Source organism: Paenibacillus sp. J45TS6 (assembly GCF_018403285.1).
GTDB lineage: Bacteria > Bacillota > Bacilli > Paenibacillales > Paenibacillaceae > Paenibacillus.
Map to the genome: position 1 here is coordinate 57,672 of NZ_BOSJ01000001.1, position 115,343 is coordinate 173,014.

Genomic DNA, 115,343 nt, shown 5'->3' on the forward strand with positions numbered 1-115,343 from the left:
AGCAGCTCTTGCTGCATTTCAAGATTCAGCATTCGAAGCAGTTCCCGGCCTGAAGAGATAAATATGGCTTTTAAGTCACCCGCATCTTCTCGAAGTACAGAGGGGTGAAAGGCTTCGGACATAAACTCTGAAATGCGATAACCAATACGCTGTCCTGTATGAAAGATTAATTCCTGAGTCTCCTGAGCAATCTCGTGGTCTTTTGATTGATTTGATAGCCGCTGAAGAAGCTGCTCTCCCTGTGCGAGTGCCCTTTCTAGTTCTTCTTTACGACGTTCTCTCACTTCTGCTCCCTGACGCGCATCTTGAACCCACTGTTCTACTCTTTTGCGGGCAATTTGAATATCTTTATTTGCTTCAAGCAGGGCTATATCTAGTAACTCTTCTCCTGCAAATGTGCTGAACGCTTGTTCAAACTCCGTAAAACCTGACTCAGCAAGCTTATCTTCATTCTCCGTTTGCTTGGCATCAAGGGCTTGCAGACTAGAAACTGCATATAGGTGGGGAGACCTCACCCCATTTTGTTGTAGTTTCTCGCTGACATGCTCTTTAACTAGTTCCAGTTCTTCGGAAGAAGCTGCAAGATCCGCTGCATTGATCACAAAAAACATATTATCAAGGGACTTCGTGTCCTTAACCCGGCCCAGTTGATTCAGGAACTGCCTGTCTCCCTGAGAGAAAGCATGGTTGTAATACGTTATAAACACGAGAGCATCTGCATTCTTCATATAGTTAAATGTTACTCCGGTATGTCTTGCATTAATGGAGTCTGCTCCCGGTGTATCGACGATGATGATCCCTTGATTGGTTAGATCACAGCTATAATACAAATCAATCGACTCTACAAAGCAGGATTTCGATTCTTCAGCAACATAAGCACGGTATTCTTCCATATTCACTACAAAAGATCGTCCCAGCTTGGACAAAGCATCATCATATCCACTGGCTGCCGCCTTCAAAAAACTATAATGCGGACGGCCCGCCGGATGTACTTGCTGCGGAGTTACCGCACTCACGGCCGCCCTCCATGTCTTCTCGTCTGGAACACCAAGTCCCAGCAGATTAAAAGAAAACGTCAAATCCGCCCAGACGCTGGCTTTGGACTTCATCGTCACTTGTGCTGTCCGGTGCGTCATGTCTTCTGGCGGCGCCATAATCCGGTTTATTGCCGCCGTGGTTGGGTGCGGCGATACCGGAAGTACGGCCTCGCCAAGCAAAGCACTGGCGAATGATGATTTGCCGGCGCTGAACGCACCAAACAGCGCCAAAGTGAATGTTCCCCTGTCAAAGGATGCCGCGCGTGTATTCAGCCCCCGTACCGCCGAGTTCATAGCGGAATAGGGAGCTAGATGGGCTGCGGCCTCGCGTAATCTTGTTGCAGCGGCAGACAAACGCTCATACCTGCGAGCAGCAAGAGCCGGTCGCTCCTTGCGCACAGTAAGGGAGCCCTTATCCTCGGAAACCGTTACATTTCGTTCTACACCGGTTCCGGTTAGATCTGCTGCTGTTTCCACCGGAGCAGTCCTGTGACTGACCTCTGGTAATAGCTCCGAGGTCAGTGTTGTCATTGCCGGGAGCATCACACGCACTGCCGCTGCCGTATCCTGAATATGCTGCTCCAACTGGGATAACTGATTAGCAACCTTATTTTTCACATCCAGCTGTTTTCTTTGTTCCTCCAAAGCCACAAGGACAGGTGCATTTTTCTCAGACAGCTCATGAAGCAGATCATCTGCCAATTCAAGAGCGGACCTCCGGTAGGATGCAATTAGGTCTGCCCGCAGATCTTTACAATAATTTAGTACATATTCCCCCGTGATCTGCGTATCAGGTGCTTTACGTTTCGTAATCAGTTCTATCTCAGGAGTGTACAGATTCGCTTCTAGTTTCTCGTTCCACTCCTCATTCCACAATCCATGAGACTGCCCGAGTCCCCTTAACAGACTCCGAAGATGGAAGGCAATTTGCCCGTCCGCTTGTCTCGTAAAAAGATCCCAAAATTGCTGCAGACGTGCTTCTTTTTCTTGCTCTGTCTTCCCTGAACTAAATAAAAAACCAACTTTAAACCCTGGGCGCCGGCTTTCTAGATAACTCTCAGCAGCTGATCTCACGTCTGCGGGCGTGATGTTGGCAGAAGACAGCAACTGATCTGTCTCCGTTCGAAATTGTTTTCTTTCTTCACCTGTCATTTCACTTATCTGTGCAATGTCTTGATTAAAACGTGAGGTCTCTGAAGCGAGTCTAGCCGCACCTTCTTCTCCTCCAAGCTCATTTAGCATTTGTTCTTTCATGTCCTCATGTTTTGCTTGCCAGTTCTTGATAAATTCTTCTCCTACATGACGGGTAGACGAGGCAATACTGTGCTGAATAAGGTCTGATCGGAGATCAGGGATTGTTTTAACGAGTTGAACTAATTCATTCCACTGATTATATGGATGTGCCTTCTGTTTCAACGTTGTGAATAAGAGACCCGCATAGGTAACTTCCCACGCAGCAAACACATCCTCTACAGCACTTCGGTACGCTGAAAAGCTGAGCTCTTGTTCACGATGTTTATCAATCTGCGTCACAACTAAATAAAGGGGCTTACCCCAATCGGACAAGCTCTTTGCAAAAGATAAGTTATTCTCCGATTGCACATGGTTATAATCCATCACATAGAAAACAGCATCAGCCAGATGTAAAGCTGAATCCGTTGCTTTCTTGTGAGCGTCGTCGGTCGAGTCTACACCAGGTGTATCCAGTAGAACAGCATGCTCTTGCAAAAGAGGAACCTCATCCCATACCTCGATATAAGAGTACTGTTCACCATTCTTACAATACTCATCTAATTCTTCAGGCATTGCTACGATGGGACTTATTTCGTCGGAAGAGATTTGTCCTTCCCCTTCTTGCAACGTTTGATATATTTTAGCTAACTTCGGTCCATTTCGAATAGCCACTACATTGGCACTCGTAGGAACAGGACTTGCTGGGAGTACTTTTTTACCACATAGACTATTAATCAGACTTGATTTGCCGGCTGAAAAATGACCGCAAAAAGCAATCGTCACTTCATCTACGGCCGCTTTCTGAAGTAAATCTTCCATGGCAGATGATGCTGTCTTGTCCTCGTGCTGAATAAAAAACTGTTGCAGTTCTTGTAAACGCTCTCGCATTTCTTCATTCTGTCTGCTCCTGTGTGTCAGCATGTCCTAGTCAGGCTCCTTCTCAACTAATCTTTTCAACCAAATATGTACATTTTATCACTCAGAACTGGAGATTTGAACCTAATTTCGTAAAATCTTTCAGAATAAAAATAAAACCGACTCCCTCGCTCGATAAGAAAGATCACTTTCTTATCGGAACGTGGGACTCGGTTGATTCGCTGAATAATTCGTTTCCTAGAATACTCAGCCTATTTATTGGGTTTTAGAAATTCATTATTGAACTGCATTCTCAAGCGTAGGAAGCAAGATTTCAAATACTTGTCCATGCTGCAGGATTGTGATATTTCTCAATTTATCTTTCATTACAACCACTTCAGTCTTTTGAGACATACGCTCAAGATAATGCTCAGGAACATCGCCGGAATGGCTTACTGTAATTCCTTCGATTTCTTTTTCCTCATTTTCACTCATTTCAGTTGTCACTACTTCTTCAAAAATATCAGAAAAAGCGTCAAATTTGTCTGTGTACACGGAAATGCATTTCATTTTTCTCATCCTCTACTATTCGTTTACTATTTTCTCTTGGTTAAAGCAGATGATCCTCGTTCCTTATCTTTCCTGATTTGGGACGTTTTCATACGCTTTTTCCCTTCACGACAGACGTCCAGAAGCGGACAGACCTGACATTTAGGTGACTGTGCCTTACAATGATATCGGCCAAAAAAGATGAGTCTGTGATGGGTAATCGTCCATTCATCCATGGGTACTCTTTTCATCAGCTTTTTCTCCACTTCAAGAACAGAATCTTTCCATCCTGCAAGGCCCAATCGTTTCGATACACGCTCTACGTGGGTATCCACTGCAATCGCTGGAACTCCAAAAGCGTTGGAGACTACCACATTTGCAGTTTTTCGCCCTACTCCTGGTAACTGAACCAGGCGATCGTGTTCACTTGGCACTTCTCCTTCATACTGCTCTATCAAAATACGGCACATATTCTGTATATGCTTCGCCTTGTTGCGATACAAACCGATTCTTCTGATATCTTGTTCCAATTCTTCTAGAGGAACAGCAATATAATCTTCAGGAGTTTTATATTTTTGGAACAGGTCCACTGTCACTTTATTTACCGTTTCATCCGTACATTGTGCAGACAACAAAACCGCGATGGTAAGTTCAAACGCGTTGCTGTGCTTTAGTTCACAATGTGCATCGGGAAACATGGTTGCGATGGTATCAAGAATGTGACGTACAATCGTTGCATTCATTGATGAGCTTACCCCCTACAAAAAAAACGTCTTGATACGGCTAGTCCGTATCAAGACGGTCATTCTTCTTACTGCTTAAAGAAATGACTACGGTTTGGAAATCTCAACTACTACGTTATTGAGCAGATACAATACAATATTATCATTATCTTTGAGAGATTGCACGCTCAAAGTACTATCACCTTGATGAATGTAAACATTCGGTGACAATTGAAAGCGATAGTTAGTGTCTGTCGTAGAAGTACGTTTCACTTGTAGTTCATTGGTAGACGCACTATATGTCCAAAATGCTTTGGATACAGGTGAAAGCACATGAAAAACGGGTGTTCCATCTGCATCTTTGGTCAAGATAACATGATCAGCTGTAGTAAGCGAACTAAGTGTGGTAGACGTACTGCCATTCTTAACTACTTTCACCTTACTCGTATTCACAGATTCACTAGAACCCGAAGCAGTCTTATAAGTTACTGTATTTCCACTGATGCTGCTAATTTCGCCCCATGTTTGTTTTACAACTTGGATGGACTGCGGCGTATTGCCATCAAAAGATACATTGATAAGCGAACCTAATTTTAGATCAGCTGGTTTCAACGCTGCTCCATTATCGCCTGTAATGGATAGTTTGTCTACATAAATTTGGCTTGTAGCTCCATCTTTTTTCACCTCAGCACGGTAGGTAGACAAATTCAGTGATTGCAGTTCAAATTGCACTGCGGATTTCACATAAATTTTACTAATAACGTCCTGATTTGCACCTAGCATAGCTGTAATCTGATCGCCTGCTTTTACATCAGACAAGGAAGCACTGCTCTTCCCATATAACTCAACAGAAGGAGTTGTTTGATAAGGCAAAGTGATGCTTTCACCATTCGTCTGAAGCAGTTTCACGTTCTTCGCGCTTGTACTCAGTTCCGTAACTGTTCCTTCATACTTGTAAACGATCGACAAAGACAAAGCGCGTGTCCCGATGGTATTAAGGTTCACTTTACGGCCATCTGTCAGATAAGGTTCAATACCTGCCAGCGTTGGAGACGTTGTATTGTACTCGAGTTTTGTTTTTTCATCAAGTGTAAACACCTGAGGTTTCTTGTTCGCGTCAAGTACGGTAAGTAGTTTCGTTTTATTGTTGTATGAAACAACCGTAGCCAAATTCACTCGTTCCATTTGGCGATTGAGCACTTCAATCTTAGTAACCTCTTCATTACTATTCAGTGTAATTTCTACTACATCACCTGATTTTCCATCTGCCAGCAGATCGCTGATGATCGGCTGCTCTATTCCACTGATTACAATCTGAGGATTTGAAGCCAGGATCTTCACTTCTAGTGAGCCGCCATCTCTCATATAAGTAACCGTCGAATGATTTGCACCAAGCTCATACAGAGTACCTCGCACCGTACGTTCTACACCTGCTGTAATTTCAATCGATTGAGCGATACTATCTTTAATTGTATATTTCACTGCGGTTCCGATCTTCAACTCAGATAGAGCTACGATCTCATTTTGATATCTAATCACACTAATTCCATCTTGAATTTTGAGTACATCGATTGTCCCAGAGTCGTTCACCACGGTAACTGTTTTAGATGTTGGATCAACCGATTGAACTTTACCCGTAGCTGTCTTATTTACCACGCCAGATTTCACACGAACAGCAACTGGATTTTTTTGTGCAGTAAACGTTTCTCTCTGAATCTCTATAACACTTCCCGCAGTTAAGTCTGCGGCTTTAATTACATTTCCATTTTGATCGTAGAATACCGTTTTATCTGTGAATGTGTATTCTTGATACGTATCTCCGGCAAATAACCATAGTTTGTTTCCAGACAGACGTTCAAAGCTGCCTTCTACGGATTCCGTCTTCGGTGTATTATCTAAGCTCTCTACATAAGTTGCCGTTTGGTTTTTACCGGCTACCATGACTTCGCTGTATAATGCAATGTCAGCCGCAGTAATCTTCAGCTCCGAAGCACTCGTAAAGAAAGGCGTATTTGCATTTCTTGTGAATGTTACATATGTACTGCCGGTGTACAAGGTTATTTTGCTGTCAGTCAGTTCGGTTATGTATCCCTTGTATTGTCCTGCATAAGAATAATCTTTGTATCCCCCGCCACGACTAAAGAACGTCGCTAACTGAGCACGAGTTACATTTCCCTGTGGATTGAATTTATTGCCTGATATTCCCTGGGCAATATTCAAATCAACCGCTACACTTACGTAGCCTTTCACACCATCCGATATTTTGTCATTATCCGCAAAATCGGTAGGCGCATTTCCTGCTGCCTTCGCTTCTGCTTCTTTATCGATGGCTCTAATTAACAACTTTGTAATCCATTCACGAGAAGCTTTTTTCTCTCCCCAAGTCCCTTTATCAATCTTTACTTTTGCTTCTTCTTTCTCATCAACTAGATCGAGATCAAATGCTAAGGAAACATAGGATTTAAAATAATTGCTTGTTGAAATACCTGTGGGAAGTTTTGCTTTATCAGCGGCAGGAAGCTCTGATTCTCTATTCACAAATCGAATAGCCATCGTAATCGCTTCTTGCTGGGTTACTGCATCACCTGGTCTAAACAATCCGTTGTTACCTAGAAGAATATTCTGTGAAGCTAACTTGTAAATATGCTTTTCTGCCCAATACCCGCTTTTTACATCACTGAACATACCTGTTGCCGCTTTAGCCGTAACAGAAACGGGAGCTGTTTCAGCTCCCGCTACTCCTGCGTAGGCACTAAGCGCCATCAGGCTGGCGAGCATGGCAGATACCATTTTTTTAGAAGGAATGGAATTGATATTGCTAGGTTTGAAAGTCAAAGTAATTTCTCCTCTCTTATATGCACATCAAATCTTTTGCCATGTCGGCAGCCGAACAAACGATTGTCCTGCTCCCTATTCTTTTGTCATGGGGTGTTCAAGTTCAACATGTCCCATCAAGCTTTCTTTCTGTTCACCATCGACGAGTAGTTCAAGGGAGGTAACCTCTTCGAACTGGAAGAAGGTTTGTTTAAGAGCATCAAGTGCAAATTGTTCTCCGCCCGAACCAAGATTAGCAGTTGCTGGAATTTTAAGATCAAGGGTAATCTTTCCGCCATCCACTTCGAGTTTATTTATTGTAATCTCTTCGGACCAAAGAGGAATTAATTCCTCACTATCACTTTTCTGTAGTGCTTTGAAAGCCGACTCATATTTACTCCAGTCCGTTTTAAAGGTGATCTCACCTTTTGTTTCTTTTAATTCCAACTGTTCGGGGTCTGTGTAAAAGAGTGTGATCGTTTCTTGCTTGTTCTCTTCAGAAGGAGTTGTTGCCCCGCCGTTCGCTTGTCCCTCCGTTGTACCCCCAGTAACAGGAGTACCCTCTGGATCCCCGTTTGTCACATCATCACCCGGTTCTTCTGTATTAACGGGATCTTCAGTCGGTTGTAAATTATCTACCCCCGATTCTCCTGCACCGTTGCCTTGCTGCCCGGATGGAGCTAACGGAGGTTTGTCGGCTCCACAAGCCGTTACTACCAAAAGCATTGCTGCAAGAAGAGTGATCATCCACCACTTTTTATTGTTCATTAGTCAAATCCCCCTTCATTTCTCTTATTTCACGTTTAAGTATTCCTTCATGCCTTTAACAACACCTTCAGCAACTCGGTTCTGGAATGTTTCATTAAAAAGAGCTGCTTCGTCATTTTTGTTGGATAGGAATCCAACCTCTAGCAAAATAGCGGGCATTGTTGTATCACGGATAACTGCAAAGTTTCCTGTTTTTACGCCGCGGTCTTTTAGTCCTGCCGCCTGTACCATATATTTGTGGACAGTGCTTGCAAGAGATTTACTGTTTGCACGATAGTAATAGGTTTCAGAACCCGTCGCAGCAGCCGGTCCACTATTCGCATGAATAGATAGGAAAAGATCTGCCTTCGCTTTATTCGCTAGACTTACACGTTCAGATAGTTTAAGGAAATTGTCATCATCCCGCGTCATAATGACTTTAATAGCCGACTCTTTTTTCAATAGTTGTTCAATTTTCAGTGCAAGGGATAGATTAAAATCCTTTTCTCTCTTGCCTGTTACACCAATAGCACCTGGATCTTGATCCCCATGACCTGCATCAATGACCACCGTTTTCTTCACAGTTGGTGTCGGCGTTGTTTCTCCTCCGCTTGTGTTAAACGTTACGGTAATGAGACCTGCTGAGGTTGTTGAGAGCTTGTACGTCATGGCTTTGCTCAGATCCACTACGACACGAACGGTCGATGGACTTTCACTAAAGAGGGAGTATCTTACTTTTTCCACACCTGGATAGCCATCCACAATGATCTGTCCTGCTGTACTTTTTGTCAGATCAAGCGCTTGTGTCCCTTCAAAAAGACTGCTGAATTCCGAATGAGGAATATCAACGACAACCCGATTTGGTGAAGTCATTGCGAAGGCAGAAGGTACAGCTCCTCCGCTTGTTGCGATCATTAGTTTACTGTCTGAAAAGCTGATCCCATTCACCTGAGTTAAATCGGATTCATTACCAGCAGCGGGCGGCTGGATCGTTTCACCGCCAGATCCGCTATTTTGAGATACAAGATAAACGGACTTCGTTTGGTTGTTCCAACTCACTTTCATTCCCATTGCCTCTGCAATAAAACGAATCGGAACAAGCGTCGTCCCTTTTTTAATCATAGGAGCCATATCGAGACTAATTTTGGAACCGTCAACGGTGGCAGTTTTTTTCCCTACTACCATTTTTATTACTTTTTCATCTTGAATTATAGTAACCGTCTTCGTCTTCTGTTCCCAACCGACGCTGTATCCTAGTTTTTCTGAGACGACACGAATAGGTATCATGACTTTGTTACTGATGAGCTCAGCACTTGCACCAGAAGATAAACTTACCTGACTACCATCGAGATAAATCTTGATGTTGGCGGCTGCTTGTCCATATCCAGGAAATAACCATACAAAACAGAGCAACGCAACCAAAATTTTTAACTTTTTCATCCTTCACCCTTCCAATTCTGTATTATTTCGCTCTAGTAAACATTTGCTAATAAATTAGCTAAATTTACTAATAACTTAATAATAGACGAGAGAAAAGTGTGAAAGTTGCGAATTATCGCCTCTTTTTTTGAAATAATGAGGGAAATCATCCAGTCTTACTGTAACATTTTAGCATATTTCTTAACATTTTCCGATAAAAATATTAAAATTGTCTTTTGTTAGTTGCACTTTTAATAGAGAATAATTGAAATTGATTCAGTTCACGAAAAATAAAAAAAAAGATCTGAGGATCACATGGACCATCAAATCTTTTCTCTGTTTTGAAATTTAGCTGAACAAAATGGAAGAGTGCTTGTTTTCATACTCCGAAATGGCATCTGCATGCTGTAAAGTCAAACCGATATCATCAAGCCCTTGCAAAAGGAACTGTCTTCGGTGCTCATCTAGATCAAAATGAATCTCTAATCCGTAGGCATCCGTAATCGTTTTATTCTCTAAATCAATGTTTAACTGATAGCCATCATGCTGACTTGTACGTTGAAATAGATCTTCGACTTGTTCTTCTGACAATTTGATCGGAAGAATTCCATTTTTGAAACAGTTATTATAGAAAATATCTGCAAAAGAAGGGGCAATGACAGAGCGAAATCCAAAGTCCATAATAGCCCACGGCGCATGTTCACGAGAAGAACCACATCCAAAGTTAGCTCGGGAAAGGAGAACTGAAGCTCCCTTGTATTCCGGCTGATTCAATGAAAATGAAGTGATCTCATTGCCTTCTTGGTCAAATCTCCATTCGTAAAATAAAAATTGTCCAAATCCTGTACGCTCAATTCGTTTCAAAAACTGTTTTGGGATAATCGCATCTGTATCCACGTTTACCCGGTCAACGGGTGCTACAATACCTGTTAATTTAGTAAAAGCCTCCATGTTAATAGCTCCTCTCCGCGTTAGTTCGCAACTTCTGATTTCAGTTTCCAATCTCTAACATCTACAAAACGTCCTTTAATTGCTGCTGCTGCTGCCATTGCTGGCGATACCAAATGAGTCCGTCCACCTCGGCCTTGACGACCTTCAAAGTTACGGTTAGATGTTGAGGCACACCGTTGTCCGGGTTGAAGCACATCTGGATTCATAGCAAGACACATACTGCATCCCGCTTCACGCCATTCAAAACCAGCCTCTATAAATACTTTATCCAGTCCTTCTTCTTCTGCCTGGATTTTCACTCGGCCTGAACCGGGTACAACAATTGCGGTAACACGATCAGATACTTTGTATCCTTTCGCGATATCGGCTGCTGCCCGAAGGTCTTCAATACGGCCATTTGTACAAGATCCAATAAATACATAATCAATCTCAATATCAGCCATCGGAGTTCCTGGGATAAGTCCCATATATTCAATTGCTTTTTCAGCAGCTTTACGTTCGTTTTCCGTCGGAAGTTCAGCTGGAACTGGAACACGAGAGGAAATATCTGTTCCCATACCAGGGCTTGTTCCCCAGGTTACTTGTGGAATAAGTGACTCTACATCAAACTCCAGAACCGTATCAAATTCTGCTCCTTCGTCCGTTGTAAGTTCATCCCATCTAAGTTTAGCAGCTTCAAAATCCGTGTCTTTCGGTACATACTGACGACCTTTAAGATAATTATAAGTCGTTTCATCTGGAGCGATCATTCCTGCTCTTGCTCCACCTTCAATCGACATGTTACATACGGTCATACGTTCTTCCATGCTGAGAGAACGAATGGCTTCTCCTGTATACTCGATAACATACCCTGTAGCAAAATCGGTACCGTATTTAGCGATAACACCCAAAATCATATCTTTAGCCGTTACGCCTGGTTTACGCTGGCCGACAAAGCGAACTTCCATTGTCTTTGCTTTTGCTTGCTGTAAACACTGGGTAGCTAGTACGTGTTCTACTTCACTCGTTCCAATACCAAAGGCAAGTGCACCAAATGCACCATGTGTGGAAGTGTGACTATCACCGCATACAATTGTTTTTCCAGGATGAGTTAAACCGAGTTCAGGGCCCATTACGTGAACGACCCCTTGATCGAGGGTATCTAGGTCATACAGCTTAACGCCAAATTCACGACAGTTTGCAGAGAGGGTATCAATCTGCTGTTTTGAGATCGGATCCGTAATATTATAACGATCTTTCGTCGGTACATTATGGTCCATCGTAGCAAAAGTAAGCTCAGGGCGGCGAACCTTGCGTCCGCTGAGACGCAGACCCTCAAATGCTTGCGGAGAGGTAACTTCATGAACGAGGTGCAAATCAATATAGAGAATGCTTGGCTTTCCTTCTTCTTGCGTAATCACATGATTATCCCAAATCTTTTCGAACATCGTCTTTTTGCTCATTATATTCACCTCAGCTAAATTTTCGTTCTCAATTTAGAAGGACATCACATGCCGCTTCTATTAATGAACTCAATATAGCATGAGAAATACATATTGTTCCAAGATATAAAAACTATAGAACTGATAGGATTACCCTATAGACTATTTCGTGGTGCCATGCACAAATTCCATAGGTTAAGTGAAAAGTGCATCTTATAGGAACTTTGCACCATCACTTAACCTTGGTATTCATAAATTTGCTCCGCACCGCTAATGAATAGCTGTAAAATCAACATTTAATAATTCATCGGTTTGCGGGTTAAATCGGACCGTGACCTCAACCGTCAATTCCTTATTATCTTTTTGTATTAATAGACGAAATTTCTCTTCCGCTATAGATTCCGAAATAACGGTTCTTCCCATGTGAGCATAATCCTTCACAGGAGCACCATACTTGGTCTCGGCTTTCTTTACAGCAATGACACCCCACTTTGCATAAGCAGGTTCAGCATGAGCAGCAGGCATCTGATACGGAAACCATATGCTTGAGGAACATAGAATGAGCAGGAGTGAGCCTGCAGCAACCCTTCTCTTTATTTTACTGGTAAGTGAATTTTTCAAAGGTTAAGCATCTCCTTCTTTTATTCTCTTTATAGAGATTTCATGTCCTTCTCATTATTCAACAATGACTAGCACGCTATGCGCTTATTGTTCATTTCAATAAATTAGATATCTCATTAAAGGAAAAACCTATATACTAAAAACAGAATATTTCTAGGATATGTATTTTCTTATAAACATGAGGTGAATCATTATGGAACTTAGACAATTACAATATGCGCTTCAAATTGCAGCAGAAAAAAACTTTTCAAGAGCTGCTGAAAAGCTTCACATTGCTCAGCCCTCCCTAAGTCAACAGTTGTCTAAGCTTGAGAAAGAATTGGGGGTTTTACTTTTCCAGCGCAACACTAGTTCTGTGGAGTTAACTCATGCAGGTGCTTCTTTTGTATCCAAAGCAAGTGACATCCTTGATGCTGTTGAACTTCTTAAGCAAGAGATGTCGGATATCTCTCAGCTTCGTAAAGGAAAAGTCATTGTTGGGAGTATGCCGATTACAGGCTCCCATCTGTTGCCGCATGTCCTTCCTACTTTTCGTGAAAATTATCCTGATATCGAAATCACTTTGCTAGAGGACTCTTCTATGAATCTTGAAAAATTAACAGCCAGCGGCAAAAGTGATCTCAGCTTGTTATCCCTTCCTCTTCAAGAGCCTTCCCTATCTTACATCGAGATTGGCGAAGAAAGGATTGATCTAGCCGTACCTAAAGATCATCCCCTCGCACTCCGTGATCCAGCTTCTTCGTCTCAAGTGAGGTTAGAAGAACTCGCGGAAGAATCTTTTGTGGTACTAAAAAAAGGCCAGGGTTTTCGCAAACTGACCTTCGACTTGTGCCAAGCAGCGGGATTTGAACCAAAAGTGGTGTTCGAGAGCAATAACATGGAAACCGTACAATCGCTTGTGGCTACAGGCATGGGAATCACTCTTGTCCCGAGGTTTATCGCAAGGGCGCCGCGCAGTGAATTTATTCCTGTATACCTGCCAATTGAAGATACTCCTAGTCGCACACTCGTTATAGCTTACCGTAAAGGCCGCTATCTTTCCGGAGCTGCGGAAGCTTTTATAGAGACCTTTCGATCAACGATTAAGGAAATGTCTACCGAATGGGAAAAATGAACACAAAAGCAGCCCGGATCATCCGGGCTGCTTTCGCTGTCTTTTTACAGTAATTATTCACTACTTCAAGAAGGACCAAATATACTTTGTACGCTTACGCTTTACTGTTTCACATGTTTGTTAGGTTCATGCATTGGAATCCAGCCTGCTTGACTTACCTGTTTCCAGTCTCGGTCAGTCTCTGGGGGGAGATAAATCTCCGTCTCTGCTTTCTAGAAAAGGTCTTTCTCTGTCATCCCTCACATACTTGTGAACTTGTCGCCTGAGTTTCTCTTCCAAATGGTTAGCCTTACGGTCATCCATGGTGATCATCTCCTTTTGGTGACGGGATATTATCTATTAACCTTCTACCTAGGGTTTGAAACAATTCATTCCACTTTTTTAAGAAAAATAAAGGTTTGGTCTGCGATCTTCAAAAACCGGAATTCTTCCACGTACTTCGTCTACCAGGGCCGGATCAATCGTACCCGTAAGAATCTCCTCTTGATCTCCACCTTCAGTTACAATTTCCCCCCACGGGTCAATGATCATGGAGTGTCCAAAAAAAGACGTATCTTTACTAACGCCAACACGATTGCAGGATACCACATACATCTGATTCTCAATTGCTCTGGCCATAAGTAAGGTTCGCCAGTGATGCAAACGTGGATGCGGCCATTCCGCCGGCACAAATAACACCTTTGCCCCAGCTAAGGCAAGCGTCCTTCCAAGTTCAGGAAAACGGATGTCATAGCAAATCGAAGCTCCGGCAGTCCAGTTACCGTCAAAACTGAAAGTAATCGGCTCTTCTCCGGATGCAAGGTACTTCTCTTCATCCATAAGCCTAAATAAGTGCATTTTTGCATAACGTGCTACTTCTTTTCCTTCTTTATTAAATACGTACATACTGTTATAAATCTTTCCATCCACGATTTCAGAAATAGAACCTGCCACAATATTCACTTTATATCGAGCAGCATATTCTTGCAGCCACTCTCGTTCCCTCTTTCCATGCTCGTCAGCCAGTTCATGAATCTCTGTAAGTGCATATCCTGTGTTCCACATCTCAGGCAGTACAATGATATCCGTATTCGGACTCTTCTTCATCGCCTGCTCTATAAGCTCCTGCATATGTTTACGGTTAACATCTGGCTTTCCAATCTGAATATCACTCTGAAGCAGTACAATCTGAACGGATGAATTTTCCGCTTTTTCCGATACATCACTAATCTCACGATTCAAGTTTGTCATCATCTATTCTCCTTTTACACTTCAACCAGATTCATATAAAATAAGTTCATCCTATCATAGACGTTTTCTTCCAAATCATACAAGTCATCTATGCGAATTCCATCTATACAGCTAGGAAAAATCATGATAGATTTATAATACTTTTTACTATGATGAAACCGGAGTGATGAAATGAACTCTTCTCATGTTCAGCCTGCAAAGTCCAGATTTACGATCGAACCTGCTGAGATTATGAATCATCTGCCTACTCAGTTTTTTGCTACGCTTGTTCAGGATGTAAACCGTGAGATCATGGCAGGACATGATGTCATTAATCTGGGACAAGGAAATCCCGATAGACCTACTCCAAAGCATATCGTATCTTCCTTGCAAGAAGCAGCGGATAATCCGCTTTATCATAAATATTCACCATTTAGCGGCTTTCCCTTTCTAAAAGAAGCGATTGCTCACCGTTATAAAGAGGATTATGGTGTTCAGCTCGATCCTGAAACGGAAGTAGCCATTTTGTTTGGAGGAAAAACAGGGCTTGTAGAACTTCCACAAGTTCTACTTAATCCCGGGGATGTGTGTCTCGTCCCCGACCCTGGTTATCCTGATTACTGGTCCGGAGTCGCTCTTGCCAAGGCAGAAATGTCATTTATGCCGCTGCTTGCGTCTAATGACTTCCTACCTGATTACAGTGCGATTTCAGAGCAAGATGCCAATAAAGCAAAACTGATGTTTCTCAATTATCCGAATAACCCGACAGCTGCCATTGCTCCAAGCTCTTTCTATGAAGATACGGTAGAATTCGCGGCTAAGCATGGTATTGTTGTTGCAAGTGATTTTGCCTATGGCGCTATTGGTTTTGACGGACATCGTCCTATCAGTTTTTTAGAGACACCCGGAGCCAAAGAAGTAGGCGTTGAATTCTACACTTTATCCAAAACCTATAATATGGCAGGATGGAGAGTTGGTTTTGCTCTCGGAAATGCTGAGATTATTAAACTTATTAATCAACTACAAGACCATATGTATGTAAGCTTATTCGGAGGCATTCAGGCAGCCGCGCAGACGGCACTGACTTCTTCTCAGCATTGTGTAACTGAGCTTGTGGCCCGCTATGAATCTCGGCGAAATGCGCTATATAGTGAACTCGAAAATATAGGGTACAACGCTAAAAAACCAGGCGGTTCCTTTTTTAGCTGGCTTCCTGTGCCTAAAGGCTATACTTCCGCTTCGTTCGCTGACCTTCTGCTTCGAGAGGCAAAAGTAGCTGTAGCACCAGGCATTGGTTTTGGACATCACGGGGAAGGATACGTCCGCGTAGGACTGCTGAGTGATGAAGAAAGACTGCGGGAAGCAGCGAGACGAATCGGAAAGCTCGGGTTGTTTTAGGAATACTACAAAATCTACGCTTATTTCTCTTTGCAACGGTCTATCTTCCGTGGTATCCTATCTGTAATTTAAAATCGCAAACGTGTTGACGGGACCAGTAAGAAACCTCCTCCGTGTTCAGAGAGTAAATTCCAGAGGCTGAAAGAATTTACCACGGACATTTCTGAAACCTACCCCTGAGCGGCCTAACTAAGAAAACAGGACGTTTCCCTTAACGTTATAAGGTCTACGAGTTGGATGATCTAGATCATCAACAAAGGTGGTACCGCGGAAGATTTAACTTTCGTCCTTTGCATTACAAGGACGAAAGTTTTTTTGTTTTTCTAAAAGAACCACTTTCATACTATCTGCCGTTGCATCAATGAAGAGTATATTTATTTTCAAATTCATTAAATAAATCATGAAATTCATTCAGTTAAAAAGGAAGTGAATACAGGCGTGTCTTCTCGCATTGTTATTAAAATTGGAAGCAGTTCTTTAACCACCGACACAGGCTCATTACATAAAGAAGCCGTTGCATTCTTCGCAGCTGAGATTGCTGCACTCCACGCCGAAGGCCATGAAGTTCTTCTTGTCACTTCTGGAGCAGTCGCTGCTGGATTCGGTCACATTGGATACACATCCCGGCCCAAGCTGCTTCATGAAAAACAAGCGGCTGCGGCTGTAGGGCAGGCTCTTCTTATGCAAGCATATCAACAAGCTTTTGCGGGTCATGAAATCAAGACAGCACAAATCCTGCTGACAAGAACCGATTTCCTAAACCGCAAACGGATGGGAAATGCCATCATGACGATTGATGAGCTGTTAAAACAGCGAGTGATCCCTATCATCAACGAAAATGATACAGTATCTGTTGACGAGCTGAAATTCGGGGATAACGATATGCTGTCAGCGCTTGTAGCTGGATTTATTAAAGCGAGTAAGCTCCTCATTTTAACGGATACCGATGGACTATATACTGCTGACCCCCGGAAACAGGCCGATGCAGTCAAATATGACCGAATTGATGAAATTACGGATGAAATCTATGCGATTGCTGGCGGAAGCGGTTCTGCCGTCGGAACAGGCGGTATGCGTTCCAAAGTTGATGCAGCCAAGGTTGCTACTAGAGGCGGAGTCCCCGTCTTTGTAGGGCGTGTCCTGGAACAGGGGGACATGAAAGCAGCTTTTTATGATAGAGGAAAAGGTACCTATTTTGATACACGCCTAAATTCTCTGCCTCGTAAAAAACAGTGGCTTGGATTCATGTCATCCCCACTCGGCTCTGTACAGGTCGACCTAGGAGCAGAAAAGGCATTGCTTCACGACGGTCACAGCCTGCTCCCTGTAGGGGTACAAGAAGTCCAAGGTCATTTCCAAGCCGGTGATGTCATCGAAGTTATTAATGTAACAGGTGATATCATCGGACGCGGTATCGTAAATTACGATGAAGAACAACTGCGCATGATTAGAGGACTTTCAAGTCAGGAAGTTCTCAAAAAACTTGAAGGAAACATGAGTCGTTTGGAAGTGGTTCATCGAGATGAATGGATTACACTGAAATAACGGATGAATGTTCCCATAAACTTTTTCTACTTAAAATTACCTAAAGGAGTGAATTTCAATGAGTGAAGTACAAACAAAAGCATTAGAGGCTAAGGAAACGACCGCAATACTAGCAAGTCTATCCTCTGACGTTAAAAACGCAGCCCTTCTTGTCATGGCAGATGCACTGATTCAGGAGCAGTCTTCTATAATTGAAGCCAACAAGCTCGATCTTGCACGTGGTGAGGAAAACGGTACTCCTGCTGCTATGCTTGATCGCCTCAGCCTAAATGAAGAACGGATTCACAGTATTTCAGAAGGACTTCGGCAGATTGCTGAGCTGAATGATCCTATTGGAGACATTCTCGAAGTCATTCATCGCCCTAATGGTCTTCGCATCGAAAAGGAACGCGTTCCGCTTGGACTGATTGGAATCATTTACGAAGCAAGACCCAATGTTACGGTAGATGCAATTGGACTAAGCCTCAAGACGGGAAATGCTGTGGTGCTGCGGGGCGGCTCCTCTGCTCTTTCATCAAACCAAAAGATCGTAGAAGTATTAAAACAGGCGCTCAAATCTACTCCGGTTCCATCTGAAGCGATCCAGCTGATTGAAGATTCAAATCGTGCTTCAGTAAATGAAATGTTAAAATGCAAAGGTCTGCTTGATGTCATTATTCCACGAGGCGGCGCCTCTCTCATTCAAAATGTAGTTGAAAATGCGACGGTTCCTGTTATTGAAACGGGTGCTGGAATCTGCCATACCTATATTGCAGCGGACGCTGATGAGCAAATGGCTACCGATATTGCTCTTAATGCAAAAGTGCAACGTCCATCAGTATGCAACTCGATGGAGACACTTTTAATTCATAAGGATTATGGAAATGAGAAAATTGTAAAGCTGGCGGAAGCATTTCAAAACTCTTCTGTTGAGCTTCGCGGTTGCCCTTCCTTTGTTAAGCTTGTTCCATGGGCTGTACCCGCTACTTTGGCTGATTACAGTACGGAATATAACGATTATGTACTTAATGTGCGGATCGTTAATGATCTAGGGGAAGCGCTGGGTCATATCGCACAGTATAGTACGATGCACTCCGAGTGTATTGTCACTGAGGATGAGGCTACCGCGGCGAAGTTCATGCAACAGGTAGACGCAGCAGCAGTCTATCACAATGCATCAACACGTTTTACGGATGGTTTTGAATTTGGTTATGGTGCAGAAATCGGAATTAGCACGCAAAAACTGCATGCGCGCGGACCTATGGGTCTTCCTGCACTAACCTCAACAAAATATCGTATTTACGGAACTGGACAAATCAGACAATAAAATTACAGTGGGTCAGGAGGAATTAGATCTATGAGCGGAATTCGTACACTCATTCAGAAAAAAGTAGCTTTTTACGGAGCTGGGTCCATGGCAGAAGCCATTGCAAGAGGGCTCATATCAAGGGGTGTACTCTCTCCTTCCTCCATCACCATGATGAACCGCAGCAATAAAGAACGACTTCAGGAACTTGAAAATAAATATGGAGTCATTACGGCACGTGAAACGGTTGCCAAAGAAGATGTGCTGCAAACGACCGATGTCATTGTCCTCTCGATGAAACCCAAAGATGCAGCGGAAGCCCTCCGTTATCTAGGTCCGCTTCTATCCCCAGGACAACTCGTGGTGTCGGTTATAGCCGGAATGACCATAGAAACAATGCAGACGCTTCTAGGCAAAAAACATCCGGTTGTTCGCACGATGCCAAATACGTCCAGTACAATTGGACTTGGTGCAACCGGAATCGCTTTTTCAGAAGAAGTTAGTGATGAAGAGCAACAGTTAGTCCGTACTTTATTTGAAGCCGTAGGCATTGTCACGATCGTCGATGAATCTACAATAGAAACCTTAACTGGAATCTCGGGAAGCGGGCCTGCCTACATCTATTACATGATGGAAGCTTTGATCGAAGCTGGTGTAAGGGGCGGACTTACTTCAGAGCAAGCTCGTGATTTAACGGTTCAGACGGTACTTGGTGCGGCTCGAATGGTGCAGCAAACCGGTGAAAGTCCGCAAGATTTACGCAAAAAAGTAACTTCCCCTAATGGATCAACGGAGGCGGCTATTGGCGTGTTAGCTAAAGGCCATTTCAAAGAGACTGTCATTGCTGCGGTGGATCGCTGTGCAGAACGTTCACGCGAAATGGGTAATGCCTTGAAGGAGGAAATCAATTGAGTTATTGTACAGCAACGTACCGGATTTACGATGATAAAGCGAATTTCCACAAAAAAGCAGAGTCCATTGCCGTTGGTATGACGGTGGGAAGCTGGACAGAATTACCGGAAGCAAAAAGAGACGCAATGAAATTACATTTAGGACAAGTGCTTGAAGTTAAGGTCCATGAACCTGAAAATGCGAAGTCCGGAGAACGCTACGGAGATGTAACGATCGCTTATCCCGATATTAACTTCAGCAAGGACATTCCGGCACTGCTCGTTACCGTATTTGGAAAAATATCAATGGACGGCAAAATTAAGCTCATGCAGCTTGGTTTCTCTGATGCTTTTGCCTCCCATTTCCCTGGTCCAAAGTTTGGTATACAAGGCGTACGGGATCTTCTAGGTGTACCGAATCGTCCGCTTTTGATGAGTATTTTTAAATCCGTTATCGGTCTCAATGCTTCTGAACTGCGCGAACAATTCTTGCGCCAGGCACTTGGCGGTGTAGATTTAATTAAAGATGATGAAATTCTTTTTGAGAATGAACTGACTCCCATTGAAAAACGAGTAGAAGTATGTATTCGGGCTGCGGAAGAAGCAAGTAAAGAAACCGGGAAAAAGTTACTTTATGCGACGAATCTCACCGGTCCGACTTCCCGTCTACATGAGCAAGCTCGAAAAGCGATTGACGCAGGTGCTAACGCTCTTCTCTTTAATGTACTATCTTACGGGTATGACGTCCTGCACGAACTGAGTAAAGATCCAGAGATTACAGTACCGATCATGGCCCATCCAGCCCTTGCCGGTGCCTATTATCCTTCTCCTTATCACGGTATCTCTGCTTCCGTCCTGCTGGGTCAGCTCATGCGTCTTGCGGGGGCAGATCTTGTCCTTTTCCCTTCACCTTACGGTTCAGTAACGATGCCGCGGGAAGAAAATATGGGAATTAAAGAGCAGCTGTTAACCTCAGCACTGCCAGTAAAACAAAGTATGCCTGTACCGTCTGCGGGCATCCATCCTGGGCTTGTTCCGCTGATCTTACAAGATTTCGGTACGGATGTCATTGTTAATGCAGGCGGTGGAATTCACGGTCATCCGATGGGTACAGAAGCCGGAGGACGTGCATTTGTTCAAGCTATTGAAGCAGCACAGCAAGGGATTTCACTTTCAGACTATGCTTCTGCCCATCCTGAACTTGCAAGTGCCCTGCAGCTTTGGGGAGGAGAAAAATAAGTGAGTAAAAAAACAGTCATATTCTGCGATTTTGACGGAACGATTACGCTATCCGATAATATCGTAGCCATCATGAAGCATTTTCAGCCTGCCGGTTATGAGCCGATTATGAAAGATATAGTCGATCAGAAAATTTCTTTACAGCAAGGGGTAAGCGCACTGTTCGGTCTCATTCCTTCTAAGCAAAAGAATGAAGTGATCGAGTTTGTTCTTGGGCAAGCAGGAATTAGGGATGGCTTTGCCGAGTTCCTTAGCTATGTACGTAAAGAAGGTATCGAGTTTTATGTAACGAGCGGCGGAATGGATTTCTTTATTGATCCCCTGCTTGCTCCATTTGGAATTCCAAAGGATCATGTTTATTGTAACCGTGCTGATTTTACGGGAGATCATATTCAGATCCTGTGGCCTCATCCTTGTAAAGCCCCATGTACGAATGATTGTGGAATGTGTAAAGCAACTATTATGCGTAATTTCGATCCTAATTCTTATGAACGTATACTCATCGGTGACAGTCTCACCGACTTCCAAGGTGCTAAAATTGCTGACCTAGTGTATTCTCGTTCGATCTTAACGAAGAAATGTGAAGAACTGCAGGTTCCTCACGTACCGTTTACTACTTTCTTCGATATTTTAAAAGACTTACAATCGAAACGCGCTCAGGAGGCAGTAAAATGACTTTTTCAGATATCACCACAGAAGAAAAAAACCGTGTTCTCTCCGAACTAGCCGATGTAAAAGATGACTTTGCAAAAAGAGGCTGGTTTCCCGGCACCAGCGGAAATCTTTCCATGCGTGTTGGAGATTTTGATGCTGAACAGTTCCATTTTGCAGTTACCGCCAGCGGTAAAGATAAAGCAGCTCGCACACCCGAAGACTTCCTCTTTGTAGATAAGGATGGAAAAGCTTGCGAAACAACGAGCTTAAAACCGAGTGCGGAAACATTAATTCACTGCGAAATTTATCGCTTAACTGGATGCGGGGCAGTCTTTCATGTACATACCGTGTTCAATAACCTGATCAGTGAATATTACGGGGATCAAGGTCATGTACCTATCCAAGGGATCGAACTGATTAAAGCTTTTAATATCTGGGAAGAGAATGCTGTTATTGAGGTGCCTGTTCTTCCTAACTATGCGCATATTCCTTCCATTGCCGAGCTGGTACCTGGTGTGCTTCAAGAGAAAGTTCCTGGGATTCTTCTTCGCAATCACGGCATTTATGTATGGGGAAAGAACGCGTTTGAAGCGAGAAAGCATCTTGAGGCGTTTGAATTTTTATTTGAAGTGATGTACCGCGGACTTTTACTTAAAAAATAAAGCATAGAAAAAACCGTAGAAACGCCTAATTCGGCAAATCTACGGTTTTTTAATATCTCTTTCATATCTCTCTCATAAGCAGTAAGAATCTACAACTCTCTGTCTTGATAAGGAGATAGATCCATATCCCGCTCAAGCTCTCTGAGCAGACGCTCCCCTTCATCCTCTTTCGGTTTTGGTGAGAAAAGCAGCTTTATACCGCCCCCGATGAAGATCAATGATACGACGATCGTGTTCATATAAGACTGAAGACTGTAAAAGAACTGTAAGGACTCAAAGCGGCTCTCAAGCTCTGGAACTACCAGTCTCAGCAAAATATAATAAACACCCAGGAATAATAGTGCTGCACCGATCCACCGCTGATAACGCGTCCACGCTTCAACCACCGGTTTATCATATAAGGGCTCTCTGCCGTACTTGCTTACCTGCTGAAGACCGTCAAAGAAACTATAGAACCAGATTACTGGTATTAGAAAGAGAAAGAGGGACAAATTCAGCAAGTCCAATATATAAATACTCCCTAAAAATATCACCATAAGCTGAAGACCTCTTTTTTGAAGCCCCAGATACATCTGACCTGCCCCAGGGAAAACCGCAAGTAACGTAGCGATCACTTTACTCCGCTTTCCATGACTGCGACCATGTTCAATCTGCTCGAACAATGTCTTATCTTCTAGGATTCCCCCCGCTTGTTTGCGATGTACATGCTGAACCGCGTCAAACATACAGTACAGCCACATCACCGGCAGTAGAAGCAAAAAAAGAAGTATAACTCCTTCCCCCGAAATAGCCGCCACGAATAGCAGCATAATAGCGAGTCCGAAGAAACCGATTAGAAAGGATAATCCGCGTTGCAATAGTCCCATGTGCAAGTGTCCGAGCCCTGGTACGAACGATAAGAGAATCGTAAAGAATCGTTCGCTTTCTTTCCCTTTTCCCTGATTCGGATACACATACCCTTCGTGCGGTGGAAAACCAAAAGGAGGTTCCATTCCAGGTCCTTGATCGTGCTGCATGCCGTAAAAGGACTCATTAGGGTTTAAGTTTGGATCTACTGCGGGTCCCATTTGCCCGTACGCCTCAGCATTTGGAACATAGTTAGGATAACCCGGCGGATATGGAGAATGTTCGGGTGCACGAAGCAGTTTAAAAACCAGACTAAACATACTGACCATCCATAGAAAGGCAGCCCCTAGTAACAAAACTAGAGCAAACTCCATTTCATTTCCGAGAGCAGCTAAAAAAGCCAATCCTACTATTCCAAAAAATAGGAATCCATAGATAAAACCCTTTACCCGGCTCTTATAATAATAATGTCCGAGCCCCGGCACAAAGTTAAGTAAAAAGGCAAGCAGTTTACTCCTGTCTTGCTGTATATTCATCTCATTGTCTTCCTTTCTTAAATCGAATGTATATCTATTCATTACGGTTTAGGCTTTAACGTATCTAGCCAGCCAGTCGCCTTTTTCACCATAATCTCACTATAAGTTGTTGTTGCTAGGGTCTCGCTCTTGTATATATTTCCAGGTGCTAACCGGTCAAATACACCTGTAGATATAAAAATCACCGTTATCGAAGCAGCTACCGTATAGTGAATCATTTTATGACTGAGGAGATGCTGCCACGGAAGCTTACCCGATTTCTTCTTTCTTTTTTCACTTCTCACAGAAGAGTCAACCTGTTTCATAATCTCCTTGGTAAATTCTCTTTGATTAGGAATCTGCGGGAAAGTAAACGTCTTGTTGTTTTTTTGATGAGCCAAACCTTCGTTTTGATTCAATAACTGAAGAGACATCAGATAGGAGGCGAGCGCTTCTTCATCAGTAAGGAGCTGCTCATCTATCTCTTCTCTCTCCGCTTGGGTTAGTGTCCCTTTGATATAAGCCGTAAAGCGGTCCTCATTTTGGTTATTCACGCCATTCTTCCTCCTTCCAATGCTGCCTTATCCATATTCTCGCTCGGTATAACCTGGATTCTACGGTTTTCACAGCAATACTGCATTCCTCCGCTATCTGCTCATAATTGTTTTCTTTTAGGTAATAAAGAATGATAATATCACGATACTTGGGAGGAAGCATTCTGATTTTTTTCAGCAGTTCTTGTTTCTTTTCTTTTTTAATCAATTGATACACCGTATCCGCCTGCCGGTCAGGTATATGTATTACATCGTTCTCATGTCCCGTCTCGGTTACCACTCTTCGGCTCACTTTTCTCTTCATATCAATCGCCTTATTTAGTGCAATTCGTGTAATCCAAGTCTTAAATCCTTCCGATCGGTACTGGGGGAGAGATTTAAAGATTTGAACGAAAGCTTCCTGTGCGGCATCCTCCGCATCCTGAACATGATGAAGAACAGAATACGTAACTTGAAAAATATGTTTACTATATTGATTAATAAGTTCACGGTATTTCGCATGATCTCCTTGAACAATGTCTTCAATCAATCTTGCTTCATCAATGGTCTCTCTCCTCCTTCCCCATATAAATAGACGTATGAACGAAGCGCATCCCTGCAAGTTTCATATAAAATAATTAAATTTTCTGAATTCGATCAACCTTTCATTTCTATTATCGCGAAAAGAGCGAAAAAAGGCACCCCTTATAAAGGAGTGCCTTATATTAACCTATATAATTAACGTCCACCACTACGGAAGCGGGCGGCGTATGCTTTTACATCCTCGGTTGTCTTAACCCTATTGCGGCTCCATTCCAGTAATATACGATCAATATATCTGAAATGTACTTTCCCAGCAAACACAGCTTCCTTCAGAGCAAGCAATATCAACTCTTCAGGGTATCGATCCTGATCGATCCAGCCAGAGATCGTTTCATATTCCATGGGAGATAGAGGTCTGCCGAACTCATTCTCAAAAATCCGAAACATGTTACGTTCTTCGACTTCTTCCATCGTTTGTCTTGAATTCTGCTGATAAGGTAATGCTGCTGATTTTCGAGCAACCGCTGGAGCAGATGATTCTTCTTGAAGACATTCCGCAAGTTTTACATATAATCCAAGCACATTATACCGCTCATATTGTATGCCACTCGCTTCATCCAAATCTTCGTCTATACTAACAAAACCATCTCTCATCAGCCTTTGCAAGCCACGAGCAACCTGTTCCGGCGGTATGTTCATTCGAACTGCCAATTCCTCCAGCGTTGGAAAATCATTTCCTTCCAGCTGTTGAAATGATATCAGATGTTGAATTAGAAGCATCTCTCCATCTGACAAACCAAGCCGGGTGTAATAACGGAGCAGTGCATAAGGGAGCTGAACACTCCCCATAGACATCCCGTAAGCAATACCTTTCACCCATGTACCCTCACCTGGTTCGCTCATTAACATACCTCCTACGATCCTTACGGATAAAGACGATACAGTGTGCGTGGGAATGGGATCGTTTCACGTACATGATCAAGTCCGCAAATCCAAGCTACTGTACGTTCAAGTCCAAGACCAAATCCGGAGTGAGGAACAGATCCATAGGTGCGAAGATCCAAGTACCACTGATAAGCTTCACGGGAAAGATTATGTTCTTCAAAACGCTCTTCCATCAGTTTCGGATCGTCAATACGCTGGGACCCGCCGATAATTTCGCCGTATCCTTCCGGTGCGATCATGTCTGCACATAATACCACTTCTGGACGGTTCGGATCTGGTTTCATATAGAAAGCTTTAATTCCTGCTGGATAGTGAGTAATGAATACAGGTTTGTCGTATTTTTCGGCAATCGCTGTTTCATGAGGAGCACCAAAATCTTCACCCCACGGAATATCAAAACCTTCTCCTTGCAGGAATGTAATTGCCTCATCATACGTAATACGCGGGAATGGAGCTTTGATATTCTCGAGTTTGGAGATATCACGGCCGATGCTTTCCAGCTCTTTACGGCAGTTTTTCACTACCGACTGTACTACATGTGAAATGAACTCTTCCTGAATACGCAAGCTTTCTTCATGATCCACAAATGCCATTTCCGGTTCAATCATCCAGAATTCAATTAAGTGACGGCGAGTTTTGGATTTTTCTGCACGGAAAGTAGGACCAAAGGAATACACTTTACCAAGAGCCATTGCAGCTGCTTCCATATAAAGCTGACCGCTTTGTGTCAGGTATGCATCCTCATCAAAGTATTTGATGTGGAACAGGTTGGTTGTTCCTTCAGCAGAAGAAGGTGTCAGGATCGGAGGATCTACAATCGTAAATCCATTGGTATCAAAATACTCCTGAACTGCGCGGATAATTTCCGCACGGATCACCATAATTGCACGCTGTTTGTTAGAACGAAGCCACAAGTGGCGATGATCCATCAAGAAATCAACACCGTGTTCTTTCGGCGTAATTGGATAATTTTCAGTTAAATGAATAATTTCAATTCCTGTTACCGTAAGTTCATATCCAGACTGGCTGCGCGGCTCTTCACGAACCACCCCTGTTACATAAAGTGAACTTTCTTGGGTAAGACTTTTGGCGTTGTTCCAAATTTCTTCAGAAACTTCACTTTTCACCACAACCCCCTGGATATAGCCTGTACCGTCGCGAAGCTGTAAAAATTGAATTTTACCGCTGGAGCGCTTGTTATTGATCCAAGCACCGATCGTTACTGTCTCTCCAACGTGCTTGCTGACATTGCGAATGTCACTTTTCGTGCTCATTCCGATCTCTCCCTGCTTATATAATATTAATTATTGAGTTGCTCCTACAATACGATGTGTATCGCGTGCAATCACAAGTTCTTCATTCGTTGGAATCACAAGAACCTCTACTTTAGAATTTGCTGAAGAGATACGGCGCGGTTCACCAGAACGGATTTTATTCAGCTCTTCGTCTACTTCAACACCAAGATAAGTAAGCTGCTCAAGAACACGCTGGCGAAGTACAACGGAATTCTCTCCAACCCCTGCTGTAAAGACGATCACATCAACACCGTTCATCGCTGCAGCATAGGAACCAATGTATTTACGAAGACGGTACTCATACATATTGAAAGCAAGTGTAGAGTTTGGCTCACCGTTCTCCATTCCTTCTGTAATCTCACGCATGTCGCTGCTGATACCGGAGATGGCAAGCAGTCCACTATGTTTATTAAGCATCGAATTTACTTCGTTAATCGTAAGTTCTTCTTTGTTCATCACATAAGGTACAATCGCTGGATCGAGATCACCACTGCGTGTTCCCATCATCAGACCTTCAAGAGGAGTCATACCCATCGAAGTATCAACGGAAACCCCATTCTTCACTGCTGTTAAGCTGCCCCCGTTACCTACGTGACATGTAATGATCTTCAGGTCTTCGATCGGACGATTAAGGAATTCAGCAGCTGCTTTACTTACAAAATCGTGGGAAGTACCGTGTGCACCATAACGACGTACTTTGTACTTGTTATAAAGAACACGTGGAATAGCATACAGGTATGCGTGTTCAGGCATCGTTTGATGGAATGCAGTATCAAATACGACAACCTGCGGAATACCCGGCATATTTAGCTCTGCTGCGTTAATTCCCATCATCGCAGCTGGGTTATGAAGCGGTGCAAGGTCGATCAGACGACGGATCTCAGCTTTTACTTCATCCGTTACGAGAGCCGATTCTTTAAAAGCTTCCCCGCCGTGTACTACGCGGTGACCTACTGCTTGGATTTCTGAAATCGAGCTCATTACACCGTGAACTTCATGAGTCAATTTATCCAGCACTTTACGAATAGCAGTTGTGTGCTCAAGAATTTCGCTTACTTCTGTAACTTCTTCTTTACCTGTTGGTTTGTGATTCAAGATTGAAGAATCCATACCAATCCGTTCTACAAGTCCTTTTGCCAGAACAGATTCATTCGTCATGTCATATACTTGGTATTTCAGAGAAGAACTCCCTGAATTGATAACTAAAATTTTCATACTCGATCACCATCCTTGTCGTACTTGAAGAAGCCTTCTCCTGTTTTTACGCCGAGTTGTCCAGCGCGAACCATTTTCTTCAGAACAGTAGACGGTCTATACTTCAGTTCACCAAACTCGCGGAACATCCCATCAAGCGCTGCATGAACAGAATCAAGTCCGAAACGATCCGCCATTTCAAGCGGTCCATGTTGGAATTTGTAACCAATACGTACTGCTTCATCGATATCTTCTGCAGAAGCAACTCCCTCTTCAAGTAGATGAAGAGCCTCGTTAATGTGAAGGCAGATCAGACGAGAAGTAACAAATCCAGGAGACTCATAAACCATGATCCCTTTTTTGCCAAGCACTTCTTCTGCAAACTGTTTTGTAGCATTGAACGTTTCATCAGAAGTTTTAAGACCACGAATAATTTCAACCATATCAATGCTGGAAACCGGATGTGTCCAGTGAAGTCCGATCATACGTTCAGGAGAATTAGTGGCACCTGCAAGCTCAGTTAAGCTAAGAGTAGAAGTATTACTAGTCAGAATAATATCGTTACCAATGACTTCTTCCAGTTTTCTAAAGAGAACTTTTTTCTCTTCCAGATCTTCTGTAATGGTCTCTATGATCAAATCACAAACAGAAAGTTCCTCATAACTTGTCGTTTTATGGATTCTTGACAAGATTAATTTCTTCTCTGCTTGGGTGATAGCCCACTTCTCTAATTTCTTATCGAGTCCTGTTTCAATCATTTCTACTGAATGATCTAATTTCTCAGGGGTTTGTTCTACGAGCAAGACGTCGAGGCCTTTGGCTGCAAGCATTTCTGCTATACCTTGGCCCATTGTACCTCCGCCGATAACTCCTATTTTTTTAAACAACATGGTTACTGCTCCATCCCTTTCTTGGTCTCTAGTAATATTTTGTATTCTTCTTTGTCGAAAAATACATTTTATGACCCAACATCTAATAATATCTTAGCACGAAACAAAAGTAAAAAAAAATAACCAGCATCATAGATTATGCTGGCAATAATGTACTTTCTTTGAATAATTTGCGAAATTCATCACCAGATAACACTTCTTCTTTAAGCAGGATGCTTAATGATTGATCAAAGATAGGACCGTGATCGATCAACAGCTGCTTTGTACGGGAGAAAAGGTCATTTAATATCGCTGCGTTTTCTTTCGACATCTCGGCCTGTGAGACCATCTCAAGATGCACAATCCCGAGTCCCGTAAGTCCAGAGCTGATCATTGTTTTAACAATATCTAATGCTTGCTCAAAATCATTTCTTGAACCCGTACTGCGGCCTCCGTAGTAAATTTCTTCTGCTGCTGCACCGCCTAACGCAATCATAATTTGAGCTTCTAAAAACTCTTTGGTGTATAAGTATTGTTCTTCTTGCGGGTTATGTCTTACATAGCCTAACGCTTGTCCACGAGGACTTAAAGCAACCTGGCCGACACTATTTGGACGTACTGCTTCTGCCGCAATGGCATGTCCTAATTCGTGCACTGCTACCCGCTTTTTCTCTTCTTCATTTGATTCTCTGTCTGTTTTTTCACCCATCATCACCTTATCGATGGCCATGGAAAGATGTTTTTGCAAAATATAACTACTATCATCCCGCATCGCATAAATCGCTGCTTCGTTCATTAGACTTTCCAGTTGGGCACCAGAGAAGCCATAGGACTCTTCCGCAATTTTATCCATGTTAATGTTTTTATCAAGCGGCTTGTTTTTGGCATGCAGTTCAAGAATATGTCTGCGTCCTTTTTTATCCGGCAAGTCCACTTGTATATGTCTATCAAAACGTCCTGGGCGAAGCAAAGCGCTGTCCAGCATTTCTTTACGGTTGGTTGCAGCTATGATTAGAATACGCGGTGCGTCGGATGTATAGATCCCATCCATTTCCGTCAGAAGCTGATTTAGGGTCTGATCGTATTCACGTTGTTGCCCGCCTTCTCGTTTACCGCCAATAACATCGATTTCATCAATAAAAATGATTGCATTTTCTTTATTTTCCTTGGCTGCTCGCGTTCTCGCATCACGGAACAGCTCCCGAACACGGCCCGCACCCACACCAACATACATTTCTACAAATTCACTGCCTGATGTAGCAATAAACACGGAATTCGTGTAATGTGCTGCTGCTTTGGCCATGAGTGTTTTACCTGTTCCCGGAGGGCCGGTTAACAAGATCCCTTTTAAGGGACGGATACCAAATTTCTGTATTTCCTCATGTCTGATTAAAAAATCAAGCGCCTCTCTAAGCTCCTGTTTCGCACTATCTTGACCGCCTATTTCCTCAAAAGTGAGCTTCTTCGGACCTGCTTTTTTTCGCTTTCTTTCACTGCTTGCACCGACGGTCAGACCGCCGCGCATCTGCATAAGAAGAAATACACCTCCAACAAGAAGCCCCATAAGCAATAAGGGAACTACATTAACCCCAATATAGACGAGAAATAAGAAAATGACGGGCGTTGCGCCAATCAAGATTTCCTTGGTCCACTTAGGCATTTGGCCATACCCCCATCGTTGCCGACTGTCTCGGCAAAATAATAAACTTGCTTGCCTCTCCGTCAGATAGACTTACATACACATTCTGATCATCCATGTCGTAATCTACTTGTATGCTGCCATCACTCATTTTCTGCAGTTCTTCAGGAATCTGAGTATATTGTCTTGTTTCCATTGCTTCTGCTACCGTGAACAAGGCAGTTGACCAAAATTCATCGAGTTCCTCTGTGGAATGATTTTTTACGTCAAGTTTAAGTTTCTTTCCCTTTAAATACGGATTTCCATCTGTATGAATAAGTTCAACTAGACCCCTTAGATTCGTTTGAGGCTCCAAATCGAGATTCAAAGTCACTTCCTTTGGGGTAATATCTATTTGAACATTGTTGACACCTTCGTATGCTGAAACCAACTTATCAATTGGTTTAATCATAGCCACCTGACGGTACGCAAACCAACCGCCAAACAGCAGTGTAGCAGTAACGAACAAAGATACTGCAATTGGGATGGGACGCAATTTCAAGTGACAACCTCCCTTACTTTTAGTCTTTTTGCTGTAAATAAAATCTATAAATATAGCATAACATATCGTAAGCATGAAATCTAAACTATGAAACATTTTTCTATGTTACCAAATAAAATAACCCCCGAGTGATCTATATCGACCATTCGGGGGTTATTTGTTATATCAATTTACTTCTTAATCGGGTAATTGATAACCATTACCTATTTCGGTTCCATCGCTGAATTGGTAGAACCGATACACATATTTGCCATCTTGCTTATAAAAGAGCTGCCATACATACGTTTTATTGTAGTAGCTTGGATGCAAATGAATAATCTCTATATTGCCTAACTCTGAAGCGATTTTGGCGTACATTTCATCTTCAGAAAAGCTATTCTCAATGAGTTCACTATGAACACTATTTTTACCACTAACTGGCTTATGATCCATTCCGAACTGGACCCAGACCATAATCGGCTTATTCTCGCTGCTCATGCCTTCGATCGTCCAATAAATCGATTCTTCTCCCCAAACCGACTTTTGTGTTTTTGTAACGGACGTAAGCTGTGCCTGTTGCTCTGCAATCGACACCGCGAGGTCTCTTTCCGCCCACTGATCTTTCATTACGTAAACATAAAATTGATAAATCCCAAATAAAATTAGTAATACGGTAAGAATACTAATGTATATCCATTTTTTTCGATTCCTTCTCAAGGCGGGACTCCCTTCTCACCCTTGGTCCGTTAGCGGGCTTTCAGTCCTTTAAATGCAGATTCTGCTTCTCGCTTAATACGTTCTTCATCTAAAGTAAGAGCTTCACCATCTTTTAACAACTGTTTGCCATCCACCCAAACATGTTTTACGTCTTTAGCACTTGCCGAGTATACAACATGAGAGATCAAATCTGAATACGGCAAAAAGTGCGCCTGATCTAAATCAATCGCTATAAAATCTGCTTTCTTGCCTACTGCAAGCGTCCCCGTGTCTTCAACATAGATCGATTTTGCTCCATATTCCGTTCCCATGCGAAGAGCTTCTGTCGCTGGAACAGCCGTTGGATCACCAGAGACTCCTTTATGGATAAGGGCAGCCAGACGCATCTCTTCAAACATGTCCAGATTATTATTGCTTGCAGGTCCATCCGTTGCTAACGATACAACAACCCCAGCTTTTAATAGATCCGGAACTCGAGCTACACCGCTGGCAAGTTTCAAGTTGCTTCCTGGATTGTGAGCTACAGCAACATTATATTTAGCAAGAATTTCAATTTCTTCGTCAGTTAAATGAACCGCATGCGCCACGAGGGATGGACGTGAGAAGAAGCCCAATTTCTCTAAGTGAGCAACCGGACGGAGCCCATAATCTTTCACGTTCTGTTCTACCTCTGCCTTTGTCTCAGACATGTGTGTATGAAGCGGCAGGTCCAAGTCATGTGCTGCCTGAACAAATTTTTCAATAAACTCAGGACCACATGTGTACGGTGCATGAGGAGACAGCATCGTGGTAATTCTGCCACTCGCTTGTCCGTTCCATTCCTTAGCAAAAGAAGTCGCTTCCGCAAGTTTAGAAGCTCGCAGTTCATCTGAACCGAATCCAATTACACCGCGCATCAGGCTTGCACGTATTCCCGACTCCTCTACTACCTTAGCCACTTGATTCATCTGATCATACATGTCAAGAAAAGCGGTTGTCCCCCCTTTAATCATCTCAAGGATCGACAAGGACGCTCCCCAGTATACATCGTCTGCCGTGAACTTCTCTTCCATTGGCCACATTTTTTCTTGAAGCCAAATTTGGAGTGCAAGATCATCCCCATAACCTCGCAGAAGAGACATTGCAGCGTGACCGTGCGTATTGATTAGACCAGGAATAAAGAGTAGATTATTCCCGTCAAAAACGGTCGTTTCTTCTTCACCCTCAGGGAGTTTCTCGCCTATGTAGACAATCTTATCATTCTCCACAAGCATATAACCTTTAACGATTCGCCATTCTGGATCACTAACTGCAAATTGTCCATTCTTAATAAGCCATTTATGACTTTTCATCTTCTGTTTCTTCCTTTCCTTCTTCGCTTTCCAGATAATAAGCAAGGCTTAATAGATCTGTTGTGAAATCGGCCGTATGAATCCGAATATGCGGCGGAGCTTTAATAATAATCGGTGCAAAATTAAGTATAGCCTCTATACCTGCTTCAACCATGCAATCCGCTACACGCTGAGCTTCAAAATCAGGCACCGTAATGATCCCAATCCGGATATTCCGTTCTTTCACTGTATCCTGTAACTCTTCCATTGGCTGTACCGTAAGTGTATTAATCATCGTTCCAATTTTTTTATCATAGGAGTCAAATACGGCAACAATCTTCATATTGTCTTTTACATAGCGGTTATAGTTAGATAAAGCTTGACCGAGATTACCTGCCCCGACGAGGGCAACATTGATGACTTGATCAATTTTGAGAATTTGACGGATTTTATCAATAAGATAAGCGACGTCATATCCGATTCCCTTCCGTCCAAAATCGCCAAAATAAGCTAAATCTTTACGGATTTGAGCTGGATTTAGATCCAGTTTAAGCCCGAGTTCTTGAGATGATACCGTTGTAACTTCTCTTTTGTATAACTCCTGCAGATAACGCAGATATACGGGCAGCCGACGAACGACTGCCTCTGAAATTTTATCCGACTTCAATGTTAACTCCCCCTTACATCAAAACACAATTTCTTATGTTCCGTCTGTTTCATTATTCGTTTCATGTTCCATCAGCCATTCACTAATCCTTGGAACCATCTTCTCCGTAACCATATGTTCCATTTTTGGACCTGGCAAGGAGTACAAAAAGTACTTTCCATAATAAGATTCAATAACCCTTGTATCGTAAACGATAACGATACCTCTGTCCTGTGCTGTACGAACGAGCCGTCCGAAACCTTGTTTGAACCGGATCACTGCCTGCGGAACAGAAAGTTTCATAAAAGGATTTTTCTTTTCTTTTTCCAAAAGTTCGCTTTTCGCTTCCACCACCGGATGGCTAGGCGGCTGGAAAGGCAGTCGCACGATCGCAAGGCAAGTTAAAGCTTCTCCTGGAATATCTACACCTTCCCAGAAGCTGCTTGTTCCGAGCAAAACAGAAGCCTTAGCCTCTTGGAACCGACGAGTAAGTTTTGTCCGGCTGCCTGTATCTACTCCTTGCCCAAGCACCGTGATGTCACTAGCTGCAAGTGCTTCTTTTAGTGGTTCATGCACTTGTCTCAGCATTCGATAGGATGTAAACAACACTAACATCCTGCCTTTGGTAGCCTTCGCTGTCTCTGCAAGTGAAGTCACAAGCATACTTACAAAGTGATCATCCCCTACACTTCCTTTTACGCTTGGAAAATCGCGTGGAATGACAAGAAGTGCCTGATCCCTATAATTGAATGGCGATGGCAGCAAGGACGTCATAAGCCTGCCCTTTTCCTGCGCTTCCGATAGTCCCAGCTGATCGATCATAAACTGAAATGACTTGTCTACAGATAACGTAGCAGAGGTCAGAATCACACTGTGTTTTTTATCAAAAAACAGTTCCTTCAAATGTGAACTTACATCGACAGGAACTGCATATAGCTGAAGGGACTTACTTCTAAACTGACCGCTTGCTTCAAGCCAGTATACGGTGCCTGTATCGTCAAGCCGCATAAAGAGTCTCAAATTATCCCTAAGCTCTGCTAAGTCTCTGACAAGACCTGTGATATCCGTAATCAGACTATCTGATGCATAATCGTCTAGTTCTTCTCTCACTTCTCCAAGCAGCTTATCTGCTTTGCGCACCATTTCGCCTACTGTGACATAAAACTGATTTTCATGTTTTGAGATTTTGTCCCATGCTTTTGGCTTCGCCTGCGGCTTCAGTCTTAGTGAAAACTGTCCTGAATCTCCTGGCGCAGCATCCATTCTCTCTGGTAATAGCTTAAATAACATATCACTCAGTGTATCCCATTCTTCCTTCGCTTCCAGAGCAAATGGGAACAACTCGTCAATAGCTGAAGTCCATTCCACGTATTTCTCATGTCCTGACTGATTGATTTGTTGACGAAGTGCAGGAAATTGACCGTTACGACTATCCTTAAACAGTCTCGTTAGAGTATGGACCACTGAGAAATATTTCATATGCATCCCCAGATGTTTACCAGCTACGTCTTCTAGATGATGAGCTTCATCAATCACTAGATAATCATAACTTGGAAGCAGTTGATGGCTGGCTTTCACATCTGTAAACAGTTTCGAGTGATTGGTAATCACAACATCTGCAATCCCCGCTTCATGACGCGCACGATGATAGAAACATTTTTTGAACCACGGACAGCTCCGTCCTAAACAGGATTCAGATTCGCTTTGCACGGTTTCCCAGAAATCTGTTCCCCGGTGGCTTAAGTTTAGTTCTTCATCATCTCCGGTTTCTGTCTGCGTGAGCCAGACGAGCATCTGAGCAGCAGTAAAGACATCTTCTTTGGGTGTAGCAAATTCTTTATTATTCAGCTTCTGTTCAAACTTACGCAGGCAAAGATAATGTCCACGACCTTTGAAGATCGCAGCTTTAAAAGGAAAAGGAACGACTTTTGTTAACAGAGGAAGATCACGTTCACGCAATTGTTCCTGCAGGTTTATGGTGTGTGTACTTACCGTAACCTTAGTCTCCTGCTTTACACTTTGGTAAATAGAAGGCAACAAATATCCGAGTGATTTACCTGTTCCTGTTCCCGCCTCAATCAATAAATGCTTGTCCTCATAAAGAGCTTTATTGACTTCGTCAAACATCATATTTTGCGCTTCCCTTTGTTCATAGTTGGGAAGTTTTTCTTTCAAATTCTGTTGAACCTTCTCCATATACTCGCTGAACGACTCATTTTCCAAAGGGTTCGGTGCACGCTCGTCCCGTGGCGGAGCAATCGTAGACCAATCATCAATGGCGAGCGCAAGTTGCCTGTAGTATTTCTGACCATCCAGATCCTGAATCGGCTCGCTTTCCTTCTCTGTCAGCAGTCCATCCAAAAACCAGCCGAAATCACTTTCCTCTGCAGGAAAGAGGTCCGAGAGACGCTGCAGTGTAATCAAAGGTAAGCCTCTCAGTTCGTCAATGCTTTTAAGAAATACATGGGCGGTTGCCAGTGCATCGCTATCCGCTTGGTGCGGTCTGTCATGTTCAAATCCAAATTCAGTTGAAACATAACCCAGCTGGTAAGAGGAAAGCGAAGGAAAACAAACTTTTATAAAGTCCATCGTATCCAAAATACGGCCTGTAAACGGCAGGTATCCGCATCGATCTAACGCATTTTGCAAAAAGTAAAAATCAAAAGCTACATTATGCCCAACGAGTACAACGTCATCTAGCAATGGAACAAGTTCCATCATCATTTCTTCAAGATGAGGTGCATCTTTGACATCGTCATCCGAAATTCCAGTCAGTCCAGTTATAAAAGGTGGAATGGGAACGCCGGGATTGACATAAGAGCTGTATGTCTCTTTTATACTTAAATCATGATCTATTATGGTAAGTCCAACCTGGGTAATTTCACCATCAGACTGGGTACCTGTTGTTTCAAAATCAAGCACGGCAAATTTCATTACAATTAAACGTTCCCTTCATCCAGTCTCTTTAGTAGCATAGCAAAAAAAAAGACTTTTGAACATTAGAGCACAAAAAAAGGACGATGCCAAATGAAGAGACATCGCCTTTTTGATGCACTGCCTTTTGATGCATCTCTAGGAGAGAGCAAGCAACTGGGTTCCATAATGGAGTTTTCCGCTATTTGATCTGCATGCTTCCAGATTATACAGCGGCTCTTGCAAACTAGGATCAAGCTTTAGAGAAAGTGCAAAACAGGAAAGAGCTTTCTCGAGATCCGTATGTTTGGCATGGATACAGCCAAGTGCATTATATGCCAGCGCTTTTAATCTAGGCTGATCGCTGTTCAGCAAAATTCGATTCAGTTCCTTTGCAGCGACATGTGTTTCTTCTAAATGAAGATACGACACAGCTAAGTACAGACGTGACATTAAACTTTCCGGGTACAATTCAACGACTTTGTTAAATTCTTCAGCCGCGTGTTTGTACATAAGAAGTTTAAAATAACCCTGTCCTTTGACAAAAGATTGAAACTTGAGTTCCGGAATCATGGTAAAGGGATCCGTTCCGCGGAACAAACCGCTTTCCCGTATCCGAGCCATCTTTTCTTCGAATGACATCCACTCATCCATAATTCCATCGCTCATCTGTTTTAGCAAATTCCACTTTCGTAACAATTCCTGTTTCTTAACGGCAGGTGCAGCAGAATAATACTTCTCAATCTCGTCAAGCGCATCATTCATTTCGGCGAATAAATATTGAAACATGGCTTGCATCCCACCCTCGGTAAAATGGATTAGTGCAGTAACCTAATCACATTTTCTGCGTAATGGGCAGTTTTCATTCCTTATTCCCATGGATTACATGATCGTGGCGTGAACTTCCTGTTGAACGGTTTGAACCGGTTTATTCGCATCATTAACAAATACGACGGTTGGCTTATGACTTGCCATCTCCGCTGCATCCATCATCGCATAAGAGATAATAATAACCGTATCTCCCGGCTGAACGAGACGAGCTGCTGCGCCATTGAGACAGATCGTTCCAGAACCGCGTGGTCCAGGGATGACATAAGTCTCTAGTCTGGCTCCATTATTGTTATTCACAATCTGTACTTTCTCGTTCTCAAAAATATCCGCTGCTTCCATTAGATCGCGATCGATTGTAATACTTCCTACATAATTTAAATTTGCTTCTGTTACAGTTGCACGATGTATTTTTGATTTCATTAAAGTTCTAAACATGCGAGACCACCTTCACTTTCTGTAAACGATGATTATCGATCAGACGAGTTTTGCCGAATTTAACGGCTAATGCCACAATTACATCTTCTAGATCGGTAAGCTTGTGTTCCTCACCTAGTGGTTGTAAACCGGGAAACGTCAAAATTTCCACATAATCAATTACCGCAATTGGTGATTTTTCGATTTCTGCAATAACCAGGCTGCGAAGCTCACCAATGGTAATATCAGCACGTTCTTTACTTGCTTTCTCAGCAAGAGCAAGTGAACGTGACAAGCAGAGTGCCTGCGAACGCTCCTCACTGCTTAAATAGACGTTACGAGAGCTTAAAGCCAGCCCATCGTCCTCTCTCATGATTGGGCAAGGAACAATGGTTACAGGCATATTCAAATCCGCAACCATTTGCGACAGCACTGCAACTTGTTGTGCATCTTTCATACCAAAAAATGCGAAATCAGGCTGAACTATATTGAAAAGTTTGGCGACAACCGTAGTTACCCCGTCAAAGTGACCTGGACGAGAAGCACCGCATAGGCCTTCTGTCAGGCCAGCGACTTGAATCGTCGTCTTTGTAGGCTCTGGATACATTTCTTCAACCGAAGGAATAAATACAATATCTACTCCTTCTTTTTCAGCTACCGCAAGATCTCTCTTCTCATCACGCGGGTAACTTTCGAAATCCTCATTCGGACCAAACTGGATCGGATTCACAAAAATACTGAGCACAACAATATCGGTTTTGTTTCTTGCTTGTTTCATCAAACTGGCATGACCTTCATGCAGGAAACCCATTGTAGGCACAAATCCAACCGTTACTTCCGGTTTAGAAATCTGCTTTTTCATCCCTGCAATTTGAGATCTTAGTTCCTGAATACTACGAACGGTAATCATCTTAATTATCCACCTTTGCTTTACGATTTCCGTATAGCGACTCAACGACACCGTCTTCTGCCGTAAATACATGTTCCTGTGCTGGGAAAGATTTCTCTTTTACTTCTTTCACATAGTTTGCAATACTCTCACGAATAATGGACCCTACATCACTGTACGTTTTAACAAATCGTTTCGGAATATAAGGAGAAGCATACTGAACAATATCATGGAACACTAGAACTTGCCCATCGCACCCTCGACCTGCACCAATACCAATGGTTGGGATGCTAAGCTCACGAGAGATTGCTTCCGCTACTTCTTCGGTTACCAGCTCAAGTACTACTGCAAACGCACCCGCTTTTTCTAGAGCCTTAGCGTCTTCAAGCAATCGTTTTGCATCTTGTGCGTCTTTTCCTTGTACCCGGAATCCACCAATTTGATTCACAGACTGAGGCGTGAGTCCAATGTGTCCGAGAACAGGAACACCTGCGGAAACAATGGTACGAACGGTATCCGCAATCTCAGCTCCGCCCTCTAGTTTTACGGCATGGGCATGCCCTTCCTGCATTAATCTGCGAACACCGCGCAAGCTTTCGTCAATGCTGCCGTGATACGTCATAAAAGGCATATCGGCAACAATAAATGTATGCTCAGCTCCGCGTGCAACAGAGCGGCTGTGGTAAACCATATCATCGAGTGTTACAGGAATTGTGGAGTTATATCCAAGCACAACGTTACCAAGTGAATCTCCTACAAGAATCATATCTACTCCCGCTTCCTCAGCAAGTAACGCGGAAGGATAGTCGTAAGCAGTCACCATTGTGATCGGTTCTTTATTTTCTTTCATTTTTTTCATTTTAACAATATTAAGTGGTTTTTTTACTGCAGCCATTTGGATGTGGCTCCCTTCTGTTCTGATATTGACCGTAAGTCTGAGATGTTGAAAAATGTGAAATTCCTACGGATTCTCATCAGCTGGGCCCTGGAGGTTTAGATGATGAACACACAAAAAAACCTTTTAGTTGTCACTAAAAAGGTCCCAAAAGTCAAAAAAGAGTCACTTAACGATCGTCCCTTCTGTCTCGGTCCTCTTCGGCTCAGAGCAGAATCCAACAAACCTATAAAATAATAATTTTTAAAGCAGACTAACTTATTGAGTGCAGTTCAAATTGCAATAATTTAATACCGCCTCAAGAAGAAAGTATACCAAAAAAAGACCAAATGTCTATGCCCCGGAATAATTAATCTAAAGCATACAGGATGAACCATCATTAGATTAATGAAGAAGTCATCCGATTTTTACATCTGTTTACTCGGACGGCTGCCCTTATTGTATTATCTCCACTTCACCGGAAAAAATAGTAGAATTCTTTCCTTCTTCCGTCAAAACGATAAGACCTCCACTGTCGGATAAACCGATAGCCGTTCCTTCAATTACCTGGTTGAGCGTTACCGAGCGCACTTGTTTCCCTAAAGAGGCCGACAAGGCTTCCCACTCTTTCAAGATCGGAGCAAATCCTTCCTTCTCATACTGCAAATATCTCGCTTCGAGTTCATTCATCACTTCACCGATCAGTTTCGACCGAGAAACAGAAGTTCCAGATTCCATTCTCAAAGAAGTAGCAATACTTCGCAGTTCTTCTGGATAATCTTGTTCAGACAAATTAACATCGATGCCTATCCCTGCAATACAATACCTTACTTTGTTATCTTCGGTAGCTGCTTCGAGAAGAATACCGCACACTTTACGGCCGCTGATCAAAATATCATTTGGCCATTTGAGCCCCGCTTCCACTCCTGTAACTTTTCGGATCGCACTGCATACCGCTACACCTGTTAACAACGTTAACTGAGGCATAAATCTAACCGGCAGTTCCGGGCGTAAAACAAGACTCATCCAGATGCCTTTTCCAGCAGGAGAGAACCAGTTGCGTCCAAGACGCCCTCGCCCACTCGTCTGCATATCCGAAATCACCAGAGTCCCTGCTTCGGCTCCTTCTTCTGCAAGCTTGATTGCTTCGATCTGCGTAGAGGAAGTCGATTCCAGAAGATGAAACCTGCTTCCAAAAACGGCTGTGTTTATATTTTGCATAAGATCCTTATGCTCATACTTATCTGGTTTGTACAATAAACGATATCCTTTACGGGACACCGCTTCGAATTCGTAACCGAGCTCACGCAATTGGTTAATTTGCTTCCATACCGCTGCTCTGCTGATGGATAATCGGTTACTGATTTCTTCCCCGGAAACAAAGCTATTCGACTTTTCATCAAATAAATCGAGCAACAATTTAAACTTCATCTTCAATCACCTTCTTCGCTGCATCTATTAGAGAATCATGGTCATTAGGGATCTGTCCAAGTGCTACAACATGTAAAAGTCTCTTCATGGTTAAACCGAGCCAAGGCCCGCCCTTGCGCCCTGTGACTCTCATCAAGTCAGCCCCTCCAAGTGCCAGATCTTTTACATGATATACATTCATTTCAGCAGTCCAATCTTCCGCTTTCAGAAGCAGCAAGGGACAAAGATTGCTATACGCAGGAGAAAAGATATCCCCTTCTACCGCTATTTCCCTATTGATCAAAATCCAGTCTTGAGCCGCTTCTCTTCCAAACCGAAGGACAAGAGGTATCCAGTCTGATCGCAGCAAACTCAAAAGTTCTGTTTTCTCCATCTGCTTCATGTTTAAGGCGAGCTTCTCAAATAAACTCATCATATGTTCATGAAAGGCTAACATATTTGTTATTCGATCACGTGATTCGCCTGAAAATGTCCATTCACGAAGTAAGGTACTAGCCTCAGATGAACCCATCTGAAGTAACAACAGCAACATTTCATAGCGATAAACTGCTTGCTGCGGAAGTTTATCCAAATATCCAGTAAGATTACGGTCTAATAGGGTGAAACTTACCGGCGCCTTCACATATTCTAAGATGCAGCTGTCCATAAGAAGCTGCACACCTTTAGAAGGAAAAGGACCTGCCATCATTTTATCCATCTCCGTACGAACTCGTTCCATTGCTATGTAAGCGAGTTTATCACGCTGACGAATCATTCCCGACCAGGTATCTGTCTCCAGTCCGAAATTGAAAACCGAAGCAAAACGAACGCCTCTCATGATGCGAAGGGCGTCTTCTTCAAATCTTTCTTCTGGGGTCCCGACACACTTCACAATACCTTGCTTAATATCCTCTTGACCGTGAAAAGGATCAAGCAAATCGCCGTGTACATTACGGGCGATCGCATTCATCGTAAAGTCTCTTCTTTTTAAATCATCTTCTACTCGATCCACAAAATGGACTTCGGTCGGGCGTCGAAAATCTTCATACCCGCTCTCAGTACGAAAAGTCGTTACTTCATAATGATGTCCGTTACTTCGCACCGTAACTGTCCCATGCTGAAGCCCGGTAGGAATGGAGTCCGGAAAAAGAGTAATAACCTGTTCAGGCGTTGCCGAAGTCGTTATGTCCATGTCCGTAACCGTTCTATGCATTAGCTCGTCCCGCACACATCCACCAACAAAAAAGGCATCGTAACCATGGTCGTTTAGTTTTTGCAGCACTTGTTCTCCACCAGCAGCCATTGCTGGAAGCGTATAATCCCAGTTCTTCATTCCCACTTACTCCTTTACCGAACCTCATCCACACAGGGACTTTTTATAAAATTGATGCCGGTTTTTGTGTTAGTACCCGATCATAAATTCGTTCATACTGTTCCGTTATTTTATCAATATTAAAGTTAACGCTCGCTCTTTCAAGACAAGCCTTTTTGAATTTGTTCATAAGTTCACCATCCGTTAGCAAGCGGACAGCATCTTTTGCCATTTGCTCCGTATCTCCAATCGGGGATAACATCCCTGTTTGTCCGTGTAATACGAGTTCTGGAATTCCGCCCGCCGTAGATCCGATCGTTGGTACACCGCAAGCCATTGCTTCAAGAGCAACAAGACCAAAGCTTTCTTTTTCGGATGGAAGTAACAGTAGATCAGCCATCGAAATCACCTGTGCTACGTCATCTTGCTTTCCGAGAAAGAGAACTTTTTCAGATAGACCGAGCTCCTGGATTTTACATTGAATTTTAGGTAAGTCTGGTCCTTCACCAACGAGTATAAGCTTCGCAGGAAGCTCTCGCTGAACTCTTGCAAACACATCAATGACATCCAGGGTTCGCTTCACTGGACGGAAGTTAGAAATATGCATGAGCACTTTCTCTTGATCACTTACATAATCTCTTCGCAGGGATGAGACTTCTCTTGGATAATACACTCTCTCATCCACAAAATTATACGTAAGATCAATATCTCGCGTAATATCGAGCAGTTCATGTGTCTCGCGAATTAAATCGTTTGAGACGGCTGTTACCGCATCGCTCTTATTAATAGCCAGCTGAATCAAGTCTTTGAGCGATTCATCCTGTGCAAGTACCGTAATATCGGTTCCATGCAAAGTTGTCACTACTTTCAAATCATTCGGTACCATTTGTTTAGCCAAGTAGGCGCATACCGCATGAGGTACCGCATAATGCACATGCAGCAGATCGAGCTGCTGTGCTTTGGCTACTTGAGCCATTTTTGTAGCTAAAGACAAGTCATAAGGAGGATAGCGAAAGACGTAATAATCGTTCACTTCCACCTCATGATAAAATACGTTTTTATGGAATTGTCCAAGTCGAAAAGGTATACTGTTCGCAATAAAATGAACCTCATGCCCTCTTTCGGCGAGCCTTTTTCCAAGCTCAGTTGCTACGACACCCGAACCGCCTAGAGACGGATAACAGGTAATCCCGATTTTTAAGTGTTTACCCGCTTGACTCAAAGAAGGGCCTCCTTTTACTTAAGAATAGTGAAATTATTTCCGTATTATTCGGAATCTGTACCATCGGTACCTGGTTTGTATTTATGTACAAGCTGACGCCATGCGAAATCTCCGCGATCCAGCGCCTTCACCAAAATTTCAGCCGTAGCTACATTGGTGGCAAGCGGAATCCCTTGAACATCACATAGACGAAGTAATGCATTGATATCCGGTTCATGCGGCTGTGCCATTAATGGATCCCGCAGGAATATAATTAAATCCATCTCATTCTGAGCAACAAGTGCACCAATCTGCTGGTCACCGCCAAGCGGGCCTGACATAAAGCGATGAATTTCCAAATTTGTACCTGCCATGATACGCTGTCCGGTTGTCCCCGTTGAATAAAGCTGGTGTCCAACAAATACGTGTTCATATGCTGTTACAAAGTTAACCATTTCATCTTTTTTACGGTCATGTGCAATAAAAGCGATTTTTAACATATCTGTTCTCTCCCTATGTCTATAAATTGAGGCTTTTCAAACAACTAGTCTATAAAATGATCGAATCCATAGACCATTCCCGTATACTCCATTACTTTTTGAATCCCGATCTTAACACCTGGCATATAACCGGCACGCTCATAGGAGTCGTGTCTAATCTTCAGCGTTTGTCCGAAGTCACCAAAAATAACTTCTTGCTGCGCAAACACGCCCGGAAGTCTAACACTATGAATACGGAAACCATTGTAGTACCCGCCGCGTGATCCTTCTATTGTTTCTTCTTCTTTTGGATTTCCTTGGCGTATTTCTTTGCGATTCTCTGCAATCATCTCAGCTGTTTTTACAGCCGTTCCCGATGGTGCATCGAGTTTTTGATCTCCGTGATATTCAATAATTTCGAGGTTTGGCAAATACTTCGCAGCTTGTGCAGCAAATTTCATCATCAGAATAGCTCCGATTGAAAAATTCGGTGCGATTAAGCCGCCAATCCCTTGTTTTTCACATTGCTTGTCCAGTTCCGTAATCTGTTCGGTCGTAAAACCAGTTGTCCCCATTACAGGTCTTACCCCATGAGAAATAGCCAGGGAGGTATGCTCATAAGCATACTGAGGCGTTGTGAAATCAACCATGACATCAGCATCGGTCTGACTCAGAGCTTTTTCAAGCTGATCCATAACGATAATCCCGCAAGGTTCAAGTCCTACCAGTTTGCCGGCATCCGTACCTGCTTCGGAACGGTTAACTGCAGCAACAAGTTCTAATTCCTCATCCTGAAGCACTAGTTTAACAACCTCGCGCCCCATGCGCCCCCCTGCACCTACAACAATAACTTTAATTTTATCAGCCAAAACGAACACTCCTTAGATTAACTAGGTTGATGGTTTCTGGAAATATATTCTCATCCGTTTATTAAAATCGTGCAACAGATCTGTTAATTGTTCATTTTGCGGTTCCATCGCGATTGCTTCCTTTAATACAGCAATAGCCAGTATATATTCATTCATCTCGGCATAAGCAACTGCGAGCCATACATACGCTTCTGTATAGAGCGGATCCAGCGTAATCGCCTGTTTCAATTGTTCCAGCGCCTTATCGTAATTCTTCTTCGGATCTGCATTTCCCGACTCAATGAGAACACGAGACAGGGCAGTCAGCTTTTTGGACTGGAGACGGTTGATGTGGATGAGATATTCAATATGCCCTGGTGCCATCTCAGCTGCTTTGTTCGCATGAACAAAAGCCTGATCAAGCTTTCCATTACGAGCATACGTAATCGAGCAGCGATAATGAATTTCTGGATTATTTGGTTCCTCTGCTATTGCAGTTTCAAACCAGTAGACAGCCCGTTCAAAGTCATTATGAAAAATGGCTTTATACGCTTCTTGAATGTAGTCGTCAGCATTCACGTTAGCTTGCACCTCCCGTATCGTCGGTCAGTACAGCATATGTAAGAATGGCCTAATCGGTGTCCTTTTTCGTCCAGCGATCCTTATCTCGCGTATTAAATTTGTGCATCACTTTATCATGAGCTTCGGTTAGATCAATTCCGAGCGAATTGGCAAAACAAATGGTAATAAACAAGATGTCGCCAAGCTCCAGTTCAATGGAATTATCCGCTTCCGTTGCTTTTTTAGGTTTTTCTCCATACTCATGATTGACTTCACGAGCAAGTTCTCCGACTTCTTCCGTCATTCGAGCGAGCATCGTCAGCGGGCTGAAATAACCTTCTTTGAATTGGGAGATATAATCGTCCACTTCTTTTTGCATTTCTGATAAAGTTTTTTCCATGTGAGCATACTCCTTACTAACCAATGTTTACAACTCACTTCATCCATATGTTAACGTATTGAGAAAGTGAAAACAAATCATTTTTTAAACTTCCCATCAAAAAGGCATACTACATTTGAGCATCCAGGCAAATCTAATACTAGTGAGGGATTCATTCAAATGAATAAGATTACAGCACAACTTAAGATCATTGTACCAATCCTCCTGGGTACCGCCATTTTTGCGTTCGGTCTCCTGTATTTTATTATTCCGAATCAATTGATGGAAGGCGGAGTCACGGGTATTACCGTGCTTCTAAATTATGCTTTTGGTATTTCTCCTTCCATTTCTACTCTCATTATTAATATCCCGCTGTTTCTGCTGGGATGGAAAGTTTTTGGCGGAAGACAAATCATTTATACCGGTGTCGGAATCGTCGCTCTTACCATTTTCCTCGGTTTATTCGAACGATTAATTGATGCAGGATATATCATTCCTTTGCAGACGGAACATGATCTATTGCTTGCTGCACTTTATGCCGGTGTTACCATTGGTCTTGGTTTAGGGATTGTGTTTCGTGCAGGGGGGACAACCGGGGGTTCTGATATCATCGCAAGAATTCTGTCGAAGAAAACGGGGCTCAGTATTGGACGAGTTATGCTCGCCATTGATATTGTTATTATTGGGTCTTCCCTTATTTACATACCTATTGAAAAAATTCTGTATACGCTCATTGCCGTATTTATCGGATCCAAGGTTATTGATTTCATTCAAGAAGGAGCATACGCTGCAAAAGCGTTTACGATCATTAGTGATTACGGCCCTGAAATTGCGGATAAAATAACCAAACAGATGGAACGCGGAGTTACGCTGATTCCAGCGATTGGAGCCTACTCAAAAAAAGCAAAACATGTTGTGTACTCTGTTGTTTCTAGACAAGAGATTAGAGAACTCCATCAGATTGTAAGATCCATTGATCCGAAAGCATTTTTCATTATTAATGAGGTGCATGATGTTCATGGGGAAGGCTTCAAAGAAGGAGAAAAATAGCCCGGAAATCCGGACTATTTTCCCTTTTTATTTTACCTGGCTAAAAATAGGATTGGTGATTCCCCCTGTACTTACGGTAACCGACGTACGCAAGCACCGCCACAATCGCAGAACCAAGGAATAAATTGGCTGCCCAAGGTTCAGGCCCTGCAGCAAATGGAACAAAAGCGGTCGCATCCTTCTCCCTGCCAAACAAAGCATTGGCAAATTCATCCCCCTGCTTTAGGGTACCTAGAATGTCTTGTCCTTTCGCTCCATTACTCATTGTCAGTCCCTTTAGATAAGACATCCAGGAATCAAATCTTTCAATTTCATAAGGTTGTCTTCGAATGATGGCTGCAGGACGAATCGTTTCATAATGACTTTCCAGTTCCATATAATTTGCAGTTATATCTGTTCCTGGTTCATTCATTACTTTTTGTTCAATAGATGATAAGTCTTCTTTCAAAATCTTGTAGTATTGAAGCCACAGCGGTTTATCCGGATGAGCCAAACTATCCACCGCAAGTCTCAGTTTCGCAGACGCATGCTGTAAAGATTCCGACGCTGCCTGCACACTGGCTGTAGCTTCCTTCACTTCCACAATCGTCTCCGTGAGGGCATGCATCCCTTCTACTGTAGTTAACCCATCGAACGAGAACCGCTCTACTTGCCTCGTTAAATCCTCTACATCTTCACGTACCGCAGAAAGATTATAGTCGAGCGCATTCCGATATAAGGAGGTTGCGATCTGATTGAGTTGTTCAGCATTGTTTACAAGGCTTGGACTCGCTTGATCCGAAATTTCCGCATATGCGGTGTTCAGCAAGAAAGTCTGACTCAGTAGTGTACAACATAGTAGACCAACCATTAATAAGGAAGAACGTTTTTTTCGAAAAAACAAGGACATCCCCTCCTACTGTATCGTATGAAGAGAGATGTCCACCTAGAACTATAACCGTTTCGCCTTTTTCAAGGCGATCCAGCCTGCTATAAAACTAAGAATCGTCAGTGTGAAGGTAAAGGTTCGTACTTCACTCACGTAATTATGAAGCTCATAAGGAAGATACGGATAAATCCCAAATGTGTAATCCATGACATCATTTAAGAGGGTCCACCCTCCTGCTACAATCAGACTAACCATTCTAAATCCAAAGAACCGAACATAGAGAAGTGCCTCTACTGCCATCGCTAAGTGAGAAGCGATTAGCATAAAATCCTGCCAGATCATATCTCCTCCGAAGGACCATCCTGCTACAATCATGCTCACTGCCCACACTCCATATTTGATCGATGTAACGACAGCTAACCCTTGAATCACATACCCTGCATTCTTAAGTGAACGCCCGGATGGCGGATATAACAGAAATAATAGGGATAGCGTAAAAAATAAACTAGCGGTAGGGCTATCCGGTACAAAAACAAGGAGAGCTGCCGGATAATTTTGAAGTGTGAAAAGAAGCTGATCATCATACCATATGTATCCATATACTGTACCTAGCAAATTACACCAAAATAAGAGCCATAAGAAACCGCGGTTCATCAGCACAGAACGGCTCCAAAAAAAAGATAGGGATAACACGTGCCGTACATCCTCCTTTATCATGTGATATTCACTTTAATAGAATGATTGTGATTGAGTTCTCTCTAAAAAGGGCCTGACTGCTCATAGAAGCAGTCAGGCCCTTTTTCGGTAACCCGTATTCTAATATTACTCTGCCGTTTTCTGGGAAGCAAGCCAGTCTGCAAGAGTGTCAATATCTTTGTCTGTTAAACCTTTTGCGATGTTGGCATCATATTGAGGTCCCATTCCACCAATACCGTCATGAATGATACCGAGAAGTTCTTCTTTGCTGTGAGCATCGCCGATCCCCCGAAGTGAAGGACCCCCTTGCCCTTTCATATCCGCAGCATGGCAGGTTATACAGGTCGCTTTTTTGTAAATCTCAGCACCTGCTCCATCTGGATCTACAATGGCTACTTCTTCTGTAGTAGGTGCCATTGAAGTAGGAAGCCCTGCATTATGTTTCTCAAGCGCTTCTTCCTCACGTGCGATATGTTCTGGAACTTGACCGGACTTTTCAAGCTCATGTTGGTAATGAGTCCATGCTACATTGGTCAGATAGAAGACCGAAGCAATGGATAACAGCATAAGCGTTGATGCAATCGGCCTCTTATAGAAACGGCGTTCTTTCCCCGTATCTAGAAAAGGTGCAAGAAGTAAAGCTCCAAATGCTACACCTGAAACACCGAGTGTACCAAGTACAACATAATCACCAGAAGCATAAGGATACTTCAGATATTGATATAAGAATAAAAAGTACCAGTCAGGCATCGGTATTACCGATGCACCAGGATCAGCAGGATATCCAAGCGGTGCTGGTTCCGAAATCGTAAGTACCAGAAAGCCAACAAGAACAACGACCCCTACCATCCATTCTTTTAAAAGGAAGTTTGGTATAAAAGCCTCTGATTTTCCCGGATATGAAGTGTAGTCAGGCGGTGTAACAAATCCCATACCCTTACGTACCCTGGAATCTCCAACAAAAACAACTTTTTCGTCTGATTTTTTCCCGTGTGCCATAGGCGTTTCCCCCCTTCTATTATAGTGGTCCGGAGATACCTTGTCGGCGGATCATAATAAAATGGCCTACAAGTAAAATAAGCAGAACAGCAGGAAGGAAGAACACGTGAAGGGCAAAGAATCTCGTTAATGTCTCAGCTCCAACAATCGTACCGCCTTGTAAAAGTTCTTTGATAATAGGTCCCAAATAAGGAACCGTATTCGCGATCTCGAGTGTTACTTTGGTCGCAAAGTAAGCTTTGTTATCCCAAGGCAGCAGATAACCTGTTAATCCAAGTCCAAGCATAACGAAAAAGATTAACATTCCTACCACCCAGTTCATCTCACGTGGGGCTTTATAGGATCCTGTGAAAAACACCCGCATCGTATGTAAAAACATCATCACTATGACCAAGCTGGCTCCCCAGTGGTGCATTCCCCGTACAATCTGACCAAAAGCAACTTGGGTTTGCAAAAACTCTACACTAGCATACGCATTAATAATGTCGGGTACGTAATACATCGTTAGAAACATTCCTGAAAGAATCTGTATAACCGTGATGAAGAACGTAAGTCCGCCAAAGCAATATACAAACGCTGAAAAGTGATGGGCTGGATTTACGTGTTCAGGAACTTCATGGTCAGCAACGTCACGCCAAATAGGAGTGATATCCAGACGTTCGTCGACCCAGTTGTAAATATTTTTAAACATCTACTCACGCCTTCCTATTGGACTCTCTGATTCGGAATAATCTCCCCAAGGTATATCCATCCATCTTCTTCCTTGACGGTGTACTCATCAAGCGGCTTGGAAGCTACAGCTAACTGTTTCCCCTCTTGTGTATAATGTGCACCATGGCAAGGACAGAAATATTGATTTTGAAATTCAGGATTGTTATTGTAACCAACCAAACATCCAAGATGCTTACATATCGGTGACAATGCATAGATGGTGCCGTCTTCCCCTTTGCGAATCCATGCAATTAGTGAAGAATTGTTAGTGTACCAACCATCTTGCTGTTTCAGTTCAAAATGGACTTCCAGAGGCTCCGAAGTCACTTTACTCACTTCCACTGCCTTCACAAATGCGCCATCATCTTTCTTTTGCAATATTGGATCCACACCAAATCGAACCATAGGCAATACGACACCTGCAGCCATATATGCGGTAGCTCCGCCCAAAGTGTACGTCAGAAACTGTCTGCGTGACATCTCTTTCCGCTTGGGTGGCTTAGGCACATTATGCTCATTGTCATTGTGATTGCTCATCCTCTTCCGACCCCCTTTTTCATCCAAATATTTCATTCTTCTCTTAAAATATTCCACAAATTACTATGACATACATTATCATATAGTAGCCTACAAGGACCGTCAAGAATTTGTCACATATTTTCAAACAGGGAATGGAAGCGTTACAATGAAAATGTTGGTAATTTGTCACATATCCCTATGAAATGGATTAATTCCACATCTGATAGATTTGACTCTGGATATCCTTCTTGAATTCGTTTTCAATAGCGTGTTCCCATTCTTCCTTCCCAAGAGATAATGCAGCTAAAGAAAAGACTAGATCTGCCTTAGGAAGATCAGCTTGAACCAATGCTTCGTCAGCAGTCATCACAATGACATATTTGAATCCGCCTGCTTTTAGATGAGAGCACAGCTCATTTAAATGCTCTAATTCCGAAGCTTGGCTATAATGAACGGCAGGATAGGTGACTACTCGTCCGTTGAAAGGAATCTCAACATAATCCAGAAAATCTCTTAGCCTTTCAAGCGCAATTACCGTTTCGCAGGGGGATTCCCGTCCCGTAAGTGCGGTGTATGGTATGAGACATGTATCTAGGTAAGACTGCAATTCTACCCAATCTTCTGATGTAATCTCGCTGAATTTCAAGACCCTGCCTCCTCTTTATGTATTACTTCTATTATAAGGTTCGAAACCATAACTGGAAAGACTTTCTATAGATTCAAAAAAGAACCCTTCTCATTTTTCAGAGAAGGGTTCTTTTTTAACGTAGGGTTGTCTTACGAAATAATTAATCTCAGTTCATCCGTCAGGCTGCGGAAAGCCACTTCATCCCCCGATGCCAGTGCTTTGTCAATTTCATCATACAATTGTTCACTCCGATGTTTGCGTAATGCCGCGTCCCAGACCATTTCTGCAGCCAGTCCTAACATGACCTCGTAAGTAACTTTCATTTTATCCATAGGATGCACCTCCAACCAATTGTTATATTTTCAGGCTAAGCTAAATTATTTTCACGGGTTAACGGGATGTATATTGAACCGCATTACAGGTTACCGTTAACCGGTTTCCCCAAGGTGTCATTCTAACAACCTGTCCCTTCTCCTCATGTTCTCCGATCCGAACCATTCCTAGATGCATCATCATTTGAAGTATTCGCTGTTTAAGAACAGCCTCATTCGTATCGTAGTAGAAGGGATGAATGATCTCACCCATGCTTTCCAGTAAGGAGGAAACAGTAATCCATTCCTTCGCACACTCCCCAATCCAATACACAACAGAAGCAAGACTTGGAATAGCTCCTTTATAAAGTCTTAACCAATAGCGAAAAATCTGCATCAACTCTTCGTCTGATGACTTCTCAAAAACATGAGTGCCTTCATCGGTAATAGCAAGAATTCCATTGTTTTCTGCTATATACCGCTGATGAATCGCATAATCATACAGTAGAGCTAACCGATCAGGGTATTCTTTATAGCTTCTCCCATATCCGAAACGCCATCCTGCTTTTCCTACCAATGGTTCTTTTACATGTAGAAAATCCAGCAGCTGCTGCTGCGTTCTCTTATACATAAATCCTTCCTGATTCAGAGGAATTTCATACTGATCAGTGAATTTAAGCAGCAATTTCATATCCTCGAACATTAAATGATGTTCTTCACGATAGACGGAAGGTTCAGGGACAACCTCAGCAAGCTGTATAAATTTTGAACGTATTACGCCCATAAATTTCATTTTTAAATCTTGGGGAACACGATACAAATATTTCGTTTGCTGTGTTGAACCGTTAAATAACCAGCCCCGTTTCGTAAACTGAACAACAATATCGCGAAAATAGGCAGCAGGACGTTCTCCCTTGGGTTCCATTGCTTGCTTTGCAAGGGCCGTAAGTTCTTCTATGCTGTAATTTACCCTTCCATCAAACAGTAGTGCATTTAGAAAGCTAAGCTGACCCTCTGGCAGATCATATACCAGTTCTTCAATAAAGGAGGAATTACCAAGTGTAACTAAAATACTCTGAATTAATTCATGTTTGGAATGGGTGTTGCTGCTGCATTCATAATGGTTTGCAATGCGGTTTAGCTGACCAATGTCAGCATACGTAAGTAGATCCGCTAAATTCATTGTCCCATCGCCTCGCCGTTTTACTACCATTATGGGAATTATTGCAACATTTATTCCTTTACGGCAAAAAAAATAACCCGAATCTGCATTCGGGTTATTTACACAGCAATTATTTTTTTGATTTTTCAAACGAACATTCCATTAAATGCTTCGTACAGTTATAAAGCAACGGATTCCATTTTTCTTCTTCGTTCTCTAGTATGGTAAGAGACAAATTTCCAATTCTCTCGTTATATCGATCTTCGTAAAGTGCTTTATATAACTGAGCAAGCAGAGCCCCGTGAGAAACGACAAGAATATGCTGATGAGGATGTGTCTGTGCCAATTCATTAATAAAGGTAAGGGCCCTTACCCGCATATCAGGTTCTTTTTCCTGCCCTAAGTCTAATAAATTCCAGTCTACTCCCCATTTTGCTTCTCGTTCTTCTTGCGTTAGGCCTTCGGCCTGCCCAAAAGATCTTTCTTGAAGTCGTTCATCAGGCGGAAGCATAGGAACATTAATAATACGGCTTATGATTTCTCCTGTTTCCTGTGCGCGAGACAATCCGCTCGTTATAATATAGTCCCACTCATAGGGTTCAGTTAGAAGACGTTCTCCAAGCAACTTTGCCTGCAGTCTGCCTTCATCATTCAGAGGAATGTCGCTGCGTCCTTGAATTCGTCCAGCTACATTCCAATCCGTAAGTCCATGACGTATTAAACCAATTCTCATTTCAAGATATGCCTCCTTCTCTTTTTGTTATTTGGTTATATGATGCATTCTGCGTAAAGAGAATAAAGCCATCCCCAAAGCTAGCAAAGATATGAATATCCAGTACTCAGGGTAAGCGGGAATCCCTGCTACAAAGGGTTCAATAATACCAGAAGCACCTTTAGTATCATGGTAAAACAAGCTGAAAGCCGGTGTATTACTCGCTACTCCAGTAGGAACAATTCCAGCACCATTATTCATGCCAGCATCGCTACTAGTACTTACCTTCCATACCATGAGCACGATGCTGCACAACAACACGGCTAAACAAGCAGAAATCCAGATTGAAAAACGAGTGACCGTTGTTTCCGTCCATTTGTAGGGTTTGATATCTGTTCTTTGAATATGCGGATGGTCGCTGTATATCTTGTCCATTACCTTACCGTGCATCGATTGAAGCGACTTGTCGGGAACAGGATCTAAAGTCTCGGGAATCAGGTCATATAATTCCTCCCACCTGCTATATTCAAAGGCACAATCAGAGCATTCTTCTATATGTTTATTCAGTTCAACTCGTACCGGATGATGTGCGGACAAATCCCAAACTTGCGCCATGCACTCCTGGGCTTCGTTGCAATTCATTGACTTTTCATCCCTTCATATTCCTCATAGATCGGTTCAAAGAAATACGAATGCAACTGATTCTTGACGCTCATCCGTGCACGAAACAATAAAGATTTGACGGAACTCACGGTCTGCCCTAAAATATCCGAAATTTCCTGATATTCGAGCTGATCATATTCTCTGAGAATAAGAGCCGTTCGCTGCTTATCAGGCAAATTATTAATTGCTTCACGCACTTTAATGACACGTTCATTTCTCAGCATCGCTTGTTCAGGAGCTGTATCCAAAGAAGCAACAGGAATAACTCCACTTTCTTCAAGCGGAATATTACTTCCTCGATGTTTTCGAAGTTCGCTAAGAACCGTATTTCTAGCAATAGTATACACCCAGGTGGAGAAAGATGCATCAATCTCGCGGAAGGAATTTAGACTTCGATAAGCTTTATAAAATGTTTCTGATACTAAATCTTCTGACATATGTTCAAGTCCAGAACTGCGAAGCATGTGGTAGACAAAAGCATACATCTTTCTTTCATATCTTCCCATGAGCTCAGAATATAGCTCGACTTTTCCTGCTTTTATTTCTTTAATCAACTCTGAATCATCCATTAGGTCTAAGCTCCTCCTTGCAGTTCCATAGTGCCCAGGTATATGAAAATGCCTGTAACAACACTTTTTAGAGCGGGAACCTATTATTATGATTGAATATAATTACAGAAATGTAATTTTTATTATTAGGTTGTAAATAGCTAACTAGTTCTTACTCTCTTGCTTGTAAATCCTTATGTAGTAACACTTTCCTAATCATTCCTATAATTCCAAGGAACATTATACCATATAATCAACCAAAGTTTCCCTTTTAATTTATGAAAAATTTGTTATTTATTTTACGTCTATGATACTTTAAGACTAAGTGGACCGGTTTGATCTAGTCATGTAAGCAAAAAAAATAGGCCGCGAATTTATTGCAGCCCGTTGTTCAAAATCTGTGTTATTAAAATTTCATGATTGAAAATTATTGATTTTTATTAGAAAAAATATAGACAGTCATTGCTATTAAAGAAATACAGAACAATATTTCAACTTTCTCAAAAATCGAGGATGCACTGAAAACAAAGATTGAAAGAAATTCAATATTGTTATAGAAAATTCACCTTCACATATAGAAGCACATCTTTCTCTTCAAAAAAAAGAGGCCGCGAATCATCGCGGCCCGTTGTTCATCTTTCAGAACAACCAGTTATTGGATAGGAGTGGAGAGAAACCATACTGTACTTTTATTATATGTATCCGTTTTCATTCTGTCAACCATAATTATACATTTATTTAGGATCTTGCATATTTACATAAATAAAGCGGTTTTATAAACAAAGAAAGAGGGCTTCCCCTCTCTCTTAGCTTCGTACGGTATAACCCAGATTAGTAAGAAGTTCAATTGCTCTCTCCATATCATCTTCCTGTCGGAAGGATAACCTGAGAATGCCGGGTACATCTTCTCTGCTCTCAATGATCTGCATATTGCTCAAATTAATCCGAGCCGTCCCCAGTTCCGTAGCAATCCGGCCAATAATCCCTGGGGTATCCGGAACATCAATATAAATGTCAAATAAAGCATTGATGATTCCTTTTCTTCGCTCCGGTAATTGATCTCGAAAAGAACCGGCTTCACGAAAAGCAGCTTCAATCGCTTCCCCATTACTTTCCTCCAGCACCTGAGTGAACTGGCCTACTTGCTTATTCCAGTCTCGAAGAAGTCGCAGTAATACATCACGGTTACTCAGTAAAATATCACGCCATACTACCGGATCACTCGACGCAATACGGGTAATATCACGGAAACCGCCGGCTGCAAGCAGCTGATATAAAGGTTCATTTTGGTTATAGCTGCTGATCTGATTAACCAGTGCTACCGCAATAATATGAGGCAAGTGACTAATAGCGCCCACGATATCATCGTGATGCTCAGGTTCTACCCGGATGACTTGTGCTCTTGTACAAGACAGTAGATGATGAAGCTTATTATAGACGTCTTCCTCAATCTCCGGCTGAGGTGTAAGAACATAGTAAGCATTTTCGAATAGCAGCGGTGAAGCCGCCTCTACGCCAGACCGTTCTGAACCCGCCATCGGATGCCCGCCAATAAAATATACATCTCGAAAATCGAGTGTCTTCGCAGCTGCTGTAATCGAGGCTTTCGTGCTGCCTACATCTGTAATAATACAGCCTTTCTTTAGCGGGAGCTTATTTAGTTCCTGAAGATAATAATTCAGCATGCCGACCGGTACACTTAAAAAAATGAAATCCGCATCCAGTGCCGCCTCTTCAATGGATAAGGTCACATGATCAAGTACGCCGCTCTTTAGGTATCTTTCTTGAATCTTCGGTTCATGCGCATAACCGACTACTTCTATTCCCGGCTTCCCTTTAAAACAAAGGGCGAGAGACCCTCCGATGAGTCCCACGCCAAAGATTGCAATTTTGCAGTTTATTCCTTCTGTTCTCATTCCGAGTCCACTATACTTCCGAGCGTTCAGGGGTAAGCGCATGCTCTAGCGCTTTGATGAACGCTTGATTCTGTTCTGGTGTACCTACAGATACCCGGATGTAGTCAGGATAAACCTGGAACCCAGAACGGATAATAATACCTTGTCGCAGTAAGATATCAAACATCTCGGCAGCCGGTCTGCCAATTTGTACAAGTATAAAATTACCTTGTGAAGGGAAATAGTGAAGACCTAAACGATCAAATTCGCTTTGCAGATAAGTAACACCTTGGCGATTCTTATCACGGCAATCTTTTACAAAGTCTTGATCCTGAAGAGCCGCACGAGCAGCAACCTGACCGAATCTTGTGGTATTAAAAGGTTCTCTGACTTGATTAATTAAAGAGATTACTTCGGAACTCGCGATCCCATAGCCGATCCGTAAAGACGCAAGTCCGTAAATTTTGGAGAATGTTCGTAATATGACAAGGTTATTGTATTTCTCCAACATAGGTATCGTCTCTGGATAGGATTCATCCGTAACAAATTCATAATAAGCTTCATCAAGAACGACCATCACATCGGAAGGGACACGATCCATAAAGGAAATAAGCTCTTTCTCAGTGATAATGGTACCTGTTGGATTATTCGGATTACATACCCAGATTATTTTTGTTTTGGAAGAGACTTTTGATAACATGCCCTCCAGATCGTGCGTACCGTTAACAAGCGGAACTTCGATACTTACCGCTCCTTCAATATCTGCATTACTCTTATATACTGAAAAAGTTTGATCCGCCATAATTGTCTCGTCACCTGGAACGAGAAAGGCTCTAGCGATCAGGGCAATGATTTCATCCGAACCTGCGCCAAAAATAATTTGATCATCACGCACACCCAGATGTACGGCCAAATCAGCTGTAAGTTCTCCTGCTGAACCGTCTGGATAGATACTCAGATTTGCAAGTTCTGCCTGAATTGCATCCTTCACAAGTGCCGAACTGCCATAAGGATTCTCATTCGATGCAAGCTTAATCACTTCACTGAGTCCCAGCTCTTTTTTCACTTCTTCAACGGGCTTTCCTGGTTTATATACGGGTAAATTGCCAATAGTAGACTTATGTTTCATAAACAAGCCCTCCCTTGTGGATAATGAAAAAAATATCCAAAATTATACTTTTAATTGTGCCACAAACTGGCGTATTTGCAAAAGTCCTTTTTCTTTCGTATCTGGATTTGATAACAAAGGAATCGTATGTTCGATCTCTCTCACAATGGCACTGCCTACGATAACCCCATCACAAATTCCAGAAAAATGTTCTACCTGTTCACGACTGGATATCCCAAAGCCAACAGCAACGGGAAGCGTTGTATATGATTTTACCGTTGTAATAAATTCATCTACTTTCTGGTGGAATGCAGCTCTCTCTCCTGTTACACCTAGTGATGATACACAGTAAATAAATCCTCTTGCGCTCGAGACGATCTTCTTTATTCTTTCCTTCGATGTTGGCGCAACTAAGGGAATAAGGTGAATATTAGCACGATCCGCATATTCACGAATCTGTGCGGATTCTTCAATCGGAAGATCCGGAATGATCATACCGCTAATATCATGCTCTACTAACAAGTCAAAGAAAGATTCCAGACCTGTCTGAAGCACGGGATTGTAGTATGTAAAGAGCACAAATGGCAGCTTCACTCCCGCTGCACGTGCACGTTTAGCTGTCTCCATACATGTACGAATCGTAATCTGCTGTTTTAGTGCTCGTTCAGAAGCACGCTGAATGACGGGTCCATCTGCAAGCGGGTCAGAATAAGGCACGCCTAGTTCAATCACATCAGCCCCTGCCTTCTCGAGTTCAATAATGATCTCAACAGTCGTGCTCAGATCTGGATCTCCCACTGTTATAAAAGGAATAAGTGCTGTTTTGCCGCTCATCTGCAGGGTTTGGAAGGTCTCATCCATCCGGTTTAATCGGATACTCATGCGAGTCCACCTCCCGTATATTTCATAATGGATTCCACATCTTTGTCTCCCCGGCCTGATAGACAGATGACAATGATCTGATCTTTCTTCATGGTTGGAGCTAGTTTCACAACTTCTGCAACCGCATGTGCGGATTCAAGTGCAGGAATAATCCCTTCAATTCTGCTGAGTAGCTGTAGTGCATCTAGCGCTTCTTGATCTGTTATAGGCACATACTGTGCACGTTTAATATCCTTCAAATAAGAATGTTCTGGACCTACACCCGGATAATCTAGTCCAGCTGAGATCGAGTGAGCCTCTTGGACTTGCCCAAATTCATCTTGAAGTAAATAACTCATCGAACCTTGGAACACCCCTTGTGTTCCCTTGCTCATCGTTGCGGCATGGAATTCCGTATCTACCCCTTTACCAGCAGCCTCACAGCCAATCAACTGCACATCTTCATCTTCAACAAAAGGATAAAACATACCGATCGCATTACTTCCGCCGCCGACAGGTGCAACCACCACATCCGGAAGTCTGCCTTCGGTATCCAGGATTTGACGACGGGTCTCATCACCAATCACACGCTGAAAGTTACGAACCATGAGCGGGTATGGATGAGGTCCAACTGCAGAACCTAATATATAGAACGTATCTTCCACGTTACTCACCCAGTATCTTAAGGCCTCGTTGCCCGCATCTTTCAGCGTGCGAGAACCTGACGTAACCGGAATGACTTCCGCTCCGAGTAAGTTCATACGGAACACATTCAGCTGCTGCCGTTTTGTATCTTCTTCACCCATGAATACTTTACACTCCAGACCTAACAGTGCTGCAACGGTGGCAGTAGCAACTCCGTGCTGTCCTGCTCCTGTCTCCGCGATGACTTTCTTTTTGCCCATCCGTTTTGCAAGCAGCCCCTGCGCGAGTGCATTATTAATTTTATGAGCGCCTGTGTGATTCAAATCTTCACGCTTCAAATAAATTTTCGGACCGCCTAAATGATGACTAAGGCGTTCAGCGTAATAGAGAGGTGTTTCTCTGCCTGAATATTGTTTTAACAAATAACGGAGTTCCTCATTAAATTCATCATCTTCGGAAAAACGTTTAAATTCCTCTTCCAGTTCAATCAGGGCATTCATCAATGTCTCAGGTACATAACGTCCTCCAAAAGGTCCAAAACGACCATATACATCCGGTACCAGTGTCATGCCTTCTTCACCCTTTCCACAAAAGCTGTCATTTTATTTATGTCTTTGATTCCATTTGTCTCTACACCGCTGGATACATCAACACCACCCGGTGCATACCCATTCACAAGTTCATGTACGTTATCAGGTTCTAACCCTCCCGCTATAAAGAGCGGAATTTGCATGTTCCGTGCCCATAACTGATAGGGAATGCTTCGTTCCCAGGAAAAAGTCCGGCCAGAACCGCCTCCGTATACAGGATCAAAGGTATCTATAAGAACGGCATCTATTACTCCTTCATAAGGAGCGAGACTTCTATCTATATCTTCAGCCGCCTGGTTAGGATCGTTATTCAAAGAAAACACTTTGAATACATTCACACCAAACTTAGCTCTTAGTTCTTGGCATAATGCTGGAGATTCATCACCATGCAGCTGAATTACATCCAGCGATACTTGACGAAGAATTTCTTCAATCTCCTCCACTGAGGGATTTACGAATACCCCAACAGATCTGGGTAATGGACGCACATCCCATTCTGACAATACATTCACCAGGCCTGCTGCTTGTGCTGCAGTCACCTGACGCTTTGATCTTGCAAAAACGAATCCAATAAAATCGACAGTTAAGTGTTTCATAGATTTTAGCACTTCAACGTCCTGAAGTCCACATATTTTTACAAGCGGCTTCTCGTTCACTTTAGAAATAGACATCATTTTAGTTCCCCGTTCCCATCATCTCAAGCACTGCTTCACCAACATTTTCGTTACGCATAAACTGTTCTCCGACCAAAATTCCTTTTGCCCCTGTTGTTTTTAAAAACTCAACATCCGCCTTGGTTCTTATGCCGCTTTCACTAATTAAGGTGATGCCCGCAGGAACCTGCTGTGATAGAAGTGCGGTTGTATTCAGATCCGTTTCAAAGCTTTTCAGATTCCGATTGTTAATTCCAATAAGGGTGGCAACATTCAGATCAAGTACCTGTGTAAGTTCATGCTCATCATGCACTTCGACCAGAACGTCAAGACCAAGGTCTTTAGCGTACTGATGATAGGCTCCCATCTGTTCTTGTGTCAGTATGCTGGCAATAAGTAAGACTGCATCCGCACCGATTAGGCGTGCCTCCGCAATCTGAAGCTCACTAATAATAAAATCTTTACGAAGTAAGGGAACGTTCACTGCATTTCTAATCTCCGTTAAATAGGCGGCCTGGCCCTGAAAATATAATTCGTCTGTCAAAACGGATATACAATCCGTTCCTGCCTCTTCATAGGCCTTAGCAATCCGTACGGGATCAAAATCAGGGCGAATTAGCCCTTTTGAAGGGGATGCTTTTTTTACTTCGGCAATAAGTCCCATCCCGCAACTGTGCGATCTCGATAAAGCCTGCTCAAATCCTTTCGTATTCGGCATTTGTGCAATCTTTCTCTCTGCTGCAGTAAGGTCAAAGCTTTGCTTAATTTTTGCTACTTCATCTATTTTGGTAGCTACAATGCGATCAAGATACGTACTCATGGTCATACTCCCCCGTTTTCTGAATAAGTTGTGTGAGCTTTTCATAGGCTTTGCCGGAATCAATAGCACCCTTCGCCATATGAACACCTTCGGCCAAACTTCCTGCAAGGCCCGTTACATAGATTGAAGCACCGCTGTTTGCAAGTACGATATCACGATAAGGGCTCATTTCACCCGATAAGACACCTTTTATAATCTCCGCATTTTCAGCCGCATTGCCGCCAAGCACACTAGTCAGCGGATGTACACGGAGGCCAAGGTCGCTCGGATGAATATCATACGTATGAACTATTCCATCCTTAAGTTCCGACACCTTTGTTTTGTCTGAAATACTGATCTCATCAAGCCCGTCATAACTTGCTACTACGAGTGCTCTTTTGAGACAAAGTCTTCCTAGTACCTCAGCAATAATCTCTGTCTTGTTGATATCATATAGTCCTAATACCTGCCGATCTGCTCCAGCTGGATTGGTAAGCGGACCAAGCATATTAAATACGGTGCGAAAACCGAGTTCTTTACGCGGTGCTGCCGCATACTTCATCGAAGGATGATACAGCTGAGCAAATAAAAAACAAATATTAATTTCATCTAAACAAGCCTTAGCTTGAGTGTTATTCAGGTGAATATTTACGCCTAATGCTTCAAGTACATCCGCGCTGCCAGCTTTACTGCTTGCGGAACGATTGCCGTGTTTAGCTACCCGTACCGATACGGAGGAGGCAATGATTGCTGAAGCTGTGGATATATTAAACTTACTAATACCAGAGCCTCCGGTACCGCAAGTATCCAGTAAATTTTCTTGATCCGTTATCATCTTATTAGCAGAACTTCGCATCGCCTGAGCAAAACCTGTAATCTCATCTACCGTTTCGCCCTTCATGCGAAGTGCTGTTAACAATCCGCCAATCTGCGAGGATGTTGCTTCCCCGTTCATGATACTAGACATCACAAGTCTTGACTCTTCCTGCGACAGATGATTTCCACCTAATATCTTATTTAGACCCTGCTGGATAGCAGTTACGCTGCTTAGCATATTCATGTTTTCTCCTCCTCCTTATCCTTTAAGATTGGATGACATACAAATATAGTCTTGGTTAGCATACGCTGGAGCTGATGGCTCTACAGGAAACATCGCTTCTGCGTAGCGAATGGCGGTCAGCAGAGCTTTTGCCTTATTTACAGTTTCCTCGTATTCTTTTTCTGGTACCGAGTCCCATACAATCCCTGCCCCTGCTTGCACGTAAGCTTTACCTTCTTTGAAAATAATGGTACGGATCGTGATACAAGTATCCATATTACCTGTAAAACCGAGATACCCGATTGCGCCTGCATAGGCCCCTCTCGCTTCACGTTCCAGTTCAGCAATGATCTCCATTGCTCTCAGTTTAGGAGCCCCCGATACCGTACCTGCTGGCAGACATGACAGAAATGCATCAAAGAAATCACGATCTTCACGAAGTGTACCGGAGACATTGGATACCATGTGCATGACATGTGAATATTTCTCGATTTCCATATAGGAATCGCACTTCACGCTACCAAACTCACTGACTCTCCCAATATCGTTCCGACCAAGATCCACTAACATAAGATGTTCTGAACGTTCTTTCTCATCCGTAAGTAAATCTTGTGCTAATTCAGCATCCTGTGCTTCTGTCTTGCCTCGAGGTCTGGTTCCCGCAATCGGTCTTGTCTGCACGCGATCTCCGTCCACCTTTACAAGCGGTTCAGGTGAAGTGCCGACGATGATCTCTTCCTCCATTTTCAGATAATACATATAAGGAGAAGGATTTAGTGTTCGAAGTACACGGTATACTTGAAGAGGCGATACTTCCGTTTCGATATGAAAACGCTGGGACAATACAACTTGAAAAATGTCTCCGGCCCGAATATATTCCTTTGCCTTCTCCGTATTTTCGAGAAATTTTTCTTTCGTTAGATTCGAGTGCACCGTCCCCAGCTCCACACCGTCTGGAATCGATCGACGATTCACATTTTCCGAAGGTCCTTCTTCTGCCAGCTGGCTTGCGAGCTGTTCCAGCCGATCTGTCACTCTTTGATAAGTTTCAAGAATATCTTGATCCAGATCTCCCGGATTCACATGTAAATTGCCAACAAGCAGGATCTGCTGCTTCACATGATCGAAAACAATAATTTCATCACAGAACATAAACTGAATATCTTCCATTTGAAGATCATCCACTTGATGTTTCGGAAGTTTTTCATAATATTGAAGCAAGTCATATCCGAAGAATCCAATAGCTCCACCTGTAAAGGGAGGCAAATCTTTTATTTTCGGACTGCGGTATTGCCTCAGCAAAGCCTTCAATTCTTCAATCGGTTTTCCTTTCATTTGTGATTTTTCACCTTTATGCGTGAGTGTTAACACACCATTTTTCCCTGCTATCGATAAAAAAGGAGCTGTGCCAATAAAAGAATATCTAGCCCACTGGCTGCCTCCTTCCACACTTTCCAGTAAAAATGCATATTCCTCATTTGCAAATCGGCTGAACAATCGAATGGGTGTCTCCATATCAGCCAAAATCCGCTTTACAACAGGAATTAGATTATATTCTGTTGCTAATTTTAATACTTGCTGTGCTTCGCTATTCATCATAAAACACTCCTTTTTCATTGAGATAGGCAGAGTGTAGATGGATGGAAGTAGGGATATGCTTACGCAAAAAAACCTCTACGAGAACGTAGAGGTTCATAAAAACAATAATAAAGTGAAGTGTAAACAGCATGATCCGATCATGGAGGTTCATCTATCTATGTACAAAGAAAGAGTCTTATCCTAAGATACGTAATCTAAGGAAGCATATGAACTCTTATCCGCAGCATCCATATTTCTATAAATATGGCCCATGCTGTGATTCATATGTACAAGATATTGCAAAAATCCATGTTCATCTCTCCATATGGGTCCATACACTAAAGTATGAATCCATGGTTGTTCCTCACTCTTTATGCTACCCATATGCGCTACCGCACATAAGCCATAAATCATAGGAACTCGTCTCAGCTCTGCTATACTCTACTCAATTAAAGTTTTATCTAAACTCTAAACTCTTCTCATCTCTGCTAACAATCACTATACATTACATCTACAGGTTTTGGCAAGAAGCCATTTTCACCTATGTATTCGATGATTCTGCTAAATCCGGCCGCAAAGCCTTGGCTCCATTCAAATATACGTGAACCATTTCCTTTTGCGTTTTGTCTGTATTCACATGAATCATGAATCGAATACATTTCTCCAGTGATCCCTTGACAGGTACCTCCTGGGAACACATGAGGGGAACAAGCTCCCATCCTTGTAATTCTCGAATAGACTTGGCTGGAAATGCAGCATCAAGATCTTTCGTCAGCGTAATCCATACGCTGCATATCGCCTCAGGATCAAGTGAATTCTTCTGAACGATTTCTTTGAGAAGTTTGCTCGTTTCATTCACAATATCTGCTTCCGTATTGCTTGCAACCGTTGTTGCACCGCGAATTCCTCTTGTGTACATCCGATCCTACACCTCCTTCTTCAGTTCCTCAAGCACCAGACGAACATCCTCGGCCCGTACATCTTTGGCAATGGTGACCTCACCAATCGCTGTTGGAATGATAAAGACCATATGGCCTTCTCTGAATTTCTTGTCATGCATCATCGCAGACATAATATCCTCAGTACTCAGATGCTCAGGGAGGGAAGTCGGTAGTCCAATCGCCTTAAGCATCCGTTTGGTGTCTTCATATAGCGAAGCATCTGCTCCCCTCATGACACCAAGCTTAGCTGATCCAACCATCCCGATGGATATGGCTTCTCCATGAAGGAACTCCCCATAACCAGCAATGGCTTCAATCGCGTGACCAATGGTATGACCAAGATTCAGGATCGCGCGAATTCCGTTTTCTTGCTCATCCTGAGAAACAATCTCTGCCTTGATCGCACAACCTTTGAGTAGTCCATACGCTAAAGCATCCTTATCAAGAGCTAATAACTGATCTGCATTCTCCTCGCACCAATGGGCAAAATCTGCATCCCTGATCAGTCCGTGCTTAACCATTTCTGCAAGCCCGGCAGATACCTCACGACGCGGTAGTGTGAGCAGCGTGTTTACATCATAAAGGACTAGCTCTGGCTGATGAAAAGCACCGATCATGTTTTTAGCGAGTGGATGATTAATCGCTACTTTTCCGCCCACACTGCTATCATGAGCTAGGATGGTAGTCGGAATTTGCACAAATTTGATTCCTCGCATATAAGTAGCGGCTACAAATCCAGCTAAATCTCCAACCACTCCGCCTCCAAGCGCAAGAATAGCTGAGCTGCGATCCAGCTTTGCTTCAATTGCACTTGTCATCATCTCTTCATAAACTTTCAGCGACTTAGAAGTTTCACCGCTTGGTACCACAGCAGATGCTACAGCATACCCTGCCGTTTCCAGAGAAGTGAGAAGTGTATCAAGATAATGAGGAGCAATTTTCTCATCCGTAATAACAAGCAAAGAACTTTTTACGCTAATTCCATGCTTCTGAATATAATGTCCTGCTTCTTCAAGAAGTCCACTGCCAATATAGATTGGATACGATCGTTCACCGAGATCAACCTTTAGCTCCCTCATCACTAGTAACGCTCCAATTGTGCATTATAGTTATCGAGGTTGGCCCGGATCTCCTCTATAGAATCTCCGCCGAATTTCTCCAAGAACGCTTTAGCTACTTCAAAAGCAACCACATGCTCCATTACCACACTCGCAGCAGGTACAGCACATGCATCCGAACGTTCAACCTGAGCGGTAAACGGCTCTTTTGTATCAATATCTACACTTTGCAGCGGTTTATAAAGCGTCGGAATTGGCTTCATTACACCGCGCACTTTTATTGGCATACCATTCGTTACCCCGCCTTCAAATCCGCCAAGGCGATTCGTAGCACGGTGGTATCCTTTCTCTTCCGTATACAGAATTTCATCATGTACCTGGGAACCACGAATCGTGCCCGCCTCGAACCCAATTCCAATCTCTACACCTTTAAATGCATTAATTGACATAACCCCTTGGGCAATACGTCCATCAAGCTTCCGGTCATATTGAACGTAGCTTCCAAGACCAACAGGAACACCTTCCACAATACATTCTACGATCCCGCCGATTGAATCGCCTTCTTGCTTAATCTGATCAATATAAGCTTCCATCTTCTTCTCTGTTTCTTCATCCGTAACGCGAACCGATGAGGCTTCTGTACGAGCACGAAGTTCTTCAAGCGGAAGGTCTTCATAAGGAGCTTCAATCTCCCCAATCCGAAGCACTCTGCCGGCAACCTCTATTCCAAACTCGGAGAGTAGTTGGCGTGCAAGCGCGCCCACAGCAACACGTACCGTTGTTTCTCTTGCACTAGAACGTTCTAGTACATTACGGAGATCTTTCAAATTATATTTAAGTCCGCCATTCAAATCTGCGTGACCTGGACGTGGACGATGCATTCTGCGTTTCTCTTCATCATTACCTTCGATCGGTTCAATGTTCATAATATTACGCCAATGCGTCCAGTCTTTATTCTCAACTACGAGCGCCACTGGTGCTCCTGTTGTATATCCGTGACGAATTCCACCCACAAATTCAGCGGTATCTTTCTCAATTTGCATACGACGTCCTCGGCCATATCCTTTTTGACGGCGATGGAGCTGGAAATTCAGTTCCTCAAAATCCACCTTCATATTGCTCGGAAGACCTTCAACGATTGCGGTTAATTGGGGTCCGTGCGTTTCCCCTGCGGTTAAATAACGAAGACTCATAATACGTTCCCCCTTTATACTGTTAAGCTTTAAACTGCTAAAATCCTTAATCTTTGATCATTATAGTATAGCATGTTATCTTTGACAAGAAATGTTCTCATTCATAAAAAAACACGCAGATTCAAATGGACGAATCTGCGTGTTCTCTATTGCGTAAGTTTACTTGCTTCCCATCAGACTGGTCTGCCTGGATCTATTGCTGTTCTGTAGATTACTATCGGGCTTTATGCTGCCAAGGACCTGTCTCATTTGAGAAGGATCCAGTCCAAGAATCTGAGCACATTGCATAATACTGATCATTCCCTGCCGGTAGGCAGTAATCACAACTTGCTTGTCAATAACTTTCGCCTCCAGATCTATCCATAACATCTGATTGCTACAGTATGAGACATTCTAGCTGTTTTTTATGCATCTATTTTTTACGATAGAAAAAAGTCTCTGCTCCTTCAAGGCCGTACTCTCCCGGTGAGAAAATTTGTTCTGTACTTCCCACAAATAAAATACCGCCAGGACGAAGTGCATTTGCAAATTTCTGATAAAGCACATGTTTTGCTTCTTCTGTAAAATAGATCATCACATTTCGGCACACAATCAAGTCAAACCCATCCTCAAAGGGGTCCATAAGTAAGTTTTGTTTACTAAAATGGACAGCTTCCGCAAGTTTAGGATCGATTTTATAATGCAATCCCTCAGGTTTAAAGTATTTTTTGACTACCTGCTCAGGAACTTCCTTTAAGGAACGTTCCAAATATGTACCTTGCCCAGCCCTCGCCAAAGCACCATCATCAATGTCAGTGGCCATAATTGTACTGCTTGAGAGCAAACCAGCCATGTCAAGAATCATTGCGATTGTATAGGGCTCTTCTCCCGTAGAACAAGCGGCACTCCATACTTTAAGCGGAAGATGGGAAGTAAGGGAAGGAAGCAATGTGTTTTGCAGTACTTCCCACCGATTCCGGTTCCTCCAAAATTCAGACACATTAATCGTCATTCGATCTAGAAAATCTAGAAAAAGTGCTTTGTTTTGTTCCATCCCTTCAAAAAAAGCGGCAAAAGAATCGTACCCATGTCTTAACCTAAGGGTAGTCAACCGCCGCTTCATTTGAGTTTCTTTATACTGGGCAAGATCAATTCCAGTAGCTGCCTTGATCTTATGAATAAACAGGACATAGTCATCCTGTTCAGAACCTTTTTCAAACAGTGACATTTGATTCCTTCCTTCTTACGGAAAGATCACTCGTTTATGTCCAGGCAGCAATCGTTTTACTGTAAGATACCAGTTCAGCCTCATTAAAGAAGTTAGCAAGCTCACGAGCTGCACTTTCAGGAGAATCAGCACCATGAATGAGATTATGCGGAGTAACTGCCGCAAAATCTCCGCGAATCGTTCCAGGGAGCGCCTCTTTCACTTTGGTTTTCCCAATGACCACCCGAGCAAGTTCAATTACATCTTCGCCTTCCCATACCATGGCAAAGACCGGCCCAGAAGTAATGAAAGACACGAGCTCATCAAAGAAAGGCTTACCTTCATGTTCCGCATAATGACGTTTTGCTTGTTCGTCAGTCATCTGTACGAATTTACCTGCAACCAGTTTAAACCCCTTATCTTCAAACCGACTAACAATTCGTCCAATTAGTCCACGTTGTACGCCATCTGGTTTCACCATCAAAAAAGTACGTTCCATGTGTATTCTCCTCCAGGCTTAATTATGAATGCGCTGCTTCGTAAGCTTTCGACTTCGTGAGAACATCTTCCTGCCTGATTAATATGAACGTTTTACGACAAAATGAGCGATATCCCGCAAATTTTTCTTTGTCTTGATATCAGGAAGTCCTTCCAAGGCATCAAGAGCTTTATTCATATATCGGTCAGCAAGCTCCTCCGCTTTAGTCATTCCCGCACTCTCTTTAATCATACCCACTGCAGCACGAACACTACCAATATCATTCTGATCACGAATGTTAGCGATCAGCTGCAACAAATCAGCTCTAATCTTCTCATCCTGTAACGCATAAATGACGGGTATTGTAATATTGCCTTGAAGCATATCACTTCCCGGCGGTTTACCAAGCTGCTTCTCTGTTCCTCTAAGGTCCAGCAGGTCATCCTGAATTTGGAATGCCATCCCCACATTGTAACCGTAGCTGTATAAGCGTCTACAAATGTCACTGGAAGCTCCCGCAGCCACGGCCCCTAGCTGGCAACTGATCGCAATCAGCAGAGCCGTCTTCCGGCGGATACGAAGTAAGTAATTCCGAATACTCTGATCCGTATTGAAGAAATCCCGGATTTGTTCCATTTCACCAATGGTCATCTGAACCATCGCTTTTGCCATGGTCTGATGGATCAGCGGATTAGGGAGTTCCGTAATCATGAGCATTGCTCTGGCATAAATGTAATCTCCTGTGTACATCGCAATCCGATTATCCCATTTGGATTTCACAGTCAATTGTCCGCGGCGTGTCTTCGCGTTATCAATCACATCATCATGAACTAGAGATGAAGAATGAATGAGTTCTAACGGAACAGCGATATGTTTCAGCACTTCAATATCATAGGTTCCAAATTTACCGCCCAGCAAAACAAAGACGGGACGCAGCCTTTTACCGCCTGCTTTCAGCAAGTGTAAGGAAGTCTCAGCAAGCAGCTTCTGATCCGTTTCCACACTTTTATACAATTCTTTCTCGATGTACTTCATATCTTTTTTTAGTTCAGTCAATATATCCAGTAGTTTCATTCCGTCACCCGTATCAGCTTATTCTCATTCCAGAGATCCAGCCGGACCTCATGCTCCATGAGACCAAGCTCATGTGCATAACGGAAATACAGTTGCAGGCCTTGCAACTCATTTTCACCAAAATCGTAACATAAATTCGTAAAATAATCATACCAATAAGATTTCGTTCCTCCGATTTTTTGTATCGCTTCATCTATAACCGGAGTAAGTTCTAACAATATCTTTTCTTTACTTGATATAAAAGCATCTGTGATCTCATGAATCACTTCACTATGACATTTGGCATAATCGGATGAAACAGCCCATACCGCAAAAGTCATACTTTGGTTCGTGAAATAGTGCCATCTCTCGCCCAGATCATACACATAATAGCCATGATTTGTCCAAGATGCCTGTATCGCAGAATCGCCGATCAATAAAGCTGCATCTGCATGTTCCATCATAGAAGGCAGATCCGGTTCCTGTGTAATATACGCTGGGTTCAATTTGTAGAACTTCGTCATTAGTATTTTCAATAAATTCACAGAAGTAGCCGACGTATTTGTCAGAGCGATTGTTCCACTGCCCAGGTCTTCTATCTTCTTTTTACTGAAGAGCAGAATCGATTTCACTTCGCCTTTACTGCTGACCGATATATCAGGCAATACCATCAGGCGCCTTGATTCCATACCATAAGCAAAAGAAGACATCGCACTCAGATCAAGTGTACCTTCATGTATTCTTTGATTCAGTACAGCGGGGACTTCTGTAACCATCTCGACCGGATGGGTAAGTTTCTTGGGATCAAAATAATGAAAGATAGGCCAAGCATTGGTATAACTAATCTTACCGAGAACGGTTTTGCTGTGAGTATTCATGTTGTCTCCCCCCATCTCGTAAACAGATCATGCTCAATATGAAGAGTATCAAGTACTTTTCCAACAAGGAAATTAATTAAATCATCCATCGTTTTGGGATGGTAATAAAAGGCCGGCATCGCAGGAATCATTTTGACTCCAAGGCGTGACAGCTTCAACATATTTTCGAGATGTATCGCATGAAGCGGCGTCTCTCTCGGAACCAAAACTAAGGAACGGCCCTCTTTCATCATCACATCTGCCGCGCGAGCCATCAGATTATCTGAGGCTCCATGAGCAATGGCTGATAAGGTACCCATGGAACATGGCATGATAATCATCCCGTCCATTAAAAATGAACCGCTTGCGATCGAAGCCCCGATGTCATTTACGGGATGATAAACAAGAGAACCGGGACGGCTCCCGAACTTCTCGTTCAAAATCCCTTCCCGGTCCGTAACGTTCCAGCCTAGTTCTTCTTTTATGACACGCCAGCCTGCATTTGATACGACAAGGTGAACTTCATAGGCCTGATCAAGTAAAGTTTCAATCAGCCGTATTCCGTATATACTGCCGCTTGCCCCTGTAATGCCAACGGCAAGTCTTTTCAACCGGTTTGCTGTCAAGTTAAAACACCACCACATCAATCAAAGTAAAGACAAAGATTACGATGCTGACTACACTGTTCAGAGTAAAGAAAGCCGTCTGTAAACGACTTAGATCACTCGGTGTCACAATGTAATGCTCATAAATGAGCAGCGCACAAGAGATCAAAATTCCTACTGCATAGATCCAGCTTAAACCTGTGATAAAGAATAAGGCAATAAAGCCAGCTGCAGTAATGATGTGAAATACTTTTGCAATAGTCAATGCCCCAGCGATACCAAAACGCGAAGGAATCGAGTACACGCCTTCTTCTCTATCAAAATCAATATCCTGGCACGCATAAATAATATCAAAACCTGCTGTCCAAAAAGCGGCCGCTACAAAAAGTACAAGACTGCTCAGGTTAATTTCTCCTGTCACTGCGACCCATCCGCCAAGCGGAGCAAGGGCAATGGTAAAACCCAGTACAATATGGCAAGCCCATGTGAACCGTTTTGTATAAGAATAAATAACGAGCATAAATACAGCAATCGGAAGGAGTTTTACCGAAAGCGGATTAAGCTGTGATGCTGCCCAAAATAATAAAATAAAAGAGATAATTACAAAAACAACAACTTCGCTGATTTTGAGAAGTCCTGCTGGAATGGCTCGTCCAGCCGTTCTAGGGTTCTTGGCATCAATCACGCGGTCGATCATTCGATTGAGTCCAAAGGCAGCGCTTCGCGCACCAATCATAGCGAGCAGTACCCAGCCAATCTGAGCCCAACTCGGTAAATGGCCTGTTATTTCTGTCGATCCCAGCACAGCACCCATAAATGCAAAAGGCAACGCAAACAGCGTATGCTCAATTTTAATCATTTCTAGAAAAATACCAATTTTCTTAAACATGCTGACTCTCCTTGATCCCGATATGTAATGCTGCTATTCCGCCCGTCAAGGCATAGGAAGTGACGTTTTGTAAGCCGGTCTCTTTGAAAATCTGTTCGAGTTCCGCTCTTCCAGGAAACATCATAAGGGAGTCAGGTAACCATTTGTACTGTTCGTAACGCTTTGCTAACAGCTTGGCAATAAAAGGAAGCATATTTCTAAAATAAAAATAATACAAACCTTTAAACGGCTGCCAGGTAGGTTTAGAGAGTTCCAGACAGACGACCTTCCCTCCTGGTTTTACTACTCGTTGCATTTCGTTTAATACTTGTTTGATATCCGGCACATTACGAAGACCAAAGCCAATCGTTACGTAATCAAAGCTATTATCTTCATAAGGCAAACTCATCGCATTCCCCTGAATGAGCGTAATCTGCTGTTTGCGGCCTAGTTTTTCAACTTTACGCTGACCTACTTCCAGCATATTGCTGCTAAAATCAAGTCCTTCGATGTGACCCGTTTCACTTGCTTCTGCAAGTGCGAGCGTCCAGTCACAAGTGCCACAGCAGACATCTAATGCCGTTTGTCCAGGCTGTACATTCATTTTTTTCATTGTGAATTTACGCCAGGCCTTATGACGTCTAAAGCTAAGCGTGTCATTCATTACATCATACTTACCAGCAATACTCTGAAAAACCGAATGGACGTACTGTTCCTTCGGCTTGTTCCCCCCATGCTGCATGTATAAATACCACCTTTATTCACTTTTCATCGAACAATAAACTTATGCACTTGCCCTATGTAAGAAATAGGGTTCTAAGAGGGTCTTTAGTTCTTCACGAAGCACATGATCGTGCACATGATTCTCTAATAAACCTTGAACCGAAAGCACGGACTGGTCTATCTTCTTCGTCAGCACTTCGATTGTTTTATGCTTACTAATCAGTTCATTCCATTCGGATGGCGTAACCATCCCTTTTGCCAAGGCAGAGCGCACATCCAAACTTTCGTTTTCATAAACATGTAAATAAGCGAATCTTGATTTTGAACGTTCAACGTCGTTTGCAGCTTCCCGTTCTTCAACAAGCATATCCAACAGACTAAATGAGGTTAGAAACTGGTCATAGAGCCCCGCTTGTTGTTCCGAAATCATGTTTTGAAAAGAAAGAAACAGCTGCTTCTTCAGCTGTACCGATTCTTGCACATAATCTTCGGAGGAAACCTTGTGTTTCTTCATACGGTCATAAAGGCTCATTTTCCGTTCATTCAATCGGCAGATCCCATCACTGAGCGAAGCAATAACCGATATATGACCGGATTGGGCTAGCAATTGATAAAACCGTGAACTAAAAAAATCGCCTCCGAGCACTTTAAGCTGACGAGAACGCATATCCTGCTCTCCAAGATCTTCTTCCTGAACATCAATCATCTCATGCGTATCTAGTCCCATTTGTACAAGTGCTGTAACTAAGGAAAAGAGTTCGCTGTCCTCAACTGAATGTCTCTGCCCTTGGTTCAAAAACGTGTAAAGCAACTGTACACGGCCATTAGGAAACGTCGGCAATTCCGTATGCCGCTGTATCATATCATAATCCGTATATTTTTTTGCAAGATTTGCTACGCGGTATGAAATCATTATAAATCCTCCGAGCGTTCATTCAAAAATAATCAAGCATCTTCGTCACAATCTTATCTATTATAACATATGTTTCTTATACCCGCACAGGGCATCAATAACCGTTTTCAGAGGAAATAAACTGCTCACGCCATAGATTTGTCTCTGTCATATGAAACCTTTGAATCAGTTCATCAGGTAGCGCCGCGTTTTTCCATTCGCTTAACTTCATCCATGCTTGTCTGTCCCATTCAGCGCGTTTTATATCTGCAGAGAGAAGTAAATGCCTCTTCCCTGCCCATTCATCTTCCGCAAGCACACGAAGCATAAGCTGACTTACGTTATTCGTTCGCTCCATGGAAAAGGATGCGATACTCGCAATATCTATATAAATTTCGGAAGGTATGATGGAGTTCCCTGTCACTTTGAGATCTAGGGTCAGCACATTTTTACTCCATTTCACTTTACTGATCGGCGTATGTAAAGAAAGATCATGCAAAGCGTCAACCAAATTTTTATCAGTTAGTGTTAATTGTTCATTTGCCGAAAGCACTTCTTTTGATTCTTCTGCTATCCACTTTTTACTTTGCCCCGTAACAAACGTTGACAAAAGTACCGCTGCACCAAGAGACATGACGAGAACAAGGGATAATATTCTTCTCTTTTTCAATAGATAGACCTCCTGTCCTTCTTAGTGTAAACATCTAACAGAAGGCCCATACTCTATTGTACAACGAAAAAAACAGGCTATGCCTGCTTTTTAAAATGAAAAGACGGTTTCTAATTTCCCGCTCTTTTTATTGATCTGATTCAATAACACCGTGTTTTGTCATGACTTCTGCTTTGCCGCGAATTTTAATAGCAGAGGTATGATCTGTAAATTGTGCGATGAGAACCTCACCCTTATCGAGCTTCTCCGTATGGTGGAACCGGGTATCATGACCTCGCGTCAAACCAATGACATGAACACCGTTTTCTTGTGCCTTGATTACGATATAATCCCCGTTGTTGATTGGACCTTCCATGAACTTCACCCCTTCCTACTAAAAAGAAAAAAGCCGTGAACGAATTCACGGACTTTTCGATTACATAAAAGTATGTAGAAATCTTATTTGATTCCGTCTTTGAGCGCTTTACCTGGTTTAAAAGCAGGAATTTTGCTCGCTGGAATTTCGATTTCCTCACCTGTTTGCGGGTTACGTCCTTTACGTGCAGAACGCTCGCGTACTTCAAAGTTACCAAAACCAACGAGTTGTACTTTGTCACCTTTTTGCAATGCTTCAGAAATAGCTTCGAATACGGCATCAACCGCTTTCGTCACATCTTTCTTAGCGAGTTCAGTAGATTCAGCTACTTGTGTGATCAGATCAGATTTATTCAAGTCAATTCACCTCCTGATATTATTATCTAAGTGTTATACTTTGTTCCCGTTTCATCACAAAATATACATAAGATATACCTATTCCCAAGTAATATTGTTCATAGGTTCATACTTTCTCCGCAAGAGACTAGGTTCATCTTTGTTACTTCAAGTGAATCTCTATCCCTCAAGCGGAACAAGGTTTATAGTAATACAGTCAGGACACAATTTCAAGTAGAATCACCGTTCTCGGGACAAAATTGATAAAAAGCCACACTACTAATTGATTATTTTCCCTATTTTGGTAGGGAGCTAAGATACACAAAATAACCGAAAGGGAGAAACCCCTGCGGTTATTTTGGTGGTAAATCTATGGGCCAGGCCATGAATTACAATATGATTGCTATAAGTCCGCCAGAACCTTCGTTAATAATCCGTCCGAGCGTCTCTTGGAGTTTATATCTTGCATTATCCGGCATCATGGCAATTTTACCTTGAATTCCTTCCCTTACAATGGAATGCAGGGAACGGCCGAACATATCTGAATCCCATACCTTAATTGGGTCATTCTCGAAATCCTGCATGAGGTATCGGACCAGTTCCTCACTCTGTTTCTCGGTACCAATGATGGGTGCAAATTCAGACTCTACATCGACACGGATCATGTGGATCGATGGTGCTGTCGCTTTCAGCCTAACCCCAAATCTAGTTCCTTGACGGATAAGTTCGGGTTCATCCAAAGCCATTTCAGCAAGCGATGGCGCAGCAATTCCATAACCTGTTGTTTTGACCATTTCCAGTGCTTCTGCAAAACGGTCATACTCTTTTTTGGCGTGGGAGAAGTCCTGCATTAGTTGCAAGAGATGATCCTTACCTCTGATCTCAATTCCCACTACCTCATATAGAATCTGATCATAAAGCTCATCTGGTGCATAGAGATCAATCTCTGCAACACCTTGCCCCATATTCATTCCGCTGAGTCCCGCCCGGTCAATAAATTCATATTCCATAAACTGAGACACCACGTGATCCACATCTCTTAGTCTGCGAATATCCTTTACCGTATCCCGAACTGAGTTCTCATAACTTGCACGCAGCCAGTGATTTTCATTCAGTACCATAACCCAGCTTGGTAAATTTACATTTACCTCGTGAACTGGGAATTCATAAAGTACTTCTCGAAGTACACCGGTAACATCCTCTTCTGTCATTGTTGCAGCACTTAATGTCATAACAGGGACATCATATTTTTCGGCAAGTTCAGCACGAAGCTGTAATGCTTCTTCGCCCTTAGGCTTCGTTGAGTTTATGATGAGAACAAAAGGTTTACCTACTTCTTTCAGTTCAGCGATGACTCTTTCTTCGGATTCCACATAGGATTCACGTGCAATCTCCGCAATCGTGCCATCGGTTGTGACCACTACACCGAGTGTAGAATGTTCCTGAATGACCTTTCGTGTCCCAATCTCTGCTGCTTCCTGAAAAGGAATGGGTTCTTCAAACCATGGGGTAGAAATCATACGAGGGCCATTTTCATCTTCATATCCTTTGGCTCCTTCTACGGCATATCCTACACAATCCACAAGACGGACATTAACGTCAAGGCCATCTGCTACTTTAATCTGTACAGCACTGTTAGGTACAAATTTAGGTTCAGTGGTCATAATTGTTTTTCCTGCTGCACTTTGCGGAAGTTCATCAATCGCCCTTACTCTGTCTGCTTCGTTAGTAATGTTAGGTAAAACAATAGTTTCCATAAATCGTTTGATGAATGTTGATTTCCCTGTGCGAACTGCACCGACTACTCCGAGATAAATGTCTCCACCGGTTCGCTCAGCAATGTCTTTGAAAATGTCTACTTTTTCCAAATGAAATCCCCTCCTAAACATACTCCGAAGGAAAAATGCTAAAGAGCATCCGCTTCGTTTTCAATCAGAAGACGTTAATCCCTGCAACGGTAGAGCAGTTATAACGATTGCCCGGAAGTCGTCCGCCGCCGACATATCACATTCTGATGAAAGAAAGATGAGCGGCGTAACTCGTACATGCTTTTGGACTAGTATCATAGTATGTACATGACCTTTGCAGTATGACGTCTTTTCTATTTTTTTGGTTGGTTATTCTTGAAGCACTCTCTTTTTAAGAAGATTCACGATCTCCTGAAGACCATCCACGCTAAATATATGAATGCTAGCTATCAATTATGACGAATGGCTCTCTAATATATAAAAACACCGCCCCTCAAAGGGACGGTGTTAATGCTAGATCATGATTACGAAAGGGTTGGGACAGCGATAGGCTGACCACCATCCCACGTATAAGGAAGTGATTTTACAGGCACAAAATGAGATTCTTCCGTCAGGTATTTCCTTAAGTCTTCAGATCTTATCGGCTTGATTTTTTTTCGATCGATGAGCTGCATAATGTCAAAAGCATAATCTGCATACACCGTTCCTTCAGGGTCTATGATGTAAGGGAGTATTTCACCAGAGTACACACTTGCCAAATCTTCAACCCGGTTCCCCGAATTTTGAATGGCTTCTATGTCCACTAGATGAATGTTCGGATACATTTCTTCCTTCACTGGCCATGTTCCATGAGAGGCATAATAAGAATCAACTAGACGCTGAACTAGAGTTACTTTTTGGACGGTTAAAAGATCCATCACTTTAACGACCGGATCGACTTCTTCATTTTGAACGAGAAAATACGCACTTCCACCTTTCTCAAAGGCCGTCTTTGGAATATCGTCAACATATCCTTCTCGTTCAAGTTTGCTCATATCAACTCGAAACTTCTCATAAATCGGGACTTCAGCCCCAGCCGTAATAATCGGCAAGACACCATTCGATTCTTGAAAGGCATCTATTGCATTCTGAACCCTCGAGACACTCCCGTCATAATTCGTAGCCCACGCTTCTTTGTTACTTTCCCCTGAAGAGTGCATACAGCCCGACAGTAACAACATGAGCGCAGTTATAGCAGCACATAGGAAAACACGCTGTTTTCTTATGATTCCGTATACTTTCCTCATAAATTAAGCCCATCCTTTATTAGAATCTAGCTATCATTTTCCGGAATCTTACCATAGTGTATCTTCTTCCGCTTGTCTTTCGAGCTGTTTGCGGATCGCTGCTTTCAGCTTATCCTCAGGTACTTGAACTGTGACCGAGTCCTGAACAGTAGCCTGACAAGCTAGACGTGTCCCACGATCGAGCCATGTGCCGAGCTTGTTACGTTCTGCTCCCCCTGGCTTACTCAGATGACCTTCTTCTCCCTCGGGAACGTCGACTTTGCACATCATACATCCAGCCTTACCTCCGCACCTTGTAGGGATGTTTATCCCTGCTAAACGACTTGCTTGAAGCAAAGTAACTCCCTGCTTCACTTCAACCTGTTTGCCACTTGGTAAAAAGGTTACCTTCATCACTTGCCCCCTGCTTGTCCGTACACATTCTAGCTGTATCAGAGCCGCCCCTGTTCTCGTAGTGAATCACCATTTACTCCTAGTACATCCTCCAACTGTTCCAGATGTGCTGCTGACCACACATTACGGCGAATCAGATCCTTTAATAAAGGGGTATGTGCGTCTATATTCTCATTCATTTTCTTTGCTATAAGATCATATCGATCTGCCCGCTCACGAAGGATGTTAAACATGAGCTCATGACTGAGCGGTGTCATAAAAATGGAATGATGCGTACCCGGAATATTATATTTCTGTGCATAAGGAATCAAAAAAGCAATATCTGTTCGATAAAGTGAGTCTGATGTACAAATTTCAAACCCTCCGGATAATTCCAAAGATGCTTCACCGATCTGATAATGACTGAGCAAAGAAGTATAGGTGCCGCTTCGATCCAGACGCTGCTCATCCACTGAAAATGAACTGATCTCTTTATGTAATGGTTTAGCGGTTTCAAAATCAGCATATACATCAATATCATTCGGCGGGTCCGTTAGTTCTACACCCTGCAATAGAAGGCTGCAGCTTCCTCCTAACAGCCATTTGTATCGCTTTGGGTTCCAAGCCTTACCTAAGACGTTTAAAGCTGTATCAAGCACTTATCATGACTCCAATCGTTTAATGAATTCAGACTTCCTTGTTATAATTACATAATAGATACCAGACCACTAAGAAGTCCGAGCAGCATAATTATAAAAGCAAGGAAAGATAAAACTCCTTTTATTATACCCTTTGTCTTCGCACGTGCAAAAGTAATCAAGAAGACAGACAATCCCATAATTAGAACAGCGATAATCGAAAGCCACATCTTGTCCATTGCATCCATGTTTCATCCTCCAATACATCTATCGATCCCAGAAAATAATGTATTACCCATCTTTTTTCAGATAAAGTGATTATAACATGAAATCTTAACCGTTCCTCCTTGTAAAAAGAAAAAGAACAAAGATTATAGGCATGGGCCCATCTTTGTTCTTCGTAGCAAGAAAGAGGTGAATATCTCTTTCTTAACTGGATATATTATTTCTTTTTCATCATCATTTTCATGATTGCTTCCATGTTACTCGGATTCATACCGCTTTTCTTGATCGCATTGACGATTTCCTGGATCGTTTCTTCACTAACAGGTATTTTTGCCATTGCAGAAACTTGCTTGATCAGCGTTCTCAGCTGATCCTCATTTTGTAAAGTAGAAGGTTTCACCGTACTAGCGAGCTTCTTCACTGCGCCTTCCGAGATCTTCTTCCCCGTCTTTTTATTGATTGCATTTAAAGCATCTTTAGAAATATTGTCAGCCATTTATTCCCCTCCTTAAGACAAAAACTCAACATATTATATGAGCTGTCTTATCGAAGGGTGATGGAAACGGAAGAAATGAGAAAAGAGCCCATGAATCTAAGTGTGCCACTGCTCCCATGTTTCGAGTCTCATGACTTCCATCTCTGTCTTAGGATCACGGCCCATCAGTGCTTCTACCGCAGTACGACTGTCTTTGCCTGTAAAGAGCACTTTATAGAGCTGATCAGCGATCGGCATTTGAACATTATACTTTTGTGATATCGCATGAGCTGCTTCTGTAGTACGAATTCCTTCCACAACCATGCCCATGGCATCTAGTACTTCTTGCAGCGGTTTGCCTTGTCCAAGCGCATATCCAGCACGCCAGTTACGGCTATGCTTGCTTGTTGCGGTCACGACTAAATCCCCTACGCCAGCGAGTCCTGAAAAGGTAAGCGGGTTAGCCCCCATCTCTACACCAATTCGCGCAATCTCCGCAAGGCCGCGGGTTATGATCGCTGCTTTGGCATTATCGCCAAATCCAAGACCGTCCGACATTCCTGCACCTAAAGCAATGATATTCTTAAACGCACCTGCTAGTTCAACACCAAGCAAATCTCGATTGGTGTATACTCTAAAGTTCACATTCATGAACAAATCTCTAGCACGATTAGCAAGCTCATCATTTAAGGATGCCACCACAGTTGTGGTCGGTTTTTTCTGAACGACTTCTTCCGCATGACTCGGACCTGAAAGCACTACAATATCTCCCTCAGGACAGCCGAGTTCCTCCGAAATGACGACAGACATTCTTTTTAGAGTTGCCGTCTCGAAGCCTTTCGTTGCATGTACAATAAGTGTGCCTTTTTTGTAAAAAGGCTGCAGCTGTTGTACCACGGAACGCATCGCAGAGGAAGGAGCTACAATAATAATAGCCTGACTGCCTTCTACCGCTTCTTTCATATCACTTGTAGCCATAATTCGTTCGGATAAAATAATACCGGGTAAGTACCTTGCATTCGTATGCTGTTCGTTAATCTCAGCGGCTTGCTCGTTACTTCGTGTCCACATGTACACATCATGGCCATTGTCTGCAAGAACACTTGCCAGTGCAGTTCCCCAGCTTCCAGCTACCAGTAACGTTACTTTGTTAGACAACCCGTTTACCCCCTTTTGATGAACGAGATCCCAGCTTATTCTCTTCCCCGCGTATCAGTTTCATGATATTCGTCCGATGCCTCCAGAAGGCTAGTATACAAATCACGAGACTACACCAAAATAATGGCCATGGATAAAGAAGGATAAATAAGAACACAGGAGTTAAAAATACGAAAATTAAAGAACCTAAGGATACGTATCTAGTAATTATAATACACATAATCGCTATAATTCCTGCATATAAAGCGGGTAATAAACAAAGGGTTGCAAGCACGCCAATGGCGGTTGCAATCCCTTTCCCTCCACGAAAACGGAAAAATACGGGCCAGTTGTGACCAACAATGGCAGCGACTCCACACAGCGCTGGAACCCACTGTGAATCACCGCCAAGCCATTTGCCGATCCATACCGCTGCGACCCCTTTTGCAACGTCAAGTACAAGCACAAGAATAGCCGGCCCTTTTCCAAGGACACGTAATGTATTCGTTGCGCCTGCATTGCCGCTTCCATGATCCCGTATATCTATGCCTTTTGTTAGTTTACCAAGCAAAAAGCTAAAGCTTACGGAACCTAGAAGATAGCTGATGATTATAGCCATGATAGCATAAATCACATTGTTTCTCCCCTAACCTTCGTCGGACTTACGCCGAGTAAATATACGAATAGGCGTACCTTCAAAATTGAAAGCAGCACGTATTTTATTCTCAAGGTAACGCTCATAAGAGAAGTGCATCAGTTCCGGATCATTTACAAAAACAACAATTGTAGGAGGCTTCACTGCTACTTGTGTTACATAATTAATGCGCAGTCGTCTTCCTTTGTCTGTTGGCGGCGGGTTAATAGCCACTGCATCAGATACTACATCGTTAAGTAAATGAGTCTGAACACGCATGACATGCTGCTGCGATACATGCTGTACTACAGGAAGCAATTTTTGTAAGCGCTGTTTAGTTTTTGCAGAAAGGAATACGATCGGTGCATAGGTCATGAACAGGAAATGATCCCGAATGTTCTTTTCGAATTCACGCATGGTTTTGTCGTCTTTATCTACAACATCCCATTTGTTCACCACGAATAAGGAAGCTTTACCTGCTTCATAAGCATAACCAGCAATATGCTTGTCCTGATCAATAATTCCCTCTTCGCCATTAATAACAATCAGTACAACATCAGCACGTTCAATCGCACGCATTGCACGCATTACGCTGTATTTCTCGGTAGTTTCATATACCTTGCCGCGTTTTCTCATACCTGCCGTGTCAATAAGGACATAACGCTGACCATCTTTTTCAAACGGAGTATCAATCGCATCCCTTGTTGTTCCGGCTATATCACTTACGATAACGCGTTCTTCCCCAAGAATTGCATTGACTAGCGATGATTTCCCCACATTTGGTCGTCCGATGAGAGCAACTCTAATTACATCTTCATCATACCCATCTTCCTCGAGTTCAGGGAGGTTACTAGCAATCGCATCAAGCAAGTCACCAATTCCAGTACCATGACTTCCCGAGATACCAATCGGATCACCAAATCCAAAAGAATAGAATTCATAAATGAGGTCGCTTCGACCCATATTGTCTACTTTATTAACTGCAACGATGATCGGTTTACCGGATCGATACAGAATTTGAGCCACTTCTTCATCAGCTTGCGTAACTCCTGTCTTCGCATCACACATAAATACGATGACATCAGCTTCTTCAATAGCGAGCTCTGCTTGCATACGGATGGATCTCAGAATGATATCTTCACCATCAATTTCGATTCCTCCCGTATCAATAATACTGAAAGGTTTGCCGTTCCATTCCGCCACACCATATAAACGGTCACGCGTAATTCCCGGTTTATCTTCCACAATGGCCAACCGGTCGCCGATGATCCGGTTAAAAATTGTTGATTTCCCTACATTCGGACGTCCGACTATAGCCACAACGGGTCTTGCCATAAAATACACTCCTCCTGTCACTTCTTACGCTTCATCATAGCAAAAAAAAGATAATTAAGCTAATGCTTTCCTTATCCAAAAAACAGGTTCTAACAACAATCGGCGAACCCCGAAGGATCCGCCAATCGTGATTAGCAACCTGTTTGTGTTGCCTGTATGAAGATAAGCTTAACGCGACTTCATTATTTAAATTTACTTAATTTATCACCGAAAAGGTCGCCCAGTGTAACGCTGAGTCCTTCGTTGCTCAAGGAAACGTTAGGGTTGTTAACTACTTCACGTGGTGCATTTGATTTTCTGGATTTTTCAGCACGCGGTGCTGCATCAGCAGGAGCTTCTTCTGTTTCTTTGATGCTCAGGCTTGCACGTTGCTCAGCAGAGTTCAGTTCCAGAACTTTCACTTGAACTTCTTGTCCTTCTTTCAGCACTTCATGCGGAGTACCGATGTGTTTGTGAGAAATCTGGGAAATGTGAACCAGACCTTCTACACCTGGTGCGATTTCTACGAAAGCACCAAACTGAACCAGACGTTTTACAGTACCTGTTACGATATCGCCCGTTTTAAACTGCTCCGCAGCAGTTTCCCAAGGACCTGGTTGTGCTGCTTTGATACTGAGGCTGATTTTTCCTTTTTCAGGATCAACTTTCAGTACTTTAACATTCACTTTTTCGCCTTCGGAAAGAACGTCAGATGGTTTATCCACATGGCTCCAAGCAATTTCGGATACGTGAACAAGACCGTCAACGCCGCCTACATCAACAAAAGCACCAAATTGAGTCAGGCGCTGTACAGTACCTTCAATTTGTTGTCCTTCTGTAAGTTCAGCAATCACTTTTTGTTTGTTAACTTCGTGTTCTGCATCCAGAACATCTTTTTGGGAAAGGATTACTTTGTTTGCTTCACGATCAAGTTCTTTTACAACAACGCGAAGTGTTTTTCCTTTGTAATCACTGAAATCTTCCACAAAATGACGCTCAACCATAGAAGCAGGGATGAATCCGCGTACGCCAACGTCAGCAACTACGCCGCCTTTAACGACATCAGATACAACAACTTCAAATACTTCACCAGACTCTTGTTTTTTAGCAAGATCTTCCCAAGCATTTTCGCTGTCGATTGCACGTTTGGAAAGAACCAGTTTTTCTTTCTCGTCATCGATGCTAACTACTTTGCATTCCACTTCTTGGCCAACTTCTACTGCTTCGCTGGCATTATCCACTTGTACAGAGGAAAGTTCGCGAACTGGAATCACACCGTCATATTTATATCCAATACTTACATAAGCTTGGTTATCTTCCAATTTGACAATGGTTCCTTTTACAGTATCGCCTTTTTTTAATGATACGAATGAATCCAATTCATCTTGGGTTGCTGCTTCTGTTACTTCTTGATTTTTAGTTTCTTCCGACATAATCAATACCCTCCTCAATTCAAAAACCCCATTTATTTAAACCTGCCGTAGCAGAGTTCAAAACATAACCTGGTAATGCATAGCTTACCATAAAATATGATGTGTCATTCATTGGCTTTATGGCTTCGATGGTACACCAGTTCTCGCCATCTCATCAATTTTAGACATAATTTTTTCCGTTGCCCGTTCAAGTGACTCTCCTGAAGGATCATCTCTGAATTCATCCAGATCAACGGGTTCACCGTAAACAATTTTCATTTTTCTAAAAGGTTTGTATTCACCGATTACAGCAGCAGGTACTACAGCAGCTCCGCTTCGCAGTGCGAAACTAGCAGCTCCCTTTTTTCCCATACCGCCATCATTATGACGACTGCCTTGCGGAAAAATCCCCAAGACTTCTCCACCCCGAAGGATGTTAAGCGCTGTTTTAATGGAATCCTTGCTCACACCGCCCCGTTTCACAGGGAACGCTCCGAGTTCTTTTAAGATCGGACCGAACACCGGAACTTCAAACAATTCACTTTTTGCCATAAATCGGATCTTGCGGTGAATCTTAATTCCAAGAGTTGGCGGGTCAAAGTTACTAATGTGATTACAACACAATACCACGCCGCCTTCGCGGGGAATATTCTCTCTCCCAATGGCCTCTAAACGAAATATAACCGTGTAAATTACGTTTAACAGAAACCGACCAATTGAATAAATCATAATCCAACCTCTCCCCTGACTTCCATACAGCGCGCTACAATGTGTTCAACAACCTCATCAATACTCATTGATGTGGTATCAAGAACGAAGGCATCTTCTGCTTGACGCAGTGGCGAAACTTCACGTTCCTGATCCAGCTTGTCCCGAGCCGCAATCTCTTTTTCGAGCTGATCAAGTGTTACCTCTTCCGTCTTATCGAGTTCCTTGAACCTACGAAGTGCACGTTCCCTAACGCTTGCGGTCATAAAAATTTTCACTTCTGCATCTGGTAAAACCGTCGTTCCGATGTCCCTTCCATCCATAACAACGCCCTTGCGAAGTGCCATTTTTCTCTGCATTTCAACAAGGTGATGACGCAAACCTTCGATTTGCGAATATAAGGATACAACTCCAGTAACTTCTCTCGAACGGATCGGCCCTGATACTTCTTCCCCATTAAGGAATACCTTCTGCCCGCCTTCAGCTGGTATAAGTTCAATATCCAGTCTTCTAACGTGCGCAAGTACGGTATCTACCTCTTCCGGTTTAATCTCATGGCGAAGCATATAATAGGTTACAGCACGATACATAGCGCCTGTATCCACGTACACATAAGACAGTTTGCTCGCCACGCGTCTAGCAACGGTACTTTTCCCAGCTCCTGCGGGACCGTCAATAGCCACGTTCAATTTCCCGTTCTCTGCTGTATTCTGGCTTGTCAACGGGGCATTCCTCCTCAAACTTAAGCCTCAAGAAAAAAGCAGGCATTGCCTGCGACGAGAAAATTATACCACACAACCACCAGTGATGCAAAAATGGTCACTCTTTATTCAGCATATTTGGAAGTTGGAAAGAAGCAGGCAAGGGTGTTCCCTCAAGCCGAAACACTGCTGACATATGGGGTGCTGTGTATCTGTTATGAAGCAAAACTTGAAAAACAAGCAGTAACAGAAAAAGACATAGCAGCAGTTTCTTTAATCTGCGTTCAACCTGAGTACTGAATTTGATAAATATAGCTTCATATCTGCGGGCTTCCTCACCTGACTGCTTCATTCTCATCTCTCCTGCAGAACAATTTTGTTCATTGTGCCCTGAGAAATAAATAATCATTCACTCATGAATAATTCTCGTATGAATTTATTTATCTTCCTCTAAAATCAAGTTGGCGTTCAAAACAGTACTTTATTATTTTTTGACGCTCCATGTCAGAGATTTGTGTAAATTCAAGCATGGATTTCTGCCGGCCACTTTCGAGGGTAATACTCCGAACCACGATTCCTTCAAAAGGAACATGTTCCAGCTCTCCGTTCTTATAAGGAAGCAACAGCCAACAAGAAAGAATCTGTCCTTCCTTCACTTCATGTTTGGAATCCCCTAAAAAAGAAATGCCTCCTCCGCCTACATCATCGGTATAGGTTAGAAACCGGGTAAAATCGTGTTTGAACTTAACAGCCAGTTCTAATTCGGACTGGACTCTTAAAAAATTACGCCGCTGTATTTGAAAAATTTCTTCTGCAGACGGCCTGCGAAACTTCACCATTCTTATTACATCTTCTTTGAAACCAGTCACGTATGTATTAAAGTAATGCTTTACTCCACCTTCTGTTAGAAAGTAGATCGACAACTCATCACCCATATGGAGTTTTTTCAGTTGCCCGCTTCCTTCACGAATCGGAACTTCCATATAAATATCATCTTCATCTGTTTCGGCAATTCTTGAACGGTATTCGTAATTCGCTTCTTTCTCACCTTCTGAGGGTAACTGTATGAACAACACATCATTTACTTTCGGATACAAACCTCATTCACTCCCTGTCTATAGTCGCACAATCATGAAATATAACAGGAATATTATACCATGTGTTCTTGAAATTACATTCAGAAAAATGCAAAAAAAAAAGCTTCTCCAAAGGAGAAGCTTTCCATCTACATTTTAGAACCTGCGGTTGGAGCAGGGATTTCTTCCACTGCTTCTTCAACACCTGTCTCTGTATTAATGTATATACGGTACATCGTATCGTTAATTTTACCGCCAAATTGATAGCACAGTACTTCTTCATTATACTCATTTTTAATTAACGCTTTCCGCGTAAAGGATACTTTAAAGTCAGGATTCAGCTGTGCTCTCGCATCTTTCAGCTTAATTTTCGGCTCTGCAAATTTACGATCATCCTTATGTTCGTTAAGGAAATCAGATGCTTGGATCCCAATAACCTCTCCGTTATCGAGACCTACACGGACCGTGATTTTCTCAGGATAAACGAGCACATCATCATGTTCTCTTACATAAGTGAAGTTACCTAGATTGTCATATTCATTGTAAGCAACAGCTTTCATATCACGATATCCCTTGTGCTCAAGGAAACGATCGGCTTTAGACATTGCTGTATCCCGATTTACTTGTTTTGGACCTACTTCTCTTTCATCGTTATATGAAATCAGCAGGCCGCCATCCACAGTAAAATCCATACGAATCACATGACCGTCTGGAGCAGTAAGGCTTGCGGTGTAGGACCTGTAATCTGTTCCTTTCCCGTTCTGAATCACCTGAATAGCGGGACTGTCTATATTTGTGAACTTTTGTGCTTTTCGTTTAATGTCTTCCGGTGTGACGGGTACTCCGCCTAGTTTACGGACAGTACGATGCTCATAAAGACTCGAAACGGATGGTCCCCAATCCATAGGTGGATAGTTACCGACTTTCTGATCCACAGCTCGAAGACCGTCTACAATTACATTTTGCTGCTGCTTATTCCCTTGCGCGTTGATAACAGCCTCTGCGTCACCCCACTTCAGGTTATCAGAGAGCACAGATAATTGTACCTGATCCAAATCTTTGTTAATCTCAGCTGAGTTTTTGTACAAAGTTCTAAGATTCTCTTTTTCTTGAGCAGTTAACGGTTTTTCACGAAGATCTCTTAACGAAGTTTGATACGCAAATTTAGATATGCGAGATAGAAGCTCTTCTGTTTTGTTAACGGGAAGCGATGTGAGTGGAAGCTGATTAAGTTCACTCTGCGCTTGACTCGCCAGCATCCAGACATTCATAAGCCCTTTTTTATGCATTCCATCTGATGCGCTGCTAACCGCAAGCGTATTCCCTAGTTCCGAATGAATCCGGTCCATGTTATACGAGAGATCATGAAATAAACGTTGATATTGATTTTCTGACTTGATTGCAACTGCATTACGTTGTTGATATTGTTGGTATCCCCAGATCAAAGAACCAATGAGCAGTATTGATACAATTGGGAATAACACCGAACTTAACCTTCTATACATCTTGTATTGCTCCTTTCTTCAGGTACGATGACCTTATTGTGACAAGAAGAAAGGAAGGTTATGCATGGATGATCTTAAAATTAGAAGCTTTCTTCCTCAATATCAAACATGTCCCTGTTATCACAGACACACTGTTTGAATCCAGTTTCAATTCTTCCCCGTTCTTTTTTACCGCGTAAGACAAACCTTTCGCCGCATTGCTTGCAGCGAATCTTCACTTTTACTCTCATGATTTAAACCCTCACTCCTTGGCTGATTTTGGAAGCAAACACAAAAAACACTTGTCTCTAAAATAGACAGAAAAATACTGTCAACTAGAAACAAGTGTATCCAAATCAATTACAGGTTAACCTCTTCCTCACGTTTCACGAATCGAAATGGAGAACGATTATTAGCACGGTATACTTTCCCCATACCCCCATACCAAAGGATGAGCATAACAGGTACGATAAACCAATACCAAGCCTGTTCCACACCGAGAATCAGATCGTAAAGTCCGTGCCAGAAAATCGGAAGAAGAATCGACATGACAAGAAACTTGCGCCGCAAGTTCTTTTTGTCGCTAAATTTTGCCCTGCCCATATAATATCCCATTATAACACCAAACATCGCATGGCCCGAAACAGGGAGTAACGCTCTATAAAGCATGAAACTCATCGAAGCATTTCCAGCCCATGCGTAAAGCAAATTTTCCACTGTGGCAAAACCAAGCGAGATGGCTACCGCATATAATATTCCGTCATAAGGTTCATCAAATTCAGTGTGATGATAAATAACGAAAAATAAAACAAGCCATTTCAGTATTTCTTCAATACCAGCAGAAACGATGGATGCATGCAGAAACGGTTGATTTCCGAAATCACCGAGAAAAAGCATTAACCCTCGCTGCAGGAACATAATTGGAAATACGATAAGGAGTCCGAAAAAAAACATTCGAATAACCATATGGAGAGGTTCGGCATCGTAACGGTCTTTGAGATAAAAATACGTAAGCAGGGAAAGCCCCGGCGCAATTGCTGCCGTCAAGACCGAAAACAAAAGCACCGAACATCCCTCCAAGATAATGGTTTCACATACTTACTCATCAAAATTTAAGAATCATGACGTTTGAAGTGTTCACAAATCGTTCCGATTGCATTTTCTGCCATAACGAGCTTGCCATATTCTCCGAGTACGGCTGCTGTAACCGAACTTCCCTCGCCAAATTCAGCAAGAAGGGCAATGAGCGCTCCGTGCTGTTCCGTGTCGACTTCGTCCGGTTCAAGATGCAAGAACCATTTGTCCTTATAATGATACAAACGTCCAGCTTCCGTTACTTTTGCTTTCAGCATGTGAGCTGCCTCAATCAATACTTCAAAATCCTTAAATACATACATCACAGAATCACTCTGCTCGAGTGTTACTTCCATTTCGTATATTTCGTCTGCTATATCATCTTCGTGTATTGCACCATATCGTTCACGATCATATTTGCCTCTTGTGACAATAACGACCATTCCTTGAGCTGGTAACGCGAAGACCTCAACGGCCAAAGGGCCAGTAGCATCAAATCCAAGTTCGCTGTAGGCCTGGTCCATCATTTCCGTAAACAGTTCATGAACTTTTGGTTCTTCCTGCCACATATCTTCCTTCTGGATACCACGCTCGCTTAAATCATCAAAAGTCAGGAAAATCCGTATCTTGTCATTGCTTAAGCGTTCTATTTTCATACAGGATCTCCCCTTTATTAAGCATGTGTTATAAACAGATTATGTTCTATTCTGTGAGTATGTGCTCAAAATGGATTATGTAAGTATGTTATCATTTTATACCCACAAATGCACGTAATAAAAACGATAAAAAAAGAATCATTTACAGTCCAATAAGGATCTGCAAATGATTCTTTCCTCAAATCCTTATTTCTTTACAACCCAGGGATCGCTGTATGCGATTCCGCCAGCACTTTTTCCACTTCTTTTTTTACGTCTGGATTCGAACGGATAAAAGATTTAATCAAATCTAAATTCTCGGCTTTTTGTTCTGATGTCGATAATTTTTGTGCCGAAGATTTCGAATTTGACCCTGCATTCGTTGTGTTCTCATCTGTCAATGCTTTGCTCAGCATGCTATCCATTCCAGGAAAGGTCATGTCCATCACCTTTTCTTTGGCATCATGCAGATATTTTTTCGCTTGTTTTGCCGTAGGCATATTTCCTTTTTGAGAAAGGACAGAACAAGCTACAGCACCAACAGTTAAGCCCATTAGAAACGAAGAAGTTCTCATTGATAAACCTCCTTGTGTGATAGGATGCATTCCTTATTGTTCACGTAAATAAGAGAAGTCATGCGCGGATCACACAAGAAAATTTTCAGACCGAATAGCCTGAACCTTAGCTGCTGATCGATCTAGGATGGCTAAGGGATCATTGTATTTAGTGGAGGAGCTCCTATCATCCCCCAATAAACAAGAAATCCAGTTAGAAGAATAAAAATGAGAATAAGTGAGTTGATGAACCACTTGCTGAGTCTTACTCTTCTAGATGGAAACAGTTCTGCCCTTGTGGGAAGCGTCTCTGCTTCTTGGATACGTCCACTTGCTTCCTTCTTTTGCTTTTGTTCAGCCTGGAGTTTGCGCTGCATTCTGGATAACTCAGGAACGGGCTGACTTTTACTCACCGGTTTTCTGTATACTGGCTTATTCGTAACTGTTTTATTTGTCGGTTTACTATTCTCGACGATTTTATGAAGTGACTTAGAAGGTTTTAGTTCCTTTCCCTCTTTGCGACGACGATGTTGACCATACTTTTGTGATCTACTTAGTTGTTGGTTCATGTTTCCCTCCGAAAACGAATGGCGAGTCCGGATATTAAATCAATTAGGAAATGGCACAGAATGGGAGCCCATAACGTTCCGGATTGCTCATAAATATATCCTAAGCCGTAACTGGATACAAAAACCCAGCCTGTAGGAAGCCAATGATTCAAATATCTAAAATGAATGAGAGCAAAAATGATACTTGTCCAATAAGGACCAAAGGAATGCTGAATGGCACCTCTAAACAGAAGTTCTTCGCAAATCGAGACAACGGCAGCGATGCATACAATATGCCATATAGGTCTTTTGCGAAATAACATACGGTTAATACCGCCATCGTCCATACTATCCTCAGGCATAACCGCCGATAACAAGAAATCAACTACCAGCATGATTGCAGCAAGTCCAAGACCATACATTACAAATTGCCAGCCTTGGGGTAAACTTAATAACTCCAGCGGATTTCTTTTTTGAAAAAGAATCCAGATAATACCTATAATTAATGTGAATGCTTGTGTTAAATAAAGGTTGATAAGAAGAAGGCGATCCGTCAGCTGGTGAGGCTCAATCTTTTGAAATTTTAATTTCTTCCACTGTTGTTTTTTCATTCTCGCCAATTCTTACTCCTATTCTATAAATGATGTCTTGATCTCTGATGTAAATAAAGGGAATATTTAAATGATATCCAAAATAATCAATAGATTCAAGAACCTTCGATAGTTGGAGGGAAAATTTAGGAGGTTGCTTTGGGTTTTCTTCCTCTTTTTAGTAATTCGAACTATTGACATGGTGATGTTACACATGATACATTATGAAAAAATTGTTATTTAACAATATCTAAACAGCGATGACGGAGAAAAGAACTGTACCGATTGTTCAGAGAGCTGATGGTTGGTGAGAATCAGTAATCATACAGTATACTTTAGCGCTCCCGAGTTACTATATTGAATGATTAGTAGATATAGTCGCATGATTCACGTTATGAATCTGGTCTATTGTAGACCATTAAGGCCGTTGCTCTCTTTGAAGAGTAATAGCGAATTAGGGTGGCACCACGACAACTCTCGTCCCTTACTACGGTAGTAGTATGCGGATTGAGAGTTTTTTTGCGTTATCCCTTCAGATTCTTGGTATAGCTTCTTTTGTTATAATGTTGTACTATGTCACTTCAACGCATTAATTTTTCACCGAGTTTAAGGAAATGGCTTAGCTTTATACGTGAATGCCGCTTCTTATTCTATACATGTTGTTCAAAATCAAGGAGGACGATGATCAATGTTAAAAGTTTTGGTATCTGATCCAATCAGCGATTTGGGAATTCAGCAGCTTATGGATGCTGAGGATGTTGTAGTCGACAAAAAGACGGGTCTTTCGGAAGATGAACTTATTCAAATTATTGGAGATTATGATGCACTTCTTGTACGCAGCCAAACCCGTGTAACTCCTGCCATTATGAAAGCTGGCACACGCCTCAAAGTGGTTGGACGTGCCGGAGTTGGTGTTGACAATATCAATCTCGAAGCAGCTACTGAACGAGGTATTATCGTTATTAACGCACCTGATGGAAATACCATCACTACTTGTGAACATACATTTGCGATGATGATGGCTCTAGCAAGACATATTCCTCAAGCTTATGCTAAGACGATAAACGGTACATGGGACCGTAAGACGTTCCTTGGCGTAGAACTTCGCAACAAGACACTTGGTGTCCTTGGTATGGGTAGAATCGGCAGTGAAGTAGCAAAAAGAGCCAAGGCATTTGGTATGAACATTCTCGGCTACGATCCATTCTTAACGAAAGAACGTGCTGAAAAAATGGGTGTCACCCTGGCTTCCGTTGATGATATTATTCGTAATGCAGATTTCATGACAGTTCACACTCCACTGACTCCAGAAACAAAGCACATGATTGCTCGGCCACAATTTGAAGTCATGAAAAAAGGCATGAGAATCATCAACTGTGCTCGTGGCGGAATTATTGATGAGATGGCCTTAATTGAAGCTATTGATGAAGGGATCGTAGCAGGCGCTGCCTTTGACGTATTTGAAAGTGAGCCTCCTGCAGCAGATCATCCATTCCTAAGTCATCCGAATATCATCGTTACCCCTCACCTTGGTGCATCTACAGTAGAAGCACAAGAGAACGTAGCGATTGACGTATCTGAGCAAGTGCTTCATATCTTACGGAACGAACCTTTTAAAAATGCGGTTAATATGCCTCCTGTGGCTCCAAGTGTTATGAATATTATTCAACCTTATTTCAAACTTGGCGAAACCCTGGGAAGCTTTGCAGCACAGATGGCAAATGAAGCAATTCAGGAAATCCATATTGACTACTCTGGCGACTTGTCGGAAGTCGATACCCAGCAGCTGACACGTTATGTTTTAAAAGGCATACTTGAGAGACATCTTGGAAGTGAAGCTAATATCGTAAACTCTCTGCATTTAGCGAAGATCCGCGATATTAATGTGGTCGTATCCCAAGCGCCGCGTACAAAAGGTTTCACTAACTTGATTACCGTAACGCTTAAAAACCAACATGAGCAAGAAAGACGTATTGCCGGAACACTTCTCGCTGGATATGGTGAGCGTATTGTAAGACTCGATCATTTCCCAGTAGACTTTGCTCCTGAAGATCACCAAATTTTCATCTCTCATAACGATAAACCAGGAATCATTGGCCGTGTAGGAACACTTCTCGGTGAGAATGATGTCAATATTGCCTCCATGCAGGTGGGTCGTAAAATTATTGGCGGTGCAGCTATTATGATTCTGACTGTTGATAAAGAAGTACCAAAAGAAGTGCTCAAAAAACTTACAGAGCTGCCTGAACTGAATACAGCTCAAGAAATTGTACTTCAAAAATAATTTATCATTCATCTGTAATATAATAAAAGCTGGCCATCTCGGTCAGCTTTTTTCTTTTGCTCAATCATTTTACGAGCACGGTCTTGTTCTCAATCTTATTCACACGTCTAACAGGTTATAAATAAAATTGTTCCACGTTGAACAAGATTAATCGGTACTGTTCAACAAAAAAAGCACCCTCCGTAAGGTGCTTTTTCGTAGAAAAGATCAAGTAAGCTTTGATTTATCCGATTTGTGTTGTTTTATAGGAAGTACAACCGTGAACTCTGTGCCTTCTCCATGAATACTGTCTACTTCAATTGTCCCTTTGTGCGCATCAATGATGTGCTTAACAATGGCAAGCCCAAGACCAGTCCCACGGCCTACATCACGAACTCTCGCTTTATCTGCCTTATAGAATCTTTCAAAGATAAAAGGTAGATCTTCCCGAGGAATTCCTTTCCCTTCGTCTTGAATACGAATCTCCAGTTCATCCTCATTGATCATAGAACAGATAATATAAATATGTTTCCCTGATGGAGTGTGTCTGAAAGCATTATCAAGTAAATTGGTAAATACCTGCTCCAGCTTGTCCTCGTCGGCTGCTTCTAGTATCAAAGGTCCATCTTGATGCTTATACTCTAAGAGTAACCCCTGATCTTTAGCAGCCACACTAAACTTGCGGTATACACGATCAAGCAGCTGGTTCAAATCCACTCTGTCGAGGGTGACATCGGTATGCCCTGCTTCCATCCGAGCAAGGTCCAGCAAATCCTTAACTAATCTGCCCATCCGCAGGGACTCATCATGAATTACTTGTATGAGTTCTTCGCTTTCTTTTGGAGAAGCCGCCATTCCATCAAGCAGTGCCTCACTGTATCCTTGAATCATCGATAAGGGGGTTCTGATCTCATGAGAAATGTTGGCTATAAAATCACTGCGCATCTTCTCTAGATGTGCTTCCTCCGTCACATCCCTCAGTACAGCAACTGCCCCTCGGTTTCCTGGTTCTGTATGCAATGGAGCCATCTGTACGGACCATACACTCTGTTTTACATGTACTTCTGCACTTTGGTCTTCTCCATGGCTTACCACCGCTTTAAACAGTGGTCTCAGCGGTTCAGGGACATCATTATAGGCATCCCCATTCTGTTCCTGAGGAGAGTATCTCACATCGATCTTATTCCATTCAATTCCTTGCCAAGCTGACATCAATTTCGTTCCTTGCGGGTTCGTAGAAATGATCTTCCCTTCACTATCAAAAGAGACAACTGCATCCCTCATACTGCGCAGGACGCTTGCAACACGTTCTTTCTCATGATTTAAGTTCCGAATGGTATCTTCTAATTCTCCGGCCATGTGATTAAAAGTACTCGCCAGCTCACCGATCTCATCGCTTGTAACAAGAGAGAGTCTTGTATCGTAATTTCCTTTACGAATCTCATTTGTTGCCTGAATCAGCTTCTGCATCGGTTGTGTTATTTTACTTAGAAGAAAGAGTGCAAAAAAAGTAGTTAAACTAAAGCCAATAATACAGACAAGCACAAACATTTTCTTAATTTCCCCGGACTCATCCGCAGAGAAATTGATATCAATATATGGGAGTAGGAATACTCCCAGTGTCATGAGGATACAGGCCACTAATAGTATGATGGTGTACCACAGCTTGCCAACTAGTGATTTCCAGAACTTCACTACTTCGGAACCTCCAGCTTATATCCAACTCCCCATACCGTTGTTATCATCGATGCCGCTTCTGGAGAAACTTTATTCAGCTTCTCACGAAGACGTTTCACATGAGTATCCACCGTACGTAAGTCGCCAAAAAACTCATAATTCCACACATCTTTAAGTAAATCTTCCCTGGAGAAGACCTTGTCCGGCGATACAGCGAGATAATGCAGCAGTTCGTACTCTTTTGGAGTAAGACTAACTTCTGACCCATTTGCTGTAACCCGATGAGCATCATGCTCAATAAGTAAGTGAGGAAAAACAATATTATTGCTTGAATTGCTTTCTTTAGATAGATAAGCGGTTGCAGAAGCTCTACGCAAAATAGCCTTAACCCGGTAGATTACTTCACGAGGACTGAAAGGCTTAACTACATAATCATCTGCCCCAACTTCAAAACCCTGTACGCGATTAATTTCTTCCCCTTTGGCTGTAAGCATTAGCACAGGAGTTGATTTCACTTGACGCAGCCTAGTACACACTTCAATACCATCCATACCCGGCAACATTACGTCCAGCAAGATCAAGCCATAATCTTCTGATGTCGCTTTACTGAGTGCGGATTCACCATCCTCCGCCTCGTCGATGTCATAGCCTTCTTTTTCCAGATACATCTTTAACAAACGCCGAATTCTTTCTTCATCATCGACGACGAGTATCCGGTTCTCATGATCTGCCATTCGTACGATTCGCCTCACTTTCTTAAACCAGTTCTCATAGTATGCTCTATTTGAATAAAAACATAAACTTCATTTCCAGTTATTCTGTTCCAGCATAGGAATGAAGTCCAGCGATAATCAAGTTCACGCCAACCAGTGTAAACATCACGATCAGGAAGCCGAGTACAGCAAGCCATGCGGAATTACGTCCCTGCCAACCTTTAGACAAACGAAGATGCAAATAAGCACTGTAATAGAGCCAAGTAATTAGTGCCCATACTTCCTTGGGATCCCAGCCCCAAAACCGTCCCCAGGCGATCTCTGCCCAAATCATGGCAAATATAAGTGCACCTAAGGTGAAGATGGGAAACCCTATCGCAATTGCACGGTAACTGATTTCATCCAAATCATCAGGATCAATATCCGCCAGATAAGGACTCAGCGCCCGGCTAAGTGGTTTCCTAATGATTAATCGAAGCACCCCGTATAATAGCAGACCCGAAATAACAGACCATACGACTGTATTCAGTTTGCGTCCTGCATTTACACCATTCATCCATGAAGGTGCTTCAAATAAAGGTTCTTTCATTCCAAGGAATGAAGTATAACTTTCTGTATCACTGTTATGTGGTGCTACAAGAGGCGGCATGTGATAAATGACTTTCTCTATTTTACTATTATTTGTCCCCCCGGTGTCAACGTCAGTCACCTGTTGCTGAACAAATACTGCTTCGTACCCGCTTGCGCGAAAGGCAAATACGGTACCAATAAATCCTATAACAATAATAATAACAACTAACGTAAATTCAAGCCACTTTTGCTGTCTTTTATCCACTTTCGCAGAACTATCGAATTTAACAGTTCGAAGCAAATACATCAGCCCTGCTGCAAAGCCCACTGCAAAGAACGATTCACCAAGAGCTGCAAGGGTAACGTGGATATTCAGCCAAATCGATTTCAGGGATGGAACTAGAGGCTGTACCTCCTGTGGAAAGACAGCTGCATATGCCATTAGTATAATTGTAATAGGCAATGCAAAGAGTCCGAGAAGCGATGTTTTATATATCATGTAAAGTATAGCAAAAGCAACAATGACCATCATAGACAAGAAGGTCATAAATTCATACATATTAGACACGGGAATATGTCCTGACCCTGCCCATCTAGTGAAAAAATAAACGAGCTGCGATCCTAGACCGATTAAGGTAAGAATTAAACCAAATCTTCCCCATTTTCTAACATGAGCTTCCGGCTCTCGATTACTGAACTTGCGACCCATAACGGCGATTGCATGTACGATAAAAGCTCCACAATATAAGAAAAAGGCAATCATAAATGCATTACTGCTTACGTTAAGCATGTTCACGCTTTATTCCCTCCGTTGTCCAGTGACTTTTCATCCACTATAAGATTACCTTTCTTCAGCACATCAGCCACTTCTCGCCTAAGACCAATCCAGTTTTTATTTGTATGGGCACCTAAGGTAAGAGTTCCCTGGTCAATTCGAATCCAAATTCTGCGATGCTGCCAGTAGAATCCCATAATCAGACCAAGCATAACAATTGCTGCTCCCAGCCAAACAAACGGCATGGCTTTATCAACACGAATATTAAGATAAGTAGTGGAGTTAATGATGTCGACATTATCCATTCCATTCACATCAAGCCTTAGCGGCATGATTCCTTCACTTAGTCTTTCATTAATCAGATCCTGTTGAAAGCGTTCCTTATCAATTTCCTTCGGAAAATAAAGATACTTCACCCCGTCTGCTGGAAGATCCTTGCCTGTAACCGTAAATAAAAAGGCAGGCGCATTGGGACTTGGAGTCTTGGATACTGGTTCTCCCCGGTCATTTAGGCCAAAATCCATAAATTTGCTGGTGAGTTCCAAATGATAGGGTCCCGCTTCATACTCAAGCTGCGGATCATTCATACTAAGCTCAATCGTTCCATAAGATTCGCCTGTTTTCGTAACGATCACTTCAGGCGAAACGGCCCTAAGAATAGGAGTCAAATCATAATCATACTGGTACGCTTTGAGTCCTTTGTAATCTAGCGGGTCATTCACCTGAATAAAATGATGATCTACTTGTTTCAACTGCGGCTCTTTTGATAGATCTGTACAATCTGCTGTACATTCATACAGCTTCGCTTCTGTCTCAAACAATTTGGGAACAATTCTTCCTACATTCTTAAACTCTTCCGGCGTTTCTTCCTCACTGTAATATTCCACCCGGAAATTTACATTTTCGAGATAAAACGTAGTATCCGGTAAATTCACAATTTCACCTTGCGGAAAAGCAACATGCTTGTCCATATGCAGGCCAGGCAGCCCTCTTGCCAATACCGCCAGTAAGAAAATAATCAGTCCAATATGTATAACATAGGGACCCCACCGGCTAAAACGATACTTTTCTGCAAGCAGTGCAGATTCGTCTGTTTTTACACGATATCCTTTTTTCTTAAGCGGGGTAACCGCTTTCTCAATCCATTCTTTTGTTTGCTCTTCAGACATTTCTGTCTGATAGGTAATTCTTTGTCTTGTTAGGAACTGCATATGTTTAGGAATTCGTTGCTTGTTCAGTGCCTTATACAGCGGCAGTACCCGATCTATGCTGCAAATAACAAGAGAAGCACCGATCATAACAAGCAGTAAAATAAACCACCAGGATTCGTATGTATGTGAAAGTCCTAATATGTAATAGATGTTTCCTGGTAGACCATACGTTTCTTTGTAGTAGACAGAAGGATCTAGATTAACAAAAGCGTTCTCCTGAGGATAAATAGTTCCAAGCATGGCTCCAACCAAAGTAAAGACGATCAAATAGATCGCCACTTTAACAGATGAAAAGAAATTCCATACTCGGTCAATCGTATTTGGATTACTTCGCTGTGAACGCCTCGCCCTGCCGTCATAACGCATTTCAAGCAGTTCAGTGGAAACAAGATCTTTTTCGTCTTGCGGTTTACCGCAGGCTTCACACAGTACGGTACCCACTGGATTCTGGTGGCCGCATTCACACTTTGTGTTTTGAATCATGGTGACGTTAACCTCCTATTCCTTCAATTTGAATTGACTAGCTGCTTGATTTTGTACTCCAACGTGTCCAAATTCAGCTGACCTTCAAATTTCTCGGAGATTTTTCCGTCTTTAGATACAAAAAAAGTAGAAGGCATCGGTGAAATACCAAACTCACCCGTCACTTTTCTTCCCTTGTCATACATAATTGGAAAATCTACACCGACTCCGCGAACAAACTGATCCACCGTCATCTGATCTTCCCCTACATTTACGCCGATGAATACCACGCCCTGCTCTTTCCATTTGTCCCATTGTTTCTGCAAGGCGGGCATTTCATCAACACATGGCTCACACCAAGTCCCCCAAAAATTGATAACCATGACTTTATCCTTGTATTCTGCAAGGGTATGAACTTTGCCATCCATTCCAAGCAATTCAAAATCAGGCACACGATCACCGACACCGGGTTTTCCATCCGAACCAAAAACAGACGAGCCAATGGCGTAGGCACCCAAGATGACAATGAATATCAAAATAATAACCTGAACGGTTCTTTTTGATTTCCCCATCGTTAATGCGCTCCTTTTATGACAATTATGTCCAATTATCCAGCCTATGGATAATTATAACGAAAAATGTCACAAAACTTCGTCTGTTTTTTGAAAATTATGTGTCCTTACGGATTTATTTTCTGTTATTCTTCTCTGCTGCGGATTGAGCAGATTGCATTAAGTTATTGATTTCTTCTTTCGTCAAGTGGCGATATAATCCCCGTTTCAAGTTTTGAAGGAGAAGTCCGCCAAAAGATATCCGTTTTAGTCTGGTTACCGGATGATTGATGGCTTCGAACATACGTCGAACCTGACGGTTACGTCCTTCATGAATCGTGATACTAATGACCGCTTCTTTCTTGTCGGTATCTACATCCTTATATTCAACTTCTGCAGGATATGTCATTCCATCGTCCAGCATAATCCCTTTTCTCAGCTGATCCAGTGCAGTTCCGTGCGGAACTCCTTTTACTGTAGCCAGATAAGTCTTAGGTACATGATGTTTGGGATGCGTTAGCAAATGTGCAAATTCACCATCATTAGTTAACAAAAGCAGTCCTTCGGTATCATAATCCAGTCTTCCTACCGGATAGACTCTTTCTTTGATCCCTTTCAGATAGTCTGACACAATTTTTCTGCCTTCTGGGTCAGAAGCACTTGTGATGACTCCTTTTGGTTTATTCAGCATGACATAAATTTTCTTCTCACTACGAATCGGCCTGCCGTTTACCGTAATGATATCCTCATCAGGATTTGCTTTCGTACCAAGCTCGGTCACTACTTCTCCGTTGACTTCAACCTTACCGGACAAAATAAGCTCTTCGCTTTTACGTCTGGAAGCAATCCCTGCTTGTGCAATAATTTTTTGTAATCTCTCCATATTCAATAAGTCACCTCAGGAATTAATGATACCCATCAGAAGGAGAAATAACAAGGTTATGAAAAGGAAATAACCCTCGGGGCATTCTCCAAGGGCTTGCTATCAGCGTAAAAGGGTTTTAACCAAATACAAGAAGACATATAAAAATAGCTGCAACAAAGCCAACTAAATCAGAAAGAAGCCCTACTTTGAGTGCATATCTGCCATTTCTAATACCGACAGCCCCAAAATAAACAGTAAGTACATATAGCGTCGTATCCGTGCTTCCTTGCACCGTTGAAGCGATTCTTCCAATCATGGAGTCAGGACCATAGGTTCCAATCAAATCCGTTGTAAAGGCAAGAGAACCTGTCCCTGTCAGCGGCCGAAGTATACCGAGAGGTAATATTTCAGAAGGAACCCCCATCCACTGAAAAAAGGGAGTAAAGAAACTCAAAAAGAAATCGAGTGCCCCCGAAGCGCGAAATACACTGATTGCCACCATCATGGCTACGAGTTGAGGAATGATAGAAATCGCAGTTCCAAATCCCTCTTTGGCTCCGTCTACAAAGGATTCATACACAAGGACCTTACGATAATAGGCATATAATGGAACAAAAGCAATAATGATCGGGATGGCCCATGTAGAAATGAGATTAACGAACGCTAACATGTGCTCACCCTTTCACACTTGTTTCCGCCTGCGGTGGCTGTTTTCTATCTACTATGCGTTTAGGTGTCCTCGGCAACCTACTTCGGTAATAGCGATCCAGGATAATGGCTGCCGCCGTTGCAAATGCAGTAGCAACAAGGGTAGTCCCCACAATTTCAGCGGGATTGGCAGAATGATAATTCAGCCGGATCGCTATCAGTGTGGTCGGAATCAACGTAATGCTTGCTGTATTTATAGCCAGTAGTGTGCACATCGCTGGACTTGCTACTTGTTTATCCGGATTCAGTTCCTGAAGTTGCTGCATTGCTTTTATCCCCATTGGCGTAGCTGCATTTCCAAGCCCCAGTAAGTTGGCACTCATATTGGAGAGGATATATCCCATGGCAGGATGATTTTTAGGAACATCAGGAAATAAAAAAGCAACAACGGGTCCTAAAAGTTTGGCAATCTTAGACAGTAATCCAGCATCTTCCGCCATCTTCATCATTCCCATCCAGAAGACAAGAACACTAATGAGTCCAAAACACACCGTTACACCGGTAGCGGCACCATCAAAGGCGGACTGAGTAACCACTTCAATGTTCCCTTTTGCCGCTGCAAAACAAAATCCAATCACAATCATGGCAAGCCAAATGACATTTATCAACGTGAACCCCTCCCGCTTCGGATTCCTTTATTCTCTTGTGAATATTTGGCCGAGGACTTCTCGGAGCGAACTTAAAAATGTACTTTTATGAACCAGATTGTAAGATAAGACGGAAGTTTCGGCTGTAGTATCCTTCGGAATATAACTTCCCTTCTTATACACAGGGATATGACCGATTTTCACTCCATTCAGCATAAATTCTACCCGGCCTTTAAGCCCAAAATCTGCATCCTTGTCCACAATTTTTTTAGCTTCTTCAAGTTGCTGATCATATAGAATCAGCTTTGTTTTGATATTTTCCGCTTCGGATACGAGTAAAGGGTATCTAAATGAGTTACCTGTGACATATTGAAATTTTTGGATCGACTGGCCTTTTTGTGCGAGATCAACAAGCGGATAGTGCTCAAATCCATAGTTCAGCATTTTAGCGTGATCGTTCCAGTCATCCCCATCATTTAAAGTTACCGCTGCGAGCTGTTGCCCTTCGCGAGTTGCAGAACTCACAAGACAGCGAAATGCCATCTTGGTATACCCGGTTTTTACTCCGTCAGCTCCTTCATAAAGCCGCAACATCTTGTTTTTATTCAGCCAATTATAATCCCAGGTTTCATTCGGATTGGGTGCTTTTTTCTGCTGCGTACCGACAATGCGTTTGAAATCCGCATTATGAAGTGCGTACGCGGTTAGCTTGGCCACATCATTAGCTGTAGAATAGTGACCTTCGGCATCAAGCCCGTGGGGGTTCTTAAACTGAGTGTGACTGAGCCCGATTTCCTCAGCCTTCAGATTCATTAAGTGAACGAATCCTTCTTCTGATCCCCCAACGTGTTCAGCAATCGCGGTTGCTGCGTCATTTCCTGAGCGGAGCATAAGACCGTACAGCATATTCTCCAGCGACATTTCCTCTCCAAGTTTCAGATACAAAGAGGAGCCTTCCTTACCGGCTGCATTTTTACTTACAGTGACCATACTCTTTAAGTCCATTTTTTCCACCGCAACTAGGGCGGTCATGATTTTGGTTAGACTTGCAATTCTCATTTCTTTATCTCCGTCTTTGCTGTACAAAATGCGACCAGAACTCACATCAATGAGAGAAGCCGTTTCTGCATTGGTATGAAGTGCTGGGGGTTCCTTATGTTCGGGTTTATGATCAGCATAAGCAGTAAGAGGTGATAACATAAGTGTTACTACCAGGGGCAACACACATTTTTTCAATAGTTTCATAAGTTCTCCTCCGGGTCCTTTTGCAGAATCTTGTACTATACTATGTCCTTGTCCATCGAAGTATGTCCTTGTTTGGACAAACTGCTTGTCGTTACCAAAACAAATTCCCTTCCAGCACAAGACTGGAAGGGAATTTGTTTTTTTATTGCTACTGGGAAGAAGATATAGTCGTTGTTGTGTTTGTTTGATTATTCTTAAAAAGCTGCTGCATTTGATCAATTAATTTAGGCGCTTGATCAATAATTTTCTCGAACAGATGCGTATTGTTATCTAGAGGAACGATATTCACTCCATCTTTTCCCACAACAAGAAAGGCGATCGGATGTATGGATACACCGCCCCCGCTACCTCCGCCAAAAGGAACGGATGATGACGAATGGGCGCCACTGCGGTCATACTGCTGTTCTGTATCTAGATGAAAATCACTGCCTCCTGCTGCAAATCCAAAACCAACGCGGCTGATCGGTAAAATAACGGTACCGTCCGGTGTTTCTACTGCATCTCCTACAATGGTATTCACATCAACCATCGCTTTAATATTTTCCATGGCTGTTTTCATTAGACCTTGAATCGGATGATCGGACATAGAATACATACCTCCTGCTAATCAATAGTTTGACATAATATAGGTTTCCCAACTTTCCGTCTTGCTATGTGTAAATTGAAGAAAAAAAGATTCTCGTTATTCTCTGCTACTTAATTCACGGCGCCAAGCCCTGATTCCACCATGCGCATTTACGATACCGTGACTAATGGTACGGAAGATTTTCATCAACCTGAAAAATCGAATATAGGCCCGAAACTCCAGAAGGGTATCAAAGGACCACTTTTCCTCCCAGCTGGCATTTACTTTTAGATCAGGTCCGTCTGTAAATGTCACTTTGTAAGACAACCATCCGAGCAAGGTATTTTTAATCCCCCACAACAAGCCATTCAGTACAGATGTGGTTACCACATCCTCCGTACCCAGCCTGGTATGCCAAACAAGTTTCGTTATGCGGAGCTTGGAAAAGTCATTTGTCTCCCAGATACGGAGTGCATAAGCACTTTTCATAAGGTCCTTGATTTGATAATTGAATCCTTTTTTACCTCGTTTATTTGTAGAAGGAGCATCTTGAGATCCATCGTTACCCTTTTTTTCGGATAATTTCTCTGTTACCAATTGAGCGAAATGTCGCTTGAGCTCTTCAAAACGCTCAGCTGGAAGTTCGTAATGAAAACGGACTATGCCATATATCAACTTCACCCGAAATTCCATTTCTGCATGGGTGTTACGCGTCTTTATACTAGCTTCAATATGTATATTGGATAACAAGACCAAGATGAGGAGTAGAATAATAACAGCTAAACATATCGATCCAATCCAAATCCACACGCGGTTTCCTCCTGTTTTATAAGTCTCTGCTTACTTGCATGCATACATTAGTCTAGTATGTTCATAAAAAATGGAAAGCATTCTGCTGCTGAACAAAAAGAAACCGATACTCTATAAAAGAGCATCGGTTTCTCATTTAACTATTTTGTTGGTTGTCTTCCTCCAGCCTAGTCTGTTCAAGCTTAGTGAACAGAAGCTGGGTTTCTTCTTCTTGCGCTTCAGCTTCCTCAAATAAATTGGGTTCTGGCAGATCCTTCAGTGTCCCAAGACCAAAATAATCAAGGAATGCTTTTGTTGTTCCATAGAGAATCGGTCTGCCAATGGCTTCCGCTCTTCCTACTTCGTGTATCAAATCTTTGTTGACCAGCGTATGAATCGCTCGTTCCGATTTGACTCCACGAATTTCTTCGATCTCAATTCTTGTGATCGGTTGACGATAAGCAATGATGGACAGCGTTTCAAGTGCTGCCTGGGAAAGAGAAGAACGTGACGGCGAATAGGCTAGTTTTTCAAAATACGGAGCATGATCAGGAAGTGTACCCATTTGATAATTGCCGGCAATTTTCAGAATTTGTAGACCTCTCTGCTGTTCTGTATATTCTTGTTTTAGCTCCTCGAGGGCACCAGCCACGATATCTTGAGACTCGTTAACGATTTCCGAGAGCTGCTTAACGCCCAGCCCTTCCTCTCCCGCTAAAAACAAAAGTCCCTCAATAATCGATTTCAATGTTCGCAAGTCCATCGATCTGTTTTTCCCCTCTCCATTCCATCACGATATCTTCAAACAATCGTTCCTGGTAACATACAATTTTTTTCATTTTCATCAACTCCAAAATCGCTAAAAACGTTACTACAACTTCTTGACGAATCATTTCTTCATGAAAAAGCTTGGAAAATAACATCTTCCCGCCATAACCTTTGGCTTGCAGTGCTCCTGCCACATCGCGAATCCGATCTTTAACCGATATTTCATCCCGATGAATTTTAGCCACACCTGGCTGCCTAGAAGATCTGCTTAGCGCTTTTTGAAAAGCTGCTATTAAATCTGAGGTATGCAGTCCCTGCACCGGATTACTTGGCTCTACCTGAACGTATGGAGTCAGGTCTTCCGGCTCTTTAGAGAAGATCAAACTTCTCTCAGATTCCCTTTCATGCAGATGACGGGCAATTCCTTTAAATTTACGGTATTCCATGAGTCGCTGTACAAGTTCTGCACGAGGATCATACATTTCCTCTTCCATGTAGTCATCATAGATTTCATCATCCGCAAACACCGGTGGTTTGGGAAGAAGTATTTTGGATTTAATCGCAAGCAAGGTTGCCGCCATGACAAGAAATTCACTTGTAATATCAAGTTCCAATTCCTGCATGGAATGAATGTAGTCCATATATTGATCTGTAATATGACTGATCGGAATATCTTGGATGTCAATTTCATGTTTGTCAATCAAGTGCAATAAAAGGTCCAAAGGTCCTTCAAACGTTTCAAGCTTATAGGTTACAACCGTCAATGGACGCATCCTCCCGCTACAGTTACAAAATACAAGAACCCTGCCCCCGCATCTCTTGTATTGTAACAAAAGATACGAGTACAGGGCACTACATTAAATAAGCACTATTTTAGCTGTTTCGTCAAGTTTGCCATTTCAATCGCTGCTACTGCGGCGTCCCAACCTTTATTACCTGCCTTGGTTCCAGAACGCTCAATCGCCTGCTCTATATTCTCTGTTGAAACCAGTCCGAAGATGGTAGGAACACCTGTTTTCAGGTTAATTGCCGCAACTCCTTTGGACATTTCATTACATACATAATCATAGTGGGTTGTTGACCCTCGGATAACGGTAGCCAGTGTGACAACTGCGTCATATTTGCCGCTCTCCGCCATCTTTTGGGCTACAAGCGGAATTTCAAAAGCACCAGGAACCCATGCCACATCGACTTCATCATCTTTTACTCCATGGCGCTTGAAAGCATCGAGTGAAGCGGATAATAACTTACTTGTTAAAAACTCGTTAAACCGAGCTACCACAACTCCATATCGTAATCCCTCAGATACTAAGTTTCCCTCAAAAACATTTGCCATAATCTACATCTCCCTTTCGTGTCGTTTACAACTCTTTATTCTCGTTCTGTTCCATATCATCAAACGTTAACATATGACCGAGCTTTGCCTGCTTCGTATGGAGATAGGAAATATTCTCTACGTTCTCTGCAATTTGAATGGAAACACGTTCCACAACTTCGAGACCATATCCTTCCAGACCTTTGATCTTACGCGGATTGTTGGTAAGAAGCTTGATTTTACTAATTCCAAGGTCTTTTAGAATTTGAGCGCCAATGCCGTAATCCCTTAGATCAGCTGGAAAACCAAGTTTTAAATTTGCATCAACGGTATCGAGTCCCTGTTCCTGTAGCTTATAAGCTTTTAATTTATTAATAAGTCCAATTCCTCGTCCTTCTTGCCGCATATAGAGCAGAACGCCGCTTCCATTGTCGTGAATTTGGCGAAGAGCTGCTTCAAATTGAGGACCACAGTCACATCTGTGAGAGTGGAAAACATCGCCTGTCAGACATTCGGAGTGGACACGCACCAGTACAGGTTCATCTGTATTCAGCTCCCCTTTGACAAGAGCGATATGCTCTTTGTTATCTACTTCATTGGTATAGGCGATGGCCTGGAACACTCCAAAATCGGTAGGCATCCGAACACTAACTTCCCTTGTTACAAGTCTTTCTTGCGAGTTGCGATAAGCAATCATATCTTTAATGGTAATTAGTTTTAGATCATGTTTCTTAGCCATTTCAAATAGATCAGGCAGACGTGCCATCGATCCATCTTCTTTGATAATTTCACATATGACACCAGCTGGATAAGCTCCGCTCATTCGTGCAAGATCTACAGCGGCTTCCGTGTGTCCGGCTCGTCTTAATACCCCGCCTTTTTTCGCAATTAAAGGAAACATATGCCCTGGTTTTCTGAAATCTTCTCCTACAGCCTCGGGATCAATAAGCGACTTCACCGTCATTGAACGTTCTTGCGCCGAAATTCCTGTCGTTGTCAGCTTATGATCTACAGATACCGTAAAGGCTGTACCATGAAAATCTGTATTATGCTGAACCATAGGTTTTAAATCCAGCTCATTTGCTCGTTCTTGCGTAATCGGAACACATACGAGGCCACGACCCTCCGTAATCATAAAATTAATGACTTCTGGCGTAGCCAGTTCAGCCAGGGCAACGAAATCCCCTTCATTCTCACGGTCTTCATCATCAACGACGATAACGACCTTTCCTTTTTGTAGATCCTGAATCGCTTCTTCTACTGTATGAAAATGAAATGTACTTTCCATCGTGATTACCTGCTTTCACTTGATAGTCTTGTAATGATGTATGAACTTTTTATGAAAAACCATGATTGCTTAAAAACTCATAACTGAGTCCAGTAGATTGATCCTTCTGTGAGGGTCCGTTATTTTCATGATATCCGAGTAAATGGTTCACATATTTTCCGATCACATCACATTCAATATTGACAAGATCACCCGTATTTCGATAAGCCAGCACCGTCTGATCTAGCGTATGAGGAATGATGGAGACTGTAAAAGCACTTCCCGTAACATCCACAACGGTTAAGCTAGTTCCTTCCACCGTGATCGATCCTTTCGGAATAATATAGCGAAATACTTCTGTATTCACCGGAGCTATTTCAAATACGACCGCATTTTGGTCTCGTTTAATAGAGATAATATGGGCTGTACCATCAACATGACCTTGCACAATGTGACCACCAAATCGACCTTTTGCAGACATCGCCCTTTCGAGGTTAACCGGACTTCCCTTTGCCAGTAATTTCAGATTCGTATGTCTATAAGTCTCAGGCATCACATCGGCCAAAAATCCGGAAGCTTCGATCGACGTAGCGGTTAGACATACTCCATTTACAGCTACACTGTCACCAATGTTTAAATCCTCCATAACCCGTTTAGCTGAAATACCAAGCACCATCGCTTCGCCCTTCCGGCCTATACTCCGTACTTTTCCTACTTCTTCAACTAAGCCGGTAAACAAAACACATCACTCCTTATCCACTTTCCGCAAGGCAGGCACACCTGAAATACGGATATTGTCATCCAGCATTTCTACCTCAAGATTCCTCAGCGTAATCGCTTCACTCATACGTTCTACTCCTTCAAAATGGAAGCTTCCGAGGTTCTTATAACCACCGACAATTTTAGGGGCCATGAACATAACGAGCCGATCCACGAGCTTATTCTCCAGCATAGCACCGTTTAATGTACCTCCGCCTTCAAGCAAGATCGAACCAATTTCAAGTTCACTAAGTTTACGAAGTGCGGCCAGAAGATCAACCCTTGGACCTGTACCAGAGCGAATGACCTGAACACCTTGTTTCTCAAAATAATCAGCGCGCTCCTTATCCGCTCCTTCTGTTGTAATCAGAATGGTGGGTGCAAGACCGTCTTTCACTACCTTCGCGTCCCTAGGGGTTCGAAGCTGTGAATCTATGATGATCCGCACTGGATTCACTCCATCCACATCTAACCGGGTTGTTAACTCGGGATTGTCTGCTATTACTGTCCCTACCCCGACCATAATTCCTTGATGACGATGCCGGAGCAAGTGAACATTCTCTCTCGCTTTTTTATTTGAAATCCACTTACTATCTCCACTTTTGGCAGCAATTTTCCCATCCAGAGTGGAAGCTGTCTTCAGCGTTACAAAAGGAAGCCCTGTCGTAATATACTTGAAAAACTTTTCGTTAAGATATCTCGCACGGTCTTCAAGCAATCCTACTTCAACTTCAATTCCTTGCTCCCGAAGCATAGAGATTCCTTTACCCGCAACCTCATGATTCGGATCCTCGCAAGCAATGACCACTTTTTTCACCTTGGCTCTGATCAGCTTTTCACTGCATGGAGGTGTTTTACCGTAATGAGAGCAAGGTTCTAAGGTAACATAAACGGTACTTCCCTCCGCTTCCGTCCCAGCCATCTCAAGAGCATGTACTTCCGCATGGCCCTTACCTCTTTGCAGATGAGTACCGAGCCCAACCATTCGGCCGTTTTTGACAATAACACAACCTACAACCGGATTAATTCCTGTCTGCCCCTGTGCCCTTTCTGCCATTTCGAGTGCAAGTGTCATGTAGAACTCATCATTCATTACATCCATATTGATCACCCCATTTCACTGTACCTCTTCCATGCAATAGATAACAAAAAAGACCCTCAACCGATAAATAATATCGGACGGGGGCCCTGAGAGAACGACGAATAAAAGCATAACAAATCAAAATCGCTAATAAGCAGCTCTTCATCATAGGTATGCCAAATAAATGACATAGCAAATAGAAAAACTTCTGCTAACTCAACTGATTTGAAAGCTAGTATATAAACAGATAACGTCTATGTACTTTCTATTCCTTCTCTCATCCAGACTATACTGTCGGTTCCGGAGTTTCACCAGATCCACCGTAAGCATACGCTTAGCGGGTCACGGACTTTGACTGATCCATATTACAATTACGTACCATGGAGGTCATCACCGCCGGTAGGGAATTTCGCCCTGCCCCGAAGGAAAATCGATATGAAATTGTAAAAAGCTTAATGAAATAGTAGCACCCTACTCTATAAAAATCAACAGGGTCTATAAATAATTCAATCCATAAATAAAAAAACACCCCTGATTAGGGGTGTTTACGGGTTAAATCCTATTCAACATCAAATACTTTAACCTCTACCATCTTGTCCCCATTTTTCATGTTAAGGGCTGTTTCAAGACCTGAAGTTACTTTACCAAATACAGTGTGAACACCATCTAAATGTGGTTGTGGTTCATGTACAATGAAAAACTGACTGGAGCCAGTATCTCTACCTGCATGAGCCATAGACAGAGAACCTGCCACATGTTTATGAGGATTTCCTGCAGTCTCACATTTGATCGTAGTTCCACTACCGCCCATACCCGTACCTGTAGGGTCTCCACCTTGACTAACAAAACCTGGGATTACTCTGTGGAAGATAACTCCATCATAAAATCCTTCATTAGCCAATTTCTCGAAGTTTGCTACTGTGTTAGGCGCTTCATTTGGGTAAAATTCAAGTTCCATTTTTTCCCCGTTTTCCATAACAATATATCCTTTTTTAGCCATTGTAATTCCTCCTAAAAAATAAATTGCCTCCAATAGCATACTATGAGTAAACACTGTAAAGCAACTTTGGTCGTGCTCATAATAAAAAAGAGAGCCTAACAGCTCCCTTGAGTAAGAAAAAGAAGAACCATGCCCTTTACCTACTTCTATTACCTCTACACCGCAGGAGGCTAATGACTAGCTTCCTTGCAACGTTAGGGCTAATGGTGTGAACAACATTGGCATTATTACATTACATCTCCAGTGAAAGGCATCTTAGGCATGTTGATAAAGTTATAATCCGCAACTGCCTCAGCAGATTCCAGGTAAGCATGACAACTTTGGCTAATCATCAAGTTAACAACACCTGACTTTTCATGAATAATAATAACAGGCTTACCTTTAGCAATTGCATATCCAATCTCAAAGGCTGTACCACTGTCAACATGTCCATGTCTTGCACCATGCAGCTCAGTCTCTCCTTCATAATCAATCACTGCAACTACAACATCAGCCCAATCAACATGCTTAACATCATTACGGTAAACTGCATCTGCCCACTCTGCTGTATACATGGTTAGATGTGTTAGCTGCTCAAGTCTTGGAGAGAAGTACTCTCCTACATAAGGATTATTCCCCAGTGCTTTCTCAACTCTCTGCACTCTGTCTACTTGTTCCTCATTAAAAAACGGACTAGCAAGGTATACTTTAACCTTATTCATTTCTTGTTTCATCATCATTATCAATCTCCTCTGTTATCGTAATTATTTTAATTTGTTATCATGCCCAAAGCAATACGCTAAAGTTTTCATTTCTTAACTCTACCTGTAACCTCAGGTAAACCTGTTCATTTAAAAGTGTGACAGGAACATAATACAAAAAAAGAGAGCTTTTCAGCTCTCTCTAATGATCCACCTGAACTATGAATTCACCGTTTGCTTATTCATACGTGCGGGAATCAGATCATTTCGAACGATATCTTCGTGGCTCTCTCTACGAACAACCAAATCGCTTTGTCCATCCTGTACAAAAACAACAGCGGGTCGGCGGATCCGGTTATAATTGCTTGCCATTGAATAGTTATAGGCACCCGTACAAGCTACAGCTAAGAGATCCCCTGTTTCCACTTTTGGCAGCGCCAAATCCCATATCAGCATATCTCCACTCTCACAGGCTTTCCCTGCAATGGATACCGTCTCGGCTGCGGGTTCGTTCGCACGGTTAGCAAGCATAGCTTCATACTGGGATTCATATAATGCAGGGCGAGGATTATCTGACATTCCGCCATCGACGGCAACATATTTACGAACACCAGGAATATCTTTACTTGTACCTACTGTATACAGTGTAGTTCCTGCTTCCCCGACAAGACTGCGACCTGGTTCAACCCAGATTTCAGGGAGTTCTTCTCCAATACCGGCAAAATGATTTTTAACACCATCCGTTATCGCTTTAACGTACTGTGATACTTCTAGAGGTGTATCTCCCTCTACATAACGGATTCCAAATCCACCGCCAAGATTAACTACCTGGAATGTAAGTCCAAGCTTCTCTTTTACTTCTCTGGCAAATCCAGCCACACGCTCTACCGCCATCTGGAAACCTTCCACTTCGAAGATCTGAGAACCAATATGAGAATGTACTCCAAGGAGCTGTAAATGAGACTGCTTACTTGCCAGTTCAATGGCTTCAAAAGCAGATCCATTACCGATATCAAATCCAAATTTTGAATCCGTCTGTCCTGTAGAAATATATTCATGTGTATGTGCTTCAACACCAGGAGTAATCCGCAGCAAAATTTTCACGGTTTGATTCTTCTCTGCTGCCATGGCTTGCAAGAGATGAATCTCAGTAAAGTTATCTACCACAAAACAACCAATCTTTGCATCCAGTGCCATTTCAATTTCGTCAGGTGTTTTATTGTTTCCATGGAAATGAATACGTTCTGCCGGGAAACCCGCTTGCATTGCGGTATAAAGTTCTCCATCTGAAACCACATCCAGGGAAAGACCTTCCTGTTCCACAAGCGTGCACATTGCTTTTACACTGAAAGCTTTGCTTGCATAGGCTACTTGAAAGGTGAGTCCTGATGCTTTGAATGCATCCATATACTCTCTTGCACGCTGACGAATCAATTGCTCGTCTACGATGTATAGCGGTGTTCCATATTCTTTTTTAAGTTCAACCGTATCGCAGCCACCGATTTCAAGATGACCTAAAGCATTAATTTTGCTAGTACCGTGTAAATACATTATTGGCAATTCCTCGCTTTTCCTGGAATGATTCCATCTAATTTTACATCAGTATAGCAGAATTTGGCTTTACGTATATATGGATTAATCGGCACATCATTTGTATTTTAATTCACACTGCTAAACCTTACTTTTTCTTCACCGGTTGCCGTGTATTATCTCGCGGCTTATTGAATGATGGTCTCTTTTTAGATTTGAGCAGCGGCGAACGTATAAATGTTTCCATCATAGCCTTTGCATTAAAAGGTATAAATGGCCACAGATACGCTGAATTATAAGAACGATGGAGGACAAGCATCAAAATAATGACGGTTGTTCCTATAATAAGTCCCGGAACTTTGAATGCAGCAACGAGAACAAGTAAAATGAGCCTGATCATTCGGTTCGCAAGACCGAGTTCATAACTTGGTGTAGCAAACATCCCTATTGCTGCAACTGCCATGTAAAGTAGGACTTCATTAACAAAAAGGCCTGTTTTTACCGCGACGTCTCCAATGAGAATTGCAGCAATCAGCCCCATCGCTGAGGCCAGCGGAGTAGGAGTATGTACAGCTGCCATCCGCATCAGATCGATCCCTAGTTCAACAATCAGAAATTGCATAATGATCGGCAGTTTCACATTTTCTTGGGGACCAATAAACTCCATTCCCTCTGGTTTCAAACTGGGCTCAATAACAAATAACATCCATAGAGGAAGCAAGAATAAAGAGGCAAAGATCCCTAAAAAACGAACTAACCGCAAATAGGTTCCCATAAATGGAGTTTGTCTGTTCTCTTCGGCGTGCTGACATAGATCAAAGTAGGTCGTAGGCATAATCATAACGCTCGGAGATGTATCTACGAAAACCACAATCCTGCCCTCCAGCAAGTGCGAAGATACCGTATCAGGCCGTTCCGAGTATCGAACTAAGGGATAGGGATTCCATCCTTTATTAATAATGGCTTCTTCTAGCTGTTTATCTGCTAGCGGAATACCGTCAATGTCTATCTTTTCAATCTTTTTACGGATACTGTCTACCTGAACTTTATCAACAATGTCATCAATGTAGGCAATACATACATCTGTTTTCGTCCTGCGTCCAACTTGGAGCAGTTCTAGCTTGAGTCCTGGGTCACGCAGTCTTCTGCGGACGAGAGCAACGTTACTAAGGAGCGTTTCTGTAAATCCATCTCTTGATCCGCGGACCACTTTTTCTAGTGACGGTTCCTCGGGATTACGAGCCGGATAACTTCGGGTATCGATGACGAGTGCTGTTTCTTCCCCCTCAATAAAGAATGCACTCATTCCGCTCATAACCTGAATAAAGATTTTACTAAGCTCTGTATATTTTGTTACTTGGATATGAGGAATGTAATACTCAAAAAAATCTTCTGCGGCATCCACGTTCATTCCTCTTGGATTGACATAGGATAATCTCTCTAATATTTCCGTTAGAACAACGTCTTTTGAAAGACCTGTAACGAATAATAATCCCGTATGTCTTCCTCCAAAAGTCATCTCCCGGAAGTTAATATCAAAACTTTCTCCAAGTCCCATCACATACTTAAATGTTTCCTTGAGCTTATCAAATTCAGGAAGCACGGTATCTTTGCCCTGCCAGTAAATAATGGACTCCTCGATCGAATCTGACTCCTCATTCTGCTGTTTCTTTTTGAGTTCCGCTTCTTTCATTTTATCTTTATCTTCCGGCATAATCAGGTCCTCCTTTATTTATCAAATACAAACCAATCAAATAATGAACCTGCTACTTTTCCAAAAACCATAGCCATGAGTAATCCAAATAGGTACGGTTTCATTCCCAGCCTTTTCGCTAAGATAGGAAGTACATTGAGCACTTCGGTTAATGCAGCTGCAAGCAGTCCAATAAATACACCGCATAGTAACCCCACAAAAATAGCTGCAATCGGCAATAATTTTATTTTCAAATGCCAAAAATCAGCTACCGTTCCGATCAGAGAGCCGGATATCATTGCAACTTCATATGCATGTGCCTTGTTGTATGATCGAGTCAATTGTGCGAGACGCGGAATGA

General features: G+C 42.6%; 121 protein-coding genes, 1 riboswitch and 2 other annotated features (2 of these 124 cut by a window edge). Of the genes, 10 read left to right on the forward strand and 111 right to left on the reverse strand.

The genetic code is table 11. The annotated features are described in order from the left end of the window. The 9 genes from KJS58_RS00265 to KJS58_RS00305 form a co-directional block, all read right to left on the reverse strand. A protein-coding gene (locus KJS58_RS00265; RefSeq protein ID WP_483874586.1) for a dynamin family protein crosses the window boundary here: on the reverse strand, positions 1–3,089 show its 5' portion. Its footprint begins 490 nt before the window's first position; 3,089 of the gene's 3,579 nt are visible here — the first part of the coding sequence; it begins with the start codon at positions 3,087–3,089; the stop codon falls past the left edge of the window. A gap of 333 nt (positions 3,090–3,422) precedes the next feature. Further along, positions 3,423–3,695, reverse strand: a complete 273-nt coding sequence (locus KJS58_RS00270; protein WP_160031980.1) for an NAD/NADP transhydrogenase alpha subunit — start codon at positions 3,693–3,695, stop codon at positions 3,423–3,425. Positions 3,696–3,721: 26 nt separating this feature from the next. Next, positions 3,722–4,417, reverse strand: coding sequence for an endonuclease III (gene nth / locus KJS58_RS00275; RefSeq protein ID WP_213529487.1), 696 nt, complete (start codon positions 4,415–4,417; stop codon positions 3,722–3,724). 87 nt (positions 4,418–4,504) lie between these two features. After that, the gene (locus KJS58_RS00280) at positions 4,505–7,231 is read right to left on the reverse strand and encodes an S-layer homology domain-containing protein (RefSeq protein ID WP_213529488.1); all 2,727 of its coding nucleotides are present in this window, start codon (positions 7,229–7,231) and stop codon (positions 4,505–4,507) included. A 75-nt stretch (positions 7,232–7,306) separates the two neighbouring features. Further along, positions 7,307–7,978, reverse strand: a complete 672-nt coding sequence (locus KJS58_RS00285) for a GerMN domain-containing protein (protein ID WP_213529490.1) — start codon at positions 7,976–7,978, stop codon at positions 7,307–7,309. 24 nt (positions 7,979–8,002) lie between these two features. Next, the gene (locus tag KJS58_RS00290; protein WP_213529492.1) at positions 8,003–9,397 is read right to left on the reverse strand and encodes an N-acetylmuramoyl-L-alanine amidase family protein; all 1,395 of its coding nucleotides are present in this window, start codon (positions 9,395–9,397) and stop codon (positions 8,003–8,005) included. Positions 9,398–9,724: 327 nt separating this feature from the next. Further along, complete coding sequence (leuD, locus tag KJS58_RS00295) at positions 9,725–10,327, reverse strand: 3-isopropylmalate dehydratase small subunit (protein ID WP_213529494.1); 603 nt, start codon at positions 10,325–10,327, stop codon at positions 9,725–9,727. Positions 10,328–10,347: 20 nt separating this feature from the next. Continuing rightward, positions 10,348–11,769: a 3-isopropylmalate dehydratase large subunit gene (gene leuC, locus KJS58_RS00300; protein ID WP_160031986.1), complete on the reverse strand. Its 1,422-nt coding sequence runs from the start codon at positions 11,767–11,769 to the stop codon at positions 10,348–10,350. A gap of 249 nt (positions 11,770–12,018) precedes the next feature. Further along, positions 12,019–12,369, reverse strand: a complete 351-nt coding sequence (locus KJS58_RS00305) for a DUF3889 domain-containing protein (RefSeq protein WP_213529496.1) — start codon at positions 12,367–12,369, stop codon at positions 12,019–12,021. 193 nt (positions 12,370–12,562) lie between these two features. On the opposite strand from KJS58_RS00305, the gene KJS58_RS00310 reads away from it, so the two are divergent. After that, on the forward strand, positions 12,563–13,483 hold the full coding sequence (locus KJS58_RS00310) for a LysR family transcriptional regulator (RefSeq protein WP_213529498.1): 921 nt from the start codon (positions 12,563–12,565) through the stop codon (positions 13,481–13,483). A 381-nt stretch (positions 13,484–13,864) separates the two neighbouring features. Here KJS58_RS00310 and KJS58_RS00315 read toward each other — a convergent pair whose 3' ends face one another. Beyond that, entirely contained in the window at positions 13,865–14,713 is an 849-nt protein-coding gene (locus KJS58_RS00315) for a carbon-nitrogen family hydrolase (RefSeq protein ID WP_213529500.1), read from the reverse strand. 171 nt (positions 14,714–14,884) lie between these two features. Between KJS58_RS00315 and KJS58_RS00320 the strand changes: the two genes are divergently transcribed. From KJS58_RS00320 to KJS58_RS00350, 7 genes are all read left to right on the forward strand, one after another. Beyond that, positions 14,885–16,090, forward strand: a complete 1,206-nt coding sequence (locus tag KJS58_RS00320) for a pyridoxal phosphate-dependent aminotransferase (protein ID WP_213529501.1) — start codon at positions 14,885–14,887, stop codon at positions 16,088–16,090. A gap of 76 nt (positions 16,091–16,166) precedes the next feature. Further along, positions 16,167–16,384 (forward strand) — a binding site (T-box leader). 144 nt (positions 16,385–16,528) lie between these two features. Continuing rightward, a complete protein-coding gene (gene proB, locus KJS58_RS00325) occupies positions 16,529–17,635 on the forward strand; it encodes a glutamate 5-kinase (RefSeq protein WP_213530222.1) in 1,107 nt (368 codons plus the stop codon). 58 nt (positions 17,636–17,693) lie between these two features. Next, positions 17,694–18,941 carry a glutamate-5-semialdehyde dehydrogenase gene (locus KJS58_RS00330; RefSeq protein WP_213529503.1) on the forward strand — a complete coding sequence of 416 codons (1,248 nt, stop codon included), beginning with the start codon at positions 17,694–17,696 and terminating at the stop codon, positions 18,939–18,941. A gap of 30 nt (positions 18,942–18,971) precedes the next feature. Next, positions 18,972–19,832: a pyrroline-5-carboxylate reductase gene (proC, locus tag KJS58_RS00335; protein ID WP_213529505.1), complete on the forward strand. Its 861-nt coding sequence runs from the start codon at positions 18,972–18,974 to the stop codon at positions 19,830–19,832. Continuing rightward, the gene (locus tag KJS58_RS00340) at positions 19,829–21,049 is read left to right on the forward strand and encodes a 2,3-diketo-5-methylthiopentyl-1-phosphate enolase (protein ID WP_213529507.1); all 1,221 of its coding nucleotides are present in this window, start codon (positions 19,829–19,831) and stop codon (positions 21,047–21,049) included. The genes proC and KJS58_RS00340 overlap by 4 nt, the downstream gene beginning before the upstream one ends. Next, complete coding sequence (locus tag KJS58_RS00345) at positions 21,050–21,724, forward strand: 2-hydroxy-3-keto-5-methylthiopentenyl-1-phosphate phosphatase (protein WP_213529509.1); 675 nt, start codon at positions 21,050–21,052, stop codon at positions 21,722–21,724. Next, the gene (locus KJS58_RS00350; protein ID WP_213529510.1) at positions 21,721–22,365 is read left to right on the forward strand and encodes a methylthioribulose 1-phosphate dehydratase; all 645 of its coding nucleotides are present in this window, start codon (positions 21,721–21,723) and stop codon (positions 22,363–22,365) included. Before KJS58_RS00345 ends, KJS58_RS00350 begins: the two co-directional genes overlap by 4 nt. Positions 22,366–22,454: 89 nt before the next feature. Here the strand turns inward: KJS58_RS00350 and KJS58_RS00355 are convergent, their stop codons facing one another. The 24 genes from KJS58_RS00355 to KJS58_RS00470 form a co-directional block, all read right to left on the reverse strand. Continuing rightward, on the reverse strand, positions 22,455–23,747 hold the full coding sequence (locus KJS58_RS00355; RefSeq protein WP_249716824.1) for a multi-tm2 domain protein: 1,293 nt from the start codon (positions 23,745–23,747) through the stop codon (positions 22,455–22,457). Between the two features lie 41 nt (positions 23,748–23,788). After that, entirely contained in the window at positions 23,789–24,280 is a 492-nt protein-coding gene (locus KJS58_RS00360; RefSeq protein WP_213529511.1) for an anti-sigma factor, read from the reverse strand. Continuing rightward, positions 24,273–24,809, reverse strand: coding sequence for an RNA polymerase sigma factor (locus tag KJS58_RS00365; RefSeq protein WP_249716826.1), 537 nt, complete (start codon positions 24,807–24,809; stop codon positions 24,273–24,275). Before KJS58_RS00365 ends, KJS58_RS00360 begins: the two co-directional genes overlap by 8 nt. Positions 24,810–24,997: 188 nt before the next feature. Next, positions 24,998–25,705, reverse strand: coding sequence for a DnaD domain-containing protein (locus KJS58_RS00370; RefSeq protein WP_213529512.1), 708 nt, complete (start codon positions 25,703–25,705; stop codon positions 24,998–25,000). Positions 25,706–25,725: 20 nt separating this feature from the next. Then, entirely contained in the window at positions 25,726–27,021 is a 1,296-nt protein-coding gene (gene asnS / locus KJS58_RS00375) for an asparagine--tRNA ligase (protein ID WP_213529513.1), read from the reverse strand. A gap of 30 nt (positions 27,022–27,051) precedes the next feature. Next, positions 27,052–28,257, reverse strand: coding sequence for an acetate/propionate family kinase (locus KJS58_RS00380; protein WP_213529514.1), 1,206 nt, complete (start codon positions 28,255–28,257; stop codon positions 27,052–27,054). After that, positions 28,254–29,126, reverse strand: coding sequence for a 3-hydroxyacyl-CoA dehydrogenase family protein (locus tag KJS58_RS00385; protein ID WP_213529516.1), 873 nt, complete (start codon positions 29,124–29,126; stop codon positions 28,254–28,256). The genes KJS58_RS00380 and KJS58_RS00385 overlap by 4 nt, the downstream gene beginning before the upstream one ends. 136 nt (positions 29,127–29,262) lie before the next feature. Continuing rightward, the gene (locus KJS58_RS00390; RefSeq protein ID WP_213529517.1) at positions 29,263–30,765 is read right to left on the reverse strand and encodes an AAA family ATPase; all 1,503 of its coding nucleotides are present in this window, start codon (positions 30,763–30,765) and stop codon (positions 29,263–29,265) included. Then, the gene (locus KJS58_RS00395) at positions 30,758–31,285 is read right to left on the reverse strand and encodes a hypothetical protein (RefSeq protein ID WP_213529519.1); all 528 of its coding nucleotides are present in this window, start codon (positions 31,283–31,285) and stop codon (positions 30,758–30,760) included. Before KJS58_RS00395 ends, KJS58_RS00390 begins: the two co-directional genes overlap by 8 nt. A gap of 177 nt (positions 31,286–31,462) precedes the next feature. Beyond that, positions 31,463–31,981, reverse strand: a complete 519-nt coding sequence (locus tag KJS58_RS00400; RefSeq protein ID WP_249716829.1) for a cell wall elongation regulator TseB-like domain-containing protein — start codon at positions 31,979–31,981, stop codon at positions 31,463–31,465. 29 nt (positions 31,982–32,010) lie between these two features. Next, positions 32,011–33,312 carry an amidohydrolase gene (locus tag KJS58_RS00405; RefSeq protein WP_213529521.1) on the reverse strand — a complete coding sequence of 434 codons (1,302 nt, stop codon included), beginning with the start codon at positions 33,310–33,312 and terminating at the stop codon, positions 32,011–32,013. Next, positions 33,299–33,958 (reverse strand): redox-sensing transcriptional repressor Rex, encoded by a 660-nt coding sequence (locus KJS58_RS00410; RefSeq protein WP_213529523.1) that lies wholly within the window; start codon positions 33,956–33,958, stop codon positions 33,299–33,301. The genes KJS58_RS00405 and KJS58_RS00410 overlap by 14 nt, the downstream gene beginning before the upstream one ends. A 33-nt stretch (positions 33,959–33,991) precedes the next feature. Beyond that, the gene (gene dinG, locus KJS58_RS00415; protein WP_213529525.1) at positions 33,992–36,871 is read right to left on the reverse strand and encodes an ATP-dependent DNA helicase DinG; all 2,880 of its coding nucleotides are present in this window, start codon (positions 36,869–36,871) and stop codon (positions 33,992–33,994) included. 138 nt (positions 36,872–37,009) lie between these two features. After that, a complete protein-coding gene (locus KJS58_RS00420) occupies positions 37,010–37,639 on the reverse strand; it encodes a tetratricopeptide repeat protein (RefSeq protein WP_213529527.1) in 630 nt (209 codons plus the stop codon). Positions 37,640–37,732: 93 nt separating this feature from the next. Then, a complete protein-coding gene (panD, locus tag KJS58_RS00425; RefSeq protein ID WP_160033195.1) occupies positions 37,733–38,116 on the reverse strand; it encodes an aspartate 1-decarboxylase in 384 nt (127 codons plus the stop codon). Then, positions 38,109–39,005, reverse strand: coding sequence for a pantoate--beta-alanine ligase (gene panC, locus KJS58_RS00430; protein ID WP_213529529.1), 897 nt, complete (start codon positions 39,003–39,005; stop codon positions 38,109–38,111). The genes panD and panC overlap by 8 nt, the downstream gene beginning before the upstream one ends. A 1-nt stretch (position 39,006) precedes the next feature. Next, a complete protein-coding gene (panB, locus tag KJS58_RS00435; protein WP_213529531.1) occupies positions 39,007–39,879 on the reverse strand; it encodes a 3-methyl-2-oxobutanoate hydroxymethyltransferase in 873 nt (290 codons plus the stop codon). Positions 39,880–40,314: 435 nt separating this feature from the next. Next, complete coding sequence (locus KJS58_RS00440; protein ID WP_213529533.1) at positions 40,315–41,289, reverse strand: biotin--[acetyl-CoA-carboxylase] ligase; 975 nt, start codon at positions 41,287–41,289, stop codon at positions 40,315–40,317. After that, complete coding sequence (locus KJS58_RS00445) at positions 41,279–42,601, reverse strand: CCA tRNA nucleotidyltransferase (RefSeq protein ID WP_213529535.1); 1,323 nt, start codon at positions 42,599–42,601, stop codon at positions 41,279–41,281. The genes KJS58_RS00440 and KJS58_RS00445 overlap by 11 nt, the downstream gene beginning before the upstream one ends. A 43-nt stretch (positions 42,602–42,644) precedes the next feature. Further along, positions 42,645–43,802: an N-acetyl-alpha-D-glucosaminyl L-malate synthase BshA gene (gene bshA, locus KJS58_RS00450; protein ID WP_213529537.1), complete on the reverse strand. Its 1,158-nt coding sequence runs from the start codon at positions 43,800–43,802 to the stop codon at positions 42,645–42,647. Positions 43,803–43,846: 44 nt separating this feature from the next. After that, on the reverse strand, positions 43,847–44,281 hold the full coding sequence (gene mgsA, locus KJS58_RS00455; RefSeq protein WP_213529538.1) for a methylglyoxal synthase: 435 nt from the start codon (positions 44,279–44,281) through the stop codon (positions 43,847–43,849). A 44-nt stretch (positions 44,282–44,325) separates the two neighbouring features. After that, positions 44,326–45,129 carry a 4-hydroxy-tetrahydrodipicolinate reductase gene (dapB, locus tag KJS58_RS00460; protein ID WP_213529540.1) on the reverse strand — a complete coding sequence of 268 codons (804 nt, stop codon included), beginning with the start codon at positions 45,127–45,129 and terminating at the stop codon, positions 44,326–44,328. Positions 45,130–45,150: 21 nt separating this feature from the next. Then, positions 45,151–45,687, reverse strand: a complete 537-nt coding sequence (locus KJS58_RS00465) for a tetratricopeptide repeat protein (RefSeq protein WP_213529542.1) — start codon at positions 45,685–45,687, stop codon at positions 45,151–45,153. Between the two features lie 52 nt (positions 45,688–45,739). Then, positions 45,740–46,069, reverse strand: a complete 330-nt coding sequence (locus tag KJS58_RS00470; protein WP_213529544.1) for a nucleotide pyrophosphohydrolase — start codon at positions 46,067–46,069, stop codon at positions 45,740–45,742. Between the two features lie 159 nt (positions 46,070–46,228). Between KJS58_RS00470 and KJS58_RS00475 the strand changes: the two genes are divergently transcribed. Beyond that, complete coding sequence (locus tag KJS58_RS00475) at positions 46,229–47,098, forward strand: YitT family protein (RefSeq protein ID WP_374705765.1); 870 nt, start codon at positions 46,229–46,231, stop codon at positions 47,096–47,098. 40 nt (positions 47,099–47,138) lie between these two features. Here KJS58_RS00475 and KJS58_RS00480 read toward each other — a convergent pair whose 3' ends face one another. The 55 genes from KJS58_RS00480 to KJS58_RS00750 form a co-directional block, all read right to left on the reverse strand. Next, complete coding sequence (locus KJS58_RS00480) at positions 47,139–47,981, reverse strand: sporulation protein YpjB (RefSeq protein WP_213529546.1); 843 nt, start codon at positions 47,979–47,981, stop codon at positions 47,139–47,141. Between the two features lie 48 nt (positions 47,982–48,029). After that, positions 48,030–48,620 (reverse strand): DUF1405 domain-containing protein, encoded by a 591-nt coding sequence (locus tag KJS58_RS00485; protein WP_249716849.1) that lies wholly within the window; start codon positions 48,618–48,620, stop codon positions 48,030–48,032. Positions 48,621–48,788: 168 nt separating this feature from the next. Continuing rightward, positions 48,789–49,661 carry a menaquinol-cytochrome c reductase cytochrome b/c subunit gene (locus KJS58_RS00490; protein WP_213529550.1) on the reverse strand — a complete coding sequence of 291 codons (873 nt, stop codon included), beginning with the start codon at positions 49,659–49,661 and terminating at the stop codon, positions 48,789–48,791. Positions 49,662–49,680: 19 nt separating this feature from the next. Next, positions 49,681–50,352, reverse strand: a complete 672-nt coding sequence (gene qcrB, locus KJS58_RS00495; protein WP_191799267.1) for a menaquinol-cytochrome c reductase cytochrome b subunit — start codon at positions 50,350–50,352, stop codon at positions 49,681–49,683. 14 nt (positions 50,353–50,366) lie between these two features. Then, positions 50,367–50,909 (reverse strand): Rieske (2Fe-2S) protein, encoded by a 543-nt coding sequence (locus KJS58_RS00500; RefSeq protein ID WP_213529552.1) that lies wholly within the window; start codon positions 50,907–50,909, stop codon positions 50,367–50,369. 190 nt (positions 50,910–51,099) lie between these two features. Continuing rightward, positions 51,100–51,537: a DUF2487 family protein gene (locus tag KJS58_RS00505; protein ID WP_213529553.1), complete on the reverse strand. Its 438-nt coding sequence runs from the start codon at positions 51,535–51,537 to the stop codon at positions 51,100–51,102. A 131-nt stretch (positions 51,538–51,668) separates the two neighbouring features. After that, a complete protein-coding gene (locus tag KJS58_RS00510; protein WP_160033227.1) occupies positions 51,669–51,851 on the reverse strand; it encodes an IDEAL domain-containing protein in 183 nt (60 codons plus the stop codon). Between the two features lie 58 nt (positions 51,852–51,909). Then, positions 51,910–53,013, reverse strand: a complete 1,104-nt coding sequence (locus tag KJS58_RS00515; protein ID WP_213530230.1) for a hypothetical protein — start codon at positions 53,011–53,013, stop codon at positions 51,910–51,912. 109 nt (positions 53,014–53,122) lie between these two features. Beyond that, positions 53,123–53,725, reverse strand: a complete 603-nt coding sequence (locus tag KJS58_RS00520; protein ID WP_213529556.1) for a histidine phosphatase family protein — start codon at positions 53,723–53,725, stop codon at positions 53,123–53,125. Positions 53,726–53,752: 27 nt separating this feature from the next. Beyond that, positions 53,753–54,319 (reverse strand): anti-sigma factor, encoded by a 567-nt coding sequence (locus KJS58_RS00525; protein ID WP_213529557.1) that lies wholly within the window; start codon positions 54,317–54,319, stop codon positions 53,753–53,755. 23 nt (positions 54,320–54,342) lie between these two features. Further along, positions 54,343–54,936: an RNA polymerase sigma factor gene (locus KJS58_RS00530; protein WP_213529558.1), complete on the reverse strand. Its 594-nt coding sequence runs from the start codon at positions 54,934–54,936 to the stop codon at positions 54,343–54,345. Between the two features lie 785 nt (positions 54,937–55,721). Further along, positions 55,722–56,831, reverse strand: a complete 1,110-nt coding sequence (locus tag KJS58_RS00535) for a prephenate dehydrogenase (protein WP_213530232.1) — start codon at positions 56,829–56,831, stop codon at positions 55,722–55,724. Positions 56,832–56,841: 10 nt separating this feature from the next. Next, a complete protein-coding gene (gene hisC / locus KJS58_RS00540) occupies positions 56,842–57,939 on the reverse strand; it encodes a histidinol-phosphate transaminase (RefSeq protein ID WP_213529559.1) in 1,098 nt (365 codons plus the stop codon). Positions 57,940–57,981: 42 nt separating this feature from the next. Next, the gene (gene trpA, locus KJS58_RS00545; RefSeq protein WP_213529561.1) at positions 57,982–58,800 is read right to left on the reverse strand and encodes a tryptophan synthase subunit alpha; all 819 of its coding nucleotides are present in this window, start codon (positions 58,798–58,800) and stop codon (positions 57,982–57,984) included. Then, a complete protein-coding gene (gene trpB, locus KJS58_RS00550; protein ID WP_213529563.1) occupies positions 58,797–59,993 on the reverse strand; it encodes a tryptophan synthase subunit beta in 1,197 nt (398 codons plus the stop codon). Before trpB ends, trpA begins: the two co-directional genes overlap by 4 nt. Further along, a complete protein-coding gene (locus tag KJS58_RS00555; protein WP_249716831.1) occupies positions 59,990–60,688 on the reverse strand; it encodes a phosphoribosylanthranilate isomerase in 699 nt (232 codons plus the stop codon). Before KJS58_RS00555 ends, trpB begins: the two co-directional genes overlap by 4 nt. Position 60,689: 1 nt before the next feature. Further along, positions 60,690–61,487: an indole-3-glycerol phosphate synthase TrpC gene (trpC, locus tag KJS58_RS00560; RefSeq protein WP_213529565.1), complete on the reverse strand. Its 798-nt coding sequence runs from the start codon at positions 61,485–61,487 to the stop codon at positions 60,690–60,692. Then, on the reverse strand, positions 61,471–62,520 hold the full coding sequence (trpD, locus tag KJS58_RS00565) for an anthranilate phosphoribosyltransferase (RefSeq protein ID WP_213530236.1): 1,050 nt from the start codon (positions 62,518–62,520) through the stop codon (positions 61,471–61,473). Before trpD ends, trpC begins: the two co-directional genes overlap by 17 nt. 21 nt (positions 62,521–62,541) lie before the next feature. After that, positions 62,542–64,104: an anthranilate synthase component I gene (gene trpE, locus KJS58_RS00570; protein ID WP_213529567.1), complete on the reverse strand. Its 1,563-nt coding sequence runs from the start codon at positions 64,102–64,104 to the stop codon at positions 62,542–62,544. Positions 64,105–64,624: 520 nt separating this feature from the next. Further along, positions 64,625–65,002, reverse strand: a complete 378-nt coding sequence (aroH, locus tag KJS58_RS00575) for a chorismate mutase (RefSeq protein WP_213529569.1) — start codon at positions 65,000–65,002, stop codon at positions 64,625–64,627. A gap of 6 nt (positions 65,003–65,008) precedes the next feature. Then, positions 65,009–66,103 carry a 3-dehydroquinate synthase gene (aroB, locus tag KJS58_RS00580; RefSeq protein ID WP_213529571.1) on the reverse strand — a complete coding sequence of 365 codons (1,095 nt, stop codon included), beginning with the start codon at positions 66,101–66,103 and terminating at the stop codon, positions 65,009–65,011. A 2-nt stretch (positions 66,104–66,105) separates the two neighbouring features. Continuing rightward, a complete protein-coding gene (gene aroC, locus KJS58_RS00585; protein ID WP_213529573.1) occupies positions 66,106–67,275 on the reverse strand; it encodes a chorismate synthase in 1,170 nt (389 codons plus the stop codon). 159 nt (positions 67,276–67,434) lie between these two features. Further along, positions 67,435–67,644, reverse strand: a complete 210-nt coding sequence (locus KJS58_RS00590; RefSeq protein ID WP_249716835.1) for a UPF0175 family protein — start codon at positions 67,642–67,644, stop codon at positions 67,435–67,437. A 43-nt stretch (positions 67,645–67,687) separates the two neighbouring features. Then, positions 67,688–68,482, reverse strand: a complete 795-nt coding sequence (locus KJS58_RS00595; RefSeq protein ID WP_213529574.1) for a CheR family methyltransferase — start codon at positions 68,480–68,482, stop codon at positions 67,688–67,690. Between the two features lie 34 nt (positions 68,483–68,516). Then, entirely contained in the window at positions 68,517–68,960 is a 444-nt protein-coding gene (gene ndk / locus KJS58_RS00600; RefSeq protein WP_213529575.1) for a nucleoside-diphosphate kinase, read from the reverse strand. Positions 68,961–69,038: 78 nt separating this feature from the next. Beyond that, on the reverse strand, positions 69,039–70,013 hold the full coding sequence (locus KJS58_RS00605; RefSeq protein ID WP_213529576.1) for a polyprenyl synthetase family protein: 975 nt from the start codon (positions 70,011–70,013) through the stop codon (positions 69,039–69,041). Further along, on the reverse strand, positions 70,010–70,870 hold the full coding sequence (locus KJS58_RS00610; protein WP_213529577.1) for a menaquinone biosynthetic enzyme MqnA/MqnD family protein: 861 nt from the start codon (positions 70,868–70,870) through the stop codon (positions 70,010–70,012). The genes KJS58_RS00605 and KJS58_RS00610 overlap by 4 nt, the downstream gene beginning before the upstream one ends. Further along, complete coding sequence (locus tag KJS58_RS00615) at positions 70,867–71,475, reverse strand: UbiX family flavin prenyltransferase (RefSeq protein WP_236570537.1); 609 nt, start codon at positions 71,473–71,475, stop codon at positions 70,867–70,869. The genes KJS58_RS00610 and KJS58_RS00615 overlap by 4 nt, the downstream gene beginning before the upstream one ends. Position 71,476: 1 nt before the next feature. After that, positions 71,477–72,343: a UbiA-like polyprenyltransferase gene (locus KJS58_RS00620; protein WP_213529578.1), complete on the reverse strand. Its 867-nt coding sequence runs from the start codon at positions 72,341–72,343 to the stop codon at positions 71,477–71,479. Further along, positions 72,336–73,064, reverse strand: a complete 729-nt coding sequence (locus KJS58_RS00625; RefSeq protein ID WP_213529579.1) for a demethylmenaquinone methyltransferase — start codon at positions 73,062–73,064, stop codon at positions 72,336–72,338. Before KJS58_RS00625 ends, KJS58_RS00620 begins: the two co-directional genes overlap by 8 nt. A 42-nt stretch (positions 73,065–73,106) precedes the next feature. Then, positions 73,107–73,958, reverse strand: coding sequence for a heptaprenyl diphosphate synthase component 1 (locus KJS58_RS00630; protein ID WP_213529581.1), 852 nt, complete (start codon positions 73,956–73,958; stop codon positions 73,107–73,109). A 94-nt stretch (positions 73,959–74,052) separates the two neighbouring features. After that, positions 74,053–74,607 (reverse strand): hypothetical protein, encoded by a 555-nt coding sequence (locus KJS58_RS00635; RefSeq protein WP_213529583.1) that lies wholly within the window; start codon positions 74,605–74,607, stop codon positions 74,053–74,055. A 127-nt stretch (positions 74,608–74,734) separates the two neighbouring features. After that, positions 74,735–74,962 (reverse strand): trp RNA-binding attenuation protein MtrB, encoded by a 228-nt coding sequence (gene mtrB, locus KJS58_RS00640; protein WP_213529585.1) that lies wholly within the window; start codon positions 74,960–74,962, stop codon positions 74,735–74,737. An 83-nt stretch (positions 74,963–75,045) separates the two neighbouring features. Then, entirely contained in the window at positions 75,046–75,318 is a 273-nt protein-coding gene (locus KJS58_RS00645; protein ID WP_160033283.1) for an HU family DNA-binding protein, read from the reverse strand. A 368-nt stretch (positions 75,319–75,686) separates the two neighbouring features. After that, positions 75,687–77,165, reverse strand: coding sequence for a stage IV sporulation protein A (spoIVA, locus tag KJS58_RS00650; protein ID WP_213529587.1), 1,479 nt, complete (start codon positions 77,163–77,165; stop codon positions 75,687–75,689). Positions 77,166–77,569: 404 nt separating this feature from the next. Beyond that, complete coding sequence (locus KJS58_RS00655) at positions 77,570–78,331, reverse strand: hypothetical protein (protein ID WP_213529589.1); 762 nt, start codon at positions 78,329–78,331, stop codon at positions 77,570–77,572. 48 nt (positions 78,332–78,379) lie between these two features. Next, positions 78,380–78,724 (reverse strand): 2Fe-2S iron-sulfur cluster-binding protein, encoded by a 345-nt coding sequence (locus tag KJS58_RS00660; protein WP_213529591.1) that lies wholly within the window; start codon positions 78,722–78,724, stop codon positions 78,380–78,382. A 38-nt stretch (positions 78,725–78,762) separates the two neighbouring features. Further along, positions 78,763–79,362, reverse strand: coding sequence for a hypothetical protein (locus tag KJS58_RS00665; protein WP_213529593.1), 600 nt, complete (start codon positions 79,360–79,362; stop codon positions 78,763–78,765). Between the two features lie 47 nt (positions 79,363–79,409). Then, positions 79,410–79,589 carry a DUF2768 family protein gene (locus tag KJS58_RS00670; RefSeq protein WP_160033293.1) on the reverse strand — a complete coding sequence of 60 codons (180 nt, stop codon included), beginning with the start codon at positions 79,587–79,589 and terminating at the stop codon, positions 79,410–79,412. Between the two features lie 194 nt (positions 79,590–79,783). Beyond that, positions 79,784–80,062, reverse strand: a complete 279-nt coding sequence (locus KJS58_RS00675) for a stage VI sporulation protein F (RefSeq protein ID WP_191799234.1) — start codon at positions 80,060–80,062, stop codon at positions 79,784–79,786. Positions 80,063–80,158: 96 nt separating this feature from the next. Continuing rightward, the gene (locus tag KJS58_RS00680; protein ID WP_213529595.1) at positions 80,159–81,199 is read right to left on the reverse strand and encodes an NAD(P)H-dependent glycerol-3-phosphate dehydrogenase; all 1,041 of its coding nucleotides are present in this window, start codon (positions 81,197–81,199) and stop codon (positions 80,159–80,161) included. Next, positions 81,192–81,812 carry a glycerol-3-phosphate 1-O-acyltransferase PlsY gene (gene plsY, locus KJS58_RS00685; protein WP_213529598.1) on the reverse strand — a complete coding sequence of 207 codons (621 nt, stop codon included), beginning with the start codon at positions 81,810–81,812 and terminating at the stop codon, positions 81,192–81,194. Before plsY ends, KJS58_RS00680 begins: the two co-directional genes overlap by 8 nt. A 12-nt stretch (positions 81,813–81,824) precedes the next feature. Further along, positions 81,825–83,147: a ribosome biogenesis GTPase Der gene (gene der / locus KJS58_RS00690; protein WP_160033301.1), complete on the reverse strand. Its 1,323-nt coding sequence runs from the start codon at positions 83,145–83,147 to the stop codon at positions 81,825–81,827. Positions 83,148–83,329: 182 nt separating this feature from the next. After that, positions 83,330–84,559, reverse strand: a complete 1,230-nt coding sequence (gene rpsA, locus KJS58_RS00695; protein WP_213529600.1) for a 30S ribosomal protein S1 — start codon at positions 84,557–84,559, stop codon at positions 83,330–83,332. A 117-nt stretch (positions 84,560–84,676) separates the two neighbouring features. After that, complete coding sequence (locus KJS58_RS00700) at positions 84,677–85,267, reverse strand: lysophospholipid acyltransferase family protein (protein WP_213529603.1); 591 nt, start codon at positions 85,265–85,267, stop codon at positions 84,677–84,679. Beyond that, on the reverse strand, positions 85,264–85,968 hold the full coding sequence (gene cmk / locus KJS58_RS00705; RefSeq protein ID WP_213529605.1) for a (d)CMP kinase: 705 nt from the start codon (positions 85,966–85,968) through the stop codon (positions 85,264–85,266). The genes KJS58_RS00700 and cmk overlap by 4 nt, the downstream gene beginning before the upstream one ends. Before the next feature lie 97 nt (positions 85,969–86,065). Continuing rightward, positions 86,066–86,299 carry a DUF5359 family protein gene (locus tag KJS58_RS00710; RefSeq protein ID WP_213529607.1) on the reverse strand — a complete coding sequence of 78 codons (234 nt, stop codon included), beginning with the start codon at positions 86,297–86,299 and terminating at the stop codon, positions 86,066–86,068. A gap of 88 nt (positions 86,300–86,387) precedes the next feature. After that, entirely contained in the window at positions 86,388–87,044 is a 657-nt protein-coding gene (locus KJS58_RS00715; protein ID WP_213529609.1) for a flagellar brake protein, read from the reverse strand. A gap of 128 nt (positions 87,045–87,172) precedes the next feature. Next, positions 87,173–88,528, reverse strand: coding sequence for a germination protein YpeB (gene ypeB, locus KJS58_RS00720; RefSeq protein ID WP_213529611.1), 1,356 nt, complete (start codon positions 88,526–88,528; stop codon positions 87,173–87,175). A gap of 80 nt (positions 88,529–88,608) precedes the next feature. Further along, complete coding sequence (locus tag KJS58_RS00725; protein ID WP_213529613.1) at positions 88,609–88,758, reverse strand: hypothetical protein; 150 nt, start codon at positions 88,756–88,758, stop codon at positions 88,609–88,611. 109 nt (positions 88,759–88,867) lie between these two features. Beyond that, positions 88,868–89,572 (reverse strand): glutamic-type intramembrane protease PrsW, encoded by a 705-nt coding sequence (prsW, locus tag KJS58_RS00730; RefSeq protein ID WP_213529615.1) that lies wholly within the window; start codon positions 89,570–89,572, stop codon positions 88,868–88,870. A 47-nt stretch (positions 89,573–89,619) separates the two neighbouring features. After that, positions 89,620–90,237: a genetic competence negative regulator gene (locus KJS58_RS00735; protein WP_213529616.1), complete on the reverse strand. Its 618-nt coding sequence runs from the start codon at positions 90,235–90,237 to the stop codon at positions 89,620–89,622. A gap of 194 nt (positions 90,238–90,431) precedes the next feature. Beyond that, positions 90,432–90,791: a hypothetical protein gene (locus tag KJS58_RS00740; protein ID WP_213529618.1), complete on the reverse strand. Its 360-nt coding sequence runs from the start codon at positions 90,789–90,791 to the stop codon at positions 90,432–90,434. 131 nt (positions 90,792–90,922) lie between these two features. Beyond that, the gene (locus KJS58_RS00745) at positions 90,923–91,339 is read right to left on the reverse strand and encodes a hypothetical protein (RefSeq protein WP_213529620.1); all 417 of its coding nucleotides are present in this window, start codon (positions 91,337–91,339) and stop codon (positions 90,923–90,925) included. Beyond that, positions 91,336–91,929, reverse strand: coding sequence for a CPBP family intramembrane glutamic endopeptidase (locus KJS58_RS00750; protein ID WP_213530239.1), 594 nt, complete (start codon positions 91,927–91,929; stop codon positions 91,336–91,338). Before KJS58_RS00750 ends, KJS58_RS00745 begins: the two co-directional genes overlap by 4 nt. 230 nt (positions 91,930–92,159) lie before the next feature. Next, positions 92,160–92,396 (forward strand) — a binding site (T-box leader). A 200-nt stretch (positions 92,397–92,596) separates the two neighbouring features. Between KJS58_RS00750 and serA the strand changes: the two genes are divergently transcribed. Beyond that, positions 92,597–94,192 carry a phosphoglycerate dehydrogenase gene (gene serA / locus KJS58_RS00755; protein WP_160033323.1) on the forward strand — a complete coding sequence of 532 codons (1,596 nt, stop codon included), beginning with the start codon at positions 92,597–92,599 and terminating at the stop codon, positions 94,190–94,192. 207 nt (positions 94,193–94,399) lie between these two features. On the opposite strand, the gene KJS58_RS00760 is transcribed toward serA, so the two are convergent. The 22 genes from KJS58_RS00760 to KJS58_RS00865 all read right to left on the reverse strand — a co-directional run. Continuing rightward, complete coding sequence (locus KJS58_RS00760; protein WP_213529621.1) at positions 94,400–95,866, reverse strand: ATP-binding protein; 1,467 nt, start codon at positions 95,864–95,866, stop codon at positions 94,400–94,402. Beyond that, a complete protein-coding gene (locus KJS58_RS00765; protein WP_160033327.1) occupies positions 95,866–96,582 on the reverse strand; it encodes a response regulator transcription factor in 717 nt (238 codons plus the stop codon). The genes KJS58_RS00760 and KJS58_RS00765 overlap by 1 nt, the downstream gene beginning before the upstream one ends. Positions 96,583–96,661: 79 nt before the next feature. After that, positions 96,662–97,927 (reverse strand): cytochrome c biogenesis protein CcsA, encoded by a 1,266-nt coding sequence (gene ccsA / locus KJS58_RS00770; RefSeq protein WP_213529623.1) that lies wholly within the window; start codon positions 97,925–97,927, stop codon positions 96,662–96,664. Then, positions 97,924–99,600 carry a cytochrome c biogenesis protein ResB gene (resB, locus tag KJS58_RS00775; protein ID WP_213529625.1) on the reverse strand — a complete coding sequence of 559 codons (1,677 nt, stop codon included), beginning with the start codon at positions 99,598–99,600 and terminating at the stop codon, positions 97,924–97,926. The genes ccsA and resB overlap by 4 nt, the downstream gene beginning before the upstream one ends. A gap of 23 nt (positions 99,601–99,623) precedes the next feature. Beyond that, the gene (locus KJS58_RS00780; protein WP_160033333.1) at positions 99,624–100,151 is read right to left on the reverse strand and encodes a redoxin domain-containing protein; all 528 of its coding nucleotides are present in this window, start codon (positions 100,149–100,151) and stop codon (positions 99,624–99,626) included. Positions 100,152–100,266: 115 nt separating this feature from the next. Then, positions 100,267–101,013 (reverse strand): pseudouridine synthase, encoded by a 747-nt coding sequence (locus KJS58_RS00785; RefSeq protein ID WP_213529627.1) that lies wholly within the window; start codon positions 101,011–101,013, stop codon positions 100,267–100,269. A 118-nt stretch (positions 101,014–101,131) separates the two neighbouring features. Further along, positions 101,132–101,665 (reverse strand): spore maturation protein, encoded by a 534-nt coding sequence (locus KJS58_RS00790; RefSeq protein WP_213529629.1) that lies wholly within the window; start codon positions 101,663–101,665, stop codon positions 101,132–101,134. A gap of 4 nt (positions 101,666–101,669) precedes the next feature. Next, positions 101,670–102,311 (reverse strand): nucleoside recognition domain-containing protein, encoded by a 642-nt coding sequence (locus KJS58_RS00795; RefSeq protein WP_213529631.1) that lies wholly within the window; start codon positions 102,309–102,311, stop codon positions 101,670–101,672. 27 nt (positions 102,312–102,338) lie between these two features. After that, positions 102,339–103,535: a D-alanyl-D-alanine carboxypeptidase family protein gene (locus KJS58_RS00800; protein WP_213529633.1), complete on the reverse strand. Its 1,197-nt coding sequence runs from the start codon at positions 103,533–103,535 to the stop codon at positions 102,339–102,341. Positions 103,536–103,683: 148 nt separating this feature from the next. Continuing rightward, positions 103,684–104,121, reverse strand: a complete 438-nt coding sequence (gene ytfJ / locus KJS58_RS00805) for a GerW family sporulation protein (RefSeq protein WP_213529635.1) — start codon at positions 104,119–104,121, stop codon at positions 103,684–103,686. Positions 104,122–104,217: 96 nt separating this feature from the next. Further along, positions 104,218–104,910, reverse strand: a complete 693-nt coding sequence (locus KJS58_RS00810; protein WP_213529636.1) for a DUF2953 domain-containing protein — start codon at positions 104,908–104,910, stop codon at positions 104,218–104,220. A gap of 136 nt (positions 104,911–105,046) precedes the next feature. Next, complete coding sequence (gene scpB, locus KJS58_RS00815) at positions 105,047–105,652, reverse strand: SMC-Scp complex subunit ScpB (RefSeq protein WP_213529637.1); 606 nt, start codon at positions 105,650–105,652, stop codon at positions 105,047–105,049. Then, positions 105,621–106,421 (reverse strand): segregation and condensation protein A, encoded by an 801-nt coding sequence (locus tag KJS58_RS00820; RefSeq protein ID WP_249716837.1) that lies wholly within the window; start codon positions 106,419–106,421, stop codon positions 105,621–105,623. The genes scpB and KJS58_RS00820 overlap by 32 nt, the downstream gene beginning before the upstream one ends. 104 nt (positions 106,422–106,525) lie before the next feature. Then, the gene (gene ribH, locus KJS58_RS00825; RefSeq protein WP_191799205.1) at positions 106,526–106,993 is read right to left on the reverse strand and encodes a 6,7-dimethyl-8-ribityllumazine synthase; all 468 of its coding nucleotides are present in this window, start codon (positions 106,991–106,993) and stop codon (positions 106,526–106,528) included. Between the two features lie 25 nt (positions 106,994–107,018). Further along, the gene (locus KJS58_RS00830; RefSeq protein WP_213529639.1) at positions 107,019–108,260 is read right to left on the reverse strand and encodes a bifunctional 3,4-dihydroxy-2-butanone-4-phosphate synthase/GTP cyclohydrolase II; all 1,242 of its coding nucleotides are present in this window, start codon (positions 108,258–108,260) and stop codon (positions 107,019–107,021) included. 49 nt (positions 108,261–108,309) lie between these two features. After that, positions 108,310–108,978 carry a riboflavin synthase gene (gene ribE, locus KJS58_RS00835; protein WP_213529640.1) on the reverse strand — a complete coding sequence of 223 codons (669 nt, stop codon included), beginning with the start codon at positions 108,976–108,978 and terminating at the stop codon, positions 108,310–108,312. 6 nt (positions 108,979–108,984) lie between these two features. Beyond that, a complete protein-coding gene (gene ribD, locus KJS58_RS00840) occupies positions 108,985–110,100 on the reverse strand; it encodes a bifunctional diaminohydroxyphosphoribosylaminopyrimidine deaminase/5-amino-6-(5-phosphoribosylamino)uracil reductase RibD (protein WP_213529641.1) in 1,116 nt (371 codons plus the stop codon). Between the two features lie 244 nt (positions 110,101–110,344). After that, positions 110,345–110,510, reverse strand: a riboswitch (FMN riboswitch). A 128-nt stretch (positions 110,511–110,638) separates the two neighbouring features. After that, a complete protein-coding gene (locus KJS58_RS00845) occupies positions 110,639–111,079 on the reverse strand; it encodes a peptidylprolyl isomerase (RefSeq protein ID WP_160033359.1) in 441 nt (146 codons plus the stop codon). Between the two features lie 227 nt (positions 111,080–111,306). Next, positions 111,307–111,795: a nucleoside 2-deoxyribosyltransferase gene (locus KJS58_RS00850; RefSeq protein WP_213529643.1), complete on the reverse strand. Its 489-nt coding sequence runs from the start codon at positions 111,793–111,795 to the stop codon at positions 111,307–111,309. A 183-nt stretch (positions 111,796–111,978) separates the two neighbouring features. Further along, entirely contained in the window at positions 111,979–113,310 is a 1,332-nt protein-coding gene (gene lysA, locus KJS58_RS00855; RefSeq protein ID WP_213529645.1) for a diaminopimelate decarboxylase, read from the reverse strand. Between the two features lie 127 nt (positions 113,311–113,437). Next, positions 113,438–115,003, reverse strand: coding sequence for a spore germination protein (locus KJS58_RS00860; protein WP_213529647.1), 1,566 nt, complete (start codon positions 115,001–115,003; stop codon positions 113,438–113,440). A 14-nt stretch (positions 115,004–115,017) separates the two neighbouring features. After that, positions 115,018–115,343: the 3' portion of a stage V sporulation protein AB gene (locus tag KJS58_RS00865; RefSeq protein WP_213529650.1), read on the reverse strand. The gene runs 97 nt beyond the window's last position; 326 of the gene's 423 nt are visible here — the last part of the coding sequence; its start codon lies beyond the right edge, outside the window; its stop codon occupies positions 115,018–115,020.

Coding starts and splice junctions, on each gene's coding strand:
- KJS58_RS00270 (WP_160031980.1), bottom strand. CDS start 3,695: ATGAAATGCATTTCCGTGTACACAGACAAATTTGACGCTTTTTCTGAT.
- nth (WP_213529487.1), bottom strand. CDS start 4,417: ATGAATGCAACGATTGTACGTCACATTCTTGATACCATCGCAACCATG.
- KJS58_RS00285 (WP_213529490.1), bottom strand. CDS start 7,978: ATGAACAATAAAAAGTGGTGGATGATCACTCTTCTTGCAGCAATGCTT.
- KJS58_RS00290 (WP_213529492.1), bottom strand. CDS start 9,397: ATGAAAAAGTTAAAAATTTTGGTTGCGTTGCTCTGTTTTGTATGGTTA.
- leuD (WP_213529494.1), bottom strand. CDS start 10,327: ATGGAGGCTTTTACTAAATTAACAGGTATTGTAGCACCCGTTGACCGG.
- leuC (WP_160031986.1), bottom strand. CDS start 11,769: ATGAGCAAAAAGACGATGTTCGAAAAGATTTGGGATAATCATGTGATT.
- KJS58_RS00310 (WP_213529498.1), top strand. CDS start 12,563: ATGGAACTTAGACAATTACAATATGCGCTTCAAATTGCAGCAGAAAAA.
- KJS58_RS00315 (WP_213529500.1), bottom strand. CDS start 14,713: ATGACAAACTTGAATCGTGAGATTAGTGATGTATCGGAAAAAGCGGAA.
- KJS58_RS00320 (WP_213529501.1), top strand. CDS start 14,885: ATGAACTCTTCTCATGTTCAGCCTGCAAAGTCCAGATTTACGATCGAA.
- KJS58_RS00330 (WP_213529503.1), top strand. CDS start 17,694: ATGAGTGAAGTACAAACAAAAGCATTAGAGGCTAAGGAAACGACCGCA.
- proC (WP_213529505.1), top strand. CDS start 18,972: ATGAGCGGAATTCGTACACTCATTCAGAAAAAAGTAGCTTTTTACGGA.
- KJS58_RS00350 (WP_213529510.1), top strand. CDS start 21,721: ATGACTTTTTCAGATATCACCACAGAAGAAAAAAACCGTGTTCTCTCC.
- KJS58_RS00355 (WP_249716824.1), bottom strand. CDS start 23,747: ATGAATATACAGCAAGACAGGAGTAAACTGCTTGCCTTTTTACTTAAC.
- KJS58_RS00370 (WP_213529512.1), bottom strand. CDS start 25,705: ATGAGCGAACCAGGTGAGGGTACATGGGTGAAAGGTATTGCTTACGGG.
- asnS (WP_213529513.1), bottom strand. CDS start 27,021: ATGAGCACGAAAAGTGACATTCGCAATGTCAGCAAGCACGTTGGAGAG.
- KJS58_RS00380 (WP_213529514.1), bottom strand. CDS start 28,257: ATGAAAATTTTAGTTATCAATTCAGGGAGTTCTTCTCTGAAATACCAA.
- KJS58_RS00385 (WP_213529516.1), bottom strand. CDS start 29,126: ATGTTGTTTAAAAAAATAGGAGTTATCGGCGGAGGTACAATGGGCCAA.
- KJS58_RS00390 (WP_213529517.1), bottom strand. CDS start 30,765: ATGCCTAAGTGGACCAAGGAAATCTTGATTGGCGCAACGCCCGTCATT.
- KJS58_RS00405 (WP_213529521.1), bottom strand. CDS start 33,312: ATGAAAAGTCATAAATGGCTTATTAAGAATGGACAATTTGCAGTTAGT.
- dinG (WP_213529525.1), bottom strand. CDS start 36,871: ATGAAATTTGCCGTGCTTGATTTTGAAACAACAGGTACCCAGTCTGAT.
- KJS58_RS00420 (WP_213529527.1), bottom strand. CDS start 37,639: ATGTTTCAATATTTATTCGCCGAAATGAATGATGCGCTTGACGAGATT.
- panD (WP_160033195.1), bottom strand. CDS start 38,116: ATGTTTAGAACTTTAATGAAATCAAAAATACATCGTGCAACTGTAACA.
- panC (WP_213529529.1), bottom strand. CDS start 39,005: ATGATTACCGTTCGTAGTATTCAGGAACTAAGATCTCAAATTGCAGGG.
- panB (WP_213529531.1), bottom strand. CDS start 39,879: ATGGCTGCAGTAAAAAAACCACTTAATATTGTTAAAATGAAAAAAATG.
- KJS58_RS00440 (WP_213529533.1), bottom strand. CDS start 41,289: ATGAAGTTTAAATTGTTGCTCGATTTATTTGATGAAAAGTCGAATAGC.
- KJS58_RS00445 (WP_213529535.1), bottom strand. CDS start 42,601: ATGAAGAACTGGGATTATACGCTTCCAGCAATGGCTGCTGGTGGAGAA.
- mgsA (WP_213529538.1), bottom strand. CDS start 44,281: ATGTTAAAAATCGCTTTTATTGCACATGACCGTAAAAAAGATGAAATG.
- KJS58_RS00470 (WP_213529544.1), bottom strand. CDS start 46,069: ATGGAAAAAACTTTATCAGAAATGCAAAAAGAAGTGGACGATTATATC.
- KJS58_RS00475 (WP_374705765.1), top strand. CDS start 46,229: ATGAATAAGATTACAGCACAACTTAAGATCATTGTACCAATCCTCCTG.
- KJS58_RS00485 (WP_249716849.1), bottom strand. CDS start 48,620: ATGAACCGCGGTTTCTTATGGCTCTTATTTTGGTGTAATTTGCTAGGT.
- KJS58_RS00490 (WP_213529550.1), bottom strand. CDS start 49,661: ATGGCACACGGGAAAAAATCAGACGAAAAAGTTGTTTTTGTTGGAGAT.
- qcrB (WP_191799267.1), bottom strand. CDS start 50,352: ATGTTTAAAAATATTTACAACTGGGTCGACGAACGTCTGGATATCACT.
- KJS58_RS00500 (WP_213529552.1), bottom strand. CDS start 50,909: ATGAGCAATCACAATGACAATGAGCATAATGTGCCTAAGCCACCCAAG.
- KJS58_RS00510 (WP_160033227.1), bottom strand. CDS start 51,851: ATGGATAAAATGAAAGTTACTTACGAGGTCATGTTAGGACTGGCTGCA.
- KJS58_RS00515 (WP_213530230.1), bottom strand. CDS start 53,013: ATGAATTTAGCGGATCTACTTACGTATGCTGACATTGGTCAGCTAAAC.
- KJS58_RS00520 (WP_213529556.1), bottom strand. CDS start 53,725: ATGAGAATTGGTTTAATACGTCATGGACTTACGGATTGGAATGTAGCT.
- KJS58_RS00525 (WP_213529557.1), bottom strand. CDS start 54,319: ATGGCGCAAGTTTGGGATTTGTCCGCACATCATCCGGTACGAGTTGAA.
- KJS58_RS00530 (WP_213529558.1), bottom strand. CDS start 54,936: ATGGATGATTCAGAGTTGATTAAAGAAATAAAAGCAGGAAAAGTCGAG.
- KJS58_RS00535 (WP_213530232.1), bottom strand. CDS start 56,831: ATGAGAACAGAAGGAATAAACTGCAAAATTGCAATCTTTGGCGTGGGA.
- hisC (WP_213529559.1), bottom strand. CDS start 57,939: ATGAAACATAAGTCTACTATTGGCAATTTACCCGTATATAAACCAGGA.
- trpA (WP_213529561.1), bottom strand. CDS start 58,800: ATGAGTATCCGATTAAACCGGATGGATGAGACCTTCCAAACCCTGCAG.
- trpB (WP_213529563.1), bottom strand. CDS start 59,993: ATGACACTGGTACCGGATGTATATGGTCGTTTTGGACCTTTTGGAGGA.
- KJS58_RS00555 (WP_249716831.1), bottom strand. CDS start 60,688: ATGATGTCTATTTCTAAAGTGAACGAGAAGCCGCTTGTAAAAATATGT.
- trpC (WP_213529565.1), bottom strand. CDS start 61,487: ATGAGTACGTATCTTGATCGCATTGTAGCTACCAAAATAGATGAAGTA.
- trpD (WP_213530236.1), bottom strand. CDS start 62,520: ATGCTAAGCAGCGTAACTGCTATCCAGCAGGGTCTAAATAAGATATTA.
- trpE (WP_213529567.1), bottom strand. CDS start 64,104: ATGATGAATAGCGAAGCACAGCAAGTATTAAAATTAGCAACAGAATAT.
- aroH (WP_213529569.1), bottom strand. CDS start 65,002: ATGTACACAAGAGGAATTCGCGGTGCAACAACGGTTGCAAGCAATACG.
- aroB (WP_213529571.1), bottom strand. CDS start 66,103: ATGAGGGAGCTAAAGGTTGATCTCGGTGAACGATCGTATCCAATCTAT.
- aroC (WP_213529573.1), bottom strand. CDS start 67,275: ATGAGTCTTCGTTATTTAACCGCAGGGGAAACGCACGGACCCCAATTA.
- KJS58_RS00590 (WP_249716835.1), bottom strand. CDS start 67,644: ATGTTATGGATAGATCTGGAGGCGAAAGTTATTGACAAGCAAGTTGTG.
- KJS58_RS00595 (WP_213529574.1), bottom strand. CDS start 68,482: ATGTCACTGTTTGAAAAAGGTTCTGAACAGGATGACTATGTCCTGTTT.
- ndk (WP_213529575.1), bottom strand. CDS start 68,960: ATGGAACGTACTTTTTTGATGGTGAAACCAGATGGCGTACAACGTGGA.
- KJS58_RS00605 (WP_213529576.1), bottom strand. CDS start 70,013: ATGAAACTACTGGATATATTGACTGAACTAAAAAAAGATATGAAGTAC.
- KJS58_RS00610 (WP_213529577.1), bottom strand. CDS start 70,870: ATGAATACTCACAGCAAAACCGTTCTCGGTAAGATTAGTTATACCAAT.
- KJS58_RS00620 (WP_213529578.1), bottom strand. CDS start 72,343: ATGTTTAAGAAAATTGGTATTTTTCTAGAAATGATTAAAATTGAGCAT.
- KJS58_RS00625 (WP_213529579.1), bottom strand. CDS start 73,064: ATGCAGCATGGGGGGAACAAGCCGAAGGAACAGTACGTCCATTCGGTT.
- KJS58_RS00630 (WP_213529581.1), bottom strand. CDS start 73,958: ATGATTTCATACCGCGTAGCAAATCTTGCAAAAAAATATACGGATTAT.
- mtrB (WP_213529585.1), bottom strand. CDS start 74,962: ATGGAAGGTCCAATCAACAACGGGGATTATATCGTAATCAAGGCACAA.
- KJS58_RS00655 (WP_213529589.1), bottom strand. CDS start 78,331: ATGAGGAAAGTATACGGAATCATAAGAAAACAGCGTGTTTTCCTATGT.
- KJS58_RS00660 (WP_213529591.1), bottom strand. CDS start 78,724: ATGAAGGTAACCTTTTTACCAAGTGGCAAACAGGTTGAAGTGAAGCAG.
- KJS58_RS00670 (WP_160033293.1), bottom strand. CDS start 79,589: ATGGATGCAATGGACAAGATGTGGCTTTCGATTATCGCTGTTCTAATT.
- KJS58_RS00675 (WP_191799234.1), bottom strand. CDS start 80,062: ATGGCTGACAATATTTCTAAAGATGCTTTAAATGCAATCAATAAAAAG.
- der (WP_160033301.1), bottom strand. CDS start 83,147: ATGGCAAGACCCGTTGTGGCTATAGTCGGACGTCCGAATGTAGGGAAA.
- rpsA (WP_213529600.1), bottom strand. CDS start 84,559: ATGTCGGAAGAAACTAAAAATCAAGAAGTAACAGAAGCAGCAACCCAA.
- KJS58_RS00700 (WP_213529603.1), bottom strand. CDS start 85,267: ATGATTTATTCAATTGGTCGGTTTCTGTTAAACGTAATTTACACGGTT.
- KJS58_RS00710 (WP_213529607.1), bottom strand. CDS start 86,299: ATGAAGCAGTCAGGTGAGGAAGCCCGCAGATATGAAGCTATATTTATC.
- ypeB (WP_213529611.1), bottom strand. CDS start 88,528: ATGTATAGAAGGTTAAGTTCGGTGTTATTCCCAATTGTATCAATACTG.
- KJS58_RS00725 (WP_213529613.1), bottom strand. CDS start 88,758: ATGAGAGTAAAAGTGAAGATTCGCTGCAAGCAATGCGGCGAAAGGTTT.
- KJS58_RS00735 (WP_213529616.1), bottom strand. CDS start 90,237: ATGAAAATAGAACGCTTAAGCAATGACAAGATACGGATTTTCCTGACT.
- KJS58_RS00740 (WP_213529618.1), bottom strand. CDS start 90,791: ATGAGAACTTCTTCGTTTCTAATGGGCTTAACTGTTGGTGCTGTAGCT.
- KJS58_RS00745 (WP_213529620.1), bottom strand. CDS start 91,339: ATGAACCAACAACTAAGTAGATCACAAAAGTATGGTCAACATCGTCGT.
- KJS58_RS00750 (WP_213530239.1), bottom strand. CDS start 91,929: ATGAAAAAACAACAGTGGAAGAAATTAAAATTTCAAAAGATTGAGCCT.
- serA (WP_160033323.1), top strand. CDS start 92,597: ATGTTAAAAGTTTTGGTATCTGATCCAATCAGCGATTTGGGAATTCAG.
- KJS58_RS00765 (WP_160033327.1), bottom strand. CDS start 96,582: ATGGCAGATCATGAGAACCGGATACTCGTCGTCGATGATGAAGAAAGA.
- resB (WP_213529625.1), bottom strand. CDS start 99,600: ATGATTCAAAACACAAAGTGTGAATGCGGCCACCAGAATCCAGTGGGT.
- KJS58_RS00780 (WP_160033333.1), bottom strand. CDS start 100,151: ATGGGGAAATCAAAAAGAACCGTTCAGGTTATTATTTTGATATTCATT.
- KJS58_RS00785 (WP_213529627.1), bottom strand. CDS start 101,013: ATGGAGAGATTACAAAAAATTATTGCACAAGCAGGGATTGCTTCCAGA.
- KJS58_RS00790 (WP_213529629.1), bottom strand. CDS start 101,665: ATGTTAGCGTTCGTTAATCTCATTTCTACATGGGCCATCCCGATCATT.
- KJS58_RS00800 (WP_213529633.1), bottom strand. CDS start 103,535: ATGAAACTATTGAAAAAATGTGTGTTGCCCCTGGTAGTAACACTTATG.
- ytfJ (WP_213529635.1), bottom strand. CDS start 104,121: ATGTCCGATCATCCGATTCAAGGTCTAATGAAAACAGCCATGGAAAAT.
- scpB (WP_213529637.1), bottom strand. CDS start 105,652: ATGGACTTGCGAACATTGAAATCGATTATTGAGGGACTTTTGTTTTTA.
- ribH (WP_191799205.1), bottom strand. CDS start 106,993: ATGGCAAATGTTTTTGAGGGAAACTTAGTATCTGAGGGATTACGATAT.
- KJS58_RS00830 (WP_213529639.1), bottom strand. CDS start 108,260: ATGGAAAGTACATTTCATTTTCATACAGTAGAAGAAGCGATTCAGGAT.
- ribD (WP_213529641.1), bottom strand. CDS start 110,100: ATGGATGTAATGAATGATGAGTTCTACATGACACTTGCACTCGAAATG.
- KJS58_RS00845 (WP_160033359.1), bottom strand. CDS start 111,079: ATGGCTAAAAAAGGATATATTGTTATGGAAAACGGGGAAAAAATGGAA.
- KJS58_RS00850 (WP_213529643.1), bottom strand. CDS start 111,795: ATGATGAAACAAGAAATGAATAAGGTTAAAGTATACCTTGCTAGTCCG.
- lysA (WP_213529645.1), bottom strand. CDS start 113,310: ATGTATTTACACGGTACTAGCAAAATTAATGCTTTAGGTCATCTTGAA.
- KJS58_RS00860 (WP_213529647.1), bottom strand. CDS start 115,003: ATGCCGGAAGATAAAGATAAAATGAAAGAAGCGGAACTCAAAAAGAAA.